88 protein-coding genes, 2 tRNA genes and 4 pseudogenes (1 of these 94 running past the window's edge) are annotated in these 115,343 nt (G+C 71.3%); 45 read left to right on the forward strand and 49 right to left on the reverse strand.

The features are described 5' to 3' along the window. Positions 1-281: 281 nt before the first annotated feature. Positions 282-749, forward strand: coding sequence for a hypothetical protein (locus G3I78_RS22150; RefSeq protein WP_164427279.1), 468 nt, complete (start codon positions 282-284; stop codon positions 747-749). A gap of 165 nt (positions 750-914) precedes the next feature. Here G3I78_RS22150 and G3I78_RS22155 read toward each other — a convergent pair whose 3' ends face one another. From G3I78_RS22155 to G3I78_RS22210, 12 genes are all read right to left on the reverse strand, one after another. Further along, the gene (locus tag G3I78_RS22155; RefSeq protein WP_343243817.1) at positions 915-1,319 is read right to left on the reverse strand and encodes a hypothetical protein; all 405 of its coding nucleotides are present in this window, start codon (positions 1,317-1,319) and stop codon (positions 915-917) included. Positions 1,320-1,788: 469 nt separating this feature from the next. Next, complete coding sequence (locus G3I78_RS22160; RefSeq protein WP_164427281.1) at positions 1,789-3,768, reverse strand: TIGR03960 family B12-binding radical SAM protein; 1,980 nt, start codon at positions 3,766-3,768, stop codon at positions 1,789-1,791. Positions 3,769-3,856: 88 nt separating this feature from the next. Further along, positions 3,857-5,362 (reverse strand): CYTH and CHAD domain-containing protein, encoded by a 1,506-nt coding sequence (locus tag G3I78_RS22165; protein ID WP_164427283.1) that lies wholly within the window; start codon positions 5,360-5,362, stop codon positions 3,857-3,859. 73 nt (positions 5,363-5,435) lie between these two features. Beyond that, positions 5,436-6,635 (reverse strand): rod shape-determining protein RodA, encoded by a 1,200-nt coding sequence (rodA, locus tag G3I78_RS22170; protein WP_164427285.1) that lies wholly within the window; start codon positions 6,633-6,635, stop codon positions 5,436-5,438. Beyond that, positions 6,632-8,887: a penicillin-binding protein 2 gene (mrdA, locus tag G3I78_RS22175; RefSeq protein WP_164427286.1), complete on the reverse strand. Its 2,256-nt coding sequence runs from the start codon at positions 8,885-8,887 to the stop codon at positions 6,632-6,634. Before mrdA ends, rodA begins: the two co-directional genes overlap by 4 nt. Before the next feature lie 137 nt (positions 8,888-9,024). Beyond that, positions 9,025-9,702, reverse strand: coding sequence for a rod shape-determining protein MreD (gene mreD / locus G3I78_RS22180; RefSeq protein WP_164427287.1), 678 nt, complete (start codon positions 9,700-9,702; stop codon positions 9,025-9,027). A 12-nt stretch (positions 9,703-9,714) separates the two neighbouring features. After that, on the reverse strand, positions 9,715-10,662 hold the full coding sequence (mreC, locus tag G3I78_RS22185; protein ID WP_164427288.1) for a rod shape-determining protein MreC: 948 nt from the start codon (positions 10,660-10,662) through the stop codon (positions 9,715-9,717). A gap of 115 nt (positions 10,663-10,777) precedes the next feature. Next, a complete protein-coding gene (locus tag G3I78_RS22190; RefSeq protein WP_004931372.1) occupies positions 10,778-11,797 on the reverse strand; it encodes a rod shape-determining protein in 1,020 nt (339 codons plus the stop codon). A 309-nt stretch (positions 11,798-12,106) separates the two neighbouring features. Then, the gene (gene ndk / locus G3I78_RS22195; protein WP_164427290.1) at positions 12,107-12,520 is read right to left on the reverse strand and encodes a nucleoside-diphosphate kinase; all 414 of its coding nucleotides are present in this window, start codon (positions 12,518-12,520) and stop codon (positions 12,107-12,109) included. Between the two features lie 64 nt (positions 12,521-12,584). Beyond that, a complete protein-coding gene (locus G3I78_RS22200) occupies positions 12,585-12,995 on the reverse strand; it encodes a DUF4233 domain-containing protein (protein ID WP_164427291.1) in 411 nt (136 codons plus the stop codon). A gap of 8 nt (positions 12,996-13,003) precedes the next feature. After that, positions 13,004-14,488, reverse strand: coding sequence for a folylpolyglutamate synthase/dihydrofolate synthase family protein (locus G3I78_RS22205; RefSeq protein ID WP_164427293.1), 1,485 nt, complete (start codon positions 14,486-14,488; stop codon positions 13,004-13,006). A 118-nt stretch (positions 14,489-14,606) separates the two neighbouring features. Continuing rightward, the gene (locus G3I78_RS22210) at positions 14,607-17,231 is read right to left on the reverse strand and encodes a valine--tRNA ligase (protein ID WP_164427302.1); all 2,625 of its coding nucleotides are present in this window, start codon (positions 17,229-17,231) and stop codon (positions 14,607-14,609) included. Positions 17,232-17,367: 136 nt separating this feature from the next. Here G3I78_RS22210 and G3I78_RS51245 point away from each other — a divergent pair, with 136 nt between their 5' ends. After that, positions 17,368-18,393, forward strand: a complete 1,026-nt coding sequence (locus G3I78_RS51245; protein WP_203615353.1) for a hypothetical protein — start codon at positions 17,368-17,370, stop codon at positions 18,391-18,393. Positions 18,394-18,465: 72 nt separating this feature from the next. Here the strand turns inward: G3I78_RS51245 and clpX are convergent, their stop codons facing one another. The 5 genes from clpX to G3I78_RS22245 form a co-directional block, all read right to left on the reverse strand. Beyond that, complete coding sequence (gene clpX, locus G3I78_RS22225) at positions 18,466-19,752, reverse strand: ATP-dependent Clp protease ATP-binding subunit ClpX (protein ID WP_164427306.1); 1,287 nt, start codon at positions 19,750-19,752, stop codon at positions 18,466-18,468. Positions 19,753-19,912: 160 nt separating this feature from the next. Then, positions 19,913-20,593, reverse strand: a complete 681-nt coding sequence (locus G3I78_RS22230; protein ID WP_164427308.1) for an ATP-dependent Clp protease proteolytic subunit — start codon at positions 20,591-20,593, stop codon at positions 19,913-19,915. Between the two features lie 71 nt (positions 20,594-20,664). After that, positions 20,665-21,270 carry an ATP-dependent Clp protease proteolytic subunit gene (locus G3I78_RS22235; protein WP_164427839.1) on the reverse strand — a complete coding sequence of 202 codons (606 nt, stop codon included), beginning with the start codon at positions 21,268-21,270 and terminating at the stop codon, positions 20,665-20,667. 214 nt (positions 21,271-21,484) lie between these two features. After that, a complete protein-coding gene (gene tig / locus G3I78_RS22240) occupies positions 21,485-22,885 on the reverse strand; it encodes a trigger factor (protein ID WP_164427310.1) in 1,401 nt (466 codons plus the stop codon). A gap of 192 nt (positions 22,886-23,077) precedes the next feature. After that, positions 23,078-23,154 (reverse strand) — tRNA-Pro (locus tag G3I78_RS22245). Positions 23,155-23,421: 267 nt separating this feature from the next. Between G3I78_RS22245 and G3I78_RS22250 the strand changes: the two genes are divergently transcribed. After that, positions 23,422-23,492: transfer RNA gene (locus tag G3I78_RS22250), tRNA-Gly, on the forward strand. A 78-nt stretch (positions 23,493-23,570) separates the two neighbouring features. On the opposite strand, the gene G3I78_RS22255 is transcribed toward G3I78_RS22250, so the two are convergent. Then, positions 23,571-23,765: a hypothetical protein gene (locus G3I78_RS22255; RefSeq protein ID WP_164427312.1), complete on the reverse strand. Its 195-nt coding sequence runs from the start codon at positions 23,763-23,765 to the stop codon at positions 23,571-23,573. A 377-nt stretch (positions 23,766-24,142) separates the two neighbouring features. Here G3I78_RS22255 and G3I78_RS22260 point away from each other — a divergent pair, with 377 nt between their 5' ends. Continuing rightward, positions 24,143-25,258, forward strand: a complete 1,116-nt coding sequence (locus G3I78_RS22260) for an acyltransferase family protein (protein WP_164427314.1) — start codon at positions 24,143-24,145, stop codon at positions 25,256-25,258. Here G3I78_RS22260 and G3I78_RS22265 read toward each other — a convergent pair. The 3 genes and pseudogenes from G3I78_RS22265 to G3I78_RS22275 form a co-directional block, all read right to left on the reverse strand. Next, positions 25,255-25,722, reverse strand: a complete 468-nt coding sequence (locus tag G3I78_RS22265; RefSeq protein ID WP_164427316.1) for an HD domain-containing protein — start codon at positions 25,720-25,722, stop codon at positions 25,255-25,257. The genes G3I78_RS22260 and G3I78_RS22265 overlap by 4 nt on opposite strands. 331 nt (positions 25,723-26,053) lie before the next feature. Further along, positions 26,054-26,185: pseudogene (locus tag G3I78_RS53220) on the reverse strand (ABC transporter ATP-binding protein); the annotation flags it as partial. Next, the gene (locus G3I78_RS22275) at positions 26,185-27,366 is read right to left on the reverse strand and encodes a PP2C family protein-serine/threonine phosphatase (protein ID WP_164427318.1); all 1,182 of its coding nucleotides are present in this window, start codon (positions 27,364-27,366) and stop codon (positions 26,185-26,187) included. The pseudogene G3I78_RS53220 and the gene G3I78_RS22275, both read right to left, overlap by 1 nt. A 162-nt stretch (positions 27,367-27,528) precedes the next feature. Here G3I78_RS22275 and G3I78_RS22280 point away from each other — a divergent pair, with 162 nt between their 5' ends. Then, the gene (locus G3I78_RS22280; protein ID WP_203615354.1) at positions 27,529-28,758 is read left to right on the forward strand and encodes a GNAT family N-acetyltransferase; all 1,230 of its coding nucleotides are present in this window, start codon (positions 27,529-27,531) and stop codon (positions 28,756-28,758) included. A gap of 70 nt (positions 28,759-28,828) precedes the next feature. Here G3I78_RS22280 and G3I78_RS22285 read toward each other — a convergent pair whose 3' ends face one another. Continuing rightward, positions 28,829-29,644: a DNA-formamidopyrimidine glycosylase family protein gene (locus G3I78_RS22285; protein WP_164427320.1), complete on the reverse strand. Its 816-nt coding sequence runs from the start codon at positions 29,642-29,644 to the stop codon at positions 28,829-28,831. A 152-nt stretch (positions 29,645-29,796) separates the two neighbouring features. Then, positions 29,797-30,282 (reverse strand): ribose-5-phosphate isomerase, encoded by a 486-nt coding sequence (locus tag G3I78_RS22290; RefSeq protein ID WP_164427322.1) that lies wholly within the window; start codon positions 30,280-30,282, stop codon positions 29,797-29,799. A gap of 205 nt (positions 30,283-30,487) precedes the next feature. On the opposite strand from G3I78_RS22290, the gene G3I78_RS22295 reads away from it, so the two are divergent. After that, entirely contained in the window at positions 30,488-31,900 is a 1,413-nt protein-coding gene (locus G3I78_RS22295; protein WP_203615355.1) for an amino acid permease, read from the forward strand. A gap of 66 nt (positions 31,901-31,966) precedes the next feature. Here the strand turns inward: G3I78_RS22295 and G3I78_RS22300 are convergent, their stop codons facing one another. Continuing rightward, positions 31,967-32,851 (reverse strand): hypothetical protein, encoded by an 885-nt coding sequence (locus G3I78_RS22300; RefSeq protein WP_164427273.1) that lies wholly within the window; start codon positions 32,849-32,851, stop codon positions 31,967-31,969. Between the two features lie 3,102 nt (positions 32,852-35,953). After that, a pseudogene (locus tag G3I78_RS22305) lies at positions 35,954-36,760 on the reverse strand (serine/threonine-protein kinase); the annotation flags it as partial. Between the two features lie 200 nt (positions 36,761-36,960). Here G3I78_RS22305 and G3I78_RS22310 point away from each other — a divergent pair. Both G3I78_RS22310 and G3I78_RS22315 read left to right on the forward strand, forming a co-directional pair. Further along, positions 36,961-37,683: a hypothetical protein gene (locus G3I78_RS22310; RefSeq protein WP_164427324.1), complete on the forward strand. Its 723-nt coding sequence runs from the start codon at positions 36,961-36,963 to the stop codon at positions 37,681-37,683. Between the two features lie 84 nt (positions 37,684-37,767). Continuing rightward, positions 37,768-39,081, forward strand: a complete 1,314-nt coding sequence (locus G3I78_RS22315) for an FAD-binding oxidoreductase (protein WP_164427328.1) — start codon at positions 37,768-37,770, stop codon at positions 39,079-39,081. Here G3I78_RS22315 and G3I78_RS22320 read toward each other — a convergent pair. Beyond that, positions 39,071-39,646 carry a biotin transporter BioY gene (locus G3I78_RS22320; protein ID WP_164427330.1) on the reverse strand — a complete coding sequence of 192 codons (576 nt, stop codon included), beginning with the start codon at positions 39,644-39,646 and terminating at the stop codon, positions 39,071-39,073. The two genes, G3I78_RS22315 and G3I78_RS22320, sit on opposite strands and share 11 nt — an antisense overlap. A 420-nt stretch (positions 39,647-40,066) precedes the next feature. On the opposite strand from G3I78_RS22320, the gene G3I78_RS22325 reads away from it, so the two are divergent. From G3I78_RS22325 to G3I78_RS22360, 8 genes are all read left to right on the forward strand, one after another. Continuing rightward, on the forward strand, positions 40,067-41,254 hold the full coding sequence (locus G3I78_RS22325) for an ROK family protein (RefSeq protein ID WP_164427332.1): 1,188 nt from the start codon (positions 40,067-40,069) through the stop codon (positions 41,252-41,254). A gap of 254 nt (positions 41,255-41,508) precedes the next feature. Beyond that, a complete protein-coding gene (locus G3I78_RS22330; RefSeq protein WP_164427334.1) occupies positions 41,509-42,576 on the forward strand; it encodes an ABC transporter substrate-binding protein in 1,068 nt (355 codons plus the stop codon). Next, positions 42,573-43,421 carry an ABC transporter permease gene (locus tag G3I78_RS22335; RefSeq protein ID WP_164427336.1) on the forward strand — a complete coding sequence of 283 codons (849 nt, stop codon included), beginning with the start codon at positions 42,573-42,575 and terminating at the stop codon, positions 43,419-43,421. The genes G3I78_RS22330 and G3I78_RS22335 overlap by 4 nt, the downstream gene beginning before the upstream one ends. After that, the gene (locus G3I78_RS22340; protein WP_164427338.1) at positions 43,397-44,122 is read left to right on the forward strand and encodes an ABC transporter ATP-binding protein; all 726 of its coding nucleotides are present in this window, start codon (positions 43,397-43,399) and stop codon (positions 44,120-44,122) included. The genes G3I78_RS22335 and G3I78_RS22340 overlap by 25 nt, the downstream gene beginning before the upstream one ends. Continuing rightward, positions 44,119-45,456: an LLM class flavin-dependent oxidoreductase gene (locus G3I78_RS22345; protein ID WP_164427340.1), complete on the forward strand. Its 1,338-nt coding sequence runs from the start codon at positions 44,119-44,121 to the stop codon at positions 45,454-45,456. The genes G3I78_RS22340 and G3I78_RS22345 overlap by 4 nt, the downstream gene beginning before the upstream one ends. 21 nt (positions 45,457-45,477) lie before the next feature. After that, positions 45,478-46,374: a TauD/TfdA family dioxygenase gene (locus G3I78_RS22350; protein WP_164427342.1), complete on the forward strand. Its 897-nt coding sequence runs from the start codon at positions 45,478-45,480 to the stop codon at positions 46,372-46,374. Between the two features lie 111 nt (positions 46,375-46,485). Beyond that, positions 46,486-47,868: an amino acid permease gene (locus G3I78_RS22355; RefSeq protein WP_164427343.1), complete on the forward strand. Its 1,383-nt coding sequence runs from the start codon at positions 46,486-46,488 to the stop codon at positions 47,866-47,868. A gap of 41 nt (positions 47,869-47,909) precedes the next feature. Then, a complete protein-coding gene (locus G3I78_RS22360; protein ID WP_164427345.1) occupies positions 47,910-48,551 on the forward strand; it encodes a superoxide dismutase in 642 nt (213 codons plus the stop codon). Between the two features lie 123 nt (positions 48,552-48,674). Here G3I78_RS22360 and G3I78_RS22365 read toward each other — a convergent pair whose 3' ends face one another. Genes G3I78_RS22365 through G3I78_RS22375 form a run of 3 tightly spaced genes read right to left on the reverse strand, consistent with a single transcriptional unit; the run spans position 48,675 to position 51,565 of the window. Further along, positions 48,675-49,451, reverse strand: a complete 777-nt coding sequence (locus G3I78_RS22365) for an SAM-dependent methyltransferase (RefSeq protein ID WP_164427347.1) — start codon at positions 49,449-49,451, stop codon at positions 48,675-48,677. Between the two features lie 12 nt (positions 49,452-49,463). Beyond that, the gene (locus tag G3I78_RS22370) at positions 49,464-50,087 is read right to left on the reverse strand and encodes a histidine phosphatase family protein (protein WP_164427349.1); all 624 of its coding nucleotides are present in this window, start codon (positions 50,085-50,087) and stop codon (positions 49,464-49,466) included. After that, positions 50,084-51,565, reverse strand: a complete 1,482-nt coding sequence (locus G3I78_RS22375; RefSeq protein WP_164427845.1) for an FGGY-family carbohydrate kinase — start codon at positions 51,563-51,565, stop codon at positions 50,084-50,086. Before G3I78_RS22375 ends, G3I78_RS22370 begins: the two co-directional genes overlap by 4 nt. Positions 51,566-51,662: 97 nt before the next feature. On the opposite strand from G3I78_RS22375, the gene G3I78_RS22380 reads away from it, so the two are divergent. Both G3I78_RS22380 and G3I78_RS22385 read left to right on the forward strand, forming a co-directional pair. Then, positions 51,663-52,706 carry a 2-hydroxyacid dehydrogenase gene (locus G3I78_RS22380; protein WP_164427351.1) on the forward strand — a complete coding sequence of 348 codons (1,044 nt, stop codon included), beginning with the start codon at positions 51,663-51,665 and terminating at the stop codon, positions 52,704-52,706. A gap of 18 nt (positions 52,707-52,724) precedes the next feature. Then, a complete protein-coding gene (locus tag G3I78_RS22385; protein ID WP_164427353.1) occupies positions 52,725-54,149 on the forward strand; it encodes an FGGY-family carbohydrate kinase in 1,425 nt (474 codons plus the stop codon). Positions 54,150-54,412: 263 nt separating this feature from the next. Here the strand turns inward: G3I78_RS22385 and G3I78_RS22395 are convergent, their stop codons facing one another. Next, on the reverse strand, positions 54,413-55,069 hold the full coding sequence (locus G3I78_RS22395; protein ID WP_164427357.1) for a DsbA family protein: 657 nt from the start codon (positions 55,067-55,069) through the stop codon (positions 54,413-54,415). A 136-nt stretch (positions 55,070-55,205) separates the two neighbouring features. Here G3I78_RS22395 and pepN (G3I78_RS22400) point away from each other — a divergent pair, with 136 nt between their 5' ends. Next, positions 55,206-57,779: an aminopeptidase N gene (gene pepN, locus G3I78_RS22400; protein WP_164427359.1), complete on the forward strand. Its 2,574-nt coding sequence runs from the start codon at positions 55,206-55,208 to the stop codon at positions 57,777-57,779. A gap of 188 nt (positions 57,780-57,967) precedes the next feature. After that, complete coding sequence (locus G3I78_RS22405; protein WP_164427361.1) at positions 57,968-59,014, forward strand: hypothetical protein; 1,047 nt, start codon at positions 57,968-57,970, stop codon at positions 59,012-59,014. 83 nt (positions 59,015-59,097) lie between these two features. Here G3I78_RS22405 and G3I78_RS22410 read toward each other — a convergent pair whose 3' ends face one another. From G3I78_RS22410 to G3I78_RS22430, 5 genes are all read right to left on the reverse strand, one after another. Further along, positions 59,098-60,261 carry an LLM class flavin-dependent oxidoreductase gene (locus tag G3I78_RS22410; protein WP_203615356.1) on the reverse strand — a complete coding sequence of 388 codons (1,164 nt, stop codon included), beginning with the start codon at positions 60,259-60,261 and terminating at the stop codon, positions 59,098-59,100. Positions 60,262-60,267: 6 nt separating this feature from the next. Then, positions 60,268-61,452, reverse strand: a complete 1,185-nt coding sequence (locus tag G3I78_RS22415; RefSeq protein ID WP_164427849.1) for a glycosyltransferase — start codon at positions 61,450-61,452, stop codon at positions 60,268-60,270. A gap of 143 nt (positions 61,453-61,595) precedes the next feature. Then, positions 61,596-62,735, reverse strand: coding sequence for a serine hydrolase domain-containing protein (locus G3I78_RS22420; RefSeq protein ID WP_203615358.1), 1,140 nt, complete (start codon positions 62,733-62,735; stop codon positions 61,596-61,598). Positions 62,736-62,835: 100 nt separating this feature from the next. Continuing rightward, on the reverse strand, positions 62,836-64,608 hold the full coding sequence (locus G3I78_RS22425; protein WP_164427363.1) for a TIGR03767 family metallophosphoesterase: 1,773 nt from the start codon (positions 64,606-64,608) through the stop codon (positions 62,836-62,838). Positions 64,609-64,850: 242 nt separating this feature from the next. Beyond that, complete coding sequence (locus G3I78_RS22430) at positions 64,851-65,312, reverse strand: NUDIX hydrolase (protein WP_164427365.1); 462 nt, start codon at positions 65,310-65,312, stop codon at positions 64,851-64,853. Positions 65,313-65,487: 175 nt separating this feature from the next. Between G3I78_RS22430 and G3I78_RS22435 the strand changes: the two genes are divergently transcribed. Next, positions 65,488-68,778, forward strand: coding sequence for a S8 family serine peptidase (locus tag G3I78_RS22435; protein WP_164427367.1), 3,291 nt, complete (start codon positions 65,488-65,490; stop codon positions 68,776-68,778). A 123-nt stretch (positions 68,779-68,901) separates the two neighbouring features. On the opposite strand, the gene G3I78_RS22440 is transcribed toward G3I78_RS22435, so the two are convergent. Both G3I78_RS22440 and G3I78_RS22445 read right to left on the reverse strand, forming a co-directional pair. Then, a complete protein-coding gene (locus G3I78_RS22440; protein WP_203615360.1) occupies positions 68,902-69,603 on the reverse strand; it encodes a hypothetical protein in 702 nt (233 codons plus the stop codon). A 1-nt stretch (position 69,604) separates the two neighbouring features. After that, positions 69,605-70,126, reverse strand: a complete 522-nt coding sequence (locus G3I78_RS22445) for a sigma-70 family RNA polymerase sigma factor (protein ID WP_164427369.1) — start codon at positions 70,124-70,126, stop codon at positions 69,605-69,607. A 208-nt stretch (positions 70,127-70,334) separates the two neighbouring features. Here G3I78_RS22445 and G3I78_RS22450 point away from each other — a divergent pair, with 208 nt between their 5' ends. Then, positions 70,335-71,351 carry an aspartate-semialdehyde dehydrogenase gene (locus G3I78_RS22450; protein WP_164427380.1) on the forward strand — a complete coding sequence of 339 codons (1,017 nt, stop codon included), beginning with the start codon at positions 70,335-70,337 and terminating at the stop codon, positions 71,349-71,351. 87 nt (positions 71,352-71,438) lie between these two features. Here the strand turns inward: G3I78_RS22450 and G3I78_RS22455 are convergent, their stop codons facing one another. Next, complete coding sequence (locus tag G3I78_RS22455) at positions 71,439-71,912, reverse strand: DUF1203 domain-containing protein (RefSeq protein WP_164427382.1); 474 nt, start codon at positions 71,910-71,912, stop codon at positions 71,439-71,441. A gap of 379 nt (positions 71,913-72,291) precedes the next feature. Here G3I78_RS22455 and G3I78_RS22460 point away from each other — a divergent pair, with 379 nt between their 5' ends. After that, positions 72,292-73,596, forward strand: a complete 1,305-nt coding sequence (locus G3I78_RS22460) for an RNA polymerase subunit sigma-70 (protein ID WP_164427385.1) — start codon at positions 72,292-72,294, stop codon at positions 73,594-73,596. 33 nt (positions 73,597-73,629) lie between these two features. Here G3I78_RS22460 and G3I78_RS22465 read toward each other — a convergent pair whose 3' ends face one another. Both G3I78_RS22465 and G3I78_RS22470 read right to left on the reverse strand, forming a co-directional pair. Continuing rightward, positions 73,630-74,799 carry a hypothetical protein gene (locus G3I78_RS22465; RefSeq protein WP_164427857.1) on the reverse strand — a complete coding sequence of 390 codons (1,170 nt, stop codon included), beginning with the start codon at positions 74,797-74,799 and terminating at the stop codon, positions 73,630-73,632. Continuing rightward, a complete protein-coding gene (locus G3I78_RS22470; RefSeq protein WP_203615361.1) occupies positions 74,796-75,980 on the reverse strand; it encodes a ThiF family adenylyltransferase in 1,185 nt (394 codons plus the stop codon). Before G3I78_RS22470 ends, G3I78_RS22465 begins: the two co-directional genes overlap by 4 nt. A gap of 316 nt (positions 75,981-76,296) precedes the next feature. On the opposite strand from G3I78_RS22470, the gene G3I78_RS22475 reads away from it, so the two are divergent. After that, entirely contained in the window at positions 76,297-77,547 is a 1,251-nt protein-coding gene (locus G3I78_RS22475) for a M14 family zinc carboxypeptidase (RefSeq protein WP_164427387.1), read from the forward strand. A 55-nt stretch (positions 77,548-77,602) separates the two neighbouring features. Here the strand turns inward: G3I78_RS22475 and pepN (G3I78_RS22480) are convergent, their stop codons facing one another. Beyond that, positions 77,603-80,176 carry an aminopeptidase N gene (gene pepN, locus G3I78_RS22480; RefSeq protein ID WP_164427389.1) on the reverse strand — a complete coding sequence of 858 codons (2,574 nt, stop codon included), beginning with the start codon at positions 80,174-80,176 and terminating at the stop codon, positions 77,603-77,605. A 189-nt stretch (positions 80,177-80,365) separates the two neighbouring features. Next, positions 80,366-81,331: an EamA family transporter gene (locus G3I78_RS22485; protein ID WP_164427391.1), complete on the reverse strand. Its 966-nt coding sequence runs from the start codon at positions 81,329-81,331 to the stop codon at positions 80,366-80,368. 128 nt (positions 81,332-81,459) lie between these two features. Here G3I78_RS22485 and G3I78_RS22490 point away from each other — a divergent pair, with 128 nt between their 5' ends. Beyond that, on the forward strand, positions 81,460-81,966 hold the full coding sequence (locus G3I78_RS22490) for a MarR family transcriptional regulator (RefSeq protein WP_164427393.1): 507 nt from the start codon (positions 81,460-81,462) through the stop codon (positions 81,964-81,966). Between the two features lie 27 nt (positions 81,967-81,993). Here G3I78_RS22490 and G3I78_RS53225 read toward each other — a convergent pair. The 4 genes and pseudogenes from G3I78_RS53225 to G3I78_RS22505 form a co-directional block, all read right to left on the reverse strand. Further along, positions 81,994-82,095: pseudogene (locus G3I78_RS53225) on the reverse strand (hypothetical protein); the annotation flags it as partial. A gap of 195 nt (positions 82,096-82,290) precedes the next feature. Continuing rightward, positions 82,291-82,566: a hypothetical protein gene (locus G3I78_RS22495; RefSeq protein ID WP_164427395.1), complete on the reverse strand. Its 276-nt coding sequence runs from the start codon at positions 82,564-82,566 to the stop codon at positions 82,291-82,293. A gap of 184 nt (positions 82,567-82,750) precedes the next feature. Further along, entirely contained in the window at positions 82,751-84,805 is a 2,055-nt protein-coding gene (gene malQ, locus G3I78_RS22500; RefSeq protein ID WP_164427397.1) for a 4-alpha-glucanotransferase, read from the reverse strand. Next, positions 84,806-85,018: a hypothetical protein gene (locus G3I78_RS22505; RefSeq protein WP_164427399.1), complete on the reverse strand. Its 213-nt coding sequence runs from the start codon at positions 85,016-85,018 to the stop codon at positions 84,806-84,808. It lies immediately after the preceding gene. 178 nt (positions 85,019-85,196) lie between these two features. Between G3I78_RS22505 and G3I78_RS22510 the strand changes: the two genes are divergently transcribed. Together G3I78_RS22510 and G3I78_RS22515 are read left to right on the forward strand one after the other, a co-directional pair. Next, positions 85,197-85,730, forward strand: a complete 534-nt coding sequence (locus G3I78_RS22510) for a PadR family transcriptional regulator (protein WP_164427401.1) — start codon at positions 85,197-85,199, stop codon at positions 85,728-85,730. A 101-nt stretch (positions 85,731-85,831) separates the two neighbouring features. Further along, positions 85,832-86,233, forward strand: a pseudogene (locus tag G3I78_RS22515) (ABC transporter permease); the annotation flags it as partial. Between the two features lie 203 nt (positions 86,234-86,436). Here G3I78_RS22515 and G3I78_RS22520 read toward each other — a convergent pair. Beyond that, entirely contained in the window at positions 86,437-86,973 is a 537-nt protein-coding gene (locus G3I78_RS22520; RefSeq protein WP_020116449.1) for an HNH endonuclease, read from the reverse strand. Positions 86,974-87,255: 282 nt separating this feature from the next. Between G3I78_RS22520 and G3I78_RS22525 the strand changes: the two genes are divergently transcribed. The 8 genes from G3I78_RS22525 to G3I78_RS22560 all read left to right on the forward strand — a co-directional run bounded on the left by G3I78_RS22525 (position 87,256) and on the right by G3I78_RS22560 (position 96,228). Beyond that, the gene (locus tag G3I78_RS22525; RefSeq protein WP_164427405.1) at positions 87,256-88,362 is read left to right on the forward strand and encodes a mechanosensitive ion channel family protein; all 1,107 of its coding nucleotides are present in this window, start codon (positions 87,256-87,258) and stop codon (positions 88,360-88,362) included. A gap of 177 nt (positions 88,363-88,539) precedes the next feature. Then, positions 88,540-89,376: a hypothetical protein gene (locus G3I78_RS22530; RefSeq protein ID WP_164427407.1), complete on the forward strand. Its 837-nt coding sequence runs from the start codon at positions 88,540-88,542 to the stop codon at positions 89,374-89,376. 186 nt (positions 89,377-89,562) lie between these two features. Continuing rightward, a complete protein-coding gene (locus G3I78_RS22535) occupies positions 89,563-90,756 on the forward strand; it encodes an ROK family transcriptional regulator (RefSeq protein WP_164427409.1) in 1,194 nt (397 codons plus the stop codon). 54 nt (positions 90,757-90,810) lie between these two features. Beyond that, positions 90,811-92,154: an ABC transporter substrate-binding protein gene (locus G3I78_RS22540; RefSeq protein ID WP_164427411.1), complete on the forward strand. Its 1,344-nt coding sequence runs from the start codon at positions 90,811-90,813 to the stop codon at positions 92,152-92,154. Positions 92,155-92,156: 2 nt separating this feature from the next. Then, the gene (locus tag G3I78_RS22545; RefSeq protein ID WP_164427413.1) at positions 92,157-93,098 is read left to right on the forward strand and encodes a sugar ABC transporter permease; all 942 of its coding nucleotides are present in this window, start codon (positions 92,157-92,159) and stop codon (positions 93,096-93,098) included. Positions 93,099-93,100: 2 nt separating this feature from the next. Next, complete coding sequence (locus G3I78_RS22550) at positions 93,101-93,994, forward strand: carbohydrate ABC transporter permease (RefSeq protein WP_164427415.1); 894 nt, start codon at positions 93,101-93,103, stop codon at positions 93,992-93,994. Positions 93,995-94,000: 6 nt separating this feature from the next. Next, entirely contained in the window at positions 94,001-95,266 is a 1,266-nt protein-coding gene (locus G3I78_RS22555; protein WP_164427417.1) for a 6-phospho-beta-glucosidase, read from the forward strand. Next, positions 95,257-96,228, forward strand: a complete 972-nt coding sequence (locus G3I78_RS22560; RefSeq protein WP_164427419.1) for a BadF/BadG/BcrA/BcrD ATPase family protein — start codon at positions 95,257-95,259, stop codon at positions 96,226-96,228. Before G3I78_RS22555 ends, G3I78_RS22560 begins: the two co-directional genes overlap by 10 nt. On the opposite strand, the gene G3I78_RS22565 is transcribed toward G3I78_RS22560, so the two are convergent. Further along, positions 96,216-96,569, reverse strand: a complete 354-nt coding sequence (locus G3I78_RS22565) for a hypothetical protein (RefSeq protein WP_239157964.1) — start codon at positions 96,567-96,569, stop codon at positions 96,216-96,218. The genes G3I78_RS22560 and G3I78_RS22565 overlap by 13 nt on opposite strands. Before the next feature lie 336 nt (positions 96,570-96,905). Between G3I78_RS22565 and G3I78_RS22570 the strand changes: the two genes are divergently transcribed. The 7 genes from G3I78_RS22570 to G3I78_RS22600 all read left to right on the forward strand — a co-directional run bounded on the left by G3I78_RS22570 (position 96,906) and on the right by G3I78_RS22600 (position 108,191). Beyond that, positions 96,906-98,324: a hypothetical protein gene (locus tag G3I78_RS22570; protein WP_164427421.1), complete on the forward strand. Its 1,419-nt coding sequence runs from the start codon at positions 96,906-96,908 to the stop codon at positions 98,322-98,324. Positions 98,325-98,338: 14 nt separating this feature from the next. Continuing rightward, positions 98,339-99,403 (forward strand): glutamate ABC transporter substrate-binding protein, encoded by a 1,065-nt coding sequence (locus G3I78_RS22575; RefSeq protein WP_164427422.1) that lies wholly within the window; start codon positions 98,339-98,341, stop codon positions 99,401-99,403. A gap of 76 nt (positions 99,404-99,479) precedes the next feature. Beyond that, a complete protein-coding gene (locus G3I78_RS22580; protein ID WP_164427424.1) occupies positions 99,480-100,790 on the forward strand; it encodes a hypothetical protein in 1,311 nt (436 codons plus the stop codon). Positions 100,791-100,794: 4 nt separating this feature from the next. Beyond that, a complete protein-coding gene (locus tag G3I78_RS22585) occupies positions 100,795-103,407 on the forward strand; it encodes a serine/threonine-protein kinase (RefSeq protein ID WP_164427426.1) in 2,613 nt (870 codons plus the stop codon). Beyond that, positions 103,408-104,727, forward strand: a complete 1,320-nt coding sequence (locus G3I78_RS22590; RefSeq protein ID WP_164427428.1) for a PP2C family serine/threonine-protein phosphatase — start codon at positions 103,408-103,410, stop codon at positions 104,725-104,727. A 100-nt stretch (positions 104,728-104,827) separates the two neighbouring features. Next, entirely contained in the window at positions 104,828-106,174 is a 1,347-nt protein-coding gene (locus tag G3I78_RS22595; protein ID WP_164427430.1) for a VWA domain-containing protein, read from the forward strand. 49 nt (positions 106,175-106,223) lie between these two features. Further along, entirely contained in the window at positions 106,224-108,191 is a 1,968-nt protein-coding gene (locus tag G3I78_RS22600; protein WP_164427432.1) for an FHA domain-containing protein, read from the forward strand. A gap of 56 nt (positions 108,192-108,247) precedes the next feature. Here the strand turns inward: G3I78_RS22600 and G3I78_RS22605 are convergent, their stop codons facing one another. After that, on the reverse strand, positions 108,248-109,231 hold the full coding sequence (locus G3I78_RS22605) for a methyltransferase domain-containing protein (protein WP_164427434.1): 984 nt from the start codon (positions 109,229-109,231) through the stop codon (positions 108,248-108,250). Between the two features lie 68 nt (positions 109,232-109,299). Here G3I78_RS22605 and G3I78_RS22610 point away from each other — a divergent pair, with 68 nt between their 5' ends. The 3 genes from G3I78_RS22610 to G3I78_RS22620 form a co-directional block, all read left to right on the forward strand. Next, positions 109,300-109,713 carry a globin gene (locus tag G3I78_RS22610; RefSeq protein WP_203615362.1) on the forward strand — a complete coding sequence of 138 codons (414 nt, stop codon included), beginning with the start codon at positions 109,300-109,302 and terminating at the stop codon, positions 109,711-109,713. Between the two features lie 196 nt (positions 109,714-109,909). Next, a complete protein-coding gene (locus tag G3I78_RS22615) occupies positions 109,910-113,104 on the forward strand; it encodes an FtsX-like permease family protein (protein WP_343243818.1) in 3,195 nt (1,064 codons plus the stop codon). A gap of 97 nt (positions 113,105-113,201) precedes the next feature. Beyond that, positions 113,202-115,343, forward strand: the 5' portion of a protein-coding gene (locus G3I78_RS22620) for an FtsX-like permease family protein (protein WP_164427439.1). It continues 747 nt past the right edge of the window; the window shows 2,142 of its 2,889 coding nt (coding positions 1-2,142); the start codon lies at positions 113,202-113,204; its stop codon lies off the right edge, out of view.

Consider the following 115,343-nt stretch of genomic DNA (forward strand, 5'->3'; position numbering starts at 1 on the left):
GATCCCCTTGCGCTGATCCACCCACCAACAGCGGGGAGATATCTGGCCGCGGTTGGGGAAGAACTGCTGGCCGCCAGTGGGGAGAATTACTGGCCGCCTCCGGGGAGAACTGAGTGGCCGTTGACACTTCGGTCCACACCCTCATGCACGCCGATGGCCCGTAGGACCCGCCCGTCTTGGCTGGGATGTGGCTCGACTACTTCTGGCACTGAAGTCGCTCCACTGTCAGACCGGGGTGCGACGATACGCCTCGACGCCCTGCATACAGTCGAGGAGACAAGTTGTCAGCATTGCTCGCACCGGTACTTGGTGGGGTCGGGGTAACGGTTGCCGCCGTCTTCGGCCCGCTGGTAACGACGGCCGCCCAGAACCGCCGGGTTGCTCGCATGAACGCTGACCTCGCGAGCAACATTGAACTCCTCAAGCACCTCAGGGAGACACCTGACGGCTGGACGGAGGAAATTGATCTTCTAGAGACTCTCACCCGGCACCAGCTACTCGCCGCTGCTGCACGTCAATCTCGGGATCTGGTCAAGCAACGCAACTGGGGCAGCCTTGGTGCCGTGATCATCATTCTCTCAGTGACAGCCCCAATCCTCTGGGGACTTGCCGTCGTGGACACGTGGTGGTCGTGGACGATCTTCTCCGTCTTCCTCGGACTAGCCCTCATCCTGTCAGGAATTGGCATTTATCAGACATTCAACCCGCCAGAGGATGATCCAAGCACCCTCGCTGCAAGCGAGGAGTGACGTCGGTACGGGCACAGTGGTCTCCTCAGCCGTAAACACCCACCCCAAGCCCCTCTCGTTAGACGAAGCCACATGGGCCGACGACAGCTGTCACGGATGACGTTCCACCTGACTCAGGCCGGGTACCCGCACCGGGTCGCCCCGGCCTCCACAAGCCTGTTCAGTTCAATAGCTGGCACTCCGGTTAAAGCTGGTGACGTTGAGCTTGATGCCCTTCGCGCTCTTGAGCGTCGTGGGGAACTCGCCCCGAGCCGTCTGGCCGGGTTGCACGTTGGTCTCCCACTGCGAACCGTCATCCACACGAGTGCCGTCGACGTCGACCGCCTCCCAGTCCCAGGAGTAGTTGGACTTCTCGCTGCTGGTGTTCTTGATCGTCCAGACGAGCCAGATGTTGCTGAAGCCGGCTTGCGAGCGGTCGTCGAGCTGGAAGCTGATGAGGTCAGTCCGTTCCTCTGCGGGTTCCCGTTTCTGTCCCTGCCGCGTCTTCGCAGTGGGCGTCGCGCTGGGCGCAGAGGTGGTGCTCTCGTTCTTGTCCCCCGCCGCGATCACCAGCGCGATGATGACGATCACGACTACTGCGGCCAGGGCACCGGCACATCCCCAGAGACAGCCACGCCCCCGTCGCTTCTTCTGGGGTGGCCCAGGAGGCGATGTCCACTGCCCGGGAGGGGAAGAGGCCTGACCCAGACTTCCCCACCGCGGATTACCCCCAGGCGGCTCGCTCGCTGACATGGCGCCTCCTCGGTAGCGGATATCGCCACGCTAGGAAGCCATGAGGCCCGTCGCGAACCGAGAGCAGCCACTCAGGCGACAGCCGCCGAGCACGGGGCTCTCCTGGGGCTCGCAAACCCCTCAGACCCACTCCACCTCGGAATGGACGGCCATCGAGCCTCCAGGGGGCGGCAGAGGCGTTCTCGCCGCCTCCCGCACAATCGCCCGCCGCCCACTCTCCACACCGAGCGCCCTCAGGACAGCAGCCGTCTCCTCCTCGCTGCCGTCCCCGAGGGCACCCACAATGCGCCGCAACGCCTCACTCACCTCAGTGCGAGTGCCCACTCGAAGCCGGCGCCGGACCCGCGTTCTTGACCGCAAGAGGCAGCAACTTCTTCCCCGTAGGCCCGATCTGAATGGCCGTATCCATCTGCGGACAAACCCCGCAGTCAAAGCAAGGCGTCCACCGGCAGTCCTCGACCTCCGTCTCGTCGAGGGCGTCCTGCCAGTCCTCCCAGAGCCAGTCCTTGTCGAGGCCGGAGTCGAGGTGGTCCCAGGGGAGGACTTCCTCGTAGGTCTTCTCGCGGGTGGTGTACCAGTCGACGTCGACGCCGAAGGCGGGGAGGGTCTTGTCGGCGCAGGCCATCCAGCGGTCGTAGGAGAAGTGCTCGCGCCAGCCGTCGAAGCGGCCGCCGTCCTCGTAGACCGCGCGGATCACGGCGCCGATCCGGCGGTCGCCGCGGGACAGGAGGCCTTCCACGATGCCCGGCTTGCCGTCGTGGTAGCGGAAGCCGATCGAGCGGCCGTACTTCTTGTCGCCGCGGATCTTGTCGCGGAGCTTCTGGAGGCGGGCGTCCGTCTCCTCGGCGGAGAGCTGCGGGGCCCACTGGAAGGGGGTGTGGGGCTTGGGGACGAAGCCGCCGATCGAGACCGTGCAGCGGATGTCGTTCTGGCCGGAGACCTTGCGGCCCTCGGCGATCACCCGGGTCGCCATGTCGGCGATCTGGAGGACGTCCTCGTCGGCCTCCGTCGGCAGGCCGCACATGAAGTACAGCTTCACCTGGCGCCAGCCGTTGCCGTACGCCGTGGAAACCGTCCTGATCAGGTCCTCTTCCGAGACCATCTTGTTGATGACCTTGCGCATCCGCTCCGAGCCGCCCTCAGGAGCGAAGGTCAGGCCCGAGCGGCGGCCGTTGCGCGTCAGTTCGTTCGCCAGGTCCACGTTGAAGGCGTCCACGCGGGTCGACGGGAGGGACAGGCCGATCTTGTCCTCCTCGTACCGGTCCGCCAGGCCCTTCGCGATGTCGCCGATCTCCGAGTGGTCCGCCGAGGACAGGGAGAGAAGGCCCACCTCCTCGAAGCCCGTCGCCTTCAGGCCCTTCTCCACCATGTCGCCGATGCCCGTGATGGAGCGCTCGCGGACCGGGCGCGTGATCATGCCGGCCTGGCAGAAGCGGCAGCCGCGGGTGCAGCCGCGGAAGATCTCCACCGACATGCGCTCATGGACCGTCTCGGCCAGCGGGACCAGGGGCTGCTTGGGGTACGGCCACTCGTCCAGGTCCATGACGGTGTGCTTGGACACGCGCCACGGGACGCCCGACTTGTTGGGGACCACACGGGCGATACGGCCGTCCGGGAGGTACTCGACGTCGTAGAACGCCGGGATGTACACCGAACCGGTGCGAGCGAGGCGGAACAGGACCTCCTCGCGGCCGCCCGGCCTGCCCTCCGCCTTCCAGTCCCGGATGATCTTCGTCATGTCGAGCACGGCCTGCTCGCCGTCGCCGATGATCGCCGCGTCGATGAAGTCCGCGATCGGCTCGGGGTTGAAGGCCGCGTGGCCGCCGGCCAGCACGATCGGGTCGTCCAGGCCGCGGTCGCGGGACTCCAGCGGAATGCCCGCCAGGTCCAGCGCGGTGAGCATGTTGGTGTAGCCCAGCTCCGTGGAGAAGGACAGGCCGAACACGTCGAAGGCGCCCACCGGGCGGTGGCTGTCGACCGTGAACTGCGGGACGTCGTGCTCCCGCATCAGCGCCTCCAGGTCCGGCCACACGCTGTACGTGCGCTCGGCGAGGACACCCTCCTGTTCGTTCAGCACCTCGTAGAGGATCATGACGCCCTGGTTGGGCAGGCCCACCTCGTACGCGTCCGGGTACATCAGCGCCCAGCGGACGTCACACGACTCCCACGGCTTGACGGTGGAGTTGAGCTCACCGCCGACGTACTGGATCGGCTTCTGCACATGCGGGAGCAGAGCTTCGAGCTGCGGGAACACAGATTCCGCGGCCGCAGCGACTTCGGCAGGCATCTCGCGCACCTTCGTGGGCTGGACTGAACTGACAGGGGTGACCATCTAGCCTAACGCGATCGCGGCCGGCCCCCGTACGTCCGAGGGGTCAGAGGGCGGACACCTCGTCCTTGATCCCGTCCCAGAACCCGGGCAGCTCGGCCTCCACGGCCGCCGCCCGCCGCTCCTCACGCCCGTAGAGCAGCCCGTACGTGAACGCGCTCTCCCCCGCCGCGTGGGCGACCGCGGACAGCTCGCGCAGGATCTGCCGGGCCATCACGCTGTCCTGGTGCTCCCCGAGCAGGTTCTGGAGCGACTTCATGGCCTTGACCACGGCCTTCGCCGGCTTGCCGAGCACAGGCCCGGCCGCCTCCGCCGCGTACCGCGTCCGCTTGGTCTTCTTGCGGGCCTCGTGGATCGCCACGTCCCGGTCGGTGCCGGGCTCCAGCTCCAGCGCCTGTCCGACCAGGTCGGCGACCTTCCCGAAGTCCTTCGTCACGGCCTTGGCGATCACCTCGTCGGGCTTCTTCCCGGCGGCCTTCAGCAGCGGCGGGTCGGCGATCAGCGCGTCCAGGGTGTCGAGGAGGGTGAGATAGCGGTGGGAGTCCAGGACGCCGATCAGCCGCGCGCTCGCCCCGCCGGGCCGGGCCCCCGCCCAGACGTCCACGCGCTCGCCCACGGGCCCCGAGACCAGTGCCCCGGGCACCTCGTCGAGCGCCGCCGTCAGCCGTTCGTGCAGTACCTCGCGGTCCCGGTCCACGCCCAGCTCACCGGCGAGCCACTTCAGGTCGTCGCCGATCGGGTCGGTGACGGTCCGGTCCAGGACCTTGCCGTACGACTTGAAGGTGCTGCGCATCCGACGCGTGGCGACCCGCATGCTGTGCACCGAGTCCTCGGTGTCCTGGCGGACGGCCGGGTCCAGCTCGACCAGTGCGTCCCGCTGGGCCCGAACGTACGCCAGCACATGGTCACCGGCCGTCTCGGGGTCGTCCAGCGCGGCGGAGGAACGCTTCTTCTTGGATTCCGTCTCCGCCAGGGCCCGCGCCAGCTTCGAGGACGACCGCGACGGCCGTACGCCCACCTTCCGCAGCCGCTTCTCGACCTTGTCGAGGAAGGCCGGGTCGCCGTCGTCGGCGAGTTCCACCTCGATCTCGGTCCACTGGGCGTCGCCGGTGCCGCCGCTGAGCCGCTCGGCGTGCACGGCGTCCACGCTGACCTCGGCGAGCAGCCGGCCCTCCGCGTCGAGGAGGTCGCGCACATCGCGGTCCGAGCGCAGCCGGATCACGGGCAGCAGCTCGGTCCCCCGGACCCGGGAGCGGACCAGCGCGGCCAGTTCGTCGGGCAGGGTGTCGGACATCGGGGCCCGGATCTCGTCGCGTACGCCCGGCGAGACCGGGAACTTCAGATGCCAGCCCTCGTCCGATCCGCCAGTGCGACGGCGCAGGGTGATCGAGGACGCGGCGAGGCGTTGGTCGACGGTGTCGTAGTAGGTGGCGTCGAGCTGGGCCACGCCCTTGTCGACGACGGTCTCGACGCCGTTGACTCCGGTCAGGTCCGGCAGCCCGCTCTCGTCGGACTCGTACTTGCGCTCGATCTCCCGCTTTGTGTCCGCCATGACCTGAATCTAGTGGCCAGGAGCGGTTTACGGCAGAGGGCCACCGCCACCCGGCCCACCCCGCCCCCTCGCCCTACGCGGACATCGGCCGCTGCACCCGGATCGACTGCAACAGCCCGACCGCCACCCACACCGAGAACATCGACGATCCTCCGTACGACACGAACGGCAGCGGCAGACCGGTGACCGGCATGATCCCGAGGGTCATGCCGATGTTCTCGAAGGACTGGAAGGCGAACCACGCGACGATCCCGGCGGCGACGATCGTGCCGTACAGCTCGGTCGTCTCGCGGGCGATCCGGCAGGCCCGCCACAGCACGACCCCGAGCAGGACGATGATCAGGCCCGCGCCGACGAAGCCCAGTTCCTCACCGGCGACGGTGAAGACGAAGTCGGTCTGCTGCTCGGGGACGAACTGGCCGGTGGTCTGCGAGCCGTGGAAGAGGCCCGCGCCGGTCAGGCCGCCCGAACCGATCGCGATCCGGGCCTGGTTGGTGTTGTAGCCGACGCCCGCCGGGTCGAGGCTCGGGTTGGCGAAGGCGGCGAAGCGGGCGATCTGGTACTCGTCCAGGATGTGCAGCTGCCAGACCGCGATCGCGCCGGCCGCGCCCGCGCCGAGCAGGCCGAAGACCCAGCGGTTGGAGGCCCCGGAGGCCAGCAGCACGCCGAGCACGATGATGACCATGACCATGACCGACCCGAGGTCGGGCATGAGCATCACGATCAGCATCGGCACGGCGGCGAGGCCGAGCGCCTGGAGCACGGTGCGGTGGTCGGGGTAGGGCTTGTCGCCCGCGTCGACCCGGGCCGCCAGCAGCATCGCCATGCCCAGGATGATCGTGATCTTCACGAACTCCGAGGGCTGGAGCGAGAAGCCGCCGCCGAGCACGATCCAGGAGTGGGCGCCGTTGACCGTGGAGCCCAGCGGGGTGAGCACCATCAGGATCAGGAAGACCGAGGCGCCGTAGAGCAGGGGCACGGCGGTGCGCAGGGTGCGGTGGCCGACCCACACCACACCGATCATCAGGGCGAACCCGATGCCGGTGTTCATGAGGTGCCGGAGCAGGAAGTAGTACGGGTCGCCCTGGTTGATCTCGGTGCGGTTGCGGGTCGCCGAGAAGACCAGGACCGAGCCGATCATGGACAGGGCGAGGGCCGAGAACAGTATCGGCCAGTCGAGCCGGCGGGCGAGCGAGTCGCGGGCCAGCAGCCGGGTCCAGCCCGCGCGCTCGGGGCCGTACCCGGAGACCTGGAAGCTGTTCGCCCCGGTCATGTGAGCATCCTCCGGTTTCCGCGCTTGCGGCGGCGCCTGCGTGTGTCACGGTTCCCGGCCGTCGGCGTGTTCACGGTCGCCGCCTGCTGGGTCTCGTCCGGCTCGGGCGCGCCCTCCTGGCTCGCCCGCTGGTCCTTCGCCGGGTCCTTGGCGACCTTCGGGGACTTGATGGTCCCGTCCGTCTGGACCTTCGGCAGGCTCTTCTCGGGCGTCGGCAGCAGCGCGTTCTTCTTGTTGATGGTGCCGTCGTCGGAGACGCCGTACAGCGCGTCGTAGATGTTGCGGACGGCGGGGCCCGAGGCGCCGGAGCCGGTACCACCCTGGGAGATCGTCATGACGACGGTGTAGTCCTTGGTGTACGTGGCGAACCAGGACGTCGTCTGCTTGCCGTAGACCTCGGCGGTACCGGTCTTGGCGTGCATCGGGATCTTCGCCTGCGGCCAGCCGACCTGGGCGAAACGCCAGGCGGCGGTGCCCTCGGTGGCGACGCCCGCGAGGGCGGTGTCCATCTTCTTGAGCGTGGCCTGGCTTATCGGCAGCTTGCCGTGCGACTTGGGCTTGATCTCCTGGACGCTCTTGCCGTCGGCGCTCACGACGGCCTTGCCGACCGTCGGGTCGTGCAGCGTGCCGCCGTTGGCGATCGCCGCGTAGATCGTGGCCATCTGGATCGGGGTGACCATGGTGTCGCCCTGGCCGATGGAGTAGTTGATCTCGTCACCGGCGCGCATCTTGTTGCCTTCGAGGCAGTTCTCGTACTCGATCTTCTCGACGTACGAGCCGTCCTTCTTGCCGGACTTGCACCAGGCGTCCTTGTTGGCCGCCCAGTAGTCCTGCTTCCACTGGCGGTCGGGGATGCGCCCGCTGACCTCGTTGGGCAGGTCGATGCCGGTGGTCTTGCCGAGGCCGAACTGGTGGGCCGCCTTGAAGAAGTAGTCCTTGGGCTCACCCTTCTTCGGGTTGATCCCGCCGTCCTTCTGCCACTGCTGGTGGGCGAGGCCGTAGAAGACGGTGTCGCAGGAGACCTCAAGGGCCCGGCCGAGCGAGATGGGGCCGAAGTTCTCCGACTCGAAGTTCTTGAAGACCTGACCGCCGACCGAGTACGAACTCGTGCACGGATAGCGGCCGTCGAAGTCGTAGCCGGCCTCGACGGCGGCGGCCGTGGAGATCACCTTGAAGGTGGAGCCGGGTGCGGACAGGCCTTGGATGGCCCGGTTGAGCAGCGGGTAGTTGGAGGACTTGCCGGTGAGCTTGGCGTAGTCCTTGGCGGAGATGCCGCCGACCCAGGCGTTGGGGTCGTACGTCGGGTTGGACGCCATGGCGACGATGCGGCCGGTCTTGGCCTCCATGACGACGACCGCGCCGGAGTCCGCCTTGTACTTCTCGTTGGTGTTGCGGTCCCACTGCTTGCGGGCTTCCTTCATCGCGTCGTTCAGTTCGTACTCCGCGACGCGCTGGACGCGGGCGTCGATGCTGGTGACGAGATTGGCGCCGGGCTGGGCCTCGTCCGCCTCGGCCTGGCCGATGACGCGGCCGAGGTTGTCCACCTCGTAGCGGGTGACGCCGGCCTTGCCGCGCAGTTCCTTGTCGTACTCGCGCTCCAGGCCCGAGCGGCCGACCTGGTCGGAGCGCAGGTAGGGCGAGTCGGTGTCCTGGGCCTTGGTGATCTCGTCGTCGGTGACGGGCGAGAGGTAGCCGAGGACCTGGGCGGCGTTGGACTTGGCGGGGGCGGCGTAGCGGCGTACGGCCTCGGGCTCGGCGGTGATGCCGGGGAAGTCCTCGGCGCGCTCGCGGATCTGGAGGGCCTGCTTGGCGGTGGCCTCGTCGGTGATGGGGATCGGCTGGTACGGCGAGCCGTTCCAGCAGGGCTGGGGCGTCTTCGCGTCGCACAGCCGGACCTTTTGCGTCACCTCCTCGGGCTTCATCCCGAGGACGCCGGCCAGCTTGGTGAGGACGGCCTTGCCGTCGTCCTTCATCTTCAGCAGATCGGTGCGGGACGCGGAGACCACGAGCCGGGTCTCGTTGTCCGCGAGGGGCACTCCGCGCGCGTCCAGGATCGAGCCGCGCACGGCGGGCTCGACGACCTGCTGGACGTGGTTGCCCGAGGCCTCCTTGGCGTATTCGTCGCCCTCCCGGATCTGGAGGTACCAGAGGCGACCGCCGAGGGTGCCGAGGAGGGACAGGACGAGGATCTGGATCACGACGAGCCGGATCTGGACCCGTGGGGTCCGCCCGGTCTCGGGGATGTTGGTCACTGCGGTTGCCGCCCCCTCTCAGTGCGCCGACGTGTGTGCGCGTACGAATGATGAACGGCCGACCTGTGAAGCCGCGTTCCAGCTCAGCGCACTCGTTCGAGTGAAGTCCCGGGTGCTTCCGGGAACATGACCCGCCGTCACAGCCGCTTGACCCCCTTGACGCGGCCCACCCGGGCCGTGCGCGTCCGTGCCTTGGTCTTCAGGCTGCCGAGTCCGCCCCGCTGGCCGCCGATCTTGAGACCGGTGCCGGAGGAGAGCCAGCCCGAGGAGATGTCCGCCGACTTGGCCGCCGAACTGGTCTCGGCCAGCGGGTCGTTCTCGGCGCGGCGGGCGAGCGCCATGATGCCGGGGACGACGAACGGGGCGAGCAGCAGGTCGTACAGGGCGGCCGTGAACAGCAGGCTGCCGAGGCCGACATGGCGGGCGGCGGTGTCGCCGACGAGGGCGCCGACACCGGCGTACAGCAGGGTGGTGCCGACGGCGGCGGCCACCACGACGACCATCGGGCCGGTGGCCGACTTGAGTCTGCCGTTCTCCGGTTTGGCGAGCCCGGCGAGGTAGCCGATGACGCACAGCACCAGGGCGTAGCGGCCCGCCGCGTGGTCGGCGGCGGCGGCGAGGTCGGCGAGGAGACCGGCGCCGAAGCCGACGAGGGCGCCGCCGACATGGCCGTAGACCAGGGCGAGGCCGAGGACGGTCAGGAGCAGCAGGTCGGGGACGGCGCCCGGGAGGTGGAGGCGGGCGAGGACGCTCACCTGGAGGACCAGGGCGACGACGATCAGGGCCGACGAGAGCAGGATCCGGTTGACGCGCATCAGGTACAGCTCCTACTGCTCTTGCTGGAGGTCGCCGCCGACCGGCGCGTTCGCGGACGGGGTCACGGTGACCGTCACGGTCGGGGTGGGCGTCGGCCTGGGCTTGGCGGGTAGCACCGTGTCGCGCGGGTCCTTCTTCGGGGCCTCCACGACGACGCCGACGATGTCGAGCTTGGTGAAGCTGACGTACGGCGTGATGTAGAGGGTCTTGGTGAGGTCGCCGCCGGAGGGCTCGACGCGGGAGACCACGCCGACCGGGACGCCGGGCACGAAGGGCTTGTCGGCCTGCGAGCCGAAGGTGACCAGGCGGTCGCCCTTCTTCACGTCGGCCTTGCCGTTGAGGAGTTCGACGCGCAGCGGCTGGTCGCCCTGGCCGGAGGCGAAACCGAGCTCGTCGGTGGCCTCCATGCGGGTGCCGACGGTGAAGTCGGGGTCGTTGGCGAGGAGCACCGTGGCGGTGTGGGGGCCGACCGTGGTGACGCGGCCGACCAGTCCGTCGCCGTTGAGGACGGTCATGTCGCGCTTGATGCCGTCGTTGGCACCGACGTCGACGGTGATGGTCCAGGAGAAGCCCTGGGCCGCTCCTATGGCGATGACCTCGGCGCCCTTGATGCCGTACTGGCCCTCGCCGGCGATCTTCATCATCTTGTCGAGCTGTTTGAGGCGGCTGGTGTTGCGGTCGTCGCTGCCGAGTCTCGCCTTGAGGGCGGCGTTCTCCTTCTCCAGCTCCGCGAGCCGGTCGTGTCGCTCGCCGGAGTCGCGGATGGCCGACACGGCGTTGCCGACCGGGTTCACCGCGCTCGACACACCGTCCTCGACCGGGCCGAACACGGCGGCCGCGGCCTGGCGGGCACCGTCGACCGGCGAGTCCTCCCCGCCGCGGATGTCGACCGTGATCAGCGCGAACGCGACGGCGATCAGCAGCACCAGGAGCAGCCGGCTCTCTCGTGTGTCCCTCACGTGCGGCGGCCGTGCCCTTCTCATTGAAGTTGCGTTTGTGGGAGCTTATGCCTCTATATCAACGATCCGCCGTACGAGAGGAGATCATCTCGTACGGCGGAATCGAAGAGTTACGTCATCTGCGCGGCTGGGCGTCCAGCACCTGCTGGAGCGCCTCGAACTCCTCGACGCACTTGCCGGAGCCCAGCGCCACGCTGTCGAGCGGGTCCTCGGCGATGTGGATCGGCATGCCGGTCTCCCGGCGCAGCCGCTCGTCGAGGCCGCGGAGCAGAGCGCCGCCGCCGGTGAGGACGATGCCGCGGTCCATGATGTCGCCGGAGAGCTCCGGCGGGCACTTGTCGAGGGTCGTCTTGACGGCGTCGACGATGGCGTTGACGGGTTCCTCGATCGCCTTGCGGACTTCGGCGGCCGAGATGACGACGGTCTTGGGCAGCCCGGAGACGAGGTCCCGGCCGCGGATTTCGGTGTGTTCGTCAGCGTCGAGGTCGTACGCCGAACCGATCGTGATCTTGATCTGTTCGGCTGTCCGCTCACCCAGCAGAAGGGAGTACTCCTTCTTGATGTGCTGGATGATCGCGTTGTCCAGCTCGTCACCGGCGACCCGGATGGACTGGGCGGTGACGATGCCGCCGAGGGAGATGACCGCGACCTCCGTGGTGCCGCCGCCGATGTCCACCACCATGTTGCCCGTGGCCTCGTGGACCGGCAGGCCGGAGCCGATGGCGGCCGCCATGGGCTCCTCGATGATGTGCACCTGCCGGGCGCCGGCCTGGGACGACGCCTCGATGACGGCACGGCGCTCGACGCCGGTGATGCCCGAGGGGACACACACGACGACGCGCGGCCTGGCGAGATACCGCCGCTTGTGGATCTTCAGGATGAAGTAGCGGAGCATTCGCTCGGTGATCTCGAAGTCGGCGATCACGCCGTCCTTCAGCGGGCGTACGGCAACGATGTTGCCGGGCGTCCGCCCGATCATCTTCTTCGCTTCGGCGCCGACCGCGAGAATTCCACCGGTGTTGGTGTTGATCGCGACGACGGACGGCTCGTTGAGTACGATCCCGCGACCCCTGACGTACACCAGCGTGTTGGCGGTCCCGAGGTCGACAGCCATGTCACGGCCGATGAACGACATTGAGTTCCCCATCAGGATTCGTCTGGCCTTCCCGGGAGCTTTTGAGGGCTTTTCAGGTCGGCGAAGTGGGTGCTGTGACGTGAAGGCTTCCATCGTAGACGCGCCTGCACGAACACTGCGCGAGGGTCTTCGCCATTGTCAGCAGATGTAAAGCCGCCCCGCTTGTGGAGACGGTCCATCGGGGGCACTCGTTCCCCCGATCGGCACGCATATGCCGAGGGACGGCCGAAAATGATCGGCCGTCCCAGGTCAGGCGAGCAGGCGTTCTGACGACCCGTCAGAAAATGCCACGAAACCTACGCACGGAACCTATGCGCGACCCGGGAAGAAGATCTTCACCTCGCGCTCGGCGGACTCCTCGGAGTCGCTCGCGTGGATCAGGTTCTCCCGGACGATGACGCCGTAGTCGCCCCGGATGGAGCCGGGCGCGGCGGCGATCGGGTCGGTCGGTCCCGCGAGCGCGCGGACGCCCTCGATGACCCGCTCGCCCTCGACGATCAGCGCGACGACCGGACCGGACGCCATGAACTCCACCAGCGGCTCGTAGAAGGGCTTGCCCTTGTGCTCGCCGTAGTGCTGCTCCAGCGTCTCCTGGTCCAGGGTGCGCAGCTCCAGCGCGGTGATCCGCCAGCCCGCCTTGCGCTCGATACGGCTGATGATCTCGCCGGTCAGGCCACGACGGACGGCGTCGGGCTTGAGGAGGACGAGGGTGCGCTGGCTCACGAGGGGCTCCTTGCCTGCTGACATGTGCGGTGGGACGAGATTACAGGGCGTGTCGGTACGTTCGTCACACAGCGTCAGGTGTAGCAGGGCCTGCCTGGGCGGCTTGGCCTGCCTGGGCGGCCTGGCCTGCCTGGGCGGCTTGGGCGGCTTGGGCGGCGAATCTCGCCTTCGCCTCGTCGATCTTGCGGCCGTAGTGCACGGAGGCCCACCACAGCGCCGCGAAGACCGCACCCATGAAGAACATGGTCGGCACGACGAAGCCGGAGGCGATCAGGGCGATCTGGAGCGCCCAGCCGAGGGCGATGCCGCCGGGCCGGGTCACGACCCCGCACAGCGCGAGACAGAAGAACATGGCGATGCCGCTGACCGTCCACACCGTGGAGGTCGCCAGGTCGGGGTCCTTCATCGCGACCAGTCCGGCGAAGCCGATGACGAAGAACTCGCCGATCAGGGTCGATGCACAGAGCGTACGCATGGCGCGGCTCAGCCCCTTCCGAGCAGCAGCCGGGCCTCGCCGACCGTGATGACCGACCCGGTGACCAGCACTCCGCCGCCCGCGAACTCGCCGTCCTCCTCGGCCAGCGTGATCGCCTCCTCCAGCGCGTCCGGCAGCCGCGGCTCGACCTGCACCCGCTCCTCGCCGAACACCTCGACGGCGATCGCGGCGAGCTCGTCGGCGTCCATCGCGCGGTGGCTGGAGTTCTGGGTGATCACGACCTCGGCGAAGATCGGCTCGAAGGCCTCAAGCAGCCCCCGCACGTCCTTCTCGCCGCTCGCGCCCACCACACCGATCAGCCGGCTGAAGTCGAAGGCCTCGCCGACCGCCTCCGCGGTGGCACGGGCGCCTGCCGGGTTGTGGGCCGCGTCCAGGACGACGGTCGGGGACCGCCGTACGACTTCGAGGCGGCCCGGGGAGGTCACGGCGGCGAAGGCCTTGCGGACGGTGTCGATGTCCAGGCGGTCCGGGCGCTGGGCGCCGACGCCGAAGAACGCCTCGACGGCGGCGAGCGCCACGGCCGCGTTGTGCGCCTGGTACGGGCCGTGCAGCGGGAGGTACACCTCTTCGTACTCACCGCCGAGCCCGCGCAGGGTCAGCAGCTGGCCGCCGACGGCGACCTGGCGGGCGACGACCCCGAACTCCAGGCCCTCGCGCGCGACGGTGGCGTCCACCTCGACAGCCTTCTTCAGCAGCACCTGCGCCGCGTCCACCGGCTGCTGGGCCAGGATCACGGTCGCGTCCTGCTTGATGATCCCGGCCTTCTCGACCGCGATCTCGCCGGGGGTCCCGCCGAGCCGGTCGGTGTGGTCGAGGTCGATGGGGGTCACGACCGCGACATCGCCGTCGATGACGTTCGTGGCGTCCCAGGAGCCGCCCATGCCGACCTCCACGACGGCCACGTCGACGGGGGCGTCCGCGAAGGCGGCGTACGCCATGCCGGTCAGCACCTCGAAGAACGACAGCCGGTACTCCTGCTGGGCGTCGACCATCTCGATGTACGGCTTGATGTCGTCGTACGTCTCGATGAACCGCTCGGCGGAGATCGGCGCGCCGTCCAGGCTGATGCGCTCGGTGATCGACTGGACGTGGGGGCTGGTGTAGCGGCCGGTGCGCAGTTCGAAGGCGCCGAGGAGGGCCTCGATCATGCGGGCCGTGGAGGTCTTGCCGTTCGTTCCCGTGATGTGGATCGAGGGGTACGACCGCTGCGGATCGCCCAGGACGTCCATCAGCGCGGCGATGCGGCTGACGCTCGGCTCCAGCTTGGTCTCGCCCCACCTGGTCGCGAGGTCGGCCTCGACCGCGCGCAGGGCCTTGTCGACCTCGGGGTCGGCGGGGCGGGCGGGGACGTCTGCCTCCGGCGGGGTGCCCTGGGTGCGGAGGGTTCGGCTGCCGGCCTCGATGACCGCGAGGTCGGGGTCTCGGTCGGTTTCGGCGGCGACGATCTCGTCGAAGGGGTCGGTCTCACTCACGGGCCCAGTCTACGGACGGCGACTGACAGCGTGCCTTCGGAGTGGGGTGGCTGGTGCCGCCTGGCGGGCGCGGGGAGGTTTGTGGCTGGTCGCGCAGTTCCCCGCGCCCCTAAAAGCGCTACTGCTGAGGCAGACCCTCCAGCTGGGTCTGGATCCTCTCGATGTCCTCGTCCGCCTTCGCCAGGCGGCCGCGGATCTTGTCCACCACGTTGTCCGGGGCCTTCGCCAGGAACGCTTCGTTGCCGAGCTTCCCCGTCGCCTGGGCCTTCTCCTTCTCCGCCGCGGCGAGGTCCTTGGCCAGCCTCTTGCGCTCGGCGGCCACGTCGATCGTGCCGGAGAGGTCGAGGGCGACCGTGGCGCCGGCGACCGGGAGGGTGGCCGTGGCCGCGAAGGTGTCGCCCTCCGGCTGGAGGCGGAGGAGCTGGCGGACGGCGGCCTCGTGGGCGGCGAGGGCGGCGACGGCGAGGTCCAGGCGGGCCGGGACCTTCTGGCCGTCCTTGAGGCCCTGGTCCTTGCGGAACCGGCGGACCTCGGTGACGACCCGCTGGACCAGCGCGATCTCGTCCTCGGCGGCCTGGTCGCGGAAGCCGCTGTCCTTGGGCCAGTCACCGATGACCAGGGACTCGCCGCCGGTCAGGGTGGTCCACAGGGCGTCCGTGACGAACGGGATGACCGGGTGCAGGAGGCGCAGCGTCACGTCCAGGACCTCGCCGAGGACCCGGCCGGAGACCCTGGCCTGGTCGCCGCCCGCGAAGAACGTCGTCTTGGACAGCTCGACGTACCAGTCGAAGACCTCGTCCCACGCGAAGTGGTAGAGCGCGTCGGCGAGCTTCGCGAACTGGTAGTCGTCGTAGTACGCGTCGACCTGGGCGACCGTGGTGTTGAGGCGGGAGAGGATCCAGCGGTCGGTCGCCGACATCTCGGAGGCGTCCGGCAGCGGGCCCTCGACCGTGGCGCCGTTCATCAGGGCGAAGCGGGTGGCGTTCCAGATCTTGTTGGTGAAGTTCCGGGAGGCCTTGACCCAGTCCTCGCCGATCGGGACGTCCGCGCCCGGGTTGGCGCCGTTGGCGAGGGTGAAGCGGACGGCGTCCGAGCCGTAGGCGTCCATCCACACCAGCGGGTCGACCGCGTTGGGGTTCGACTTCGACATCTTCTTGCCGAACTCGTCACGGACCAGGCCGGTCAGCGCGATGGTGTGGAACGGGGCCTGGCCGTCCATGGCGTAGAGGCCGAACATCATCATCCGGGCGACCCAGAAGAAGATGATGTCGTGGCCGGTCAGCAGGACGTCGGTCGGGTAGAACTTCCGCAGGTCCTCGGTCTGTTCGGGCCAGCCGAGCGTGGAGAACGGCCACAGGCCGGAGGAGAACCAGGTGTCCAGGACGTCGGCGTCCTGGGTCCAGCCCGCACCCGTGGGCGGCTCCTCGTCGGGGCCGACGCAGACGACCTCGCCCTCGGGGCCGTACCAGATCGGGATGCGGTGGCCCCACCACAACTGCCGTGAGATGCACCAGTCGTGCATGTTGTCGACCCAGTCGAAGTAGCGCTTCGACATGTCCTCGGGGTGGATCTTGACCCGGCCGTCGCGGACCGCGTCACCGGCGGCCTTGGCGAGCGGGCCGACCTTGACCCACCACTGGAGGGACAGCCGCGGCTCGACCGTGGTCTTGCAGCGCGAGCAGTGGCCGACAGAGTGCATGTAGGGGCGCTTCTCGGCGACGATGCGGCCCTGCTCCTTGAGCGCGCCGACGACGGAGGAGCGGGCCTCGAAGCGGTCCAGGCCGAGGAACGGGCCGTGGACGGTGATCACGCCGTGCTCGTCCATGATCGTCAGGGACGGCAGGTCGTGGCGGCGGCCGATCTCGAAGTCGTTCGGGTCGTGCGCCGGGGTCACCTTGACCGCGCCGGTGCCGAACTCGGGGTCGACGTGGGTGTCGGCGACGACCGGGATGGTGCGGTCGGTCAGCGGCAGCTTGATCTGCTTGCCGATGAGGTGCTGGTACCGCTCGTCGTCGGGGTGGACGGCGACGGCGGTGTCACCGAGCATCGTCTCCGCGCGCGTGGTCGCGACGACGAGGCTGTCCTCGCCCTCGCCGTAGCGGATCGAGACCAACTCGCCCGCGTCCTCCTGGTATTCCACCTCGATGTCCGAGATGGCCGTCAGACAGCGCGGGCACCAGTTGATGATCCGCTCGGCGCGGTAGATCAGCTCGTCTTCGTAGAGCCGCTTGAAGATGGTGAGGACGGCCTTGGACAGGCCCTCGTCCATCGTGAAGCGCTCGCGGTCCCAGTCGACGCCGTCGCCGAGCCGGCGCATCTGGCCGAGGATCCGGCCGCCGTACTCCTCCTTCCACTGCCAGACGCGCTCGACGAACTCCTCGCGCCCCAGGTCGTGGCGGGACTTGCCCTCCTCGGCGAGCTGCTGCTCGACCTTGTTCTGGGTGGCGATGCCGGCGTGGTCCATGCCGGGCAGCCACAGCGACTCGTAGCCCTGCATGCGCTTGCGGCGGGTGAGGGCGTCCATGAGCGTGTGCTGGAAGGCGTGGCCCAGGTGGAGCGAGCCGGTGACGTTCGGCGGCGGGATGACGATGGTGTACGGGGGCTTCTCGCTCTTCGCGTCGGCGGCGAAGTAACCGCGCTCCACCCAGCGCTCGTACAGCGTCTCCTCTACCTCGGCCGGCGTGTACTGGGTCGGCAGTTCGGTGCTGGGCGCTGTGGGCTGCTGCTGAGCGTTCTCGGTCACGGGGTCAGTTTAGGGGTGTCGCGGCGGTGTCCCGAAACGCGTTTGTTCTGTAACGGTGGGGCCCCCGATGCCGTGCGGCGACTTGGCCTGGGCCAGGATGTCAGGAACACATAAGCATCTGGAGGGGAACCCAGAGATGAGCTACAACCAGCCGGGCCCGTACGGCGGGCAGCCCCAGCAGCCCGGGCAGCCGCCGCAGCCCGGGCCGTACGGCCAGCCGGGCCCCTACGGCCAGCCGCAGCAGCCCCCGCAAGCCCCGCAGCCCGGCTACGGCTACCCCCAGCAGACGCCGCCCACCCAGCCGCAGCCCGGCTACCCGCAGCAGCCCCCGCAGGGCCAGCCGCAGCCCGGTTACGGCTACCCGCAGCAGGGCGGCGTTCCTCCGCAGCAGCCGCCGTACGGCCAGCCGCAGGCTCCCTACGGCCAGCAGCCGCCGTACGGCCAGGCCCCCTACGGCGTTCCGCAGCCCCCGGCGCCGGGCGGCAACGGCAAGAAGATCGGCATCATCGTCGGCGCGGTGGCGGTCGTGGCCGCGATCGCGGTCGGCGCGTACCTCGTGATCGGCGGGGGCGGGAACGGCGGCGGCGGTTCGGACATCGCGGACGACGGGGCGCACACCCTGACCACGCCGGCCACGGTCCTCACCGACTACAAGAAGTCCGCCAGCGCCGACGGCGGCGGCTTCAGCGAGAACGACGTCAAGGACGCCGAGAAGCACGGCGTGAAGAACGCCCAGGACGTGAGCGCGACCTACCAGTCCGGCGCCGCGACCGACTACCTCGCCATGAAGATGGTCAACTTCATGGGCGTCTACGGCGACATCGACGACCCGGAGAAGGTCGTCGACGCCATGTTCGCGGAGATGAAGAAGAGCGCGGCCAGCGACGGCGAGGGCAAGGTCGTCGGCAGCCCGAAGGCGTACACCCCGGCCGGTCTCGACAGCGCGGTCCTCAAGTGCCAGGAGACGAAGGTCGACAGCGGCACCTCGACCGGCACTTCGGGCTCGATCAGCATGCCGGTGTGCATCTGGGGCGACCACAGCACGCTCGGGATCGTCATCCCCATCGACATGGCGGACGCCATGTCCGGCAAGGCGGCGGACCTTTCGAACGCGGCCGACATGACGGCCAAGCTGCGTACGGAAGTTCGCGTGAAGGCCTGACGCACGCAGTACGACGTCGAAGGGGCCCCGGTCACCGTGACCGGGGCCCCTTCGACGACAACTGCGGTGCGGTTACGCCGTCTTCTGCTCGCCCGGTCCCCGCCCGCGCGCGTCCCGCGGGATCAGGGTCGGGTTGACGTTGGAGTGGACGACGTCCGCGGTGATGACCACGCGGGCCACGTCCTTGCGGGACGGGATCTCGTACATGACGCCCTGGAGGACTTCCTCCATGATGGCGCGCAGGCCACGCGCACCGGTCTGGCGGAGGATGGCCTGGTCGGCGATGGCCTCCAGGGCCTCGCGCTCGAAGTCCAGCTCCACGCCGTCGAGTTCGAAGAGGCGCTGGTACTGCTTCACCAGCGCGTTGCGCGGCTCGACCAGGATCTGGAGGAGCGCCTCGCGGTCGAGGTTGTGGACCGAGGTGATGACGGGGAGGCGGCCGATGAACTCGGGGATCATGCCGAACTTCACCAGGTCCTCGGGCATGACGTCCTCGAACTGGTCCTTGGCCTCCAGCTCGCGCTTGGAGCGGATCGTCGCCCCGAAGCCGATGCCCTTGGCGCCCGCCCGGGACTCGATGAGCTTCTCCAGGCCCGCGAAGGCACCGCCCACGATGAACAGGACGTTCGTCGTGTCGATCTGGATGAACTCCTGGTGCGGGTGCTTGCGTCCGCCCTGCGGCGGCACGGAGGCGGTGGTGCCCTCCAGGATCTTCAGCAGCGCCTGCTGGACGCCCTCGCCGCTCACGTCCCGCGTGATGGAGGGGTTTTCACTCTTCCGCGCGACCTTGTCGATCTCGTCGATGTAGATGATCCCGGTCTCGGCCTTCTTGACGTCGTAGTCGGCCGCCTGGATCAGCTTCAGCAGGATGTTCTCGACGTCCTCGCCGACGTAACCCGCCTCGGTGAGCGCCGTCGCGTCGGCGATCGCGAACGGGACGTTCAGCATGCGGGCGAGGGTCTGGGCGAGGAGGGTCTTGCCGGAGCCCGTGGGGCCCAGCAGGAGGATGTTGGACTTCGCCAACTCGATCGCGTCGTCACGGCTGTTGCCGCCGCCGTTCTCGCCGGCCTGAACGCGCTTGTAGTGGTTGTACACCGCCACGGAGAGGGCCTTCTTGGCCGCGTCCTGGCCCACCACATAGCCCTCGAGGAACTCGAAGATCTCGCGGGGCTTGGGGAGTTCCTCCCAGCGCACCTCGCTCGTCTCGGCGAGCTCCTCCTCGATGATCTCGTTGCAGAGATCGATGCACTCGTCGCAGATGTACACACCAGGCCCTGCGATGAGCTTCTTGACCTGCTTCTGGCTCTTGCCGCAGAACGAGCACTTGAGCAGATCGCCGCCGTCACCGATGCGTGCCACGGTGTGCTTCCCCTTCGCCTGGGAGACGCCTAGGTCCAGCGGCTCCTGGTGCTGCCTTATGTCCGACGGTACCTTGCCGGGCCCCCCGTTCGGGCCCCCCTTGGCAGGGTTCACTTTGACGTGCACTGTGCCAAGGGGCGGCATATCCTACGGGGTCCGCCTAGCGGACGGCGGCGTTGTTCATCTTCCGGGTGGAGATGATCTGGTCGACCAGGCCGTACGACAGCGCGTCCTCGGCCGTGAGGATCTTGTCGCGCTCGATGTCCTCGCGGATCTTCTCGATCGGCGTGGTGGAGTGCTTGGCCAGCATCTCCTCCAGCTGCGAGCGCATCCGGAGGATCTCGTTGGCGGCGATCTCCAGGTCGGAGACCTGACCGCGGCCGGTCTCGCTGTACGGCTGGTGGATCAGCACGCGCGCGTTCGGCAGCGCCATGCGCTTGCCCGGCGTACCGGCGGCCAGCAGGACGGCGGCGGCCGAGGCCGCCTGGCCCATGCAGACCGTCTGGATGTCGGGCTTCACGAACTGCATGGTGTCGTAGATCGCGGTCAGCGCGGTGAAGGAGCCGCCGGGGCTGTTGATGTAGACCGAGATGTCCCGGTCGGGGTCCATCGACTCCAGGCACAGCAGCTGTGCCATGACGTCGTTGGCGGAGGCGTCGTCGATCTGCACGCCGAGGAAGATCACGCGCTCCTCGAAGAGCTTCGCGTACGGGTCGTACTCGCGGATGCCCTGCGAGGTGCGCTCGACGAAGCGGGGGATCACATAGCGGGACTCGGCACGCGGGCCGGTGTACTCGGCCTCGGTGCGGGCGTAGAGGCCGCTGCCGGGGAAGTCGTTCACTGTCTGTCTCCTAGGGGCTGTGGCGGTCGGCTGGGGGCTGTGCGGGGGCTTTCCTGGGCCCCGCATGGGGCTCAGGCCCCGGTGCCGCCGCCGCCCGGCATACCGGCGGCCGTCGGGATCACGTCGTCGATGAGGCCGTACTCCTTGGCCTCCAGCGCGTCGAACCAGCGGTCTCGGTCCGAGTCGCGGGTGATCTGCTCGATGCTCTGGCCCGTGTGCTGGGAGGTGAGCTCGGCCATGCGCTTCTTGGTGTGCAGCAGCCGCTCCGCGTGGATCTTGATGTCGGAGGCGGAGCCGGCCAGGCCGGCGGAGGGCTGGTGGATCAGGATCTCCGCGTTCGGCAGCGCGAAGCGCTTGCCGGGGGTGCCCGCGCTGAGCAGGAACTGGCCCATCGACGCGGCGAGGCCCATGGCGATGGTCACCACGTCGTTCTTGATGAACTGCATGGTGTCGTAGATCGCCATACCGGCCGTGATCGAACCGCCCGGGCTGTTGATGTACAGGTAAATGTCCTTGTCGGGGTCCGCGGCAAGGAGCAGCAGCTGTGCGGTGATCTTGTTCGCGATGTCGTCGTCGACCGGCTGGCCGAGGAAGATGATCCGCTCGCCAAGCAGCCGGTTGTAGACCTGGTCGCCGAGGCCACCACCGATGGAAGGCTCGCCGGCGGCGGAGGGCATCAGATTCGTCACGTATCCACCTGCTCGTCTTACGACGGCGCCGGGCCGTCTTACGTTTCCCTATCAAGGGACCCTAACGCGCTGGTCCCTTCGGGGAATCCCGGATAGAGCGCTGTTCGCCGGGGGCGTAGAGCCCTGGGGCGGGTAGGCCGACGGGCCCCGGGCGCAGTTGCTCCCGGGGCCCGTCGTACGACAGTCAAGACGCCGTGGGCGATCAGGCCCCGGTCTTGTCCTCAGCCTTGTCCTCGGCCTCGGCCGGGGTCTCCTCGGCGGCGGCCTCGACGGTCTCGGCCGTCTCGTCCTCGTCGTCGTCCAGGTCGATGACCTCGCCGTTGGTGTCCTTGACCGTGGCGGCCTCGACCACGACGGCCAGGGCCTTGCCGCGGGCGACCTCGCCGACGAGGAGCGGGACCTGGCCGCCCTCGACGACCGCCTGGGCGAACTGGTCGGGGGACATGCCGGAGGAGGCCGCACGCCGCATGAGGTGCTCGGTGAGCTCCTCCTGGTTGACGTTCAGCTTCTCGCGCTTGACGAGCTCGTCGAGGACGAACTGGGTCTTGATGCCCTTGACCGCGGCGTCCTTGGTCTCGGTGTCGAACTCCTCGGCCGTCTTGCCCTGGATCTCGAGGTACTTGTCGAGGTCGAGGCCCATCTGGCCGAGCTGGTGGTGCTCCAGGTTGTGCTTGCGGGTGTTGATCTCGTCCTCGAGCAGCTTCTCGGGGACGGGCACCTCGACAAGCTCCAGGAGCTTCTCCAGGACGCGCTCCTGGGCCTGGGTGGCCTGGTCGTACTGCTTCATGTTCTCGAGGCGCTTGCGGCTGTCCGCCCTCAGCTCGTCGAGGGTGTCGAACTCGGAGGCGAGCTGCGCGAACTCGTCGTCCAGCTCGGGCAGTTCGCGGGCGGCGACCTGGGTGACCTTGACGGCGACCTCGGCCTCCTTGCCGGCCGCGGAGCCGCCCTTGAGCTCGGAGGTGAAGGTGGTCTCGCCACCGGCCTCCAGGCCCTTCACGGCGTCGTCGATGCCGTCGAGGAGCTCGCCGGAGCCGATGGTGTAGGAGACACCGCTGGCGATGCCGTCCTCCAGGACCTCGCCGTCGACCTTGGCCTCCAGGTCGATGGTGACGACGTCGCCGTCCTCGGCGGCGCGCTCGACCGGGGAGGTCGAGGCGAAGCGCTCGCGGAGCTGCTCGACGGACTTGTCGATGTCCTCTTCGGAGACCTCGACGGCGTCGACCTCGACCTCGATGCCGGAGTAGTCCGGGATCTCGATGGCCGGGCGGACGTCGACCTCGGCGGTGAAGTTCAGCGTCTCGCCGTCCTTCAGCTCCGTGATGTCGACCTCGGGCTGGCCGAGGACGTCGATCTCGGCCTCGTTGACCGCCTCGGTGTAGAACTTCGGAAGCGCGTCGTTGACCGCCTCCTCCAGCACCGCACCGCGGCCGAACCGCTGGTCGATGACGCGGGCCGGGATCTTGCCCTTGCGGAAGCCCTTCACCGTGACCTGCTGGTTGATCTTCTTGTACGCCGCGTCGAGGCTGTCCTTGAGCTCCTCGAAGGGCACCTCGACAGTGAGCCGAACCCGAGTCGGGTTCAGGGTCTCCACGGCGCTCTTCACGGTTCGGTCTCCTTGTGGCTGACTTCTTGGGTTCTGCCGGGGCCAGAACGGCTCCGGCGGATTCGCCGCCCGGAGGACTTCGATGGAGAGACACACGGGCGTGCAGCTTGCATAGTAACGGCAGCGGCGACACGCCCCAAAGGCGATCACTGAAGCGATCACGGACGCGACCGCACAAGGCGATCGCGCAGGTGGTCGGGGTGGCGGGATTTGAACCCACGGCCTTCCGCTCCCAAAGCGGACGCGCTACCAAGCTGCGCCACACCCCGTCTGGTGCGACACGTAGGGTACATGCCCGCAGACAGCGGGGTTACCGCATTTCCCACCCACCGCGAACCGGCCCGCCCGAGCCGCCGGAGCCCGCTCACGAAAACAGGCGTGAACCCGACCCAACGCGCGGGGCGGATGCGCCGCGGGCGCCCCGCGGTACGGAACCTCGGCTCGGAGCCTCGGCACGGAAGGGGTGTGCGGCGGACCACGGGGACCCGGTACGATGACTGGCGTGCCGCTGGTCCTCGACCTGCGGCGCGTGCTGTGCGGGCGTAGCTCAATGGTAGAGCCCTAGTCTTCCAAACTAGCTACGCGGGTTCGATTCCCGTCGCCCGCTCTGAACAGGCCTCCGGCCCGGTCCCCCCGAGGGGATCGGGCCGGAGGCCTTTCGCGTGGTCCGGCGGGTGGCCCGGGCCTAGAACTGGATCGAGTTGATGGTGTCCGCTATCGAGTCCAGGAAGCGTTGGATGTCGTCGGCCATGCCGGTGGACGCGAGGAAGAAGCCGAAGAGCACCGCGACGACGGCGGGTCCGGCCTTGATGGAGCCTCCCCGCATCAACACCACGAGGATGATCCCCAACAGCAGCACCACTGACAGCGAAATGGCCACAACTGATCACACCCTCGGTCGGTCCGCTCTCCCGGCCCGGGGACGCAACCGCGCGCACCCCCGCCAGAACCATCGTGCCACCAACACGGCCCGCATATGCGGCGGGTGACCCAACGTTTGGCCAGGCCCATACCTGCGCCACCACCGGCCCCACACCCGCCCACTGAATTGTTTCAGTGGCCACACACCGCTTGCGCACATCACAGTCGCAGGGAATTCGAATTACCGGCACAGGCGTACGAGACTATTCGATATGCACCATTTAGTGGGGATTAATCTGGACAATACCGGGCAACTCAAGTCGACTCAGAAGTGAATAAGCAATGACTACCTGGGCGGTTTTACGGAAACACACAGCCACGGCTAGGGTGCCTCAGATGTTCCGAGCCGCCGCCGACGCAGTCCCCCGTCCGCGATCGCCCCACGCCCCGCCCGGCAAGCAGCGCGACGCCTTCTTCGACAACGCCAAGTACCTGGCGATCGTCCTGGTGGCCGTCGCCCACTCCTGGGAGCCCCTCAAGGGCGACAGCCGGATCCTGGAGGGCTTGTACACGGTGGTGTACGCGTTCCACATGCCGGCGTTCATCGTCATCTCCGGCTTCTTCTCGCGCAGCTTCGACATGCGCCCCGACCGGCTGAAGCGCCTGATCACCGGTGTCGCCGTGCCGTACGTCCTCTTCGAGACGGCGTACTCCCTGTTCCGGCGCTTCGCCGACCACGACCCCGGCGCCGAGATCAGCCTGCTGGACCCGTGGTTCCTGACCTGGTTCCTGGTCGCCCTGTTCATCTGGCGGCTGACCACCCCGATCTGGAAGCTGGTCCGCCGGCCTCTCCCGCTCGCCCTCGGCATCGCCATGCTGGCCTCCGTCACCCCCGAGATCGGCGACGACCTCGACCTCCAGCGGGTGCTCCAGTTCCTGCCGTACTTCGTGCTGGGCCTGATCCTGAAGCCCGAGCACTTCCGGCTGGTGCGCCGCCGCTCGATGCGGATCGCCGCGGTCCCGGTGTTCGCCGCCGCGCTCGCCGTCGGCTGGTGGGCGGTGCCGCGGATGGAGACCGGCTGGTTCTACCACCGTGACGCGGCCCAGGAGATGGGCGCGCCCTGGTGGACGGGCCCGGTCATGGTGCTGGCCCTGTTCGGCTGCTCCCTGCTCCTGACGGCCTGCTTCTTCGCCTGGGTGCCCGGCCGGCAGCTGTGGTTCACCACGCTCGGCGCGGGCACGCTGTACGGCTATCTGCTGCACGGCTTCCTGATCAAGGGCGGCGACTACTGGGGCTGGTTCGACCACGCCTGGCTGCGCCACCCGGCCGGCGAGATCTTCGTGAGCGTCCTCGCCGCGCTCGCCGTCACCCTGCTGTGCACCGCGCCGGTGCGCCGGGTCTTCCGGTTCGCGATGGAGCCTGACATGGACTGGGCGTTCAAGCGGGACTCCGCCGAGGTGGCCCGGGGGCGCGAGCAGAAGGCGGCTCCCCGCGAGAAGGTCGGCGTCTAGGGAGCCTGGTCGAGACCCCGGCCCAGACCGAGGAGCGCGCGCATCCCCGCGTACTTCTCGGTCAGTCGCCTCCGGGTCGCCTCGTCCAGGACCCCGAGCCGCGCCGGGTCCGCGTTGTGCGCCAGGTCGGCCTCCTTCACCAGCAGCGCGCCCGGGGTGGCGAGGATGCGCCCGGCGTACGCCTCGGGCGGCTCCCCGGCCCGCTTGGTGACGGCGAGCACGATGTCCTTGGTACGACGGCTCAGCGCGGCCTCCTCCAGCCACCGCGCGGAGAGCGCGTCGTCCTCGACGGAGTCGTGCAGCCAGGCCGCCGCGATCTGCTCCTCGTCGCCGCCCCGCGCGCGGACGCCCTCGGCGACGGCCTGAAGGTGCTCGGCGTACGGCCGTCCCGCCTTGTCGGTCTGGCCCTCGTGCGCGGCGCGGGCGAGGGTCTCGATCTCGGCCGGGGTCAAGTGGTCGGTCATCGCCCCAGTGTGTCGCTCCGCAGGGCGGCGCGGGCGGGGAGGGTGGCCGAGGTCAGGCCGAGCACGACGATCGCGCCGGCGAAGGCGCCGTAGACCAGCGGCGGGATGTAACGGCCCCTCCCCCGTCAGCCCCTTCATCACCTGTCGGCCGCGAGAGCTGGCCGGGACGGCGGTCGGGGCGGTGACCGGCCTGGGGGTCCTTCCAGGCCCTCACGGCACTGGGGGAGCATCGGGAGGACGGCGTTCTGCTCGGTCGTGAGGGCGGGAGCAGGTTGAACGCCGGACACGAAGCCGAGGGCGGGTGCGGCGTAGCGCGGTGTGCGATGGCGGGCGGGAGGGTCAGGTCGATACCGCGGAGGGCGTGGACGGCGGAGTTCCCCCGGCCGTAGCGCCGGGTGACCCCGTGCAGTTCTACGGCCCAGTCGGCTGGCGGATCGGACCGGGGGTAAACCCCACCCACCACTACCGCGGCACGGCCTGGGCCGTAGGGCCCTCGCGGGAGATCAGCAGTAGGGCGCGGTCATCGTTGACGTCCTTGGCGACCGCCTCGATCAGATGCCAGGCCGCCCCGTGGAAACCGCCGGCGACATACCGGTCGGCCTCACCGGTGAGGCGGTCGATGCCCTCCACTATGTCCCGGTCGGAGGTCTCCACGAGGCCGTCGGTGAACAGCATCAGGACGTCACCGGGCCGCAGCGAACCCTTGACCGGGTCGAACTGGGCGCCGTCGTACACCCCGAGGAGGGGACCCTCGGCCGCCTTCTCCTCCCAGCGCCCGCTGCCCGCGCTGAGCTGGAGGCCCGGCGGATGGCCCGCCGAGTACAGCTCGTAGTCGCCGGAGTCCAGGTCGAGGACCAGGTGGATCGAGGTCGCGAAGCCCTCGTCCCAGTCCTGGCGGAGGAGGTAGCCGTTCGCGGCGGTCAGGAAGGCGTGCGGGGGCAGGGAGCCCAGCAGCCCGCCGAACGCCCCCGACAGCAGCAGCGCACGCGACGCCGCGTCCATGCCCTTGCCGGAGACGTCGGTGAGGACGACCTCCAGGGTGCGGCCGCCGTTGGTCCGGGCCGCGACCACGAAGTCGCCCGAGAAGGACTGCCCGCCGGCCGGCCGCAGCGCCATCTCCCGGTGCCACCCCTGCGGCAGCTGGGGCAGCTTGCTCTGCACCCGGATGCGTTCGCGCAGGTCGAACAGCATGGTGCCGCCGCGCCGCCAGGGCACCCCGACCCGGCTGCGGAACTGGGCGATGAGCAGCCCGAAGAAGCCACAGGCGGCCACGACCAGGACCACGCCAGGGGTGACCCGGGACGGTCCCTCGGTGTACGGCCCGAGCTGCACCGACTCCACGATCAGCGCGGTCGCCGCCGCCGCGTACAGACCGAGCAGGCTCGCGGGCCGCAGCAGGAGCCCGCCCGCGACGATCGGCAGGACCAGCGCAGCCGGTGAGCACCACACGGAGTTCATCAGGGTGGTGGCCGCGATCAGCGGGACGGTGAGCAGCAGACCGGCCAGCGCGACCCAGTCCGAGCCGTCGCCCCGGAAGTAGTCCACGGCACTTCTGCGCAGGCCGGTGCGGACCCGGTGCCACTGCATCTTCAACCGGGCCGTGAACGTCTCGGCTTCCGCGCGCCGCTCTCGTCCTGCTGCCATTAGTTCGGGACCCTATCCATCGGACCAGCTGCTTGGCACGGGAGGTCCCACTTGTCCCCCGTCCGAGGTTCAACTTCACAGTGAACTTCACAGACAGCCGCTGTGCCGCCGCCAAGACGAAATTCCCTCGCTCGTCCCGCAATGCCCTGGTAGGCATGGTTCATGGGGACTGACTTGCGGGTGCTTCGGCAGGACGACTGGGACGAGTGGTACGACAACCTGATCCGCGCCTTCGGCGGGGTTCCGGAGTCGGCCGAGGAGCGTGAACTGTGGCGTGAACTCACCGAACGGGACCGTTCGATCGGGGCCTGGGACGGCGATCTGTGCGTGGGCACGGCGGGCGCGTTCGGCTTCCGGCTGACCGTGCCGGGCGGTGCCTCGGTGCCGGCGGCGGGCGTGACCATGGTGAGCGTGGCGGCCACGCACCGGCGGCGCGGGGTGCTGACGGCCATGATGCGGCGGCAGTTGGACGACGTCCGCTCCTGGGGCGAGCCGCTGGCCGTGCTGACCGCCTCGGAGCCGGTGATCTACGGCCGGTTCGGGTACGGCGTCGGCAGCTACCACCTCAACGCCGAGATCGACACGACCCGGGTCCGGCTGACCGTGCCGCCCGGCACCGACGACGTACGGCTGCGCTACGCGGCCCCCGCCGACGTGCTCGACGCGTGCGAGGCGGTCTACGCCGAACTGGTGCCGCGGCGGCCCGGGATGGTCGCCCGGATCCCCGGCTGGGAGCGGCTGTGGCTGCTCGACCCGGAGAGCGACCGGGACGGCGCGTCGCCGTTGCAGTGCGTGGTCGCGGAGCGGGACGGACAGGTCGTGGGGTTCGTGCGGTTCCGGGTCAAGGCGGACTGGGAGGCGGCCGGGCCCAAGGGCACGGTGGTCGTCTCCGACCTGGAGGCGCTGGACCCGGCCGGGCACGCGGCGCTCTGGCGGTTCCTCTTCGACCTCGACCTCACCTCCCGCATCTACGTCCGGCGGCGGGCTGTCGACGAGGCCTGGCAGTACCTGGTCTCCGACATCCGGCGCTGCGGACTGCTGGTGCGGGACTCGCTGCACGTACGGCTGGTGGACGTAGGGGCCGCGCTGGAGGCGCGCACCTACCAGGCGCCGGTGGACGTGGTGTTGGAGGTCGAGGACGCCTTCTGCCCCTGGAACTCGGGGCGTTGGCGGCTCAGCGGCGACGCCAAGGGTGCCACCTGTTCCCGTACGACGGACTCGGCCGATCTCGCCCTGTCCGTACGGGAGTTGGGGGCGGCCTATCTCGGCGGGGTGAGCCTGGCCTCGCTCGCGGGGGCGGGGCTGGTACGGGAGTCGCGGCAGGGCGCGCTGGCGGAGGCGTCGGTGGCGTTCGGTTCGCCGGTGCCGCCCTGGCTGCCGCACGGCTTCTAGACGCCGGGCCCGGCCTTCAGGTTCCAGACGCCGGGCCCTGTCCTCACGTTCCAGACGCCGGGCCCTGCCTTCAGGTTTTCTGGCAGGTGGGGCACCAGAAGAGGTTGCGGGCGGCGAGATCGGCGGTGCGGATCTCGCCGCCACAGAGGTGACAGGGCAGGTTGGCCCTGCGGTACACGTAGACCTCGCCGCCGTGGTCGTCCACGCGGGGTGGGCGGCCCATCGCCTCCGGGGTGTGTTCGGGGCGGACGGTGTCGATGCGGTTGTTCCTGACGCCCTCGCGCATGAGGTCGACGAGGTCGGTCCAGATCGCGTCCCACTCGGCGGGGGTGATGTCCTTGCCCGCGCGGTAGGGGTCGATGCGATGCCGGAAGAGGACCTCGGCGCGGTAGACGTTGCCCACGCCCGCGATGATCTTCTGGTCCATCAGGAGCGCGGCGATCGTCGTACGGCTGCGGGAGATCCTCCGGTACGCCGCCTGCGGGTCGGCGTCGGTGTCCGCGCGCAGGGGGTCGGGGCCGAGGCGGTCGTGTATCGACTGCTTCTCGGTGGGGGTGATCAGGGCGCAGGTCGTGGGGCCGCGGAGGTCGACGTAGGCCGTGCTGTTCGCGAGGCGGAGGCGGACCGTGTCGGTGGGCGGGGGCGCGGGGGTGGCGCCGAAGTTCACCTTGCCGAACAGGCCGAGGTGGATGTGGACCCAGTCGGTGTCACGGAACCCGAGGAAGAGGTGCTTGCCGTGGGCCTCGGTGCGGGTGAGTTCCGCGCCGGTGAGGAGTTCGGCGGCGTCGGAGAACTTGCCCTGGGGGCTGGTGACGCGGGGTTTCGTGCCCTGGAACTCGGCGCTGTAGTCCTGGGCCAGGCGGTGGATGGTGTGGCCCTCGGGCACGGTGGCTCCTTGTTCGTCTGCGGGGCGGAGTGGGGTGGGGTGGGGTGCGGGGCGGGTTTTCTCGCCCCCGCCGCCCCTACCCGTCCCGTCCTCCTGGGGCTCCGCCCCCGTGCCCCCGCTCCTCGAACGCCGGAGGGGCCAAATGCGGCAGGCTACTGCTGGGGGTGGTGCGCCGGGATGTCCGGCAGGTCGCCCGTCGTCTCGTAGGCCGACAGCATGTCGATGCGGCGCTGGTGGCGCTCGTCGCCGGAGAACGGGGTCGCGAGGAAGGTCTCGACGAACTTCGTCGCCTCCTCCGTGGAGTGCATGCGCGCACCCACCGCGACGACGTTGGCGTTGTTGTGCTGGCGGCCCAGCGACGCGGTCTCCTCGCTCCAGGCGAGGGCCGCGCGGACACCCTTGACCTTGTTCGCCGCGATCTGCTCGCCGTTGCCGGAGCCGCCGATCACGATGCCGAGGGCGTCAGGGTCGGCGGCGGTGCGCTCGGCGGCGCGGAGGCAGAACGGCGGGTAGTCGTCCTGGGCGTCGTAGATGTGGGGGCCGCAGTCGACCACGTCGTGACCGGCCGCCTTCAGCCAGTCGACGAGGTGGTTCTTGAGTTCGAAGCCCGCATGGTCGGAGCCGAGATACACGCGCATGGGATGAGTGTGACACGGCTGTTTCCGGGCAGCAGCCTCGGGTGTCGGCCAGGAAAAATGTGAACCAGACAATAGAAGCTCAAGGAAACCTCAAGTAACGATCTGGATTCAGAGGTTCACGATTTCCTTTACCTCCGATTCACTGGACCGGCCCGTACACCGCTCGTACGGGAACCCCCACACCCGGCGCAAAGGAATTCCCCGTATGACTGGTCTCCAGGCCGGACTCAAGAACCGTCACCTCTCGATGATCGCCATCGGCGGTGTCATCGGCGCGGGCCTCTTCGTGGGCTCCAGCTCCGGTATCGCCACCGCCGGACCCGGCATCCTGCTGTCGTACGCCCTCGTCGGCACGATGGTCGTGCTCGTGATGCGGATGCTCGGCGAGATGTCCGCCGCGAACCCGAGCTCGGGTTCGTTCTCCGCGCACGCCGACCGGGCGCTCGGGCGCTGGGCCGGCTTCTCCATCGGCTGGCTGTACTGGTTCTTCTGGGTCGTCGTGCTCGCCGTCGAGGCGACCGCCGGCGCCAAGATCCTCGAAGGGTGGATACCCGCCGTACCGCAGTGGGGGTGGGCGCTGATCGTGATGATCGTGCTGACCGCCACCAACCTGGTCTCGGTCGGCTCCTACGGCGAGTTCGAGTTCTGGTTCGCCGGGATCAAGGTCGTCGCCATCGGTGCCTTCATCGTCATCGGCGCGCTGGCGGTCTTCGGTGTGCTGCCGGGTGTCGACTCCGACAAGGCGGGCCTCGGCAACCTCACCGACCACGGCGGCTTCCTGCCGCACGGGGCCGGGGCGATCCTCACCGGCGTACTGCTCGTCGTCTTCTCCTTCATGGGCAGCGAGATCGTCACCCTCGCCGCCGGGGAGACCGCGAACCCGCGCAAGGCCGTCACCAAGGCCACCAACAGCGTGATCTGGCGGATCGCCGTCTTCTACCTCGGGTCGATCTTCGTCGTCGTGACCCTGCTGCCGTGGGACGACAAGTCCATCGCCGACAAGGGTTCCTACGTCGCCGCGCTGGACTCCCTCGGGATCGCGCACGCCGGTCAGATCATGAACTTCATCGTGCTGACCTCGGTGCTGTCCTGTCTCAACTCCGGTCTGTACACGGCCTCCCGGATGGCCTTCTCGCTCGGCGAGCGGGGCGACGCGCCGAAGGCGTTCGCGAAGGTCAACGGGCGGGGCGTGCCGATGGCCGCGATCCTCGCGTCGGTCGTCTTCGGCTTCGTCGCCGTCTTCTTCAACTACCTCTCCCCCGACAAGATCTTCCTGTTCCTCGTCAACTCCTCCGGTGCGGTGGCGTTGTTCGTGTGGCTGGTCATCTGTCTGTCGCAGCTGCGGATGCGGAAGATCATCCAGGCCGAGGCGCCGGAGAAGCTGGTCGTGAAGATGTGGCTGTACCCGTATCTGACCTGGGCGACGGCCGCGTTGATCGTGTTCGTGCTCGGGTACATGCTGACCGACACCGAGCACGACGGCCGGGAGACCGTGCTGCTGTCGCTGCTCGTCGCGGCGCTGGTGCTGGTCATCGCCGTGGTGAAGGACAGGGTCGGGGGCGGGCGTACGACGACGCCGGTCGCCGACGAGCCGACGGACAAGGTGTCCGTGAGCTGACCGGGTGTGCGGTGGGGCCCCGTGGCGCGTACGCGTGCCGCGGGGCCCTTCGCGTGTGCCGGTGTGTCACAGGGCCGTGAAGCTGTCCCTGACCTTCTCGTACGTCTCCACGGCCGTCCCCTCGGTGTCCGCCTGGTACCAGGTGCTGATCTCGTACGACATCTCGCCCTTGCGGAAGCCGAGGAGGCGGGCGTGCCAGGGTTCGCCCTGGGCGGTGACCGTGTACTCCCAGACGACGGCGGGCCGGCCGTGGAAGGTCGTCTCCTCCAGGCGGATCCGCTGGTACCCCTGCCCCTTGCTGGTGTTCTTCGCCTCCTCCTGCTCCCAGTTCTCCAGCAGGGTGGTGTTCTTGGTGGCCATGCTCGCCCTGCCCCAGATCTCCTGGGTGCCGTCGGGGGACGTGTAGCGCACGTAGGAGCCGCTGTAGACGGTCCGCTTCCAGCCTGCGGGCGGGATCCAGGAGAAGAGCCCGGATTCGGTGCGGGTGCCGGGGGGCCGTGAGGTGCCTTCGACTGTGGGGGACGGGGTGGTGGGGGTGGGTGTGGAGGAGACAGGCGTGGAGGGGGTCGGGGAGGTTACTGTGTCGTCGTGGCCGGGGGAGCCGGGGTTGAGGAGGAGGACGGCTGCGGTGATGGCGCCTGCGGTGGCTGTGGCTATGGCTGCGAGGAGGGCGGTGCGGCGGTTGCGGTGGCGGTTGCGGTTGCGTTGAGGGGTTGAGGGGGTGGTGGGGGTGCGGTGGGGGTGGGGGCCCAGGAGGGAGCTGGGGGTGGGGTCGGGGTCCGTGTTGGGGCCGGGGGGTTGTTCGGGGGTGGCTTCCGTGCGGATCAACGAGACGCCGGGGCGGGGGCGTTGGGGGTAGAGGGACTGCGGGGGCGCCGAGGCGGTGCGGGTGGGGACGTCTCGTGTCGGTGCGTCCGGTGCGGGGGTGTGTTCCGTGGGGGCGCCGGCCATGAACGAGTCCCGGGTGGGGGCGCTCGCGGTGGGAGTACTCGCGGTGGGGGCGGACGCCCGGAGAACGGCCCCCGCCGAATTCGCGGAGGGCGTCTCGGAACGGACCTCGGAGTGCTCCCCGGAGGCGGCTTCGGTGGAGGCGCTGGCGGGTTGGGAGGGTGGGGTGTGGGAGAGGTCGGGTGGGCCGAACGGCTGGGCTGGTGCGGGTGGTTCGGGGCTGTTGGAGGCGCGGGGTTTTGTGGGCGGCTTTCGGTGTGCCGGTGGTGCGGAGGCGATGTTTGAGGAATTTGAGGGATTTGAGGGACTGGAGTCGGTGGAGGAGAGATCGCCGGGGATGGCGTCGGTGGGAGGGGCGTGCGGGGTGGTGTCCGTGGGGCCGGTGTCTGAGGGATCGTGCGGGTGAGTGCCTGGCGGTTGATCGGCGACCGGGGTGCTTCGCGGGGGCTCGGCATCGCGGGTGATGTCTTGAGAGGCGGCGTCCGTGAGGCCGGCTGTCGAAGTGGCGTGCGGGGGCTGGGAAACGGAGGTTTCCTGCCGGGCAGACGCGGGGGCGTCTTGTAGTTGTTCGGAATCCGGCTTGCCTTGCAGGGGCTTGGTGGCTGGGGCGTCGTGGACGGCAGGGGCTGAGGGGTCGCGCCTATGAGTAGCCGGCGGTTGATCGGCGACCGGAGTGTCGGGCGGGGCGGTGTGCGGGGGGCCGGTGACGGGGGTGTCTTGCTCGGCGGGTACGGCGACGGCTGGCGGTCGCTCGGTGGTGCCGGGGGCGTCTTGTCGGGAGGTCGCGTCCGTGGGCTCGGCAACAGGGGTGCGGTGCCGGGCTGATGGGGGAGCAGCGGGCCGTTGCTCAGCACCGGAGGCGTCTTGCAGGGCCCCGCCCGGGGAACCCGACGCACCGCGCGCGGGCTCCGCAACAGGGGTGTCGTACCGGGCTGATGGGGCAGCAGCGGGCCGTTGCTCAGCACCGGAGGCGCCTTGCACGGCCCCGCCCGGGGAACCCGACGCACCGCGCGCGGGCTCGGCAACAGGAGTGTCGTGCCGGGCTGATGGGGCAGCAGCGGGCCGTTGCTCAGCACCGGAGGCGCCTTGCACGGCCCCGCCCGGGGAACCCGACGCACCGCGCGCGGGCTCGGCAACAGGAGTGTCGTGCCGGGCTGATGGGGCAGCAGCGGGCCGTTGCTCAGCACCGGAGGCGTCTTGCACGGCCGCGCCCGGGGAACCTGGAGTATCACGCCGGGGGTCAGCAACAGGGGTGTCGTACTCGGCAGATGCGGCGGCAGCAGGCAGCCGCTCGGCGTCGGGGGCACCTGGCACGGGCCCAGCGCCTCGGGCATCGCGCACAGCCGCGTCCCGGGAACCCGACGCGTCACCCACGGGCCCAACAGCAGAAACGTCGGACCCGGCCAACGCGGAGACACCGTGCACCCCCTCAGCGCCGGGGGCAATCGGCGCAGATCCAGCGCCTCGGGCATCGCGCACAGCCGCGTCCGTGGGATCTGAAGCAGCACGCCGGGGTTCTGCAACAGGGGGTTCGTACCCGGCAGATGCGGCAGCAGCAGGCGGCCGTTCAGCGCCTGGGGCGTCGTGCCCGGACGATGCGGAGACACCGTGCACCTGATCAGTGCCGGGGGTAGTCGGCTCAGGAGCAGTGCCCGGGGCATCGTGCACAGCCGCGTCCGCGGAACCCGAAGCACCACTCGCGGGCTCGGCAACAGACGCGTCGTGCCCAGCAGATGAGGAGGCACCCGGGATGTCCGACGAGGGCCCGGCGCCCGGCGTGCCCGGCACAGGCTCGGTGTCCGAACTGTCCCGCACGGGCCCCGAGTCCGGTGTGGTCGGAGCATCCTGCCCGGCGGTTGAGGCGGCTCGCGTGGGATCGGTGGCGGTCGGGGCGTCGTGCACGTACTCGCGCTGTGACTCCCGCTCGGGCCCCGTCGACTCGTCCGGTGCCTGCTCGGTGGCCGGTACTCGGGGATCTCGCGCCGCCCGTACGATCCGTGGCTCCAGGTAGGCCGGGGTCGGCAACTCCCTCGGCGCCCAGGGGAAAGCAGGCGTCTCCTCCCCCACAGCCGCGGAACGCCCAGCCGCACCCGAGCCGCCCTGCTCCCCCGCCGCCAGCCCTCCGGCCCCGCCCGCCGAGGCCCCCGACCCACCCGACGCAGCCTCCGCCGCATCTACCGAAGCGCCCGGCGACTGCTCCACTCCCGGCCCGTCCACCACAGGCTCATCCGGCGAACCACTCAGCCCACCGGACAAATCCTCCGCCGCACCAGACCTCCCAACCGGAACTACCGGGGCACCCGGCAGCCGCTCCACTCCCGGCCCGCCTGCCGCAGACCTGTCCGGCGACCCACTCAGCCCGTCCGACACAACCTCCGCCGCACCAGACCCCCCAACCGGGGCACCCGGTAGCAGCTCCGCCCCCGACCTGTCTATCGCAGGCCCGTCCGGCGACGCGCTCCGCTCACCCGGCCGAGCCTCCTCCGCACCAGGCTCACCGCTCGTACCTGCCGAACCACCCGGCCGTTCCTGAACTCCCCAACCGCCCGGTGCAATTGGCCTGCCCGGCCACCCCTCCGCTCCCGACCCCTCCGCCACAGGCCTCCCCGGAGAAGCCCCCAACTCCCCGGCCACATCTGCCGAGGCCCCCGAAAGTCCCTCTGCCCCCGGCTCACCCGACGCTCCGGGCTGATCTGCCATGTCCGCTTCCGACGCCCACGCAGGCCGTGGCCGCCCCGGCGAGCCCGGCATCTCCGAAACAGCCGGTCCCCCCACAGACCCCGGTGACTCCGTCAGCCCAGGCACCCTGGTCTGTTCCGGTTGCTCCGCCGGCCTCGGCGTATCCGTCCACCCCTCTTGCTCAGCCCACTCCTCTTGCTCAGCCCGCCCCGGCGTACCCCCCTGCCCCGACAACACCGCATCCCCCGACGCCCCCGCACCCCCACTCCCCCCAGAACCCCCAGAACCCTCAGCCCCCAATCCACCAACTACCGACTCGCTCTCCCCCCTGCCCCCACTCCCAGCAGCCCCACCCCAACCCCCACCGAACCCCCCCGCCCCCTCGCCCCCTCCCACCGGCAACGTAGGCAACGTAGGCCTCAGCACAGGGAACGCGATCGGATGAAGCGTCGTCTCCAGGTCCTCCAGCGCCGGCCGCACCGACGGTTCCTTCTCCAGGAGCGCGGCGAGTATGTCCGTCAACGGGCCCGCCGAGGCGGGGAGTTGTGGCTCCTCGTAGAGGACCGCGTGGAGGGTCGCGAGGGTGGTGTCGCGGGAGAAGGGGGAGCGGCCGGCCAGGGCCGCGCAGAGGGTCGCGCCGAGGGACCAGATGTCGGACGGGGGGCCCTGGGGGCGGCCGGAGATCCGTTCGGGGGCCATGTAGTCGGGGGAGCCGACGAGCATGCCGACCATGGTGAGCGCCTTGGCGTCCTGCATCGCCGCGATGCCGAAGTCGGTGAGGACGATCCGGCGGCCGGTGCGGGCGCCGGACTCCACCAGGACGTTGCCCGGTTTGATGTCCCGGTGCAGGACCCCCCGCGCGTGCACCTGGCGCAGCGCCTCCACCAGGCCGAGACCCAGCTGTGCCGTCTCGCGCGGGTTCAGGGGGCCGTCCTCCGCCATGATCCGCTCCAGGGAGCGGCCGGCGACCAACTCCATGACGATCCACAGGCGTTCACCCTCGTCCACGACGTCGTATATCCGTACGACGTTGGGGTGGTCGATCCGCGCCGTGGCCCTGGCCTCGCGCAAGGTGCGTTCACGGCGGGTACGGGTGTCCTCGGCGTCGAGGCCGTCGATCCGCATCTCCTTGACCGCGACCTGCCGGTCGAGCATTTCGTCGGCGGCTCGCCACACCCGCCCCATTCCCCCCTGGCCGATACTCTCGACCAGGCGATAACGTCCCGTCACCAGGAGCCCCGGAACTCCGCCGCCCCTCGGGTTTCCCGCGTTCCCCGTATTTCCCGCGTTCCCCGGCAATCCGCTGCACCCCCTCAACGATGCCCCGACTGGAACACAATGGTCACACTTCGCGCCGTACCAGCATAGTGCGGAGAAATCTTGTGGTACCTCTTCAAGTACTGCGAATTCAGGCGCAGCCAAGGGGGACGAACATGAGTTCTCGTCGTATGACGACCATCGCTGGATCGCTGGTCACGGCATCTTTCTCGACGGTGATGATCCTTTCCTTCACCGCGAGCGCGGACGACCAGGGGCCCGCAAGCAGCAAGGGGGGAAAGGCCGTCGACGCGGCACCGGCAGGCGTGAAGCTGACGACCACGCTGCCCGAGAAGATCTCCGTCGACAACAGCTCGCAGGAGACCGACCTCACCGCCGGCGTGAAGAATGACGGGAGCAAGGACAGCGGAAAGATCAGGCTCTTGGTCGTCGGGTTCGACGGCCTTACGGTCAAAAACGTTCAAGGCTGCTCTCCGATTGCGGAAAAGGATCTGCCGGAGGGCTCGAACAGCGGTTTTGCCTGCCCCATCGACAATCTCGCGGCCGGTCAGTCCAAGTCGTACGCCGTGGACGCGACATTCGATCTCAACAAGACCGGAAAGATCTGTCTGCCGGTGCAGACCAGCGACGGAAAGAAGACGTTCTGGCAGCAGGGCCCGGTTCCGTTCGGTACGACGAACCCGTCGCCGAACGCCCCGGCCACCCCGCTGCTGCTGGGCACCGACAACAAGCCCGTGGCACCGGGCGGCGACGCGCTGCCCAAGACCGGTGTCCTGCGTGACCTGCTGCCGCTCGGCGCCGCCGGCGGGACGCTGATCGCGGCGGGCGTCACCGGGGTGTGGTGGACGCGGCGACGGCCGCGGCAGGCAGAGGCCTGAGCCACGGAGGGCCCACGGTGAGCTGAGAGAACCGGAGGCTTAACCTGACGGAAGCTGTCAGGTTAAGCCTCCAGCATGGGGGCCATGAAGCACCTCCACGACCTCACCGACCTGCTCGTCCTACGTCCCGGTGACACCGGCTACGACGACGAACTCGCCGGTTTCCAGACCGGGTTCACCCAGCGCCCCGCCCTCGTGGTCGGCGCCCGCTCCGCCGAGGACGTGGTCGCGGCCGTACGTCACGCGGGCGACCGCGGGCTCGCGGTCGGCGTCCAGGCCACCGGGCACGGGCGGTCCGGCCGGACGGACGGCGGCCTCCTCATCAGCACCCGGCGCATGGACCGGGTGAGCATCGACCCGGTCGCCCGTACCGCCCGCGTCCAGGCGGGTGTCCGCTGGGTCCGGGTGGTGGAGGCCGCGGCACCGCACGGTCTCGCGCCCCTGAACGGCTCTGCGCCGGGTGTCGGTGCCGTGTCGTACACGCTCGGCGGTGGACTCGGCATCCTGGCAAGGGAGTTCGGGTACGCGGCCGACCATGTCCGCGGCCTCGACGTCGTCACCGCGGACGGCCGGCTCCGGCACGTGACCGAAGGGGACGAGCTGTACTGGGGTCTCCTCGGCGGCGGCCGTCACCTCGGTGTGGTCACCGAGCTGGAGATCGGGCTCGTCCCGGTGCGGACGCTCTACGGCGGTTCGCTCGCCCTCGACGGCCGCGAGGCCGACCCGGCGGCCGTACTGCGGACGTACGAGGAGTGGACCAGGACCGTCCCGGACACACTGACCTCGTCCCTGGCCGCCGTACCGTATCCGGACCTGCCGGCGCTGCCGCCGCACCTGCGCGGGCGGTACGTCGTCTCCGTACGGATCGCGTACACCGGCGCCGACGGCGAGCAACTGGTCGCGCCGCTCAGGGAGATGGGCCCGGTGCTCGCGGACTCGCTGCGGGTGATGCCGTACGCCGAGAGTCACACCGTCCACAGTGACCCCGACGTCCCGCACGCCTACTACGGGGACAGCGCGGTGCTGAGCGGGCTGGACGTCGACAGGGGCGGTGAGCTGCTCGCGCGGACCGGTCCGGGGGCCGGCGCCATGGTCGTCGTACAGGTGAATCATCTGGGCGGGGCGCTGGCGCGGCCGGCGCCGAACTCGGTGCCGTACCGCGAAGGGCGTTTCCTGGTACGGCTGTTGGCGATGGGCGGGCGGGAGGCGGCCCGGGAGCTGCTGGACCCGGCGTTCGCGCTGCTCGCGCCGCGCACCCTCGGCCGCAGCGTCAACTTCGCCTTCGGGGCCGGGGATCGGACCGAGGGGCTGTACGACGGGGAGACGCGGAAGAGGCTCGCCGAGCTGGAGTCGCGGTACGACCCGGCGAGCCTCTTCCGGAGGGGTGTCAGCGCTTGACGAGCTTCCAGGCGGTGGGCAGCACGCCCATCGCCAGGGCCGCCTTGAGGGCGTCGCCGATCAGGAACGGGGTGAGGCCGGCCGCGACCGCCGCGGAGAGGGACATGTCGGCGGCGTAGGCGAGGTAGGGGACGCCGACGGCGTAGATGATCGCCTCGCCGATCAGCATCGTGCCGGCCGTCCGCCACACGTTGCGGTCGGCGCCCCGGCGGGCCAGGGCGCCGACGGCGGCGGAGGCCAGGATCATGCCGAGGATGTAGCCGAAGGAGACGGAGAACCCGGCGGTGCCCTGGGCGAACCACGGGAGTCCCGCGAGGCCGGCCAGGGCGTACAGGGCGAGGGAGGCGACACCGCGGCGGGCGCCCAGGGTAGTGCCGACGAGCAGCGCGGCGAAGGTCTGGCCGGTCACCGGGACCGGGGAGCCCGGCACGGGGACGGCGATCTGGGCGGCGAGGCCGGTGAGGGCGGCGCCGCCGGCCACGAGCACGACGTCCCGGACGCGGGAGGCGGGGATCAGGTCGGCGAGGACCTGGCCGGTGCGGATGGGGGCGACGGCGGTGCTCATGGGGACTCCGCGGGTGTGAACGACAGGGGACACGGCGACGCTATCCCGGCGCCCTCGGGCCGATCACCGTCCACGCTCGACAAAGCCTCGAACGGCGGCTTGGTGGGCTCCGGACAAAGAGTGCGGGTTACACCGGGTTCGGCGTGACCCCTGTCACTGAGGTGAGGTGGTCCGGGATACAGGGGGCGTCAGGTGTCCCGCTGTGGGGAATCACCAATGAACCCTAGTGGTCTGGTCGGATTCACCGTTTCTGACCTACCCTTCGGGACATGGTCGCCCAGTCCCGGTACTTCTCCTCGCGTCGCCATGTCGATCTGCGCCGCGTGGGCACGGCCGTGTGTCGCCGTCCGGTGTGAGGCGGGCTCCGGCACGCCTCGCCTTCCGAGACGTGTCGGCCCCCGTTCCCGAGGACGGTCCTCCATGCCCCGTACCGCGACATCACCCAGCACCGCGGCATCCTCCCTCGCCCCCACTCCCGCCTCCCGGCGCCGGACCAGCGCCAGCGTCGTCCTGCGGTCCGTCCTGGAGCACGGACCGGTGGCGCGCAGCACCATCGCCCGGCTGACCGGACTGTCCCCGGCGTCGGTGACCGACTACTGCTCCCGGTTCACCGAACTCGGTCTGATCCGTGAGTCCGCCCTGCCCCAGCGGGCCCAGGGTGTGGGCCGACCCCATGTGCCCGTCGACCTGGACGACTCACGATTCGTCGTGGGCGGGGTCCATGTGGCCGTCCCCTATACGACGGTCGCGCTGCTCGATCTGCGCGGGCGGGTGGTGGACCGGCGGGAGCTGCGGCACGACGGCGCCGACGCGGCCGCGATCCTGACGCGGGCCGCCGACGGGCTCGCCGCCCTGCTGGCCCGCTCCCCGCGGCTGCGTGCCCTGGGGGTCGGATTCGCGGCCGGCGGCTGGGTGGACCGGGACTCCGGGACCGTCGTCGAGCACCCCCTGCTGGGCTGGTACGAGGTGCCGGTGCGGGAGTTGCTCGGCGCCCGTACCGGCCTGCCGGTCCATGTGGACGGGCACGCACGGGCGTTGGTCAACGCGGAGCGGCTGTTCGGGCGGGCCCGCGGCAGCCGGAGCGTGCTGCATCTGTTCGTCGGCAACGTGGTGGACTCGGCGTTCGCCACCCACGACGAGGTGCACCACGGGCCGCGTTCCCAGGCGGGCTCGATCGCCCATCTGCCGGTGCCGGGCGGCACCGAGCCCTGCGCGTGCGGGCGCACCGGCTGCCTCCAGGTCGAGCTGAGCGAACGGACGTTGTGCCGACGGGCCCGGCAGGCGGGGGTCATCGAGGGCGCGAACCCGATGCATGTGGTCGCGGCGGCGGCCGGGGGCGACCCGGAGGCGGTACGGCTGCTCGTGGAGCGGGCCGGTGCCGTCGGGCGGGCGGCCCGGCTGCTGCTGGACGTGCTGAACCCGGAGACGGTCGTGGTGACCGAGGTCGGCGTCATGCACCGCGAGGACTGCCTGGCCGCGCTGCGCGAGGGCGTCGGGGACGAACGCGCGGCAGCCGTACTGCCGTCGGGCTTCCCGGACTCCGTCCTGGCGGTCGCGGGCGGCTCGGTGGCGCTCGACGTGCTCTACCGGGACCCACTGGCCGCGTGACCTCAGGCCGCCGAAGGCATGACCGCGGGCCGCGTGACCTCAGGCCGCCGACCGCGTGACCTCACGCTATTTAATTCAGAAACTCCGAATGTTGACAGGGCCCACGCATGACCGCGACCATCCTTTCCATGAGCCCTCGCCTGCACTGTCGCGCCCTTTGTTGCTGACACGTTGCCCCGTGTGACGCGCTCATTTCTCCTGCGTGAATTCATTTCCGCGTGACTTTCTCCTGCACCGATTCAGGGAGTCCTCCCATGCCCTCTTCCCGCACGTCCGGCATCGACCGGCGGCTTTTCCTCACCTCGGTTCTCGGCGCCGCGGCCGGTGTCGCCGGCCTCAGCGGCTGCGCGGGCAGCAGCGCCGCCGCCGACACCGAGGACGCCCTGACCGCCCCGCTCGCGGCCAAGGTCCCGGCCGGTACCAGCCTGAAGATCTCCTCGTATTCCGGCACCCAGCAACTCCAGTTGAAACTCGGAAAGCTGGGCGAGCTACCGTTCAAGGTGACCAGCTGGGCCAATATCAGCGCCGGCCCCGATGTCATCAACGCCTTCCGCTCCGGCTCTCTCGACGTCGCCAACAACGCGGGAATCCCGCCGATCCAGGCGCACTTCCAGGGATTCGACGCGAGAATCGTCGCGATCAACATCACCCGGAAACCGAACTATCTCTTCGCCACCAAGCCGGGCAGCGACATCCGTACGGTCGGGGACTTCAAGGGGAAGAAGCTCGCCTTCTCGCAGGGCCAGGCCCAGGGGGTCGTGCTGCTGCGGGCGCTGAAGAAGGCCGGGCTCGCCTACGACGACGTGGACCTCGTCCCGCTCACCAGCAACCAGTTCTTCACGGCCCTTCAGTCCGGCCAGGTGGACGTGGCCCCGCTCGCCAACAGCCAGGCGCCCGCCTACCTCCAGCAGTACGAGGCCAAGGGCGCCCGCGCCATCACCACCGACGTGGTCGACCTGCTCAACCTGCTCTGGGCGCCGGCCTCCGTGCTGGGCGACCCCGCGAAGGCCGCCGCGGTCGCCGCGTACATCCCGTACTGGGCCAAGGGCCAGGTGTGGACGTACGAGAACCCCGACGCCTGGAACGAGGAGTTCTACGTCAAGACGCAGAACCTCAGCCTCGCCCAGGCGAAGGCGGTCACCGCGCTCGCCAACAAGCCGCTGTTCCCGCCGAGTTGGGACGAGGCGATCAAGTGGGAGCAGGAGACCGCGAATCTGCTCGCGGAGGGCGGCTTCGTGAAGAAGTTCGACGTCGGCGACCTCTTCGACCACCGCTTCGAGGGCATCGCGGCGAAGTCCGTGGCCGCGGAGTACCGGCGGTGAGCGCCGTGACCACGGCGGGAGCCGCCGTCGCGGTGGCCCCGGCCGAGGACGCGCCCCAGGTCCGCAGGCGCCGTCGGCTCTCCCCCGGCAAACGCCTGCCGGCGGCCCGGCTCGTCGGCCCGGTGCTCTTCCTCGCGCTGTGGGCCGCCGCCTCCGCCGCGGGTCAGCTCGACCCGGCCGCGATCCCGCCGCCGTGGACAGTGGTGCGGACCGGCGTCCATCTGTGGACCGACGGGACGCTGCCCACCGATGTGCTGACCTCGCTCCAGCGGGCCGCCTCGGGGTTCGCGATCGGCCTGGTCGCGGGTGTTCTGCTGGCCCTGGCGTCCGGGCTCAGCCGGGTCGGCGAAGCGCTGATCGACGGGACGGTGAACCTCAACCGGGCGATCCCGACCCTCGGTCTGATCCCGCTGTTCATCCTCTGGCTGGGCATCGGCGAGGCCTTCAAGGTCGCCATCATCGCGATCGTCGTCTACATCCCGATCTATCTGAACACCCATGCCGCGCTGGCCGGCATCGACCACCGCTTCGTCGAACTCGCCGAGGTGCAGGGGCTGTCGAGGTTCGCCTTCGTACGGCAGATCGTCATCCCCGGCGCGCTGCCCGGATTCTTCGTGGGACTCCGGCTCGGCGTCACCGGCTCCTGGCTGGGCCTGGTCGTCCTGGAGCAGATCAACGCCACCAGCGGACTCGGCTACATGATGTTCCAGGCCCAGAACTACGGCCAGAGCGATGTGATCCTCGTCGGTCTCGTCGTCTACGGCGTCTTCGGCCTGGTCTCCGACAGCGCGGTCCGTCTCGTCGAACGGAGGGTGCTGTCATGGCGCCGCACACTGAGCAGCTGACCCGGCCGGCCGTCCGACTGCGGGGCCTGACCCGGTCGTTCGACGGGCGTACGGTCCTCGACGGCATCGACCTCGACATCCCGGCCGGGCAGTTCGTGGCCCTGCTCGGGCACAGCGGCTCCGGCAAGAGCACCTTGCTGCGGGCGGTGGCGGGGTTGGACCACGAGGTCGTCGGGAGTGGTCGACTCAGCGCGCCGGAACGGGTGTCCGTGGTGTTCCAGGACTCGCGGCTGCTGCCCTGGCGGCGGGTGCTGGACAACGTGCTCCTCGGGACCGACGGGGAGGAGAGGGGGCGTCAGGCTCTCGCCGAGGTCGGGCTGAAAGGCCGTGAGCGGGCCTGGCCGAGCGAGCTGTCCGGCGGGGAGGCCCAGCGCGCCGCGCTCGCCCGCTCGCTGGTCCGCGAACCCGAACTCCTGCTGGCCGACGAGCCGTTCGGGGCCCTCGACGCCCTGACCCGCATCAGGATGCACGCGCTGCTGCGGGAGCTGTGGAAGCGCCACCAGCCGTCGGTGCTGCTCGTCACCCACGACGTGGACGAGGCGATCGTGCTCGCCGACCGCGTGCTCGTGCTCGAACAGGGCCGCATCGGCCTCGACCTGACCATCGACCGCCCGCACCCGCGCTCCTACCGGGACCCCCTGCTGGGCGAGTACCGCGAACGACTGCTGGCCGCACTCGGCGTCACGGAGGACCACGCATGACCGCAGGACAGCTCCACCTCAACGCCTTCCTCATGAACACCGGCCACCACGAAGCCTCCTGGCGGCTCCCCGAGAGCGACCCGTTCGCCCATGTCTCGCTCGACCACTACGTCCACCTCGCCCGGATCGCCGAGCGCGGCACCTTCGACTCGCTCTTCCTCGCCGACGGGCCGCAGTTGTGGAGCAACCTCGGTCAGCGGCCGGCCGGGGCGCTGGAGCCGCTCACGCTGCTGACCGCGCTGGCGACGGCCACCACGCACATCGGGCTGATCGCGACCGCGTCGACGTCCTACAACTCGCCCTACAACCTGGCCCGCAAGTTCGCCTCGCTGGACATCATCAGCGGGGGCCGGGCGGGCTGGAACATCGTCACCACCGCCGGTGCGGAGGCGGCCCGGAACTTCGGTCTGGAGCACGAGCCCGCGCACGCCGAACGGTACGCCAGGGCCGGGGAGTTCCTGGACGTGGCGCTCAAGCTCTGGGACAGCTGGGAGGACGACGCGATCGTCGGCGACAAGGCGGCCGGCGTCTGGGGCGACGACACGAAGATCCACCCGCCCCGGCACCGGGGGCCGTACTTCAGCGTCGAGGGCGCCCTCAACGTGCCCCGCACGCCCCAGGGTTACCCCCTGCTCGTGCAGGCGGGCTCCAGTGAGGACGGCAAGGAGTTCGCGTCCCGGTACGCCGAGGCGGTGTTCACCGCGCAGCAGACCATCGAGGACGCGCGGGCCTTCTACGCCGACCTCAAGTCCCGTACGGCGGCGGCCGGCCGGGACCCGGAGCACATCAAGGTGCTCCCCGGGATCGTCCCCGTCATCGGCGCCACCGAGGCCGAGGCGCTCGACAGGGAGCGGGAGCTGGAGGACCACATCGTGCACCGGCACGGCGTGGCCAACCTGGAGCGGCTGCTGCAACTCCCCCCGAACACACTGGAGTTGGACAGACAGCTGCCCGCCGACCTGCCGCCCGAGTCCGCCGTCGAGGGCGCCAAGAGCCGGTACACGCTCGTCGTGGAGCTGGCCCGGCGCGAGCGGCTCACCGTGCGGCAGCTGATCGGGCGGCTCGGCGGCGGGCGCGGCCATCTCACCTTCGCCGGGACGCCCGAGCAGGTCGCCGACGCCATCGAGACCTGGTTCACCCAGGGCGCCGCCGACGGCTTCAACATCATGCCCCCGGTGCTGCCGTCCGGCCTCGACGCCTTCGTCGACCACGTCGTCCCGATCCTGCGCGCCCGCGGTCTGCTCCGCACCGAGTACGGGCCCCGGCAGACCCTGCGGGAGCGATACGGCCTCCCCCGCCCCGCCAACCAGCACGTCCAGCCCGTCCCCGCGTAACACCTGGAAAGGACCCCACCCATGTCCGGTATCGAGATCCGCAAGGTCACCGCACGCATCGGCGCCCAGGTCTCCGGCGTCGACCTCGCCCGGCCGCTCGACCAGGAGACGGCCACCGCGCTGCGGGACGCCCTCAACGTCCACAAGGCGCTGGTCTTCAGCGAGGTGAACCTCGACGACGAGGGCCAGCAGGCCTTCGCCCGGCACTTCGGTGACCTCACCACCGCCCACCCGACCGTGTCCGCCGTGGACGGCGCCCCGAACGTCCTGCCCGTCGACAGCGAGGGCGGCCGGGCCGCCAACCACTGGCACACCGACGTCACCTTCGTCCTCAACCCGCCCCAGGCCAGCACCCTGCGCAGCCTGACGATCCCGCCGTACGGCGGCGAGACCCTGATCGCCAACTCGGCGGCCGCGTACCGGGATCTGCCGGAGCCGCTGCGGCGCCTCGCCGACGGGCTGTGGGCCGAGCACACCAACGACTACGACTACGCCGTACCGGAGGAGGCGGTGGACGAGGAACAGGCCGCCCGGCGCGCCCAGTTCACCTCGATCAAGTTCCGCACGGCCCACCCGGTGGTCCGGGTGCACCCGCTGACCGGTGAACGCGGGCTGTTCATCGGCGGGTTCGCGCAGCGGATCGTCGGGCTGTCGGCGGGCGAGTCCCGCAAACTGCTCGACATCCTCCAGTCGTACGTGACCCGGCCGGAGAACCTGCTGCGGCACCGCTGGTCGGAGAACCAGCTCGTCCTCTTCGACAACCGCATCACCCAGCACTACGCCGTCGACAACTACGACGGTCTGCCGCGCCGGCTGCACCGGGTGACCGTCGCCGGGGACGTCCCGGTGGGCATCGAGGGCAAGGAGAGCTACTCGATCGAGGGCGACGCCTCGCACTACACGGCCGTAGCGGCGTAGTCACCGCGGGTGCGCGACGCGTCCGCATAGTGGGCGGTCTCCTCTGTGACCTGGGGAGACCGCCCAGACTGTGGGCGTTTTTGCCCTCTCACGCCCTGGACGAACACGCCCATGCCCCACACCCCCGCCAAGGCTCCCCAGGAGTCCGGCGCCGCCCTGTCCCACGGCCTCAAGCAGCGCCATCTGTCGATGATCGCCCTCGGCGGGGTGATCGGCGCCGGCCTGTTCGTCGGCTCCGGCGCGGGGATCGCCGCCGCCGGCCCCTCGATCGTCCTCGCCTACGCGCTCTCCGGTCTCCTCGTGATGCTGGTGATGCGGATGCTCGGCGAGATGTCGGCGGCGTACCCGTCGTCGGGCTCCTTCTCCTCGCACGCCGAGCGGGCGATCGGCCCCTGGGCCGGGTTCACCGCGGGCTGGTCCTTCTGGGTGCTGCTCTGCACGGCCGTGGGCCTGGAGGGCATCGGCGCCGCGAAGATCGTGACCGGCTGGCTCCCGGGGACCCCCGAGTGGGCCTGGGTGGCCCTGTTCATGCTGGTCTTCTGCGGCACCAACCTGGCCGCGGTGAAGAACTTCGGCGAGTTCGAGTTCTGGTTCGCGGCCCTGAAGGTCGGCGCGATCGCACTGTTCCTGGTCCTGGGCGTGCTGGCCGTCGCCGGTGTCCTGCCCGGCACGGACTCGCCGGGCACCGCGCACCTCACCGACCTCTTCCCGGGCGGCGGCGAGGGCCTGGTCGTCGGCCTGCTCGCCTCGGTCTTCGCGTACGGCGGCCTGGAGACGGTCACCATCGCGGCGGCGGAGTCCGAGGACCCGGTGCGCGGGGTGGCGAGCGCGGTCCGCACGGCGATGTGGCGCATCGCGCTGTTCTACGTCGGCTCGATGGCGGTCATCGTCACCCTGGTCCCCTGGGACTCCGCGGAGATCGCCGAGAAGGGTCCGTACGTCGCCGCCCTGGACGCGCTCGGCATCCCGGGCGCGGGTCAGCTGATGAACGTGATCGTCCTGATCGCCCTGCTCTCCGCGATGAACGCCAACGTCTACGGTGCCTCGCGCATCACGTACTCGCTGGTGGAGCGGGGTCTCGGCCCGAAGGCGCTGGGCCGGGTCTCCTCCGGTGTCCCGCGCGTCGCCGTCCTCGCCTCCAGCGTCTTCGGCTTCCTCTGCGTGGTCCTCAGCTACTGGCGCCCCGACGACGTCTTCTCCTGGCTCCTCAACATGATCGGCGCGGTCATCCTCGTCGTCTGGATCATCGTCGCCGTCTCCCAGCTCCGGCTGCGCCGCGCCCTGGAACGCGAGGCCCCGGACCGCCTGACCGTCCGCATGTGGGCCTTCCCCCACCTGACCTGGGTCGCACTCGCGGGCATGGCCACGATCTTCGTCCTGATGGCCCGGGAGCCGGACACCCGGGTGCAGCTGTACGCGACGGGGGCGATGACGCTGGTGCTCGCGAGTGTGGGGTACGCACGACAGAAGCGGCTTCTTGTTGCTAGCGTGTAGTTGCAAGCCTTTTGCAATAAGAGGTCGGAGGGGACCTGCCCATGCCCGTCTACACGTTGCCCGAGCTGCCGTACGACTACTCCGCGCTCGCGCCCGTGATCAGCCCCGAGATCATCGAGCTGCACCACGACAAGCACCACGCGGCCTATGTGAAGGGCGCCAACGACACGCTGGAGCAGCTGGCGGAGGCGCGGGACAAGGAGTCGTGGGGCTCGATCAACGGGCTGGAGAAGAACCTGGGCTTCCACCTGTCCGGGCACATCCTGCACTCGATCTACTGGCACAACATGACCGGCGACGGCGGCGGGGAACCGCTCGCCCAGGACGGCGTGGGTGAGCTCGCGGACGCGATCACCGAGTCCTTCGGGTCGTTCGCCGGGTTCAAGGCGCAGCTCACCAAGGCCGCCGCGACCACCCAGGGCTCCGGCTGGGGCGTACTCGCCTACGAGCCGCTGAGCGGGCTGCTGATCGTCGAGCAGGTCTACGACCACCAGGGCAACGTCGGCCAGGGCTCGACCCCGATCCTGGTCTTCGACGCCTGGGAGCACGCCTTCTACCTCCAGTACAAGAACCAGAAGGTCGACTTCATCGACGCCATGTGGGCCGTCGTCAACTGGCAGGACGTGGCCCGTCGGTACGAGGCCGCCAAGTCCCGTGCGGACGTGCTGCTGCTGGCTCCCTGAGCGGTCCGCGCCACCCCGGCGTCCTGCCTCGTGATCGTCTTCTCACCCTTCACGCGGCAGGCGGAATGACGGAAGCCCCCGCGAGGACGTGACTCGCGGGGGCTTCCGGTGTGCCGTGCGGGCTCAGGCCTTGCGGCCGACACCGCCGTGCTGGCCGATCGGGGCCGGTGACGTGCCGGCGTCCGGGCGCCACAACGGGACGGAGACCACGCCCGGTTCCACCATCTCCAGGCCCTCGAAGAACGCCTCGATCCTGTCGACCGGACGCAGGAAGTACGGCACCGCGCCGGTTTCGTTGTAGGCGTCCTGGGCGTGCTCGTAGTCCGGGTCGGTGCCCCGGGAGCCGTCGTTGACACACAGGTAGCTGCCGGACGGGAGCCCCGCCACCAGGGCGCGGACCAGGTCACGGGCCAGGTCGTAGTCGGAGACATGGCCCAGGATGCCGCTCAGGATCAGCGCCGTGGGCCGGGTCAGGTCGAGGGTGCGGGAGGCCGCCTCCAGGATCTTGTCCGGCTCGTAGAGCGTCAGGTCCTCGTACGCCGTCTCGCCCTCCGGGGTCGAGGTGAGCAGGGCGCGGGCGTGGGCGAGGACCAACGGGTCGTTGTCGACGTAGACGATCCTCGATTCGGGGGCGATGCGCTGGGCGACCTCGTGGGTGTTGTCGACCGTGGGCAGCCCGGTGCCGACGTCCAGGAACTGGCGGACGCCCGCCTCCTCGACCAGGTACCGGATGCTGCGGCCGAGAAACGCCCGGCTGCTGCGGGCGATCGTGACGATGCCGGGGAAGACGGCGGTGTACGCGTCACCCGCTTCCTCGTCGACGGGGTAGTTGTCCTTGCCCCCGAGCCAGTAGTTCCAGATCCGGGCCGAATGCGGCACCGAGGTGTCGATCTCCGTCATGGTCCTATCGTGCTACGACCGGTCCGGCTCGCACGGCACATTGAGGGAGAGAAGTGCGGCTGATCCGTCCTCGGCGAGGCGGAGTTCGCTGATCGCGGCGTTCCGCAACCGCGGGAACACTCTCCGGTACTCCTTCGCCGGGATCTGAAGCAGGGAGCACAGCACCAGACGCAGCAGGGTGTTGTGCGCGACGACCAGGACCCGCTCGCCGGGGTGCGCGGCGGCGATCCGGCGCAGCGCCCTGGTGCCGCGGGCGGCGGCCGCCGTCGGGTCCTCCGCGCCGGGGAAGGGGTACGTCACCGGGTCCGCCAGGAACGCCTCGGCCGCGTCGGGGACTTCGGCCGCGAACTCCGCGAGGGTACGGCCCTCCACCACGCCGAAGTCGCACTCCCTGAGGTCGGGTTCGCGGTGCGGGGTGACGCCGAGGGCGTGCGCGGCCGGGTCGGCGTTGGCGACCGCGCGGGAGAGGGGGGACGTCCAAATCGCGTCGGGGCGGTGGGCGGCGGCCCATCTGCCGAGTGCCTGTGCCTGTTCTCGGCCCTCGTCGGTGAGGCCGATGTCGCTGATGCCCGCGTAGCGGTTCTCGGCGTGCCAGATGGTCTGGCCGTGGCGGGCCAGGAGGAGGGTGGTGCTCATGGCTTGGTCCCGTCGTCGAGTGCGGCGCCGTCGTGGCTGGTCGCGCAGTTCCCCGCGCCCCTGAGTGGGTTCAGGCGGCGGTACGCCTGCGTCGCGACCTGGGCTGGTAGCCAGCCTCGCTCGGTGAGTTCGTCGATGAGGCGGGCGTACGGGTCGGCGAAGAGGGTGGTGCGCTCCGGGTTCGGATGGAGCGTCGTGCGGATGCGGACCATGCGCTCGGCGAGGTCCGGCAAGGGGTCCCCGGTGACGCCGTGGGCCGCCAACGCGGCCATTCCCAGGGCCGGTTCGGGCTGTTCCGGGATTCGGGCGGGGCGGCCGAGGATGTCGGCGCGCAGTTGGTTCCAGTACGGGCTGCGGGCCGCGCCGCCGGTGAAGGTGAGGGGGCCGTCCAAGGGGGCGCCCAGGTAGTGCAGGTAGTCCAGGCACAGGCGTTCCGCGAATCCGACGCCTTGGATGAGCGCTGCCCAGTGGTCGGCCTCGTCGACGGGCGTGCCGAGGAGGAGAGCCGTGGCGTCCGGGGCGCGGAAGGGGAACCGTTCCCCTCGCGAGACCAGCGGGTAGGCGAGCGCGCCGGACGGCTCGAAGGCGGCCGCCCGCTCGTCCATGGCCGCGGGGTCGGCGCCCGCGGGCAGCGCCCCGGCACCCACGCTCGACGCCCCGCCGGGCAGCCAAGTCCCGCCCGGCGCACGGTGGTTGTAGACCACGCCGGTGGGGTCGCGGACCGGCTCGGGGGCGGCCCCCTTGAGCACGAGGGTGGTCCCCAGCACCGAGTTCCAGGAGCCGTGCCGCAGGGCGCCGGCCGCGATCTGGGCCGCGCAGCCGTCGGTCATGCCGGCGATCACGGGGGTCCCGGCGGGGATGCCGGTCGCCTCGGCGGCGGCCGGGCAGACCTCGCCGAGCCGGGTGCCGGGGAGGACCACCTCGGGGAGGTCCAGGGCGATGTCCGGCCAGGCGTCCCGCTGGAGGTCGTAGCCCGTCTTGAGGGCGTGGCTGGAGTCGGTGGGCACCGGCCGGCCGACCAGCCGGGCGGTGACGACGTCGGGCTGGTGGGTGACCCGGCCCCCGCCGTGGACGCCGACGAGCCACAGCGCCTTGGGCAGCGCCCACGTGTCCTGGACCGCGAGCCCCGCCTCCCGCAGCTCCGCCGCCGCACCGGCCGCGCGTCCGTCGTCGTACATGAGCGCGGGGCTCGTCGGCCGTCCCGCCGGGTCCGTCAGCAGGACCGTGCCGGAGGTCCCGCACACCGCGAGGCCGCCGACCCGTACGCCCGTCAGGGTGAAGAGCGCGGACCGGGACGCCGTACGGACCGCCTCCCACCACTCCCCCGGTTCCTGCTCGTGCCGCACCCCGTCACGCCGGCCGGCGAGCGGCGCGGAACCCCGGCCCCGCACGGTTCCGTCGGCCGTGACCGCCAGTACGCGCACACTCTGGGTGCCGAGGTCGATCCCCAGCCACACCGTCTCGTTCTCGTCAGTCATCTCTGTCATCGGGGCCTCCCACCCGCACGGGGTCTATGCGTACCCCGGACCCGCGGCTCAACATCGTGTCAGTGAAGCGACGACTCGGAGGTCGACGATGACCCAGAGGACCGAACCGGTACGTGTCGTGGCGGCCGGTGATCACTTCGTGCTGCCGGGGCTGATCGCCGGGGCCGTCGGGGCCGAGCTGGGCGGGATCGCCGTGGAGACACGGGAGTTGACGCTCGGCTGGCCCCTCGAACCCTTCGGGCCCGTGGCGGAGGTGACGGAGGCGAGCGACGCCGAGGACGAGCTGATCGAGGCGTTGGAGGGCGCCGAGGTGCTCGTCACCCAGATGGGCCCCGTCACCGAGCGGGTGCTGGACGCGGCCGACCGGCTGAAGCTCGTCGTGGTCTGCCGGGGCGGGCCGGTGAACGTGAACCTCGACGCGGCCAAGGCCCACGACGTCCGGGTGTGCTTCGCGCCCGGCCGCAACGCCGCCGCCACCGCCGAGTTCACCGTCGGCATGCTGCTGGCCGCCGTGCGCCGCATCCCGCAGGCCCACGATCTCCTTGCCGCACAGGGCAGTTGGGAGAGCGGCGCCGCCTACTACACGTACGAGCACAGCGGCCTCGAACTGGAGGACCTGCCCGTCGGACTCGTCGGCTACGGCGCCGTCGGCAGCCGGGTCGCCCGGGTGCTGTGCGCGTTCGGGGCGCAGGTCATGGTGTACGACCCCTATGTGCGCGGCGAGATCCACGGACTGCGCGTGAACTCCCTGGACCAGCTCCTGTCCCGCTCCCGGGTGATCACCCTGCACGCCCGCCTGACCGCCGAGACCCGCGGCCTGATCGGCGCCCGCGAGCTGGCCCTGCTGCCGGAGGGCTCGGTCGTGGTGAACGTGGCCCGCGGCCCGCTGGTCGACGAGTCCGCCCTGTGCGACGCCCTGGAGGCCGGCCGGCTGTCTGCCGCCGCCCTCGACACCTACGAGCACGAGCCGCTGCCCCCGGACTCCCGGCTGCGCGCCCTCGCCGACCGGGTCGTCCTCACCCCGCACCTCGGCGGGGCGAGCCGCGCGGTCGCCGAGAAGGCGGCGCGGATCGCGGCGGAGGAGGTGGGCCGCTGGGCACGGGGAGAGCGACTGGCGCACTGCCTGACCTGACCTAGAAGGGACCTCTTGATGTACGTCGGTATCGATGTGGGCACGTCCGTCGTCAAGGCCGCCGCCTTCGACGCCGAGGGCCGTCAACTGGCCGTCGAGTCCCGCCCGGTGGAGCTCTCCCTGCACGGCGGGTTCGTCGAGCAGGACATGGCGGAGGTCTACGGCTCCGTCGTGGACGTCCTCGGCAAGCTGACCGCGCGGGTGGACGGGCCGGTGGAGCTGGCCGGGCTGACCGGGCAGGGCGACGGGGTGTGGCTGGTCGACGCGGCGGGCCGGCCGGTGCGGACCGCGCTCTCCTGGATGGACGGGCGGGCCCACGAACTGCTCGACCAGTGGCTGGCGGACGGCACGTTCGAGACGGTGTTCCGGCGGACCGGCGGCGCGATGTTCCCCGGGTCGCCGGGGCCGTTGCTGGCGTGGCTGGACCGGTACGACCCGAAGTCCCTGGACGCCGCCACGGCCGCCGTGTACTGCAAGGACATGGTCTTCCAGCGGCTGACGGGCGCTGCGCGGGCGACGACCGACGTGTCGGACGCGTCCATGCCCTTCATGGACCCGCGGACCCGGACGTACGACAACCGGGTGGTGGAGCTGCTCGGGCTCACCCGTCGCCGGCGGCTGCTGCCACAGGTCGGCGACCCGATCGCCACGGGCGAGGCCCGGGAAGGGCTGCCGGCCGGGACCCGGATCTCGAACGGGCCGTACGACCTGCCGGCCTGTGCGCTGGGGGCGGGGGTCACCGAGCCGGGGGACGGGCTGCTCATCGTCGGGACGTGTCTGGCCGCGCTGGTCGCCACGACCGAGCTGGATCTGAGCGGTGAGCCCGCCGGGCTGTACATCTCGACCGATCGGCCGGGGCACCGGCTGCGGGCGATGCCGGCGATGGTCGGGACGGCCGCGCTGGACTGGGTGCTGTCGACGACCGGGGTCAGCCATGCCGAGGTGGACGGGCTGCTCTCCGAGACTCCGCCCGGGGCGCACGGGGTGCGGGTGCTGCCGTACTTCGCTCCCTCCGGGGAGCGGGCGCCCTTTGTCGAGCCTCATCTGCGGGCCGAGCTGACGGGGGTCTCGCTGGAGACGACCAAGGCGGATCTGATCCGGGCGACCTGTGAGGGGATCGGGTACGCGGCCCGGCACTGTCTGGAGGCGGCGGGGCTGACGGGCGCGCTCGCGGTGTGCGGCGGGGGGACCCGGAGTTCCGCGTGGATGCAGTTGCTCGCCGATGTGCTGGGGCGGCCGCTGCGGGTGGTGGAGGGGGAAGTGGGGGCTCGGGGGGCCGTGTTGGCTGCGGCCGAGCGATATGGGGTCGCGTTGGATACCACCCTCTGGACAGAGCCGACCGCGATCGTTGAGCCGGATCCGGGGCGTTCCGCGTATTACTCCAAGGGGTACGAGGAGCATTTGGGGCGGTTGGATGTGGCTCGGGGACGGGCCGGTCGTTAGCCGCGGCGCCGTCGTGGCCGGTCGCGCAGTTCCCCGCGCCCCTGGGTGGGGGTGGCACGGTGTTCATGCGGTGCTCGAACTGTGGTGGGACGCTCCAGGAGTTTCGGGCGCTCACCGGCGAGGAGCAGGCGTTCGTCCGGGAGCACAAGCCCAGGCATACCCGCCTGGGCTCGTACTTCCGGTGTGCGCGTGAAGGGTGTCTGCGGTATCAGCGGCTCGGGGATCAGAACGACGGAGGTTCCTTTCCCGAGCCGGAGAAGTGACTACAGGTTGCTGAAGTCCGGGCCCTTGGTGCGGGTGCGCTTGATCTCGTAGAAGCCCGGGACCGAGGCGACCGCCACGGTGCCGTCCCAGAGGCGGGCCGCCTCCTCGCCCTTGGGGGCCGGGGTGACGACCGGGCCGAAGAAGGCGATCTGCTCGCCGTCGGGACCGGGGACCGCGATGACCGGGGTGCCGACGTCCTGGCCGACCTTGTCGATGCCCTCCTTGTGGGAGGCGCGCAGCTGGGCGTCGAACTCGAAGTCCTTCTGGTCGAAGTACTCGATCAGGTCGGCGGGCAGGCCGACGTCCGCCAGGGCGCCCTCGACGGCCTCGCGGGTCGGGCCCTGGCCGTCGTTGTGGATGCGGGTGCCGAGGGCGGTGTACAGCGGGCCGAGGACGTCGGAGCCGTGCTTCTGCCAGGCCGCGGTGACCACCCGGATCGGCTGCCAGGCCTTGGTCTCCAGGAGCTCGCGGTACTCCTCGGGCAGCTCGTCGATCTTCGGCTCGTTCAGCACGGCCAGGCTCATGATGTGCCAGCGCACCTCGATGTCCCGGACCTTCTCCACCTCCAGGACCCAGCGGGAGGTCATCCAGGCCCAGGGGCACAGCGGGTCGAACCAGAAGTCGACGGGGGTCTTGGCGGCGGCGCTCTCGGACATGGGTCTCCTCAGGAAGCGTGCGATTGCCAGGAGAACATCGCCCGCACCCGCCCCATTCCCGGCTGACCGATGTCAGGGGCACATGGCAGGATCGGACCTGTCCACATGCTGAAACCCATCCGAGGGAGCATCGCCCGTGCCCGGTGAGACTCTGTCCCGTGACGAGGCCCGGGAGCGGGCCGCCCTGCTGTCCGTCGACGGGTACGACGTGTCCCTCGACCTGCGCTCGGCGGTCGGCGACCAGGCCGGGGACGGCCCGCGCACCTTCCGGTCCGTGACCACGATCCGCTTCCGGTGCAGCGAACCGGGGGCGTCGACCTTCGCGGACCTGATCGCCCCGAGCGTCACGGCGGTGTCGCTGAACGGCCGGGACCTCGACCCGGGCGCGGTCTTCGACGGCTCCCGGATCGCCCTGGAGGACCTGGCCGGCGACAACGAACTGGTCGTCGACGCCCAGTGCGCCTACTCCCGCACCGGCGAGGGCATGCACCGCTTCGTCGACCCGGAGGACGGCGAGGTCTACCTCTACACGCAGTACGAGCCGGCCGACTCCCGCCGCGTGTTCGCCAATTTCGAGCAGCCGGACCTCAAGGCGCCCTTCCGTTTCGAGGTGCGGGCGCCGGAGGGCTGGACGGTGTGGAGCAACGGCGTCGGCTCGTACACGGACGGCGTGTGGCGGTTCGCGGAGACGAAGGCGATCTCGACGTACATCACGTGTGTCACGGCGGGGCCGTACCACTACGTGACCGACTCGTACGAGCGCACCTTCGAGGACGGCACCCGGCTGGAGATCCCCCTCGGCGCCCTGTGCCGCAAGGGGCTCGCCCCCTACTTCGACTCCGACGACGTCTTCCTGGTCACCAAGCAGGGCCTGGACTTCTTCCACGACCACTTCGACTACCCGTACCCCTTCGGGAAGTACGACCAGGCGTTCGTGCCGGAGTACAACCTCGGCGCGATGGAGAACCCGGGTCTGGTGACCTTCCGCGAGGAGTTCATCTTCCGGGGCAAGGTGACGCAGGCGTCCTACGAGGGCCGGGCCAACGTCATCCTGCACGAGATGGCGCACATGTGGTTCGGCGACCTGGTCACCATGGTGTGGTGGGACGACCTGTGGCTGAAGGAGTCCTTCGCGGACTTCATGGGCACGTTCGCCAACGTCGGCGCGACCCGCTTCAAGGACGCCTGGATCACCTTCGCCAACCGCCGCAAGGCCTGGGCGTACCGCGCCGACCAGCTGCCCTCCACACACCCGATCACCGCCGACATCCGCGACCTCCAGGACGCCAAGCTCAACTTCGACGGCATCACGTACGCGAAGGGCGCCTCCGTGCTGAAGCAGCTCGTGGCGTACGTCGGCCAGGACGCGTTCCTGGAGGGCGCCCGGCGCTACTTCAAGCGGCACGCGTACGGCAACACCCGGCTCGGCGATCTGCTGTCGGTCCTGGAGGAGACCAGCGGGCGGGACATGGGCGCCTGGTCGCGGTCCTGGCTCCAGACGGCCGGGGTCAACTCCCTCACCCCGCAGGTGCTGTTGAGCGCCGAGGGGCGGGTCGACGAGCTGGCGGTCGTGCAGGAGGCGGCCGAGTCGCACCCGGAGCTGCGGCCGCACCGGATCGCGGTCGGCCTGTACCGCCGTACGCCCGAAGGCGCCCTGGAGCGGTACGCCCGCGCCGAGGTCGACGTGGACGGGCCGCGGACCCTCGTGGCGGAGCTGGCGGGTGCCGAGGCGCCGGCGCTGGTGCTGGTCAACGACGACGACCTGACGTACTGCAAGATCCGCTTCGACGCGGGCTCCCTGGAGACCCTGAAGTCGGGCCTCGGCGACCTCTCGGACCCGCTCGCCCGGGCGCTGTGCTGGTCGGCGCTGTGGAACATGACGCGGGACGCGCTGCTGCCGGCGCGGGACTTCGTGGACCTGGTGCTGAGGTTCGCGGGGCGCGAGTCGGACATCGGGGTGCTCCAGATGCTCCAGGCGTGGGCGAACTCCTCGCTGGTCAACTACGTGGCACCGCAGTGGCGTCCGACCGGCGGGCGGCTGCTGGCCGAGGGCGCGCTGCGGGAGCTGCGGGCCGCCGAGGCGGGCAGTGAGCACCAGCTGGCGTGGGCGCGGTTCTTCGCGTCGGTGTCCTCGGGGCCCGGGGAGCTGGCGCTGCTGCGGGGGCTGTGGGAGGGCACCGAGAAGATCGACGGTCTGGAGGTCGACCAGGAGCTGCGCTGGGCGTTCCTGGAGCCGCTGGCGGCGCACGGCGCGGTGGACGAGGCCGTGCTCGCCGCCGAGCTGGCCCGGGACGACACGGCGTCCGGCAAGCGGCACCAGGTCCGGTGTCTGGCCGCGCGGCCCTCGGAGGCGGTGAAGGCGCAGGCGTGGGCGCAGGTCGTGGAGTCGGACGCGCTGTCCAACGCGCTGGCCGAGGCCACGATCGCGGGGTTCAACCGGCCGTCCCAGCGGGAGCTGCTGGCGCCGTACACCGAGCGGTACTTCGCGGCGCTCGGGCGGGTGTGGCAGGACCGGTCGATCCAGATCGCGATGAACATCGTGTCGGGGCTGTTCCCCGCGCTCCAGGACTCGCGGGCCACGCTGGACGCGGCCGACGCGTGGCTCGCGGCGCACGAGGACGCGGCGCCCGCGCTGCGGCGGCTGGTGCTGGAGGGACGGGACGATCTGGCGCGGGCGCTGCGCGCCCAGGGAGCTTTGGCCAACGACTGAGCCCACGGTCACCGTTACGGAATCCGTTCTTTCACACCCGTAACCCCTGGGACGACCCGTTCGGACCAGGGGTTTTCGGTGGCCTATCGGCACCCGAACACCCGTCCTTTAGTGCCACCTTGTCCGCATTTGTCGACGGGCGTGTAACAGCGGTTAGAAGGCCGGCCGGCCGCGGGAATCTCGGCTGCATGAACCACAACACCCCGGTCCCCCCGCTCTCCCCCCGCCCCCTGCGTCACCTCGCCGAGGTGCACCGCCGTGTCGTGACGGCCGACCGGCTGCGCGCGCAGGGCGTCTCGGCCGCCGACGCGAACGAGCAGTGCCGGCCCGGCGGCCCCTGGCAGCAGATCCTCCCGGGCGTCTTCCTGCTCCACCCGGGCCCGCCGACCAGCGAGGAGCGGCTGCACGCGGTGCTGATGTACGCGGCACGGGAGCGCGGCACCGGGGTGCCCGCCCAGCCGGGCGCGGAGGAGCCGCACCGGCCGGTCTACACGGAGGCGATGATCACGGGGCTGGCCGCGCTGACCCTGCACGGCTTCAGCGCGACCCCGCCGCTGCTCTCCCTGGACCGCATCGACGTCCTGGTGCCGAGGCTGCGCCGGCTGCGCTCGACGGGCGGTGCGCGGATCGTCCGCACGTCGTCGCTCCCGGCCGCCGAGCAGGTCACCGGAGTCCCGGTCGCCCCGGTCCCGCGCGCCCTCGCCGACGCGGTCGCCGAGCTGACGGACGCGGGCGCGGTGCGCCGGCTGCTGACGGAGGCGGTGCGCGGCGGCCACTGCGAACCGGCCGCCGTGGTCCGGGAGCTGAACAACGCCAAGCTGCTGAGCCGCCCGCACGTGGTGGACGCGGTGGACTCCCTGCTCGCCGAGGGCCGGGCCATCGCGGAGGACCGCCTGTACCGCATGGTCCAGGAGCACGGCCTCCCCGACCCGGTGTGGAACGTCGACCTCAGGCTCCCGGGCGGGCCCCACCTGGGCGGCCTGGACGCCTACTGGCCCGAGCAGGCGGTCGCGGTGGAGCTGGACACCCGGGCGCCCCGCCAGGAAGAGGACGCGCTCTGGTCCGAGTACGCCCGCAAGCGCGAGCACCTGGAGCGGCTCGGCATCACGGTCGTCCACATCACCCCGCGCAAGCTCCGGGACTCGATGGAGCAGCAGGCCGCGGTGGTCCGTACGGCGCTCATGGCCTCCGGCGACCGAGATCCCGCCGCCTATGTCGTGGTGCTGCCCCGGTAGTGACGGACCGGGGCGGGGCCAGGGGGGAAGAGAAGGGGCCGCCGGGCCGGAGGGGGGTCCGGCGGCTCCTTCTCGTCCGGGTGTTAGACGTCGAACTCCGGGATCAGCCCGCCCACCAGGCGGATGCTGTTCAGCACGCTTTCGTGCGGAAGCGCTCCCACCTGCTGGAAGCACATCAGGCGGTCGACACCGAGGTCGGCGTAGGCGCGGAGCTTCTTGCGGCAGGTTTCGGGGCTGCCGACGATCAGGGAGTCCTGTGCGGAGAGGGCCTCGTAGACCTCGTCGTCGGGGACGGTCTCGCCCTGGAGGATGCGGCCGATGACCAGGGTGGCCGGGCTGGGACCGGCTCCCGAGGCCGCTTCCGCGCGGAGGAACTCGCCGGCCAGGCCGCCGCCCGACGGGTCGTCGCGGAGGGCCTGTTCGCGGGCCATCGTCTCCATGAAGGCGTCCGCCGCCTCGAAGAAGGTCAGGGCCCGGGCCGTGTACCAGGCGGCCGCCGCCGCGGCGCCGCCCCGCATCGCCTCCTCGTCGGTCTCCGCGCAGTGCACGAAGGTGAAGAAGGCGACCTGGTCGTTCACGAACGAGCCGACCGGGGACGCGCACTCCGCCGCCGCGGCCCGGTACAGCTTCACCAGGCGCTCCACCCGCTCCAGCGGCTCCCACAGGGTCATGCCGAGGACGCCCACGCCTCGGCGGCCGGCCTCCTCGAAGGACGCCGGGCTGGAGGCCGCCTGCCAGAGCGGGGGGTGCGGGTGCTGGTACGGAGAGGGGATCACCCGCACTCCGCCGCTCGCCGTGGTGTCGCCCGTCCACATCTTCGGTACGGCCTCGAAGGCGTCCTGGGTGCGGTCCCGCACCACGTCCGGGTCGACGCCGAACAGCCGCCACTCGGGCGGGACCGAGCGGGTCAGGCCTATCTCGGCCCGGCCGCCGCTCAACTGGTCCAGCATCGCCGCGCGTTCGGCGATCCGGATGGAGTGGTTGATCTCGCGCGGGGCGAGAACGGCCGCGTGGCCGAGGCGGATCCGGGACGTGCGCTGGGAGAGGGCGGCCAGGAACAGCTCCGGCGCCGAGGAGAGGCTGAACTCCTCGGCCCCGTGGTGCTCGACCTGCCACCAGCAGCCGTAGCCCGACGCGTCGGCGAGCTCCGCCTGCTCCAGCGCCTGGGCGATACGGACGTGTTCGTGGTCGTCGGCCCAGGGACGGGGGTCCTGGATCTCGTTGAAGATGTCGATCTTCACCGGCATGTGCTCCTAGTACAGGTCCGGCAGTGCCGGACGGGTCGTGCTCGCGGCGGCCCGGTCCAGCAGGGCCGCGTACGACGCGATCATTCGTGTACGGCTGAAACGTTCACGGCTCGCCGTAAGTGCCGGGGCGAGGTCGGCACGCGCGGCCACGGCCTCGGACCAGGCCGTGGCGACGGCCTCCGGGTCGGGCGCGGTGACCAGTCCGTGGCCTGCCACGATCGCCGCGCTGTCGCCCACGTCGGTGGCCACCGGGACCGCGCCGCACATCATGCCCTCGATCAGGCACAGCGGGGCCGCCTCGCCCCACGCGGAGGTGAGGGCGACGACGTCGGAGGCGGCGTAGACCGTCTCCATGTCACGGCGGACGCCCAGGAGGCGCAGTCCCCGGTCCGCCAGGGCCGGTGCGCCGTGGAACGCCGTCGCGATGTCCGCGGTGAGGCCGGGGTTCGCCGCCGTCATGCCCGCCCCGCACATCAGTACCTGGCCGTCGGGGACCCGGGCGAGCCAGGCGCGGGCGGCGGCGAGCAGCAGGGGGACGTTCTTCATGCCGTCGTAGCGGGCGGCGAAGACGACCACGGGGGCCGCGGGGTCGATGCCCAGCTCCGAGCGGAGCGCGAGGCGGCGGGCCGCGTCGGGGCGGAAGCGGAAGAGGTCGACGCCGTTGGGGACGACGTGCAGCAGGTCGGCCGGGACGCCGGCCGCCTGGTACGCGGCTCGCGTCGACTCGGCGCAGCAGACGCAGGCCACGACCGTGCCGTCGGCGATGGCGGCCTTCAGTTCGTCCAGGGCGCCGCCCTGGTTCTCCGGGTCGGAGCGGTGCAGACAGACCACGACCGGGCGGCGCGGCAGCCCCGCCTGGTTGAGCAGCGCGAGCGGCTGCTCCTTCAGGGCGAGGATGACGTCCGCACCGGCCGTCGCCCGGGCTGTTTCGGCCAGCTCAGGGCCGCTGAAGTCGGCCGAAACGCCGGTGGCGCCGAAGGTGCGGCCGAGGGAGGTGACGCCCACCCCGGCCGCGGTCAGCGCCCGGTAGCAGGCGTCGTCCGTCATCCGCTGCCGGGTCGCCTCCCGGTGGACCTCGCCGTACAGGCTCAGCACCTGGTGGTGCTGTCCGCCCTCCCGCAGGCCCAGAACGATGTCGCTGTGCACGATCCGGGCCCCACCGGAGAAGAAACCCTCGTAGACCGACAGCACTCGCAGTTCGTGTCCCGTACGCACACGACCACCCGCCTTGCACAAAAATCGAGCCATCCCCGTGAAGTGCGGGTTAGCCGATATGAGGCGGTACGGACATTACGTCGGCATGAACTGCGCACTTCGTGTCCGGGTCGGCGCGACTACCCGCCGCAGAACTCCGCCTCGACCACCGCGTCGGTGTCCCCGGACCAGTCGCCGTTGAAGTTGAAGGCGACGGAGTGCTTGCCGTCGGCGGTGGTCACGGCCACGGAGTTGGAGCCGTGGATGCCCCCGTCGTGGCCCCAGACGTGGACCCCGCAGCTGAGCTCGCGGTCGATGAGCCCGAGGCCGTAGCCGGCGTTCGGGATGCCCTCGACGGTCACCGTGGTCTTCATCTCCTTGAGCTGCTTCGGCGGGAGCAGCTTCCCCTTCAGCAGGGCGGAGTAGAAGCGGTCGAGGTCGGCCGAGTCGGAGATCATCTCGCCCGCCGAGGAAGCCAGCGAGGGGTTCAGTTTCGTGACGTCGTACGTCGGTCCCGTGGCCGTCTCCGCGAGCTTGGAGTAGGCCCGGCTGCTGGGCTGCGGGACGGTGACACGGGTGCCCGGGACCGAGGTGGCGGTCAGGTGCAGGGGCCCGATGATCCGGCGGCGGATCTGCTCGGCGTACGACTGCCCGGTGGCCTTCTGGATCACCATGCCGGCCAACACGTAGTTGGTGTTGGAGTAGTTCCAGGAGGTGCCCGGCGCGAAGTCCGGCTTGTGGGCCATGGCGATCGCGACGAGCTGCTCGGGGCTCTTTGTGTCGTAACGGTGCTCGAAGAAGCCGTCCTTGAGGAAGTAGGTGCGCGCGAACGTCTCGTCGGACGTGTAGTTGAAGATGCCGCTCGTGTGGTTGAGGAGCTGACGGAGCGTGATCCTGCCGCCGTCGTGGCCGTTGCCGTGCACCACGCCCGGCAGCCACTTCTCGACCTTGTCGTCGAGCGACAGCCGTCCCTCCGCCTCCAGTTGGAGCAGCACGGTGGAGACGAAGGTCTTGGTGATGGAGCCGACGCGGTAGCGGTCGTCCGCCGAACGCGGGGCGCCCGTGCGGAGGTTGCCCGTCCCGACGGTGGTCGACCAGGTGCTCCGGCCGTCCTTCGCCGTCAGCGTCACCCCGGGCACCCCGTCCCGCACGGCGGCCCGGACGGCCTGCCGGGTCGCCCCGTGGCCGTCGCCCGCGGGTGCCGCCGCCAGCGCCGGGGCGGCGAGCGCCGCCGTGAGCGCCACGGTCGTCGCCGCCACCACAGTCATACGTACGGTCATGTCTTCCCCCTGTCGTGGTCACGCTCGGCGAGCGTGATCGGCGGGAGAGACTCACCCCGGTCGGTGAAGGTTGAAGCGGACAAAAGGGGTTGAGCGGCTTTCAGCCCTTCTTGAGCACCAGCTCCGTGTTCTTGTCCCCCGCGCCACCGCCGAGCTTGGTGCTCGACCCCGGGGCGTTGTAGGCGAGTTCGCGGTAGAGGGCGGCGAGGCCGGTCTGGGAGAGGTCGCCGAAGTCGGTGCGGTGCGGGGCCGCGGACTCGACCAGGGTGGTGAAGACCGACAGCGTGCCGTCCTTGTTGTCCACCAGCTCGATGACCCGCGCCAGGTGCGGGAAGTCGATGTGCGAGGCGGTGGAGATCTCCCAGAACGAGCGGCCGTCGGGCGCCGAGTGCGGGGTGATCTCGTTGCGGTGGATGTGTCCGTTGACCCAGGCCAGGACGTTGCGGTGGCTGCCGAGGAGGGCGATGACCTCGTCGCCGCTGTGCCGGCGCTCGCCGGGGGCGGCCGGGTCGGGGCGGGTGTTGTCCATCGAGGTGCTGGTGTGGTGGCTGAAGATCACCGCGTACGAGTCCTTGTTCTCGCGCAGTGTCCGGTCCAGCCACTTCAGCTGGGCGGAGCCGATGGACCCCTGGTAGTGGCCGCCCGGGTCGGTGGTGTCGAGGCTGATGCCGATGACGTCGTCGGCGACGCGGAAGCTGTAGTACTGGGTGCCCGCTTCGAGGTTGGCCGTGGAGTAGCCGTGCCCGACCGGGCCCACGCCCCGGTGGGCGGGGTCGAGGTGGGCCTTGAGGTAGTCGCGGGCGGTGTAGGGGGCGCGCCGCTCGTCGGGGGTGACCGAGCGCATGTCCCGGGTGTGCGACTTGAGCAGGTCGCGGAAGGCGTGGCCCAGCGGGTCGGAGGCCTTCTGGACCATCTTCTGGAGCTTCCTGGACTCGGACGCGGACAGCGACATCAGCTTCTTGCCGCCGACGGCGTACTCGGCGAGCCAGGAGTCGCCGTGGCCGTAGCAGCCCAGCGGCAGGGTGTCGTGGTTGCCGACCGTGGAGTACCAGGGGATGTTGAGGCCGGGGCTGTTCACCTGCCGTACGGCGGCGGCGAGATAGCCCGGCAGGTGCGGGAAGCCGTACTGCTTGTCGGTGTCGCGGGCGGCCGAGTCGGCCTGCCAGTACAGCTTGAGACCGCTGTTCTGGACGCCCTCGTAGTGGCGCGGGTCACCGGAGTTGGGGGTGACCCGGCCGCCGCTCATGACGGTGAGGAACCAGTCCAGCTCGGTCTTGGAGTTGTTGTCCGTGTTGTCGCCGGTCGTCATGGCGAACTGGAGCGGGGCGCCGGTGACGGGGGCGCCGCGCAGCGCGTTGATCCGCTCGACGAGCGAGATCGCGCCGGGCACGGTCAGCGCCTCCTGCGGCCGCCAGGAGTGCACGTCGGCCGAGCGCACGTACTCCAGGCGCATCGGGTGCTGGACGTCCATCAGGTGCAGGTCGGTGAGCTGCACGAACGCGGCGAGCGAGGTGCGGCGGCCGGCCCGGCCGGTCTTCGGGGCGGCGAGCTCGGAGCGGACCTTGCGGCTCCAGCCGGCCCCGTCGGCGAGCCGCCGGTAGCCGGAGCCCGCGCGCGGGGCGGCGACGGAGGCCACGGTGGTGCCGCGGGTGTAAGGGGCGAGCGGGGCCTCGACCGGGGCCTTGCGTGACTGGGCCACGGGGGCCTCGGCGGCGGCCGGGGCAGCGGGGGCGGCGGCGGTCGCGGCCTCGCTGTCGGTGGGCCGCAGGGAGTAGCCGACACCCACGGAGACGGCGGCCGCTCCGGTGGCGGCGAGGACGGTACGACGGTGGACCCCCAGCGCGTTGCTGGCGACAGAGCGTATGCGCGACATGGCGCGATCTCCCCGAGTGCGAACTGCGTCGGCAGTGGTCGCGGACGCTCGCAGTCAGTCGCAGCCGCGAACAACCCGCTCGCTCTGGATGCTTGGCACCGGGGGTGACCTGCGCGTGAACGAGACGGCAACGCGCAACGCCGATTCCCGTACGTGGATCTTGGGCCACCCTGCGTGTCCATGACTGCTCGTCGAACGGCCGGGGACCGGTCACGCGCTGTTCATCTTCCGGGGTACGACAGCTATTCCCCGCCCTCCGTCCCGGGACGTCCGGTCACCGGCCGCTCGCGCCACAGCCGCAGTCCCTGGTCGACCAGGCGGACCCGGTTCAGCCCGGACACGGCGTCCAGGTCGTGCCACTGCGCCATGTCGGTGGAGCCGTTCACCTCGAAGCGCAGTTCGCCGCCGACAACCCGGGCCTCGTACACGATCCCCACCCCGTGCCGGCCGGCCTCGCGGCCGAAGCGGCGGCGGAACGTGAACAGCCGGGAGCACACGCCGAGCAGTCCGGTGACCTCGACGCGGTAGCCGGTCTCCTCCTCCACCTCCCGCAGCACGGTGTCGTACGGGTCCTCCCCGTACTCGGTGCCGCCGCCGGGCAGCGTCCACTCCGGCCGCCCCTGGTCGTCGGTCCAGCGGGCGAGCAGGACCTGCCCGTCCCGCACGCAGATCGCGTAGGCCGACAACCTCAGTCGCTTTCGCACCCGTTCGTCCCTTCTCTCCCCCACGGGCATCGCGGGTTTTCCCCACACGCCCATATCGATTCGGTCAACTCTCTCTAAACATCCTTCTCATAGGTAAAGCTGAGCGATCGTCCGGGAGCACATCCGGATCACCCTCAGCTTCTTTTCCCACAAGGGACGACAACAAGGGATGCCGATGACCCTCACCCCCCAGCGCGATCCCATATCGGGCGCGAGACGTGTCGCGCGCATAGCCGTGGCCGCAGGTCTGGTCGCCGCGCTCTCCGCGGCGGGGCCGATACCCATGGCCTTCTCCGCCGACGCGGGTGACACCCCCGCCGCCGACCCGGTCGTCAAGTCCGCCGACGACAAGCTCGGTTCGGACGACGCCGACGCCCTCGCCGCGGCCAAGGCCGACGGCGCCAAGAGCATCACCCTGATGGTGGCGACCGCCCCCGGCAAGACCGAGCAGGTCGCCGAGGAGCTGGACGCGGTCAAGGGCGGCTCCGTGGGCCGCACCTACGACAAGCTCGGCTACGTCCGCGCCACCGTCCCCACCGGGAAGGCCGACTCGGCCATCGCCGCCGCCGCGAAGCTGTCCTCCGTGCACGGCATCGACGTCAAGCAGGACATCCCGCTGGACGACCCGACGCCGAGCGCCGACACCGCGAAGGGTGCCGCGAAGAAGGGCACCGCGACCTACCCGGCGCCCGGCAAGAAGACTCCCGCCGAGAACCCGTACAACCCGTCCTTCGAAACGGGCGCCGTCGACTTCGTGAAGAAGAACCCGAAGGCGGACGGCCGGGGCATCACCATCGGCATCCTGGACTCCGGCGTCGACCTCGGTCACCCGGCCCTGCAGAAGACCACCACCGGTGAGCGGAAGATCGTCGACTGGGTGACGGCGACCGACCCCGTCTCCGACGGCGACGCCACCTGGCGGCGGATGAACACCCCGGTCTCCGGCCCGAGCTTCACCTTCGACGGCCGTACCTGGACGGCGCCCGCCGGGTCGTACCAGGTCAACCTGTTCCGTGAGGCCGCGACCGCGGGCGGCGACGCCAAGGGCGACGCGAACCGCGACGGCGACACCACCGACACCTGGGGCGTGCTGTACGACGCCGCCGCCGGGACCGTCCGGGTCGACCTGAACAACAACCAGGACTTCAGCGACGACACGCCGATGAAGCCCTACAAGGACGGCTACCAGATCGGCTACTTCGGTACCGACAACCCGTCGACCGACGTCGTCGAGCGCCAGCCGTTCGTCGTCGAGATCCGCAAGGACGTCGTCTACGACGCCGCGGGCAGCAAGGCCGACTACGTCAACATCGGCGTCATCGAGTCCGAGCACGGCACGCACGTGGCCGGCATCACCGCCGCCAACGGCCTGTTCGGCGGGAAGATGAACGGCGCGGCCCCGGGCGCGAAGCTCGTCTCCTCGCGCGCCTGCACCTGGACCGGCGGCTGCACCAACGTGGCGCTGACCGAGGGCATGATCGACCTCGTCGTCAACCGCGGGGTCGACATCGTCAACATGTCGATCGGCGGCCTGCCCGCGCTCAACGACGGCAACAACGCGCGCGCCGAGCTGTACACGCGCCTCATCGACACCTACGGCGTCCAGCTGGTCATCGCGGCCGGCAACGAAGGCCCCGGCGCCAACACCATCGGCGACCCGGGCCTGGCCGACAAGGTCATCTCGGTGGGCGCCGCCATCTCCAAGCAGACCTGGGCCTCCAACTACGGCTCGGTCGTGGAGAAGAAGTACGCGATGATGCCGTTCTCCTCGCGCGGTCCGCGTGAGGACGGCGGCTTCACGCCGACGCTGTCGGCCCCGGGTGCCGCGGTCAACACCACGCAGACCTGGCTGCCGGGCTCCCCGGTCGCCGAGGCGGGCTACTCGCTGCCGGCCGGCTACTCCATGCTCCAGGGCACCTCGATGGCCTCCCCGCAGGCCGCGGGCGCGTCCGCGCTGCTGCTGAGCGCGGCCAAGCAGAAGCACATCGCGCTGACGCCGGCCACCCTGCGCACCGCCCTGACCTCGACCGCCGACCACATCAAGGGTGTGCAGGCGTACGAGGAGGGCGCGGGCCTCATCGACATCGTGGACGCCTGGAAGGCCGTCAGGGACGGTGCCACCGCCCACGAGTACACCGTCAAGGCCCCGGTCGACACCGCGCTCGACCAGCTGCTGAAGACCCCGGGCTTCGGCACCGGTCTCTACGACCGCGAGGGCGGTCTGAAGGCCGGCCAGAAGAAGACGTACGACGTCACGATCACCCGTACGTCCGGCGCGGACAAGGCGATCCGCCACGAGCTGCGCTTCGCGAACAACGCCGGGAACACCTTCCGGATCGTCGGCTCCGACGAGGTTAAGCTGCCGCTGAACAAGCCGGTGACCGTCAAGGTCCAGGCCGCGCCGAAGTCCGCGGGCCTCAAGAGCGCGATCCTCGAGGTCGACGACCCGAGGACCGAGGGTCTCGACAAGCAGATCATGACCACGGTCGTCGTCTCGACGCCGGTGAAGTACACCTACAGCACGAAGAACACCGTGCAGCGCAACAGCACGCAGTCGTACTTCGTGACCGTGCCCGAGGGCGCCACGGCGTTCGAGGTCGCGATCGGCGGGCTCAAGGACAAGAGCCAGACGCGGTTCATCTCGATCCACCCGTACGGCGTCGCGGTCGAGGACACCGGCACCCCGTACTGCTACAGCAACTACCCGAACACCAACGGCTGCAAGCCCGACGCGCGTTCGTACCCGAACCCGCAGGCCGGTGTCTGGGAGATCGAGGTCGAGTCGCGCCGCACCTCGCCGCTGCTCGACAACCCGTACAAGCTGGACCTGGCCGTCTACGGTGCCGCCTTCGACCCGGAGACCGTGACCGTCCCCGAGGCCAAGGCCGGTGAGCCGGTCGCCGCCTCCTGGAAGGTGACGAACAAGCTCGCCGCGATCGACGGCAAGCTGGCCGGCGGCCCGCTCGGCTCGTCCAAGTCGGCCCGCCCGACGATCGCCGAGGGCGCCGTGCAGACCAGCACGGTCGAGGTGCCCGCGGGCGCCAACTCCCTCGACGTGGCCATCGGCAACGTCTCGGACCCGTCCGCCGACCTCGACCTGACGGTCTACGACTCCCAGGGCACCGTGGTCGGCCAGTCCGCCGACGGCGACTCCGAGGAGTCCGTCTCGGTCGCGAAGCCTGCCGCGGGCACCTACACCGTCGAGGTCGTGGGCTACTCGGTCCCGGCCGGCTCCACGGCGTACGACTACCAGGACGTGTTCTTCTCCAGCGCCCTGGGCACGGTCACCGTCCCGGACGCGCCGGTCAAGCTCGGCACGGGCGCCTCGACGACCGTCTCGGGCAGCGTCACCGCGCTGGCGGCCGCTCCGGAGGGCCGTGAGTTCTTCGGCCGGGTCAGCCTCGTCAACGCGCGCGGCACGGTCGCGGGCGTCGGCAGCGTGAAGATCGAGAAGGTCACGCCGTAGCACTGCTCCGTACGCTGTAGCACTTCTCCGCACGTCGTAACACTTCTCCGCACGCCGTAGCACTTCTCCGTACGGCGATCAAAGGGGCGGGCGTCCACCCGGGCGCCCGCCCTTCGCCGTGCCTCAGCAGGACAGCGTGCGGGACTCGGGCAGCGCGGCGGTGACCCAGGCCCGCTCCCGGGCGACCTCCTTCTCCCCGACGGCCCAGTGGTCGGGGTTCGGGGCGCCCCCGGACACGCCGAACAGGACGCGGGTGCCCTGGGCGAGGGGGGCGGGGAGGTCGTACTCGCCGATCACGTAGGTGAGGTGGTCGAGGTCACGGGTCTGCTTGAAGTAACGGCTCACGTGCACGGTGACCTGGAGTTCCCCGGTGGCCGGGAGCTTCTTCACGACGGTCACCTCGCCCTCGGCGACCGTGGTGGCGCAGGCCAGGTACACCGGGGTGCCGAAGCGGACGCCGGCGTCCGCCTTGGAGGCGCCCGAGTCGGCCGAGCTCAGGCGGTCCGAACCACTGTGCCCGACGAGCCAGCCGAGTCCGGTGACGACCGCGGCGACGGTGGCCACCGCGAGGGTGCCGAAGGCCAGGGCGCGGGTGCGGCGGCGGGCCCGGGAGGGTCGTAGCGGAACGGGGTCGGGGACCGGTGGCGCCGCGGTGAGCGTCTCGCCGAGGATCCCCAGCTGCTGCCTCAGCAGTGCGAGGTCGGCCTCGGCCGCCCGGTACTCGGCCATGAAGGCGCCGTCCGCGCGGGCCTGCTCGCCGGGTTCCTCGCCGGTGATCGCGGCCATGAGCGCGTCGGAGTCGTACGTCTCGTTCTCGGCGCTCATGTCACACCACCTCGTCCTCGTGCAGACGGGCGCGCAGGGCCCGGACCGCCGTGTGCAGCCGGCTCTTGACCGTGCCCTCCGGGACGCCCAGCTCCCGGGCGATCGAGCGCACCGGCAGATCGGCGAAGAACCGCAGCAGGAGGACCTGGCGCTGCTGGTCGGGCAGCTCGTCCAGGCCCTGGGCCACGGCGAGGGAGAGCACGCTGGTGTCCTCCCCGGAGGGGTGCTCGTGCTGCCTGAGCGAGGCGAGCCGCTCCCCCAGCCGGTCCTGGCGCTTCCTGGCCCGGTGCCAGTCCATGGCGAGGTTGGAGGCGACGACCGCGGCCCACGCGGACACGTCCCGCGGCGCCTCGTACCCCTTCGCCGCCCGCTCCAGCAACCGCAGGCGGACCTGCTGCACCCCGTCCGGCAGGTCCGCCTGCGGCACCCCGCCCAGCGCGAGCACGGCCCGCACCCGGCGTTCCTGTGCCGGGTCCAGAGGATCGGCGTCCTCCTGGACCCGGCGCGCCCTTCTGCGCAGCACAAGCCACCCCCCTCACCGCGTTTCCTCTACGACGCCGCTGCGGGCGGAAACGTTCGGCGGTTCCCCGGGAAAATCGCGCAGAGGTGTACGTCACACCCCCCAGCAGTCCATTCCTCGGGCATGGAGCGCAAAGAATTGGACAGGCGGACCCGGGTCGGCCGCATGATGGAAACGCCGCAGACGCACAGGAACACGTGAGGGAGTCACCGTGAGGGTCGGAATCGTCGGAGCCACCGGTCAGGTCGGCACGGTCATGCGCGGGATCCTCAAGGAGCGCGACTTCCCGGTGACGGAGCTGCGCCTGTTCGCCTCCGCGCGCTCGGCGGGCTCGGTCCTGGACGGCGTGACGGTGGAGGACGCGGCGACCGCCGACTACACCGGCCTGGACATCGTGCTGTTCTCCGCGGGCGGCGCGACCTCGAAGGCGCTGGCCGAGAAGGTCGCCTCGCAGGGCGCGGTCGTGATCGACAACTCCTCCGCCTGGCGCAAGGACCCCGAGGTCCCGCTGGTCGTCTCCGAGGTGAACCCGCACGCCATCGCGGACCGCCCCAAGGGCATCATCGCCAACCCGAACTGCACCACGATGGCCGCGATGCCGGTCCTGAAGGTGCTGGACACCGAAGCGGGCCTCCTGACGCTGATCGCCACCACCTACCAGGCGGTGTCCGGCTCCGGCCTCGCGGGCGTGGCGGAGCTGCACGGCCAGGTGCAGAAGGTCGCCGCCGACGCGGACAAGCTCACGCACGACGGTTCCGCGGTCGACTTCCCCGAGCCGCAGGTCTACAAGCGCCCCATCGCCTTCAACGTCCTGCCCTTCGCCGGCAACCTCGTCGAGGACGGCCTGAACGAGACCGACGAGGAGCAGAAGCTCCGCAACGAGTCCCGCAAGATCCTGGAGCTCCCCGAGCTGAAGGTCTCCGGCACCTGCGTCCGCGTCCCGGTCTTCTCCGGCCACTCCCTCCAGGTCAACGCCCGTTTCGCCCGCCCGATCACCCCGGAGCGCGCGACGGAGCTCCTCGCCGGCGCCCCCGGCGTCACCCTCTCGGACATCCCGACCCCCCTGGAGGCCGCCGGCCAGGACGCCTCCTTCGTCGGCCGCATCCGCGCCGACGAGACCGTCGACAACGGCCTCGCCCTCTTCATCTCCAACGACAACCTCCGCAAGGGCGCCGCGCTGAACGCGGTGCAGATCGCGGAGCTGGTGGCGGCGGAGCTCAAGGGCTAGGACGTGGCCGACCGCGTGGGAGCGGTGGGCGTCTTCGCGCGAAGGGTCCCGGGGACGCCGACGCGGTGAACCGGGGCCCCGCGAGCCCTACGGCCTGCGCACCTCGTAGAGGAAACAGCCGTACTCGACGGCCCGGACGTGGACGAGCACCACGGACGGGTCGTCGAAGGCGTTCCGGAGTGCTTCGTCGCCGACGGTCGCGGCCAGGTGTCCGCCCAGGATGTGCCCGTCGGCGGAGTAGCGGCGGACGGTCCGGTGGGCGTTGGCGAAGGGATAGCCGTCGCCCTCCTCCGGCCCCGCGCACTCCTCGGCGTGGATGAAGACGGGGCCCTGTTCGTCGTACGCCCCGGGCTCGGCACCGGTCTCGGCCGCCCAGCGGCGCAGGGGCGCGTAGGAGACGAGCGCGATCCGCTCCCCCGGCGCACTCCGGCGCAGACAACACCTCAGCGGCGCCCCGCCCTCGCCGTCGGTGACCGGGGCCAGGGGGCGTCCGGCGTCGTCGGCGGTGCGGAGTTCCTTGAGGACCGGGGGTGCGATGGGCCGTGCGGTGTAGGTCGTCATGGGACCAGGCTGGCGCGGTCTCGGGCTGAGTACTGGCGGGATTCGGACGTGGCTTCGGGGTTCTTGCCGTCCACCACGAACGCGAGGCCGAGCTACCAGGACTCGGCCTGCAAGAACAACGTGACCACCTCCACGCAGAACCAGACGATGAACACCAGACACGCAAGCCACAGCCCCCACAGGATCCAGCGGACCTCTCTTCGTATGCGCATGAGCGGATCATTCCCCCTCGCGGTCCTGGACCTGTCACCGGGCGTGGATCCTGGCGTCCAGGTGGAGCGCGCCGCTGTACGAAGGGGCCCCGGCAGATCGCTGTCGCGACCCTCCCGGCCCCTGTAACGTCACAGCGTCCTCGCGTTACGCAACTCCGGAGGCGCTCGTGGGTACCGATCTCTGTCCGGTGTGCGGGACGCGGCTCGCGGGGCGGGATGGGCGGACCGGTCGTAGTTCCGTGTACTGCTCCGCCGCCTGTCGGCAGAAGGCGTACCGGGAGCGGCATCGGCCGCAGGGCCGCACCGTGCAGGGGCTCATCGACGACATCGGGCGCCAGGCCGGGCTACTGGCGACGAGGCCTGTCGGCGCGCTCTACGACACCGTGAGCGAACTGTCCGTCTCCGTGGCCCGGTTGAGGCGGGTCGCGCGGGCGGTCCGGGACACCGGCGGGGATTCCGTCACGCCGGACAACGTGACGGAACCGGCCGGCGGCGAGCCCGACTTCGGCGCCCTCACCGAGCGGTACCGCCGAGAGATCCAGGTGCACTGCTACCGCATGACGGGCTCCTACGACGAGGCCGAGGACCTGGTCCAGGAGACGTTCCTGCGGGCCTGGCGGGCGTGGGGCGGGTTTCAGGGGCGGGCGAGCGCGCGGATCTGGCTGTACCGGATCGCCACCAACGCCTGTCTGGACCTGCTGCGGCGGACCGCGCGCCGGCCCCGGCGGTACGAGCCGGTGCCGGGGATGCGGCACGGGGACGGTGAACCGCCCGTCCGCGTCACCTGGTTGCAGCCCTACCCCGACGACGAGATGCCCCTAGCCGACGAGCATGAGCGGCCGGAGTCCGCCGCCGTGTCCCGCGAGACGCTGGAGCTGGTGCTCCTCGCCGCGATCCAGCACCTGCCCCCGCGCCAGCGGGCCGCCCTTGTCCTGCGGGACGCACTCGGACTGACCGCCGCCGAGACCGCCGAGGCCATGGACACCAGCGTGGCCTCGGTCAACAGCGCCCTCCAGCGGGCCCGGCCCGCCCTGCGCGAACAGCTGCCCCGGCAGCGCGCCGACTGGCGGACCACCGTGCCCACGGAGGGCCAACGGGCCGTACTGGACCGGTACATGGCCGCCGTCGGACACCTCGACCTCGACGCGACGGCCGCGCTGCTCGCCGAGGACGTCACGCTCACCATGCCGCCGAACCCGTTCTGGTTCACCGGCCGGGAGGCCTTCCTCGACTTCGTGCGGGCCGGCCTCGACCCCGCCGCCCCGACGTTCCTCGGCCACCGGCGCAGCGTGCCCACCCGCGCCAACGGCCAGCTGGCGGCCGCGAATTACGTCCGCCGACCGGGTACGAGCGTCTACCGGGCCCAGGTCCTGGACGTCCTGCGCTTCGACGACCACGACGACCGGATCGCCGAGATCACCTCCTTCGAACCGCACCTCTTCCCGGCGTTCGGGCTGCCCCTGCGGCTCTGACGACGGGCGGCCTCACCGGCACTTTCGTCAACGCTACGGGCGGGACGGCCCGCGCCCCCGCCACCAGGTCCGCAGCCACAGCGCGTGCAGACCGCCGAGCGTGACGACCACGGCGAGTCCGTCGAGCCGGTCCGAAGTCGCCCGCCCGGGGCCCAACTTGGCCACCGCCCGCGCGAGGAGCGTGATGTCCGCGGGCAGGGTGATGGCGGCGAAGAACGTGAGACACAGCGCGGTGCCCACGACGAGCACCACGCTGTACACGCGCACGGCCCGCCGTTCGTGCGCGGGCAGTTCGAGGCTGGGGTCCTCGGCGCCCGTACGACGGTCGGGGCGCCGCAGCAGTCGCCGGGCCCGGTAGCGCGTGTACGCCACCCCGTCCCCGAAGAGGTCGCGGCAGCGCGTGAGGTCCTGGAGGACGAAGTACAGGTCGGTGCGCATGAAGACCATGAGCTGGAAAGGGAGCGGGAGCAGCGCGAGCAGGGCCACGGCGGCGAGGACACGGCGGGGTGTGCCGGTGGTAGCGCCCGCGGCCAGCCCGGCCAGGGACGCGACCGTCACGTTGGTCGCGATACCGGCGAGATAGGCGGTCAACCGGTGGCGGCGCGGGGCGAGTTCGATACCGCTGATGTCCGTCTGCATCACCAGGAACTGCAACCGGGTGCCCAACCGCATCCGGCCCGCCACGCCCGTCGCGCGGGCGGTCAGCAGATGGGCGCACTCGTGGAGCAGCAGCAGGCCCCAACCGACGCCGGCGCCCAGGGCGATGACCGCGCTGCCGTGCGAACTCCACAGCAGCGTGCGGTAGTCGAGCGGGACGGGCGGCCGGGTGAGCAGGGTGAACGCGACCAGGAGGACGACCGCCACGGGGACCACGGAACTGAGCAGCCAACGCACATGACGGGGCCGTATCCGTGCCAACGTCGGTGCGGGCGGCGGCTCCTGGTCGACCGGACGCCCGTCGACCTCCGCGACGAACCCGAGTCCCAGCAGGGCCTCCACGAAGTCCGGTACGTCGATGTCGTCACCGGTGCCGACGCGCAGCCGTTCGCCGACCTCGGCCGGGGTGAGGCCCTGGCCGAGGAGGTCGAGGGCCTGCTTGCCGACCTCGGGCAGGGCGACGAAGCGGCCGGTCGCCATCCGGCCCACGATCCACTCGTCGCCGTCGGGGCGGGAGTCCAGGGCGTGCAGCCGTACCCGGTTCACCCGCGGTCCCCGCACGCCGGGCAGTCCAGGAGGCGCGGGGCGCGGTGGTGCACCTGGTCGCCGGGCAGCATCAGGTTCACCCCGAACCGGAAACCCGGCTCCAGCGCGGGCACCCCGGTCAGCAGGGCGAGCGCGGTGTGGGCCAGCAGTGCCCCGGACAGCCCGGCGGTCACGGCGCTCGCCGGGTTCCACGGCATCCGGGGCGAGGCCACCTCCGGGTCCTGCCCCGGCCCGAGCCGCAGATCCCGCCGGGCGATCTCCCCGGCCCGCAGACACTCCCAGCAGGCCCCCTGCCCGGGCACATACACCCCGGCGGTCACCAACGGCCCCCGGTAACCGGCGTCCACCCACGGCAACCCGGCGTCCAGACACACCCGGTTGGTCCACCGACGGAGGTCGTCGGGACGGTCGGCGCCCTGGGCGAGGAGGTCGTAGGCGGGCGCGGTTGCCGGGGTGCCCACCGGCCCAGAGTCACGCCCCGCCCCCAACCCCCGCACCAACTCCCCCAGATCCCCGACCCCCCGAACCTCCCTCCGTTCCCCCGTCACCGTCACATCCGAGTTCAGGCCGCGCAGAGTCCCCACCGCGCTCTCCACCTTCGGCCGCCCGATGTCCCGTTCGCGATACAGAGGCTGGCGGTTGAGGTTGGAGAGTTCGACCACGTCCGGGTCGACGCAGTGGACGTGGCCGATGCCCGAGGCGACCAGGGACTGGGCCGCGTGGCCGCCCGTGCCGCCGACGCCGATGAGGAGGACGCGGGCCTCGCGCAGGCGGAGTTGGGCGTCCCAGGGGCTGGTGCGGGGGGTGAGGTCCATCCAGCGGAGCAGCGGGACGCCGCGGCTGTAGCGGTCCTCCTCACGCGGCGGCACCGGCACCGCCGCGAGCGCGTCGTCCACGAATCCGGCGGCCAGCAGGTCCGCCATCGCCTGGTCGGCGTCCTCGGCGGGCAGGCCGGGGTGGCCGCGCAGGACCTCGGCGACCACCTCGGCCGGTCCCCGCGACCCGTCCATCGACTCGACCAGCGTCCACACCCAGCCCTGCGGGTCGGCGATCTCCGCGCCGATGCCGTGGACGACGCTGCCGATCCGGACGTTGCCGTCGACCGTGCGGTACGCGCGGTGCTCCGGCTTGATCCGGGGCCGCCGCAACGCCCCGACCGTCACTGCGGCCGCCTCCGTCATCAGGGCCCCCTACCCGTCCCACGTACACCTCCTTGACACTCTGACCCCCTCGGCACAGCCTTGACAAGAGCGGTCACCGATCGCTTCGGAAAGGTCAAATCCCGTACGAAGATGAGGAGTTGGTGTGCCCACCAAGATCGTGATCCGCCCGTTGGACAAGAAGGAGACCACCGGCGAGAGCGGCGGCAACGGCGGCAGCTGAGAGGACCTCACATGCCCATCAAGATCGTGATTCGCCCGCTGGACAAGAAGGAGACCACTGGGGACAGTAACTCCCAGGGTGCCTGAGCGGTCGATCAGCGTTCGGAGGGCCGGCGTGCGGACTTCGCTCTATCCGACAGTCGACGAGTTGGAGCGAAGGGCCCGCACGCTGGCCCGCGCGGCCCCCGGCAGGCTGCGGCTGAGGCAGGCCGGGGAGAGCAGGGCGGGCCGCCCGCTGTGGCTGCTGTCCGCGGGACACGGTGAGCGCCAGATCCTCACCGTCGCCGGGGCCCACGCCAACGAACCGGTGGGCGGCGCATCGGCCCTGCGGCTCGCCGCCCTCTTTGCCCGCAGGCCGGGACTGCTCGAACAGCTCGGCTGCACCTGGCACTTCCTGCTCTGCCTCGACCCGGACGGGGCCCGGCTCGCGCACGGCTGGCAACCGGAGGAACCGGCACCGTCGCTGACGGAGTGTCACCGTTTCTTCTACCGGCCCGCGTTCGCCCGCCAGCCGGAGTCCCTGCCCGCGCCGCCCGGCGCACCGCTGCCCGAGTCGGCCGCGCTCCTGCGGCTCCTGGACGAACTGCGGCCCGTCGCCCAGTTCACCCTGCACGGCATCGAGTTCGGCGGTGCCTTCATGATGATGACGCGGGAGGTGCCGGGCGCGGCCCGCGCCTTCCGGGAGACGGCGGCCCAACTGCGCGTCCCCGTCGACCTCCACCCCGTCGACGGCCCCGACTGGCGGCTCGACCCGCCCGGGGTCCTGCTGCTGCCCGACGGCCACGGCGCGGGCGAACGCGACCCGAGCGGATACGTCGCCGACAGCACCTGGTTCCACCCGCGCCGCCACGGCACCGCGACCGTGCTGATCGAGACCCCCGCCTGGGCCGTGCCCGCGATGAGCGACGCGCGGCCCGTCACCGACCCGTACGCCGAGATCGCCCGGATCGGCGAGGTGCTGCTGGGGCGGATCAGGGAGGTCACGGACGTACTCGGGGAACGGCCCGGCATCGTCGTACCGGAGGAACTGGCGCCGCTGCACGACGCGGCGCGGGAGCTGGTCGAGGTGGCGCCGTCGATCGTCGAGACCTGGGCCGGTGAGGAACCCGGCCGGTTCCGGGGGCACTTCGCGGCCCTCGGCATCTCGGCCCGCCGGATTCCGCTGCGGGTGGCGGCGATGACGGGCCGCGCCCTGGCCCGCGGCGCCCCCGAGACCGCCGAGATCCTCGGCAACCTGGTGCGCGAATGGAGCCAGGAGCTGGAGAAGACGTACGACCTGCGCTGGGTGCCGGTGTCCGCGCAGACCGGACTTCAGGTGCGCACGATGCTGAACACGGCGGCGCTGATGTGCGCGGAGGGCGGGTGACCGGGGCCACCCGCCCTCCGCTGCCGCCGGCCGCGCGGGGCGCGGCCGGGGTCGGCTACTGCGCCTGCGCGTCCGCCGCCTGGGCCTTCAGCGCGCGCTCCACGCCCGAGCGGGACTCGGAGACGAGGCGGCGCAGGGCCGCGTTCGGCTCGGCCGTGGTCAGCCAGGCGTCCGTGCGGTCCAGGGTGTCCTGGGAGACCTGGAGCGACGGGTAGAGGCCGACCGCGATCTGCTGGGCGATCTCGTGCGAGCGGGACTCCCAGATGTCCTTGACGACCTCGAAGTACCGTTCCGTGTACGGCGCGAGCAGCTCCCGCTGGTCGGTCTGGACGAAGCCGCCGATGACGGCCTCCTGGACGGCGTTCGGCAGCTTGTCGGACTCGACGACCTGCGCCCAGGCCTCCGCCTTGGCCTCCTCGGTCGGCCGGGACGCCCGGGCGGTCGCCGCGTGGCGCTCACCGGCGGCCGTCCTGTCCCGCTCGTACTCGCCGGCGATCTCCGACTCGTCGTAGCGGCCCACCGCGGCCAGCCGCTGTACGAACGCCCAGCGCAGCTCGGTGTCGACGGCCAGGCCCTCGACGGTCTGGGACCCGTCCAGCAGGCCCTCCAGGAGGTCCAGCTGCTCCGGCGTACGGGCCGTCGCCGCGAACGCCCGCGCCCACGCCAGCTGGTGGTCGCTGCCCGCCGCCGAGGACCGCAGATGGGCCAGCGTGGCGTCGGTCCAGCGGGTCAGCAGGGCCTCGCGGGCGGTGGGGGCGGCGTACAGCTCGATCGCCAGCTTCACCTGCCGGTGCAGCGACTGCACGACACCGATGTCGGACTCCTTGCCGATGCCGGACAGCACCAGGGACAGGTAGTCGCGGGTGGCCAGTTCGGCGTCACGCGTCATGTCCCAGGCCGACGCCCAGCACAGGGCGCGCGGCAGCGAGGACTCGAAGTCGCCGAGGTGCTCGGTGACGAAGGCCAGCGACTGCTCGTCGAGGCGGACCTTGGCGTACGACAGGTCGTCGTCGTTCAGGAGCACCACCGCGGGACGGCGCTTGCCGACCAGCTGCGGTACGGCCGTCAGCTCGCCGTCGACGTCCAGCTCCACGCGCTCGTCGCGCACCAACTTGCCGCTGTCGTCGTCGAGTTCGTACAGGCCGACCGCGATCCGGTGCGGGCGCAGCGTCGGCTCGCCCTTGGCGCCGGCGGGCAGGGCCGGGGCCTCCTGGCGGATCGCGAAGGAGGTGATGACACCCTCGGCGTCCGTCTCGATCTCCGGGCGCAGGATGTTGATGCCGGCGGTCTGGAGCCATTTCTCCGACCAGTTCTTCAGGTCGCGCCCGGAGGTCTCCTCCAGCGCGCCCAGCAGGTCGGACAGGCGGGTGTTGCCGAACGCGTGGCGCTTGAAGTACGCCTGCACGCCGCCGAAGAACTCGTCCATGCCGACGTAGGCGACGAGCTGCTTGAGGACGCTGGCGCCCTTGGCGTACGTGATGCCGTCGAAGTTGACGAGGACGTCGTCGAGGTCGTTGATCTCGGCCATGATCGGGTGGGTGGACGGCAGTTGGTCCTGCCGGTAGGCCCACGTCTTCATGGAGTTGGCGAAGGTCGTCCAGGAGTGCGGCCAGCGGGAGCCGGGGTGGTACGCCTGGCAGGCGATGGAGGTGTAGGTGGCGAACGACTCGTTCAGCCACAGGTCGTTCCACCACTCCATGGTCACGAGGTCGCCGAACCACATGTGGGCCAGCTCGTGCAGGATGGTCTCGGCGCGGACCTCGTACGCGGCGTCCGTCACCTTGGACCGGAAGACGTACTGGTCGCGGATGGTCACCGCGCCGGCGTTCTCCATCGCGCCCGCGTTGAACTCCGGGACGAACAGCTGGTCGTACTTCTTGAACGGGTACGCGTAGTCGAACTTCTCCTGGAACCACTCGAAGCCCTGCCGGGTCACCTCGAAGATGGCGTCCGAGTCGAGGTGTTCGGCGAGCGAGGGACGGCAGTAGATGCCCAGCGGCACGGACTGGCCGTCCTTCTCGTACACGCTGTGCACGGAGTGGTACGGGCCGACGATCAGCGCGGTGATGTACGACGAGATCCGCGGGGTCGGCTCGAAGGTCCAGACATCGTCCTTCGGTTCCGGCGTCGGGGAGTTCGAGATGACCGTCCAGCCGGTCGGCGCCTTCACGGTGAACTGGAAGGTGGCCTTCAGATCGGGCTGCTCGAAGGAGGCGAACACCCGGCGGGCGTCCGGCACCTCGAACTGGGTGTACAGGTACGCCTGCTCGTCCACCGGGTCGACGAAGCGGTGCAGGCCCTCACCGGTGTTGGTGTAGGCGGCGTCGGCGACGACCCGCAGGATGTTGCGGCCCTCCAGCAGACCGCGCAGCGCGATCCGGGAGTCCGCGAAGACCTCCGCGGGGTCCAGGGCGTCCCCGTTCAGCGTGACCTCGTGGACCGTGGGGGCCACCAGGTCGATGAAGGACTCGGCGCCTTTCCCGGCGACGTCGAAGCGCACCGTGGTCACGGACCGGTAGGTACCGCCCTCCTGCGCGCCGGAGAGGTCGAGATCGATCTCGTAGGACTCGACGCTCAGCAGCTTCGCGCGCTGCTGGGCCTCTTCGCGAGTCAGGTTTGTGCCAGGCACGCGGTCATCTCCTCGTTATGTGTAGGTTCGGCGGTTCGGTCATCCTTCCACGAACTCTCTCCGACGGTTCGAGGGATTACCCTGCGGGTTCGCGGGGGCGGTGCCCTGGCGACGCGTGCCGCGAGGCGGACGCCGTCACCGGGAACGCGTGCCGCGAGGCTCATGCCGTCACCGGGTTCGCACGTGGCGTCACAGTGACCGCTGCGGCACCGGTGCCGTCGGGCCCTCGGCCTCTTCACGCCGTACGACCGCGGCGGCGGGCCGGACCCCCCGTAGCCGCCCGGCCACCGCCCCCTTGCCGACCCGGCCCCCCGACAACTGCCCCACCACGGTCGCCCCGAAAGCCACCGCCATCCCCACCACCTGCACCGGCGTCAGCGCCTGGCCCAGCGCCGCCCAGCCCACGATCGCGGCGGTGAGCGGGGAGAGCGGGCCGAGGAAGGTGACCTGGGTGGCGGTGAGGCGGCCGATGCCGCGGAACCAGAGCCAGTACGCGACGGCCGTGTTGGCGAGCGCGAGGTAGAGGTAGCCGCCGATCGCGGGGCCGTCGAGGGCGGGTGGGGCGCCCTCGACGAGCAGGGCGAGGGGCGCTATGAGCAGGCTGCCGGCGGTGAGCTGCCAGGCGGTGAGGGCGAGCGGGCCGACTCCCTCGGGGCGGCCCCAGCGCTTGGTCAGCACGGTGCCCGCGGACATCGAGGCGGTGCCGGCGAGCGCGGCGAGCACGCCGAGAAGGTCGAGGGCGCCGGCCGCCTTGAGCACGACCAGGCTGACGCCGAAGGCGGCCGTGAGCCCGGTGAGCACGCTCCGGGTCGTGGGCCGCTGCCCCAGCAGCCCGGCCGACAGCGCCACGACGATCAGCGGTCCGACCGACCCGACCACCGCGGCCATGCCGCCCGGCAGCCGGTACGCCGACAGGAACAGCAGCGGGAAGAAGGCGCCGATGTTCAGCGCGCCCAGCACCGCGGCCTTCCCCCACCACACGCCCCGCGGCAGCACCCGGGCGAGCGCGAGCAGCACAAGCCCGGCGGGCAGGGCCCGCATCACGCCGGTGAACAGGGGCCGGTCCGCCGGGAGGAACTCGGTGGTGACGGCGTAGGTGGTGCCCCAGGAGACCGGGGCGAGGGCGGTGAGCAGAACGGTGGTGAGACGGCTCATGACCGAGCCCCTTCCGAGGGTGGGGTGGCTCCTCCAGCAGTGCCTTGCATGAAAGTAGCTTACCCCTAAGCTACTTTCCGTCAAGCCACTTGCTTGCGGGTGATCCTGGGAGCGCCGATACTCGGCACATGAGTGCAGAGCGCAAGGACGCCGTCGACGCGATCATCGACCAGTGGGCGGCCGCGCGGCCCGACCTCGACACCAAGGCCATGGAGGTCTTCGGGCGGATCTTCCGCCTCTCCCGCACCATGGGCGACCGCATGGAGAAGGCGTACGCCCCCTACGGCATCTCACGCGGCGAGTTCGACGTCCTGGCCACGCTGCGCCGGTCCGGCGAGACCCACACCCTCTCCCCCCGGCAGCTCTCGGCCACCCTGATGCTCACCACCGGCGGCATGACCGGCCGCCTCGACAAGCTCGAACGCGCCGGTCTCCTGCGCCGCTCCCCCGACCCCCACGACCGCCGCGGCCTCCAGGTCACGCTCACGGAGAAGGGCCTGACCGTCATCGACGAGGCGGTCGGCGCGGGCCTCGCCGTCCAGACCCGGTCCCTCGCCACCCTCGACGACGAACAGGCCGACCGCCTGGCCGACCTGCTGCGGGAGCTGCTGGCGGGGACGCCGGGGTCCGACTAGGGCCCTGCGTGCGCGGTCACCACGGGCGAGCGGGTCCGGCTCGCCCGCCTCGCCCGCCGCCCACGCCACGTACCCGTCGGGCCGCACCAGGACGGTCGTACGACGGTCTCCCGCCCGGCGCTCGGCGGCCGGCGGTGCTCCTGGAGGCCGTGGCGTGGCCGACGCCGACGCTCCAGCGGTGACTCACGGCGCCGAGCCCCTGACCCGGACAGGCCCCGCCGAGCCCCTGACCCACCCGGGCCCGGACATGCCGAAGGCGCCGGCCTTGCCCGCGTACGGCTGGCGCTCGTACGCGGGCGGGACCGGCGCCCCGGTGAAGTGCGGTCAGGCCTTGGAGGCGGCCTTGGGCTTGCTCTTGGGGGCGAGCACACGGTGCTCCGCCTTGGACTTGTCCAGGACCATCACCAGTCCGGCGATGACGCCGAACAGCACGAGCGGGGCCACGACGAAGAGACCCAGCGTGTCGATGACGCTCAGACCCGTGCCGGGGTCGTCGCCGTCGTCGCGGGTCAGCGCCGAGGCCGGAACCGACATGAGCAGCATCATCAGCGTCGTACCGGCAGCCAGGGCGCCGGCGCGCAGGGCGTTCTTCTTGTCCACGGGCCCAAAGTATCCAACGCCGGTTCGGCCCGCGCGCCCGGGGTGCCGTATGAGGCGCGAGGGGGCACATGCCGACTGGCGGCGACCACAGCCCACCAGGGGCGCGGGGCCGCGTCGATGTGCGGCTCCGCCGCGTGGGCGCGACCAGCCCCGCCCGCCCGCACCCGAAGTCGGACCGGCACCCCTACGGCGCCCGCAGCACCTCCACCAACGCATGCAGCCGAGGTGAGGACGCCAGATCCTCCAACGTCACCACCCGCCCCTCCCCGTCCGCGATCGGCAACCGCCAGTTCGGATACTGGTCCCACGTCCCCGGCAGGTTCTGCGGCCTCCGGTCCCCCACCGCGTCCGGCAGCCAGACCCCCACCATCCGGGCCGGGGTGTGCAGCAGGAACCGGTGCACGGCCTGGATCTGCGCCTCCTCCGAGGCGAGGTCCGCGCCACCCGCCGTACCGTGCAGCAGCCCCAGGCGGGCCAGCAGCTCCAGCCACTCCCCGGCGTCCGCCGCCGCCTCCGCCCGTTCCTCCTCCAGCGGCCGGGTCAACAGGCCCAGGCTGTCGCGGAGTTCGACGTGCTCCCCGGTGAGACGGGAGGCGGTCGGCGGCAGATCGTGGGTGGTCGCGGTCGCCAGACAGTCCGCACGCCACCGCTCCGGCGGCAACGGACGCCCGTCCCCCTCCCAGTCCCGCTCGAACCAGAGCACCGACGTGCCGAGCACCCCGCGCTCGCGCAGCACCTCGCGCACACCGGGCTCCACCGTCCCGAGATCCTCGCCGATGACGATCGCCCCGGCCCGCGAGGCCTCAAGCACCAGCACGGCGAGCATGGCCTCGGCGTCGTAGCGGACGTACGTCCCTTCCGTGGGCGGATGCCCCTGCGGGACCCACCACAGCCGGAACAGCCCCATGACGTGGTCGATGCGCAGCGCGCCGGCGTACCGGAACAGGGCGCGCAGCAGCTGCCGGTAGGGCGCGTACCCGGACTCCGCGAGCCGGTCGGGGCGCCACGGCGGCAACCCCCAGTCCTGGCCGCGGGCGTTGAAGGCGTCCGGGGGCGCTCCTACGGACATCCCGGCCGCGAAGTACGCCTGTTGGGCCCATGCGTCCGCGCCCTCGGGATGCACGCCGACCGCGAGGTCGTGGACGACGCCCACCGCCATGCCCGCTTCCCGCGCGACCCTTTGTGCGGCGCCGAGTTGGCTCTCGGTGAGCCAGGCGAGGCGGGAGTAGAAGTCGACGCGGTCCATCGACTCGCCGCGCGCACGGGCCGTTTCGGGCGAGCGCGGGTCACGCAGTGCGGCGGGCCAGCCGCGCCAGTCCGAGCCGTGCGTCTCGGCGAGCGCGTACCAGGTGGCGTGGTCCTCCAACGCCTCGCCGCCCTCGGCGAGATAGTCGGCGTAGGCGGCCCGGCGGCCCGGCCCGAGCTCCACCTCGCGGACGATCTCCAGCGCCTCCCGCTTCAGCTCCCAGACGGCGTCCCGGTCGATCAACGCGCCCTTCTCCAGCACCGCTTCACGCAGCCGCTCGGCCCGCTCGCGCAGGGTCCGCAGCCGGTCGGGGTCGGTGACATGGGCGTACTCGGGGATGTCCTCGATCCGCAGGTGCACCGGGTCGGGGAAGCGACGCGAGGAGGGCCGGTAGGGGGACGGGTCGGTGGGGGCGCCGGGCACGGCCGCGTGCAGCGGGTTGACCTGGACGAAGCCGGCGCCGAGGGCGCGTCCCGCCCAGGAGGCCAGTTCGGCGAGGTCACCGAGGTCGCCCATGCCCCAGGAGCGGTGCGAGAGCAGGGAGTAGAGCTGGACGAGGAGGCCGTACGACCGCCCCGGCGGGGGGGGCAGCCGGGGCGGGGCCACGATCAAGTGGGCGTCGGCGGTGCGGCCGTCGGGGGCGGTGGCGGTCAACCGATGGACGCCGGGCGGGAGTTGGTCGGCGGCGGCGCGGGTCTCGCCCTGTTCGGTCTCGATCCGCAGCCGGGTGCCCTCCGGCAGGGCCGCGGCGAAGGCGGGCGGGGCGCCGCTCCAGCACACCACCGTCGGCGGCAGCAGGCGTTCGCCCAGCTCGCGCTCGCGGGCCGCGAGGGCCGCGGCCGGGTCGCCCGCGTCGACGCCCAGCGCGGCCAGGGCCAGCGTGACGGCGGTGGCGGAGGCGGCGACCGTACGGTCCGGAGCGGGCTGGTAGGAGGTGGCGACGCCGTACGACTCGGCGAGCCGGGAGAGCTCCGGTCCGGGGGGCTCCGCCATCTAGGGCTCCAGGTGGGCGTGCGACTCACTGGTGAGGGGGGCGGCGTCGGCGAGCGGGGGTTCGCTGGTGAGGGGTTCGGCGTCGGGCAGGGGTGGTTCGCTGGTGAGCGGGGTCTCGGTGCAGGCGCCTTCCGCGCTGAAGACACAGAAGTGGTCAGCGGGCGCCTCGGGTTTGGACAGGGCCGAGAGCAGAAGATGTGCCGATGCGGCCACGGGGGCCTCCTTGTCGAGTTGGTCGAGTTGGTCGATCTGGTCTCGCTGGTCGAGTACGACGACGGGGGTTATCGCAGCCCTACCCAGTGAACGCGAGAGCAGACGTGCGGGCGAGAGAAGTCTCTTTCTCCAAGATCACTATTCACTCAGTACATGTACTTGATGCATAGTGGAGTCCATGAGCACCCGCCACATCCTGCTGGGGCTGCTCGCGGGAGGGCCGAGCCATGGCTACGACCTCAAGCGACGCCACGACGACCGTTTCCCGCAGGCCCGTCCGCTGGCCTACGGGCAGGTCTACACGACCCTGCAACGCCTGGTCAGGGACGGTCTCGCGGAGACCTGCGGCACCGACTCGGACGGCGGCCCGGAGCGCACGACGTACCGGTCGACGGAGGCGGGGACGCGGGAACTGGCCGCGTGGGCCGGGGAGATCGCCCCGCCGGCGCCCTTCGTGACGAACGAGATCTTCGCCAAGGTCGTCGTCTCGATCCTGGCCGGCGGTGACCCGGACGCGTATCTGCGGGCCCAGCGTGCCGCTCACATGGCGCGGATGCGGGAGCTCACGGCGGTCAAGACCGCGCCGGGGGCCGACCTCGCGACGGTGCTCTCGGCGGACTTCGCCCTCAACCACCTCGACGCCGACCTCCGCTGGATGACGACCACGGCGGCCCGGCTCACCACTCTGACCACGGAGGTCCACCCGGCATGACCGACAAGGGGGAACACACGGTGCCGCTTCTGGAGGGACGCGGCCTCGTGAAGGCGTACGGCAGGACGGAGGCCCTGCGGGGTGCCACGGTCGCCCTCATGGCGTACTACACGACCGGCGTCGACCTGACGGCGGTCGCGGTCCTCGTCGCCCTCGCGCTGGTCCTGACGGCGCTGGCCGTCGGCACCGTGGAGTCCCTGGCCACCCGGCGCCGGGGGCTGGCCGCGCAGGTCGCCGCCGGGGTGCCGTACCGGGTGCTGGCCAGGGCGCTGCTCCTGGAGACCGCGCTGCCGCTGGCCCCCGCGGGCGCGGTGGCGGGCGCCGGCGGCACCGCGATCGGGCTCTGGTACGCCTCGCTGGCCGCTCCGGACGCGGCGACGGGACCGCCGTACACCGCGCTCCTGGTGCCCGTGGCGGTCTACACGGCCTGCCTCCTGGCCGCAGCCGCCTCACTACCCCTGCTGCGCCGCTCGGCCCGCCCGGCGGAACTCAGGTACACGTAGAGGACACGACCACCCGCCCCACGCCCGCGACGACCCCCACGGCCTGCCCCCTGACCACAGCCGACCCACTGCCCCTCCTGCGCCGCTCGGCCCGCCCGGCGGAACTCAGATACACGTGAGGGCGTGGCGGTCCGGTCCCGGGGGCGCGGGCCTCCGGGGCCGGACGTGAGCCGAGTGCGGCAACACAAAGGCCCGGATCGTCGTCAGGCTGAGATGCCGTCGATCCGGGCCATGGCGTCCTCCGCGCCGTACGGCTGCAAGTAGGGCAGCCAGCGCGGGTCCCTATGCCCGGTGCCGATGATGCGCCAGGCCAGTCCGGTGGGTGGTGCGGGTTTGTGGCGCAGCCGCCAGCCGATCTCGAACAGATGTCGGTCGGCCTTCACGTGGTTGCAGCGGCGGCAGGACGCCACCACGTTGTCCCAGACGTGCTTGCCCCCGCGGCTGCGCGGAATGACATGGTCGACGCTGGTTGCGACGCCACCGCAGTACATGCACCGGCCCCCGTCGCGCGCGAAGAGCGCCCTGCGGGTGAGAGGCACGGGACCCCGGTAGGGAACCCTGACGAACCTTTTGAGCCGGACCACGCTGGGTGCGGGGACTGTGACGGTCGCGCTGTGCATGAAGGCGCCGGATTCTTCCAGGGAGACCGCTTTGTTCTCCAGGACGAGGACGAGCGCGCGGCGGAGCGGTACGACGCCGAGGGGCTCGTACGACGCGTTGAGTACCAGGACATGCGGCACGGATGCCTCCTTGGGCGTCGGCGGCGCGTGGCTCGCGCCGGGACGATCTGAGGTCAGTCTCCCCTCTTGGCCGGGAGAAACGCCACCATGTCCCGGTAACGGGCTGGGAGTGTTTTCGACCACACCTTTCTTCATCCCCAGGTGAGAGCTGTCTCTCCCTCGAACATTGCAACGATCCACACACGATGCACCGTTAGTGTGGTGAGCCTGCCTCACCGGTGACCTTTTCGTGACCTTGACCGCCGTGCCGGGAGGTGGAAGCAGCACCTGGAGGTACCTGCCGTGTCCTTGTCCGCCGTCCTACTGGCCGCCGGTTCGTCACCGACGCCGACTCCCTCGGAGTCGCCGTCCGCCGTGACGGTCCCGTCCCTCCAGGACGCCCAGGAGAGCGCGACGAACGCCGCGAGCTGGGTCGAGCAGAACTGGTCGACCTGGCTGGCGATCAGCCTGCGCGTCCTGCTCATCCTGGTGATCGCCGGGGTGCTGAGAATGGTCGTGCGGCGGGCCATCACCAAGCTGATAGACCGGATGAACCGCACCGCCCAGGCGGTCGACGGCACCGCGATCGGCGGTCTGCTCGTCAACAACGAGCGGCGCCGGCAGCGCTCGCAGGCGATCGGCTCGGTGCTGCGCTCGGTGGCGAGCTTCATCATCATGGGCACGGCCGCCCTGATGGTCCTCGGCGCCTTCGAGATCAACCTCGCCCCGCTGCTGGCCTCCGCCGGTGTCGCGGGCGTGGCGATCGGCTTCGGCGCCCGCAACCTGGTGACGGACTTCCTCTCCGGTGTCTTCATGATCCTGGAGGACCAGTACGGCGTCGGCGACACCATCGACGCGGGCGTGGCCTCCGGCGAGGTCATCGAGGTCGGCCTGCGCGTGACCAAGCTGCGCGGCGACAACGGCGAGATCTGGTACGTCCGCAACGGCGAGGTCAAGCGCATCGGCAACCTCTCCCAGGGCTGGGCGACGGCCGGCGTGGACGTGACCGTGCGGGCCTCCGAGGACCTCGACAAGGTGCGCCGGGTGCTGAACGAGGTCGCCGAGAAGATGAGCAAGGAAGAGCCCTGGAACGAACTGCTGTGGAGCCCGATCGAGGTCCTCGGCCTGGACAGCGTCCTGCTGGACTCCATGGTCGTGCGGGTCTCCGCGAAGACCATGCCCGGCAAGTCCCTCACCGTGGAGCGCGAACTGCGCTGGCGCGTCAAGCACGCCTTCGACGCGGCGGACATCCGCATCGTCGGCGGCGCGATCGTCCTCACGGCGGAGGAGGCCGCCGACCCGACCGCGGCGGTCGCGGCCCCGTCGGTCTTCTCCAACGCCGACTCCGCGCAGTCGGCGGCGGCCTCCCCGATCGCCTCGACTCCGGCGCAGCGTCCGGCGGCGAAGTAGGGCGGGCGGGAAGTGTCCGACGGCGCGGCAGCGCGGGCGGGAAGCGTCCGCGAACTCGCCTCCTTCACATGACCCCCGCATTCCGGCCATAAGAGTGATCGTTTAAGGTCACCTCCACGGCAGGCCCTTGTTCTGGAGCGCAACGCCCGGGGGCCCGCCGTGAAGGTGGGGAAACACATGAGGAAGCTCGCCATAGGCACCGCCGTGTCCGGCGCCCTGGCCCTGACCGGTCTGGTCGCGCCCGCCGCGTCGGCGGCCACCCCGGACCTGGTCTTCGCGAACGTCGTGGTGAACAAGGGCAAGGCCGTCGTCGTCGGCACCGCCGCCACGGTGAAGGTGCCGGTCACGTACACGCTGACACGGCCGTCCGACCTGAAGATCGACTACGTCAACAACTTCGCGGCGGTCTCCCTGTACCGCGGCTCGCTCAAGGCGCCCGGCAACGAGATCGAGGCCGAGGACGCGCCCACCTGCACCACCACCGCCACGACGGACACCACGGTGACCGAGGCGTGCACGGAGACGCTGCTGGTCGACCCGGAGATCTACCTGTACGGGGCCGCGGACGCCACCACCTGGAAGGCGGCCGGCTTCTACGGGAAGATCGACCAGGACAACGACGACTCCGACGGCCACGTCAGCCGCGGCTACGCCTACGACGCCTGGGGTCCGCTCGGCAGCGGTGTGCAGATCAAGCGCGCCGCCAAGGCCACCGCCGACGCCTCGCCCGAACCGGTGAAGAAGGGCAGGACCATCACGGTCACCGGCAAGCTGACCCGGGCGGACTGGGAGACGGGCAAGTACACCGGCTACGCCTCCCAGAAGGCCACCCTCCAGTTCCGGGCCAAGAGCGCCACCACGTACACCACCGTCAAGACGGTGACCTCGGGCTCCGGCGGCTCCCTGAAGGCGACCACGACCGCGTCCAAGGACGGCTACTACCGCTACGTCTTCGCGGGTACGGCCACGACCGGCGCCGCGACGGCCGCCGGGGACTACATCGACGTCCGGTAGCCCCACCCGCCCCCTCATCACCGCCCCCGCAGGTAACGACTCCGTTTCCTGCGGGGGCGGTTTGTTCATCCCCTCTTGACTCCCTGGTGGTCCATACCTATGTTCCCTACATCCGATAGGAAACCTTCCTAACAGTCTTCTTTCTCTAGAGTCGTCTTTTCCCTGTAGTCACGGAGAGGGGCACCCATGGCAGGCACACCACGCACACTGCGCGCCATGAACGACCGTGCCGCGCTCGACCTCCTGCTGGAGCACGGCCCCCTCTCCCGGACCCGGATCGGCAAGCTCACCGGGCTCTCCAAGCCGACCGCGTCCCAGCTCCTGGCCCGCCTGGAGGCGTCCGGGCTCGTCCTGGCCACCGGTACCAGCGAGGGCAGGCCGGGCCCCAACGCCCAGCTGTACGAGGTCGACCCGACCGCCGCGTACGCCGCCGGGCTCGACGTCACCCCCGAGCGCATCCTCGCCGCGGTCGCCGACATCACCGGCCGCACGGTGGGCTCGTACGAACTCCCGACCCCGGGACGGCGGCCCACCCAGCCCGTCGTCCGGCAAGTCACCGACGCCCTCGACGGCGCGGTGAAGGCGGCGGGGCTCGCCCGCGGCGACCTCCACCGGCTCGTCATCGGCACCCCCGGCGCGTTCGACCCCAACACGGGCCGGCTGCGCTACGCCTCCCACCTCCCGGGCTGGCACACCCCGGCCCTCCTCGACGAACTCGCCGCCTCCCTGCCGATGCCGGTCGAGTACGAGAACGACGTCAACCTCGTCGCCGTCGCCGAACAGCGGCTCGGAGCGGCCCGCGGCCACGAGGACTTCGTACTGCTGTGGAACGAGGGCGGTCTCGGCGCCGCCCTGGTCCTCGGCGGCCGACTGCACCGCGGCTGGACCGGCGGCGCGGGAGAGGTGGGCTTCCTGCCGGTTCCCGGAGCGCCGCTGGTACGGCAGGTGACCAAGGCCAACAGCGGTGGCTATCAGGAGCTCGCGGGCTCCCAGGCCATCCCCCGCCTCGCCCGCGAGCTCGGCATGGCGGACATCCCCCCGGGGCCGTACGCCGAGGCCGCCGCCGCCCTGGTCGAGCGTGCCGTCGGCGAGGACACCTCCCTCAACCGGCTGCTCCTGGAGACCTACGCCACCCGACTGGCCACCGGTCTCGCCTCCCTCGTCTCCGTCCTCGATCCCGAACTCGTCGTCCTCAGCGGTGCCTCGCTCACCGCCGGCGGCGACGTCCTGCTCGCCCTCGTCCAGGCCGAACTGGAGGAACTGGCCGCCTCCCGGCCCCGCCTGGTCGTCGGTGACGTCCGTGAACACCCCGTGCTGCGGGGCGCGTTGGAGAGCGCCCTGGCGGCCACCCGCGACGAGGTCTTCGACACCTCTCGCTGACCCCGTACTCCCCCACAGTCCTCATCTCACCGCCCGCCCCTGGGAGACCCCGTCATGCGCACAGCCATACCCTCGTCCGCCCGAAAAGCGGCCTTTGCCCTGACCGTGTCCGCCGTGCTCGTCACCACCGCCTGTACCGGCCAGGCCTCCTCCGGCGCCGACGACGACGCGTCGAAGGACACGACCATCAACTTCTGGCACGCCTGGAGCGCGGACTCCGAGGTGGCGGGAGTCAAGGCCCTGGTCGCCGGCTTCGAGAAGGCGCACCCCAACATCCACGTCAACGTCGTCGGCAACATGACGGACGACAAGATCAACCAGGCGCTGCGCACGGGCGGCGACAAGGCCCCGGACGTCATCTCGTCGTTCACCACGAACAACGTGGGCAAGTTCTGCTCCTCGGGCGCGCTGGTCGACCTCAACCCCTTCTTCAAGAAGTCGGGGATCGACCCGGACACCACCTTCCCGGCCGCGATGAACGAGTACACCCAGTTCGACGGCGACCGCTGTGCCGCGCCGCTCCTCGGCGACGCGTACGGGCTCTACTACAACAAGACGGCGTTCGAGAAGGCCGGGATCAAGAGCCCGCCCAAGACGTGGACCGAGTTCGAGGCCGACGCCAAGAAGCTGACGATCGCCCAGGGCGACTCGTACAAGCAGCTCGGGTTCATGCCGAACTACCACGGCTGGGAGACCACCACCGAGCACTACATGGGCCAGTTCTCGCCCACCTACTTCGACAAGGCCGGCAAGTCCACGGTCGCCACCGACCCGGCCGTCGCCGCCGCGTTCACCCTCCAGAAGAAGCTCGTCGACGACCTCGGCGGCTACCAGAAGCTGGAGAAGTACCGCGCGGGCCTCGGCGACGAGTGGGGCCCCAAGCACCCCTTCCAGACCGGCCAGGTCGCCATGCAGCTCGACGGTGAGTGGCGGCTCGGCATGGCCGTGGACGCCAAGCCCGGCTTCGACATCGGCGTGGCCCCGCTGCCCGTCGCCGACGACCAGGCGGACCAGTACGGCAAGGGCTACATCACCGGCACCATCGCCGGCATCGCCGCCAACAGCACCAAGCAGAACGCGGCCTGGGAGTTCCTGAAGTACATCACCACGGACACGGACGCGGTGGTCGGCTTCTCCAACGCCATCCACAACGTGCCCTCGACGCTCGCGGCCCTGAAGTCCCCGAAGCTGAAGTACGACCCGCGCTTCAAGACCTTCCTCGACATCGCCGCGAACCCGAACTCGACGACGGCCCCGTCCTCGATCAACGGCGGTGTGTACCTGACGACGATCCAGCAGCTCGGCTACGACTACGAGAGCGGCAAGGTCACCGACCTCAAGAAGGGCCTCGCCGCCGCGGCCAAGCAGATCGACACGGACATCGCGCAGGCGAAGTGACGATGAGCACCATCACTCTGGCGTCGAAGCGCCGCAAGTCGGCGCTTCGGAACCTCGCCTTCATGTCGCCCTGGTTGATCGGCTTCACGGTCTTCTTCGCGTACCCGCTGATCTCGACGGTCTACTTCTCGTTCATGCACTACGACGGCTTCAAGCCGCCGACCTGGAGCGGGACGAAGAACTGGACCTACGTCTTCGAGCACTACCCCTTCTTCTGGCCCGCCCTGCGCAACACCCTGTGGCTGGTCGTCGTGATGGTGTCCCTCCGGGTCGTCTTCGGACTCGGGATCGGACTGCTCATCACGAAGATCAAGACGGGTACGGGTGTCTTCCGGACGCTCTTCTACCTGCCGTACCTGGCCCCGCCGGTCGCCGCGACCATGGCGTTCGCGTTCCTGCTCAACCCCGGTACGGGACCGGTCAACTCGATCCTGGAGAAGGTCGGCATCCCGGCGCCGGGCTGGTTCAACGACCCCACCTGGTCCAAGCCGGCCCTCACCCTGCTCGCCCTGTGGGGCATCGGCGACCTGATGGTCATCTTCATGGCCGCGCTGCTCGACGTGCCCCAGGAGCAGTACGAGGCCGCCGAGTTGGACGGGGCGTCCGCGTGGCAGCGGTTCCGGTTCGTCACCCTTCCCAACATCTCGCCGATCGTGATGTTCGCCGTGGTCACCGGCGTGATCCAGACGATGCAGTACTACACACAGCCACTCATCGCGGGGAAGGTCGCCTCGGGCGTGATCCAGGGCGCGGGCACCCAGTTCGAGCCCGGCTACCCGGACAAGTCCACGCTGACCCTCCCCCAGCTCGTCTACAACCTCGGCTTCCAGCGCTTCGACTACGGCTCCGCGTGTGTCGTCGCCCTCGTCCTCTTCGCCCTGTCGATGGTGTTCACCGCGTTCCTGATGCGGCGCCGGGGCGGTCTCATCCAGGCAGGTGACTGACCATGACCCAAGTACTGGACCGGCCGGTGGAGTTGAAGACCCCGGCCTCCCCCGCCGAGCGCACCGCGCGGCGGAAGGCGTTGCTGGAGTGGGTCGCGATCCACTCCCTCGGCATCGCCGCCGCCCTGTTCTTCACGCTGCCCTTCGTGTTCGTGTTCCTGACCTCGCTGATGAGCGACAGCCAGGCCCTCAGCCGCGATCTCATCCCGCACACCTGGGAGTGGGGCAACTACCGGCGGGTCTTCGACACCCCGGGCTTTCTGACCTGGTGGCGCAACACGCTGGTCTACGCGGGACTGGGAACAGTCCTTACGGTCGTGTCGTCGATCCCGGTGGCGTACGCGCTCGCCAAGTTCCGCTTCCGGGGCCGCAATCTCTCCCTGATGCTGGTCATCTCGATGATGATGCTGCCGCCGCAGGTCGTCATCATCCCGATGTACCTGTTCTGGGCGAAGCAGTTGGACCTGTCGGGCACGCTGTGGCCGCTGATCATCCCGATGGCGTTCGGGGACGCCTTCTCGATCTTCCTGCTCCGGCAGTTCCTGATGACGATCCCCAACGAGTACGTGGACGCGGCGAAGGTCGACGGCTGCGGCGACTTCCGCACCCTCATCAGGGTCGTCATCCCCATGGCCAAGCCCGGCATCGCGGCCGTCGCCCTCTTCCAGTTCTTCTACGCCTGGAACGACTACTTCGGCCCGCAGATCTACGCCTCGGAGAACCAGAACGCCTGGACGCTCAGCTACGGCCTGGAGTCCTTCAAGGGCATGCACCACACCGACTGGAACCTCACCATGGCCGCGACCGTGCTGGTCATGGCCCCCGTGATCCTCGTGTTCTTCTTCGCGCAGAAGGCGTTCGTCGAGGGCGTCACGCTGACCGGAGTGAAGGGTTAACCGTTCATGAAACTCACCGTGGTCGGCGGAGGCTCGACCTACACCCCCGAACTCATCGACGGCTTCGCCCGGCTCAGGGACGCGCTGCCCATCGAGGAGCTGGTGCTCGTCGACCCGGCCGCCGAACGCCTGGAGCTGGTCGGCGGACTCGCCCGGCGCATCTTCGCCAAGCAGGGCCACGACGGCCGTGTCGTCACCACGTCCGACCTGGACGCGGGCGTGGACGGCGCCGACGCCGTGCTGCTCCAGCTGCGCGTCGGCGGTCAGGCCGCCCGGCAGCAGGACGAGACCTGGCCCCTGGAGTGCGGCTGCGTCGGCCAGGAGACGACCGGCGCGGGCGGCCTCGCCAAGGCGCTGCGCACGGTCCCGGTGGTCCTCGACATCGCCGAACGGGTCCGCAGGACCAACCCGGACGCCTGGATCATCGACTTCACCAACCCGGTCGGCATCGTCACCCGCGCTCTCCTCCAGGCCGGCCACAAGGCGGTCGGGCTGTGCAACGTGGCGATCGGCTTCCAGCGGAAGTTCGCCAAGCTGCTCGGCGTCACGCCTGCCGAGATCCACCTCGACCACGTGGGCCTCAACCACCTCACCTGGGAGACCGGCGTACGGCTCGGCGGCCCCGAGGGCGAGGACGTGCTGCCCAAGCTGCTCGGCGAGCACGGCGAGGCGATCGCCGGCGACCTGCGGCTGCCGCGCTCGCTCGTCGACCGGCTCGGCGTGGTCCCGTCGTACTACCTGCGCTACTTCTACGCCCACGACGAGGTCGTACGGGAGCTGGGCAGCAAGCCGTCCCGGGCCGCCGAAGTGGCCGAGATGGAACGGCAGTTGCTGGCGATGTACGCCGACCCGGCCCTGGACGAGAAGCCGGAGCTGCTCGCCAAGCGGGGCGGCGCCTACTACTCGGAGGCGGCGGTCGACCTGGCCGCCGGGCTGCTCGGGGGCGGGGGAAGCCCGTACCAGGTGGTCAACACCCTGAACCGGGGCACGCTGCCCTTCCTGCCCGACGACGCGGTGATCGAGGTACCGGCGGCGGTGGGTCCCAAGGGGCCGACCCCGCTGGCGGTGCCCGCCGTCGACCCGCTGTTCGCGGGACTGATGGCGAACGTCACGGCGTACGAGGACCTGGCACTGACGGCCGCCCTGCGCGGGGGCCGGGAGCGGGTCTTCAAGGCGCTGCTCGCCCATCCGCTCGTCGGCCAGTACGAGTACGCCGAGGGCCTCACCGACCGACTGATCGCACACAACCGGGAGCATCTCGCGTGGGCCTGACCGCATGCGTCCTCGCCGTCGACGCGGGCAACAGCAAGACCGACGTCGCGGTCGTGGCGGCGGACGGAAACGTCCTCGCCACGGCCCGCGGCGGCGGGTTCCGGCCGCCCGTGGTGGGTGTCGAGAAGGCGGTGGACACCGTCGCCGACGCGGTCGGGCGGGCCTTCGCCGCGGCCGGGGTGGACTCCGTCGAGCATGTCTCGGCCTGTCTCGCCAACGCCGACTTCCCGGTGGAGGAGGAGCAGTTGGCGGCCGCGCTGCACGCACGCGCGTGGGGCTCGGGCGTCGAGGTCCGCAACGACACCTTCGCCATCCTGCGCGCGGGCATCACCGAGCCGCGCGGGGTCGCCGTGGTGTGCGGCGCGGGCATCAACTGCGTCGGCATGCGCCCCGACGGCCGTACCGCCCGCTTCCCCGCGCTGGGGCGGATCTCCGGGGACTGGGGCGGCGGCTGGGGTCTCGCCGAGGAGGCGCTGTGGCACGCGGCCCGCGCGGAGGACGGGCGGGGCGTCGGCACCGACCTCGCGCGCGTGCTGCCCGCTCACTTCGGGCTGCCGTCCATGTACGCCCTCATCGAGGCCCTGCACCTGGAGGACATCGCCCCCGCCCGCCGCCATGAGCTGACCCCGGTGCTGTTCGCCACGGCCGCCGCCGGCGACCCGGTGGCCCGCTCGGTCGTCGACCGCCTCGCCGACGAGGTGGTGTCGATGGCGACGGTGGCCCTGACCCGCCTGGACCTCCTCGACGAGGAGACCCCGGTACTGCTCGGCGGCAGCGTCCTGGCCGCCCGCCACCCCCAACTGGACGACGGCGTACGGGAACTGCTCGCCGCCCGTGCCCCGAAGGCCGTACCCCAGGTGGTGAGCGCCAGCCCGGTGCTGGGCGCGGCCCTGCTCGGCCTGGACCGGGTCGGGGCGTCCCCCGAGGTGCAGGCACGCGTGCGCGCCTACTACGAGGCCTGAGCGAGCACCACGTCGACCAGCTCGGCCACCGCCGTGTCCGCCCCGACGTCGACGCGGGCCAGGCCGAGCCGGTCGACGTCCGCCACCATCAGCTCCTGGTACCGCACGCTCCGGTCCAGGAACTTGTCCATCAGGAACCGCTCCTCCCACGTCGCCTCGCCGTAACACCCGCCCGCCTGGATCCGAGCGCGCAGGACATCCTCGCCGGCGGTGAGCCAGACGGCGGCCGTGTGGGGCAGACCGAGGGCGGCGACCCGCTCCGGCCAGAGCGCGGAGCCCTCCGGGGGTAGGACGGGTTCGCCGAAGTGAGCCCTGTTCAACTGCACTGTGTGGACGGTCACGTCCAGCCACGTCCCGCACTCCGGCGTACGCCAGGGTCACTCAGCCCGTCCGGCGTTTGAGGACGAGGCCCCTTCAGGGCCGAAGCGGGGGTCCGGGACTGCCGCCCCCGGAAGGAACCGAACCGATTCCCACAGCGTATTCATGGGCAAGGGGTGGTGCGGGGAGGGCACGGCCGGGTGGGGATGCGCTGCGATCCGATCAAGATCCAGTGAAGCCCGGTGCGGATGTCGGTCCCGGCAGCGATACTTGCGGCGACGGATGACCATGGGGGAGGTCAAACAGTGACACACCCGCCGAAGAGCAGCGCGGCACCACCGGATCCCGGGGTGCCCACGATGCCGTCCGTGCCACGGCAGCCGGCCGGCCCGTCACCCGTCCCGCGGCCGCCCGCGCCCGCCCCGGTGGCCGAGGGGCCCGGCCGCCGCCGTACGGCCTTCGCCGAGGGCTTCGACCAGCTGCGCGCGGCCGCCACCACCGAACCGGGCCGGCTGCGCATCATCGGCGCGGCCCTCGCCCTGCTCGTCGTCCTGTTCGGCGCGGTGACCGCCTGGCAGACCAATGACCGGGCGGCCGCCGCGGACGACGTGCTGCACAAGAGCCAGCCGCTCAGCAGCGCCGCCGCCGACATCTACCGCTACCTGGCGGACGCCAACACCGCGGCCTCCAGCGGCTTCCTCGCCGGCGGCCAGGAGACGGCCGTCTCCCGGGACCGGTACGAGAAGGACATCGACCTGGCCGCGGCCGGTCTGGTCAAGGCCGCCTCGAACTCCGACCCGGACTCCCCCGCCGCGAAGACCGTGGCCGAGCTCAACACCCTGCTGCCGGAGTACAAGGGCCTGGTGGAGCGGGCCCGGACCTACAACCGCCAGGGCTTCCCGGTCGGCGGCGCGTATCTGCGCTACGCCAACGAGAAGATGCAGGAGGAGATGCTCCCGAAGGCGCAGAACCTCTACACCAGCGAGAACCAGCGGCTGCGCGCCGACTACGACGCCGCCACCCCCTACCCGTGGGCCGCGATCGGCCTCGGCGTGCTGGCGCTCGCCGGGCTCGCCTGGGCCCAGCACCGCAACTACCGGCGCACCAACCGGGTCCTCAACCACGGCCTGGTCGCGGCCACCGCGACGGCGACGGTGGTGCTGCTGTGGCTGGTCGTCGGCCACACCGTCGCGCGCGCGGGCCTCGACGACTCCTACGACCACGGCGTCCGCTCGCTCAACGTGCTGCACGACGCCCGCATCGCCTCCCTGAAGGCCCGCGGCAACGAGAACCTCACCCTGGTGGCCCGCGGCGCGGAGACCGTCACGGTCAAGGACGAGAAGACGGGCGAGGACGTCACCTACGACGCCTACGACCACGACTTCGACAAGGACATGGACACCCTCGGCAAGGGCCTGGCCGAGGCGTCGAGACTCGCCGACGACAGCACCGGCAAGAAGCCGGTCACCGCGGCCGAGGGCAACATGAAGGTGTGGAAGGAGCGCCACACCGCGGCCCGCGCCCAGGACGACAACGGCAACTACGAAGAGGCCCTGAACCGCGTCATCGGCGGCAAGGGCGCGACCGGCGAGTGCTTCGACAGCGTCGACACCAACCTCGCCAACGCGCTGAAGCACGAGGAGGCCGAGTTCAGGCAGGCGGCCGGCGACGGCCTGGGCGCGATGACCGGACTGTCCGTGGGCGCCGCCGTACTGGCCGTCCTGGGCGCGGCCGGCGCGGTCCTGGGCATCGGGCGCAGGCTGTCGGAGTACCGGTGAGAGGGGGAGCGGCGATGTCACTGCGAGCACGCCTGCGGGCCGGTCTGAGGGGCTGGGGCGGGGTGGGCGCGATGGCGGCCGTCTGCGCCCTGGCGCTCGCCTTCGCCCTGCTGCTGCCGCTGGCCAGGTCGCACGGCGACGACAGCGCCGGTGTCGGCGGGCCCGGACTGACCCGTGCCGAGCAGGCGGCGGACGACGACCCCTGCGCGAACCCGGCGATCAAGACGGCCCCGGAGAAGCAGACGCTGTCCCCGTCGGACGCGGACGGCACCACCATCGAGAAGATCAAGGCCCGCGAGGGCGAGAAGCGCAAGCTGATCGTCGGCGTCGACCAGAACAGCTACCGCTGGGGCTACCGCAACCCCAACGGCGGGGCCGACGCCGACCTGGAGGGCTTCGACATCGACCTGGTGCACCGGATCGCCCAGGACATCCTCGGCGACCCGAACGCCGTGCAGTTCAAGGCGATCCCCACCAACCAGCGCATCCCGGCGATCCAGCAGGGCCGGGTCGACATGGTCGTGCGCACCATGACCATCAACTGCTCCCGGCTGGCCGACGTGGCGTTCTCCGCGCCGTACTTCAAGACCGGCCAGCAGGTCCTCGCCCCCAAGTCCTCCGGCATCAAGGGCTACGACGGCACCCTGGCGAAGAAGCGGATCTGCGTGGCGGCGGGCTCGACCGCGCTGGCCAAGCTGGAGGAGGACCGCAGGACGGGCGAGCTGGTCCCGTCCGCCAGGATCGCCAAACCCGTGCCCAACCAGCTGGACTGTCTGGTCAGGCTCCAGCTCGGCGAGGTCGACGCCGTGGTCACCGACGGCGCCCTCGCCGCCAGCCAGGCCGCCCAGGACCCCACGGTCGAGCTGAAGGGCAACCCCTTCACCACCGAGTACTACGGCGTGGCGATGAAGAAGGACGCCGACGACCTGGTACGCCGGGTCAACCAGATTCTGGTGGACTACCGCAAGGACACCACCGACGGCTGGCAGGCGTCGTACGACAAGTGGCTGTCGGCCACACTGAACAAGGACTCGGCGAAGTCGGAGCCGCCGCCACCGGAGTACCTGCGCAAGAGCTGACGGACCGTGGACGGCCGCCGTCAACAACCGCTCGACAGCACACTGTTAACAAACCTTCGGCAGTGAGAGGTGATCGATGGGCGTCACGGGACCCCCCGGGCCGGTGATGGACCGGGACGAGGTGGACCGTGCGCTGGCGCGGCTCGGCGCGGAGCACGAGGCGATCGAGACCTCGCTCCTCGCCCTCCAGGACCACGCGGGCCGCAGGCTCCTGGAGGGCGCCTCGCTCACCGGTGTCACCCAGGAGCGCTGGGAGACCGCCGACGCCTCGATCACCCTGCTGTGGGCCTACTTCGACGCCTACACGGACGCGCTGCGCTCCGCCCGCGAGATCCGCTCCCGCCGCCGCTGGTCCAGCCGCGAGGACCTGGTGGAGCTGACCGAACTGCTGCGCGGCGACGCGGTCACGGTCGCGGGCTCGACGACCGCCGAGGCCAACGCGCCCACCCTGCACGGCGGTTCGGGCAAGCTCAGCGAGCGGTTCTCGCTGGTGACGCTCGTCGAGCGGATGAACGAGCTGTACGCGACGAGCCTGGACATGGTCGTCGCCGCCGACGCGGTGTGGTCGGCGCTGCCAGCGCGGATAGATTTACTGGCCGCCGAACTCCAGCGCACCCGGCAGCTCGCGCACTCCGTCGGCGTACGGCCCGGCGAGCACCCCTCCGGCGACGACCTGGAGCGCATCACCCGCACCCTGACCGCGCTGCGCGAGCAGGTGATCTCGGATCCGCTCGCCTTCTGGCGCCGCGCGCAGGGCAGTTCGGCGCCCGGCGGCGGAAAGCCCGACACCACGTCGTACGACCGTGAGGCGCGTGCCCTGGAGGACGTGCGCCGGGAGATCGACGCGGTGCTCACCGTCCGGCAGGACTCCGAGGCCCGGCTGGTCCGGCTGCGTGACGTGCTCTCCCGCGCGGACCGCACCCTCGCCGAGGCGCGCACCGCGCGCGGGGAGGTCCTCGCGAAGATCGCCGCCACCGAGGTGCCGGTGGTCAGCGGCCCGCCGACCGTCCTCCAGGAGCAGTTGGCGACGGCCGCCGAGTACCGCAGACACGCCCAGTGGCACCGTCTGTCCCCGCTCCTGGAGTCCCTGGAGCAGAAGGCGGAGGACGAACTGCTGCGTGCCCGCGAGTCGTTGACCGCGGTCACCCAGCCACTGGCGGTCCGCGCCGAACTGCGCGGCCGCCTCGACGCGTACAAGGCGAAGGTGGCCCGACACGGCCTGGCCGAGGACCCGTTCCTGATCGAGCGGTACGACGCGGCCCGGCGGATGCTGTGGAGCGCGCCCTGCGACCTGCGCGTCGCCGAACAGGCCGTGCTGCGCTACCAGCACGCGGCCGCCGAACTGCTGGGCGCCCCGCGGGTGCCGCAGGACCGTAGGGGGGAGTGACGTCATGAGCGAGGCACAGCAGTCCTGTCAGCGGCCCGACTGCGACGGCACGTACGAGGACATGGGCGGCGGGGAGCTGTACTGCGACACCTGCGGCCTCGCGCCGGTCGTCTCGGCCTCGGCCTCCGCCGCCGGGGGCGGCCGGGCCGGCTCCGCGCGCACCGGCGCGGCCGGCGGCGACTCGCAGGGCAGCGCGAGTTCACGCTCCACCGGCCGCGGTTCCTCGCGTACGTCCTCGCAGTCCGCGAAGTCCCGGCGCTCGGTCTCGGGACGGCTCTCGCGCTCCCTGTCCGGCCGGTCCACGAGCCGGTCGGTGTCGGTGCGCAGCTCCGGTTCCGCCGCCGGTTCGACCGGGCGCGGCCGGCTCGGCGCGGGGCTCGTCGAGGTGCCCGGGGTGCCGCGGCCCGACCCGCGCGAGATGGTGCTGGAGAACCCGGAGGTGCCCGAGCGCAAGCGGTTCTGCTCGCGCTCCGACTGCGGTGCCCCCGTGGGACGCGCGCGGGGGGACCACAAGGGGCGCACCGAGGGGTTCTGCACGAAGTGCGGCCACCCGTACTCGTTCGTACCGAAGCTGAAGTCCGGGGACATCGTGCACGGCCAGTACGAGGTCGCGGGCTGTCTCGCGCACGGCGGCCTGGGCTGGGTCTACCTCGCCGTGGACCGCGCGGTGTCCGACCGCTGGGTGGTCCTCAAGGGCCTGCTGGACACCGGCGACCAGGACGCGATGGCCGCCGCGATCTCCGAGCGGCGCTTCCTCGCGGAGATCGAGCACTCCAACATCGTGCGGATCTACAACTTCGTCGAGCACCTCGACCAGCGCACCGGCTCCCTCGACGGCTACATCGTCATGGAGTACGTCGGCGGCAAGTCGCTCAAGGAGATCGCCAACGGCCGCCGCTCGACCGCCGGCAAGCGGGACCCGCTGCCGGTGGAGCAGGCGTGCGCCTACGGCATCGAGGCCCTGGAGGCGCTCGGCCACCTGCACAGCCGCAACCTCCTGTACTGCGACTTCAAGGTCGACAACGCCATCCAGACCGAGGACCAGCTCAAGCTCATCGACATGGGCGCGGTGCGCAGGATGGACGACGAGGAGTCGGCCATCTACGGCACGGTGGGCTACCAGGCGCCCGAGGTCGCGGAGGTGGGCCCGTCGGTCGCCTCCGACCTGTACACGGTCGCCCGCACCCTGGCCGTGCTGACCTTCGACTTCCAGGGCTACACCAACGTCTTCGTCGACTCGCTGCCCGACCCCGACCACATCGAGGTCTTCCGGCAGTACGAGTCCTTCTACCGGCTGCTGGTCCGGGCGACCGACCCCGACCCGGCCCGCCGTTTCGCCTCCGCGCAGGAGATGTCGGAGCAGCTGACGGGCGTCCTGCGCGAGGTCGTGTCCCTCCAGACCGGCCGCGCCCGCCCGGCGCTCTCGACGCTGTTCGGCCCTGAAGTGCGGGTCACGGACACGGAGTTGTTCCCACGGCTGGACGGCGAGGTGTCACGGCTGGGGAGCCGGGTGCCCCCGCCGGGACGCCGGCCGCGCCGGGGCGGGACCGGCTCGCCGGCCCCGATCGGTTCCGTCGCCGCGAGCCCTGCCGCGGGTAGTGGCGCCCTCACCGCCCCGGTCCCTCCCGCCGCCCTCCCGGGCGGCCCCGGCGCGGCCCGGGGCTCCGACACCCTCGTCAAGTCGGCGGACACGTCCTCCGCCGCACTCGCCCTGCCCGTCCCCCACGTCGACCCCACCGACCCCAACGCCGGTTTCCTCGCCGGGCTCATGACCACCGCGCCCGCCGAACTGCTCGGCGCCCTCGCCGCCGCGCCGGCCGCGTCCGCGGAGACCCGGCTCCGGCAGGTGCGGGCCTGGCTGGAGAACGGCGACGCGCACACCGCCGACGAGTCGCTGCGGCACCTGGAGGAGGAGCGGCCCGACGACTGGCGGGTGGTCTGGTACCGGGGCGTCGCCGCCCTGGTGACCGGCGACCACGAGGCCGCCGCACTGGCCTTCGACGCGATCTACGACGCCTTCCCTGGCGAGCCCGCGCCCAAGCTCGCCCTCGGCGTGTGCGCGGAGGTGCTGGGCCAGCTCGACAACGCCGCCGAGTACTACCGGCTGGTCTGGTCGACCGACCCGAGCTATGTGAGCGCCGCGTTCGGCCTGGCCCGCGTGCAACTCGCGACCGGGGACCGCCGTAGCGCCGTGAAGACGCTGGAGTCGGTGCCGGAGTCCTCGATCCACTACACCGCCGCCCGGGTCGCCGCCGTCCGGGCGCGGCTGCGTCAACGCACCGCGACCGCGGCCGACGTACCCTTCCTGGACGACCTGACCGCCGCCGCCGGGCAGGTCGAGGCACTGGACGCGTACGGTCTTGACCCGGCGCGCCGCGAGCAGTTGTCGGCGGAGGTGCTGGGCTCGGCCCTGGACTGGATACTCTCCGGTGGCCAGGATTCCGTCACCCCCGCCGCCGGGGGACGGGCACTGCTCGGCAGCGGACTGGACGAGCGAGGACTGCGCTTCGGCCTGGAGCGTTCGTACCGCACGCTGGCCCGGCTCGCGCAGGGCGGCGAGGAGAGGATCGACCTGGTGGAACGAGCAAACCGTTACCGCCCCCGGACGTGGGTGTAGTTGATGTCGCAGATGCCCCAGCGGACTGCACTGTCGCGGTGCCCGAGCTGCGAGGAACCCCTCGAGTCGGGCGACCGTTTCTGCGGTGCGTGCGGATACGACCTGTCCGCCGTGCCGGCGCGGCCGGACGACAGCCCGACGATCGCCCTGAACGGCGCGCCGCCCGGCGGCCCCTGGCCGGAGGTCCCGCACGCCCCGGCCGAGGCCCACCGTCAGGTGGCCCCGCACGGCGCCGAGCCGGGCGGGCACGGACCGGCCCCGGCGGGACCGGTCGTCGGATCGCCGGTCTCCCCCGCCTCCGGGGTGCGCTTCGACCGGCCGCCGGAGCCCGACGAGTACGTGCTCCAGGCGCCCGACCCCCGGGTGGTCGCCGAACTGCCGCTCCCGGCCGAGGGCATCGCACCGCCGTCGGTCTGCGTGGCCTGCCGGGCGGGCCGGGTCGACGACGACGGCTACTGCGAGAACTGCGGCCACGCCCAGCCCCGCGAGCGCGACCACATGGAGCAGGAGACCGGCCCGATCGCCGCGGTCAGCGACCGCGGGCTGCGCCACCACCGCAACGAGGACGCCTTCACCCTCGGCAACACCCTGCTGCCCGACGGCTCGCCCGCGACCTTCGCGGTCGTCTGCGACGGCGTCTCCTCCGCGACCCGCCCCGACGACGCCTCGCTGGCCGCGTCCCGGGCCGCGGCCGACACCCTGCTGACGGCACTGCCCCAGGGCACCCACCCCCAGCAGGCCATGCACGAGGCGATCGTCGCCGCCTCCCGCGCGGTCAACTCCCTGGCCAACGAACCCGCTACGGCCCGTGAGCACCAGCCGCACCAGAACGCCCCGGCGTGCACGATCGTCGGCTCGGTGGTCACCCCGAGCCTGCTGATCGTCGGCTGGGTCGGCGACAGCCGCGTCTACTGGGTGCCCACGGACCGCAGTTCACCCCCGGCCCGGCTCACCGAGGACGACTCCTGGGCCGCGCAGATGGTCGCCGCGGGCCTGATGAACGAGGCCGAGGCGTACGCCGACGAGCGCGCCCACGCGATCACCGGCTGGCTCGGCGCGGACGCCTACGAACTCGACCCGCACACCGCTTCCTTCAAGCCGGACCGGCCTGGTGTGGTGGTGGTGTGCACGGACGGCCTGTGGAACTACGCGGAGGCGGCCGACGAGATGGCGGAGGCCCTGCCGGCCGACGCCGCCGTGCGCCCCCTGCACAGCGCCCGGGTCCTGGTCGGCCACGCCCTGGACGGCGGGGGCCACGACAACGTAACAGTGGCCGTCGTGCCGTTCCCGACCCCTCCGCAGGGGGCAGGATCGGCCTGAGGCCGGATGAGCGGGGATGCCTCGGCGGACCGGAGGGGACCGGTCCGCGATCAGTCGTCGCCTCACAACTGTGAGGTTTTCTAGGGGGATTTGAGTAGGCATGGCCAATTTCTCGAAGTCGAACGTGCCGCAGTTCTCGGTGGACGTCTATCAGAACGAGTACCTGCCGGAGGGCGGCCGCGAGGTCAACGCGATCGTCACGGTGACCGCGACCGGCGGCGGCACGATCGGAGCCGCGGTCGCCGCACCCCATCTCTACACCGCAGGCCAGGGGCCCTCCGCGGCCGTCGCGATCATGGTCGACTGCTCGGGCTCCATGGACTACCCGCCAACCAAGATGCGCAACGCCCGCGACGCCACGGCCGCCGCGATCGACACCCTGCGCGACGGCGTGCACTTCGCGGTGATCGACGGCACCCATGTGGCCAGGGAGGTGTACCCGGGCAGCGGCCGGCTCGCGGTGGCCGACGCCACCACCCGCGACCAGGCCAAGCAGGCCCTGCGCAGGCTCAAGGCCGGCGGCGGTACGGCCATCGGCACCTGGCTGCGCCTCGCCGACCGGCTGCTGTCCTCGGCGGACGTCGCCATCCGCCACGGCATCCTGCTCACCGACGGCCGCAACGAACACGAGTCGGCGCAGGACCTCAAGGCCTCCCTCGACGCCTGTGCCGGACGTTTCACCTGTGACGCGAGGGGCGTGGGCACCGACTGGGAAGTGAAAGAAGTCACAGGAATCGCCTCCGCCCTCCTCGGCACCGCCGACATCGTGGCCGACCCGGCCGCCCTCGCCGCGGACTTCACGCAGATGATGGAGGCGGCCATGGGCAAGGAGGTCGCGGACGTCGCCCTGCGGGTGTGGACCCCGGTCGGCACCACGATCAAGTTCGTCAAGCAGGTCGCGCCCACCGTCGAGGAGTTGACCGACCGCCGCACCGAGGCCGGTCCGCGCGCCGGGGACTACCCCACCGGCTCCTGGGGAGACGAGTCCCGTGACTACCACGTCTGCGTCGAGGTCCCGGCCGCCCACCTGGGCCAGGAGATGCTCGCCGCCCGGGTCTCCCTGGTCGTGCCCCAACCCGACGGCAGCACACCGAACTTGGGCGCGCAGGGCCTGGTGAGGGCCGTATGGACCGACGACATGGTCGCCTCGACGTCCATCAACCCTCAGGTCGCGCACTACACCGGCCAGGCCGAACTGGCACAAGCCATCCAACAAGGGCTCGATCTGCGCAAAGCGGGCGATTTCGATGGAGCAACGGCCAAACTAGGCCGAGCCGTTCAGCTCGCGAACGACTCGGGGAACGCGGATACTGCGAAACTGCTTTCGAAGGTGGTCGACGTGGTCGACGCCACGACAGGTACTGTGCGACTGAAGGCGAAGGTCGAGGAGGCCGACGAGATGACTCTCGAGACCCGGTCGACAAAGACTGTTCGTGTAAAGAAGTAGACCGCTACCGACGTAGCAGTTCCCTGATCCGAGAGGGGGAAGCGCCGACATGCCGACCTGCCCGAACGGACACCAGTCGGGTTCCGACGACTGGTGCGAGGTCTGCGGTCACCGCATGGCCGGTGCCGTGCCTCCGCCCCCTCCGCCGCCGCCCGGTCCGGGCGGGGGCGGCTACGGCTTCCCGCCGCCGGGTGGGCCCGGTGGCCCCGGCGGTCAGCCTGGTGGACGTTCGCATCTGTCCGCCGTGCCGGACCACGAGCCGGAGCTCTGCCCGCAGTGCCGCACGCCCCGTGAGGGCGGTGCGCCCTTCTGCGAGGAGTGCCGGTGGAACTTCCTCACGAACACGGCGACCTCGTACACCCCGACCGCCCCGCGCCCGCCGGCCTCCGCGGGCGGTCCGCCCTCGCACTTCCAGCAGCAGTCGGCCCCCGGCCCGACCTTCGGCGGCGCCGACTCGTACGAGTACCAGGGCTCACGCCCGTCCCAGGTGAACCGGCCCGCGGAACCGATCCCGTTCGGCTCGGAGCCGTCCCGTCCTTCGGGTCCGGGCGGGGCCGGCGGGCCCGGTGCCGGGCCGGGTGGACCTGGCGGTCCCGGTGGCCCCGGCGGCTTCCCGGGTGATCCGTCGCGGCCCGGCGGAGCCGGTGGTCCTGGCGGTCCTGGCGGTCCCGGCGGCGGTCCCGGCGGTCCTGGTGCACCCGGCTCCTCCGGCCCTTCCGGTTTCCCCGGCGACCCGTCCCGTCCCGGCGGCCCCGGTCCCTCCGGATTCCCGGGCGGCTCTGGCGGCCCCGGTGGTCCCAGTCCCTCCGGTTTCCCGGGCGACCCCTCGCGTCCCGGCGGCCCCGGTGGCCCCGGCGGTCCCGGCGGCCCCGGCGCTGGTGGCCCGCAGGGCTTCCCGGGCGACCCCGGACGCCCGGGCGCTCCTGGTGGTCCCGGTCCCTCCGGTTTCCCCGGTGACCCCTCGCGCCCCGGTGGTCCAGGCCCTTCCGGTTTCCCCGGCGACCCGTCCCGCCCCGGCGGCCCCGGAGCCTCCGGTCCCGGCGGACCGGGTGGCCCTGGTGGTCCCGGCGGACCAGGTGGCCCCGGCGGCTACGGCTACCCGCAGCCCGGCACTCCCCAGGCCCCCGGCGGTCCCGGTGGCTACGGCTACCCCCAGCCCGGCAACGCCCAGGCCCCCTCCAGCCCCGGCGCCCCGCAGAGCTTCGGCGGCCCCGGCAGCACCCAGCCCGGTCCGGGCGGACCCGGCGGCCCGGGCGGACCCGGCAACCCGCAGGGCTTCGGTGCCGACCCCTCCCGTCCCGTCCCGCCGCCTCCCGGCCCGACCCCGCCCGTGGGCCCCGGTGCCACGAGCGGCGCGCCGCAGGGCTTCCAGGCGCAGGGCGCCCCGGCCCCGCCCGCCTACCCGCAGGAGACCGGCCGGCCGCAGCAGGGCGGTCCGTCCTTCGGCGGCGGCGGTGACGACTGGGTCATCTCCCCGCCGTCGTCCACCGCACCCGGCAGCCCCGGTGGCGGTCCCGGCGGACCGGGCGGCCCCGGCGGCTACGGCTACCCCCAGCCCGGCAACACCCAGGCCCCGCCCGCTCCTCCCGGCCAGTCCTTCCACCAGGGACCGATGACCTGGACGGCGACGATCGGCCCGGACCGCGAGTACTTCATGGCGATGATGCAGCGCTCCGGCCCCGAGGCCGCCGGGCTGAACCTGCCCGCGTACTCCCCCGAGCAGCAGCGTCAGCTCACCGGCAACCAGGTCACCATCGGCCGCCGCAGGCACTCCACCGGCGACACCCCCGACGTGGACCTCTCGGTGCCGCCGGAGGACCCGGGCGTCTCGCACCAGCACGCGGTGCTGGTCCAGCAGCCGGACGGCTCCTGGGCGGTCGTCGACCAGAACTCGACGAACGGCACGACGGTGAACGGCGCCGAGGAGCCGATCACCCCGTTCGTACCGGTACCGCTCCAGGACGGCGACCGGGTGCACGTGGGCGCCTGGACGACGATCACGATCCGCCGGGGCTAGAAGCCAGGGGCTACGGGACGGACGGTCCGGGGCCGACGAGCCACGGTCCCGTCACCTCACCGGAGGGGCCACGCGTAAGGTCCCTCCGGTTCGTCCAGCCACGCCCACTCCCGCTCCCCCGCGACCGTGACGCCGTACCGCTCCCGGCTCGGCTCGCCCTCCCGCTCCCACAGCGCGTACGCCTCCGGCGGTTCGAGGCTGCCCCGGCTCAGGGCCAGCAGGAAGCGGAACAGTTCACTCTCCCGGGCCCGGCGCGGCACCCCGCCCAGCTCGACGGACCCGCTCTCGCAGCGCCCCGCGCCCCTCAGCGGCACGAAGTAGGCGGGCGTGTGCAGGAACCGTCCCTCCGCGTACCCGGCGTCCCGCACGGTCAGGGCGATCAGGCCGGTGGCGAGCGGGGTCAGGACGCGGGCGCCGGGACGGCACTGGGCGAGCCAGGCCGGCGGGATCGACGGCAGGGCGCAGGTCGCGATGATCCGGTCGAAGGGGGCCCGTTCGGGCACCCCGCGGGCGCCGTCGCCGGTGACGACGACCGGGTGGTACCCGGCGGCGGACAGGTGGCCGCGCGCCGCCTCGGTGATCTCCGGTTCCAGGTCGACGGTGGTGACGAGACCGCCGTCGCCGAGCCGGTGGGCGAGCAGCGCCGCGTTGTAGCCGGTGCCCGCGCCGATCTCCAGCACCCGGTCGCCGTCCCGCACCCGCAGCTCGGTCAGCATCATCGCCATCAGCGAGGGCTGGCTGCTGGAGGAGACCAGCTCGCCGTCGCGCAGCCGGGTGGCCAGCGGGGCGTCGGCGTAGGCGCCGCGCACCCACAGCTCCCGCACGCGCGGGTCGCCGCTCTCGCCCCAGCGCCGCTCGTAGCCGCCCCGGACGCCGACGTAGTAGTACGGCACGAACAGATGCCGCGGCACCGCCTCGAAGGCGGCCCGCCACACCGGGTCGGCGGCCCAGGCCCCGCTCGCGTCGATCTCCCGGACCAGCGCGGCCCGCGCCGAGACGGCGAGTTCGGCGAGGTCCCTGTCGAGAGCGTGGGCGCCCATACGTCCACTGTGCACCCTGTCGCGGGCAGGTCCTAAGCCTTGAGTCCTGGGCCCACCCGTCTGAGACCATGGGACATGTGAAAGAGATCCGGCGCGGCACGCTTCAGACGCAGACCTTCTACGAGCAGGTCGGCGGGGAGGAGACCTTCCGCCGCCTCGTCCACCGTTTCTACGAGGGAGTCGCCGAGGACCCACTGCTGCGTCCCATGTACCCGGAGGAGGACCTCGGCCCGGCCGAGGAGCGCCTCGTGCTGTTCCTGATGCAGTACTGGGGCGGCCCGACGACGTACAGCGACAACCGCGGCCACCCGCGTCTGCGGATGCGGCACGCCCCCTTCGTCGTGGACCGCGCGGCGCACGACGCCTGGCTGCGGCACATGCGGGACGCCGTGGACGAGCTGGGGCTGTCCGAGGAGCACGAGACGCAGCTGTGGAACTACCTGACGTACGCGGCCGCTTCGATGGTGAACACCGCCGACTGATCGTTGATCACGCCGACTGATCGCTGATCACTGAGTCCCGGATTCCGGTCGTACGGCGCCGGATTCCGGTCACAATCCGGTCAAGCCCGCGCTACAAGCGCTTACCCGGCACCGACCCTCTCTGACATCCTCGCCCGGAGGTCTGGACAACACGGCGGGGGGCCGGGTGACGGGGTTCGGGGGAATCGCACGTTTCGTGTTCCTGCGCGCGCGGGCGCACCGGCTGCTGCTCGCGGCCGCGCTGCTCACGGTCCTGCTGACCACCGCGGTGCTGGCCACGCTCACCGCCTACTCCGGCGCGATCGGGGACGCGGCCCTGCGCCACGCCCTCCAGGACCCCCGCAACGCCGCCGACACCGCGCTGGTCGTCAAGGCCGACGTACCCGAGGAGCGCCGGAGGGCCGCCGACACCGCCGTACGCAAGGTGGCGCGGCAGACCTTCGACGGGCTGCCGGTGACCGTGCGGACGCTGCTCCGGTCCGGCCCGTACGCGCTGCCGCGGTCGCTCCAGCCGGAGTCGGAGCGCTCCGGGGACCCGGATCTGACGCACTTCGCGGCGCTGGACCGGAGCCGGGTGCGGCTGGTCGAGGGGCGGCCGCCGCGGCCCGCGGACGGGCTGGTCGAGGTGGCGCTCCCGCAGTCCGCGGCCCGCGCCCTCGGTCTCGGCCCCGGCGACCGCCTCACCCTCGCCGACCGGCTGCGCGGCCCCGCCGTGCACATCACGGTGACCGGCCTCTACCGGCCCGTCCGCGCCGACGACCCGTACTGGCTCCTCGACGACCTGCACGGGCGGGGCGTCAACAAGCTCGATTTCACGACGTACGGCCCTCTGCTCGCCGATCCCGGCGTGCTGGCCGACGGCACGGTGAGCGTCGCGGCGTCGGGCTGGCTGGCGTCGGCCGACTTCGCGGCGGTGACGACCGCGCGCAGCGACGCGCTGCGGGAGGCGGCCCTGGCCGGGAACGCGGCGCTGCGCAAGGAGCCCTCCCTGGGCGGCGCGACGACGGCGTCGACCTCGCTGCCCGAGGTCCTCGACCACACCGACCGCTCCCTGCTCGTCTCCCGCTCCACCCTGCTGATCGTCGCCCTCCAGCTGGTGCTGCTCGCGGGCTGTGCCCTGCTGCTGGTGGCGGGGCTGCTGAGCAGTGAACGCACCGGTGAGAGCAGGCTGTTGCTGGCCCGCGGCGCCTCCCGGGCCCGGATCGCGGGCCTCGCCGCCCTGGAGGGCGTGCTGCTCGCGGTGCCCGCGCTGCTCTGCGCCCCGCTGCTCGCCGGTCCGCTGACCCGACTCCTCGCCGGGCGGGGGCCGTTGGCCCGGATCGGGCTGCGCCTGGAGGTGCCGTGGAGCGGGCGGCCCGGGGTGTGGCTGGTGGCCGCCGCGGTGGCGCTCGGGTGTGCGCTGGCGGTGACGCTGCCCGCGCTGACCTCCTCGTTCGCGCGCGGCCGGGCCCGTGCGCTGCCCGGAGCGGTGCGCGCGGGGGCGGATGTCGGGCTGCTGGCCGTGGCCGGGGTCGCCTACTGGCAGCTCGGCCGGCAGACCTCCGGTGCCATGACCGACGACTCCTCCGGCACCCTGGGCGTGGATCCGCTGCTGGTGGCGGCGCCCGCGCTCGCGCTGCTGGCCGGGACCGTGCTGACGCTGCGGCTGCTGCCGCCGCTGGCCCGGCTCGCCGAGCGCCGGGCGGCCGGCGGGCGCGGGCTGACCGCGGCGCTGGCGGGCTGGCAGATCGCCCGCCGCCCGATGCGCGGGGCGGGCCCGGTACTGCTGCTGGTCCTCGCGACGGCGCTGGGCATGCTGGCGATCGGACAGGGCGCCTCCTGGGACCGTTCGCAGTCCGACCAGGCGGACTTCCGGGCCGGGACGGCGGTGCGGGTGCTGGCCTCCGGCGAGTCCGGTCCCGGCCGGACCGAGGAGTACGCGGCCGTCCCCGGGGTACGGCGGGCCGCCACCGCCGTCCGCTCCGAACTCCCCTTGTCCGGCAGCCGGGTGGCGACCGTGCTGGCCCTGGACACCTCGCGCGCCGCGCCGCTGATCCGCTCCGACCTGCACTCCGGACCGCTCCTCCAGGGCCTGGGCCCCGAGGGCGCGACGGCGGGCGTGCCGGTGCCCGCGGACACCGCCCGGCTGCGGCTGACGACGGTGCTGCGCGGCCCGGTGCCGAGCACGACGGCCGAGGTCGCCGTCACCCTGGAGGACCGCTACGGCACTCCGTACCGCGTCCCGGCCGGCCAACTCCCCGCCGACGGACGGTCCCACGCCCTCGACGTCGAGGTGTCAGGCGGCCCGCTGACCCTCACCGCACTGGAGCTGGTCGTCCCGGTACCGGGCGGCGAGGCGGAGCAACACCACTTCACCGTAGCCGAGTTGACCGCCACGAGCACCGAAGGGGCGGTACGGCGGCTGCCGTTGCCCACGTCCTGGAAGGCCGGCTCGCAGAGCGACGGGCTGAACCTCGCGCCGGGCGACAAGAACAGACCCGCCAAGCCGCGCCTGAGTTCGGGCGCGGGGCGGGTGACGGTGGACTACGGCACCGGGTTCATCCCGTTCGACGACACCTGGAGCGTGGCCGCCCTGACGGTACGGATGCAGGTGCCGCAGCCCAGGACTCCCACGGTGGCGGCCGTCGCGACCGAGCGGTTCCTCACCTCGGCGGGCTCCTCCCTCGGGGAGACCGTGGACGTGCCGCTGGGCGGCGAGACCGTACCGGTGCGGATCGTGCGCTCGGTGAAGGAGCTGCCCACCGCCTCGGACGACGGCGGGGCCCTGCTGGTCGATCTGCGGTCCGTGAACCGGGTGTTGCAGGCGCGGTACGGGCGGGGCGTGGAGCCGACCGAGTGGTGGCTGTCCGTCCGGCCGGACGCCTCGGACCGGGTCGCGCGGGCGCTGCGGGCCAGGGCGGACGTGGACCCCGCGCAGGTGATCGTGCGGGACGAACTCGCCGGGCAGCTGCGCGACGACCCGTTCGGCGCCGGTCCCGAGGCCGCGTTCGCGGCGGCGGCCGGGGTGGCGGCGGCACTGGCCGCGGTCGGGTTCGCGGTGAGCGCGGCGGGGTCGCTGCGGGAGCGCGGCGCCGAGTTCGCCGTACTGCGCGCCCTCGGGGCCCCGCGCCGCCGGCTGGCCCGCGCGGTCGCCGTGGAGCAGAGCTTCCTGGTGGTGCTGGCGCTGCTGGTCGGCGCGCTGCTGGGCGCGGTCCTGACCCGTGCGGTGGTCCCGCTGATCGTGCTGACGGACGAGGCGGCCCGACCGGTCCCGCCGGTGCTGGTCCAACTCCCGCTCGCCCGGGCGGCCGTACTGCTGGCGGCGGTGGCCCTCGCCCCGCTCCTGGTCACGGCGGCGCTCGCGCTGCGACGGGCGGATCCGGCGCGGGCGCTGCGTGAAGGGGGTGAGTGAGGTGCGGGGTCTCTTCTCGCGTGGTGTGCGGGGGCTGTTCTCGCGTGGTGTGCGGGGGCTGTTCTCGCGTGGAGCGAGCCGGTCACCCTCCGGTGGAATGAGTGGGCTCCCCTCCGACGGAGTGAGTGGGCTCCCCTCCCGCGGAGCGAGCCGGTTCTTCTCGCGCGGGGCCGTGCGGGTGACCGCGCCCTGGGTCCGTACCCGGCTGCGGACCGCGCCCGGGACCGCGTGCGCGCTCGCGCTGCTGGTCGCGCTGACGGCGTGCCTCGCCGCCGCGTTCCCGCGGGCCGTCGACCGGTACGAGGACGCCGGGCTGCGCCGGGCCGCCGAGCAGGCCCGCCCCGACCGGACCGGCATCCTGGTGTACGCCCCGCCGCCGTCCCCGATGGAGCCGGCCCGGATGCGCGAGGACGGCCTCCGCCCCGACGCACTGGCCCGGCGGTACGCCGAGATCCGCGCCGAACTCCCGGACCCGCTCGTCCTGGACCGCGCCCAGTCGGCGTACGGCGTCCGCACCACCGTGAACATCGCGGTCCCCGACCCGTGGCTGCCGAGGCCGACCGGGAAGCCCGCGGAGGTGAACCTGATCGCCCAGAGCGGTCTCGCCGCCCACTCCTCCGTCGCCCGGGGCCGGTTGCCGCGCGCGGCCGGCCATGTCACCTCCGGCACCACGGAGGTGGAGGCCGCGGTCTCCGCCGAGACCGCCAAGTCCCTGCACATCAAGGTGGGTTCGGTCATCCACGCCCCCGCCGCGGGACGTACCCTCGCGGTCCGCGTCACGGGCATCGTCACCCCGCGCGACCCCGAGGGCGCCTACTGGTCCACCAAGTCCCTGCTGCGCACCCCGGCCCTGATCCGCGAGCCCGCGCCGTCCGTCGACATGTACTGGCTCGGCGCCCTCCTCCTCGCCCCCGAGGCCGCCCCGGTTCTGCTGGCCACCCCCGGAAACCCGGAACGCTACTGGCAGTTGGCCCCGTCCGAGCAGGCGCTGCGGGCCCGCGACACCCCGGCCCTGCGCTCCGCGCTCGCCTCCCTGGAGGCCGGCCCCGCGCTGCGGAAGGTGCGCCTGAAGATCGACGGCGAACCGACCGAGATGATGGTGTACGAGGGGCAGACCGACATCACCACCGACCTCGACGAGGTCCTCATCGCCTACGACCGGCTGCGCGAGGGGGTCGCCCCGCTCGTCGCGGTCGCCGCGTTCGGCACCGGCGCGGTGGCCGTCGTGGTCCTCCTGATGGCGGGCGGCCTCACCGCGGACCGCCGCCGCACCGAACTCGCCCTGCTGCGCGCCCGCGGCGCCTCCCTGCGCGGCCTCACCACCCGCCTGTTCACGGAGACGGCGGTCGTGGCCGTCCCCGCGGGCGCCCTGGGCCTGGCCGCCGCGCTGCTCACGGTCCCCGAGGGCCGCGCCGCCTACGCGGTCGCGGCCGCCGTGGCGGTCACCGCGGTCACCTGCGCGGCCCTCCCCCTCCGCGCCGCGGCCGCCCACCGGCGGGTCCGCGTCCACACCGGCCGCGAGGACGTCTCGTCCGTACGGCCGTCCCGGCGCCGTACGGTCGCCGAGCTGACGTTGCTGGTACTGGCGGCGGGGGCGGTGGAGACGCTACGGCGTCGCGGCACCTCCGGCTCCTCCGGTCAACTCGTCTCGCTGGCACCGGTGTTGGTGGGGGTGATCGCCGCGCTGGTCCTGGTCCGGCTCTACCCCCTCCCGCTGCGCGGCCTGGCCCGCCCCGCCGCCCGGCTGCGCGGTGCGGTGGCCCATCTGTCGCTGGCCAGGGCGGGCCGCACCTCGGCATCGGCGGTCCTGCCCCTGCTCGCCCTGCTGACCGCCCTGACGACGGCGGCCTTCGGCGGCTCGGTCCTCGCCGGTGTGCGCGAGGCCCGCGACCACGCGGCGCTCCTCGCGGTCGGCGCCGACGCCCGCGTGGAGACGGTGGCACCGCTCCCGTCGGACCTGCCGGACCGGCTGCGCCGTACGCCGGGGGTGAGCGCACTGTCGGAGGTGAGCGTGGCCTACGAGGCGAAGCCGGAGAGCGGGCCGCAGACGGTGCCGCTGGTCGGGGTGGACCCGGCGGACTACTCGGCGCTGGCGAGGGGGACGGGGCTGGGCGCGTTCCCGGAGGCCCGGCTCCGGGCATCCGGAAGCTCCGGTGACTCCGGTGACTCCGGTGACTCCGGTAACCCCAGTGACCCCGGTGACTCCGGTAGCTCCAGCGGCTCCGGGAAGCCCGTCCCG

Origin of the sequence: Streptomyces sp. SID13726, assembly GCF_010548375.1 — a bacterium.
Lineage (GTDB): Bacteria > Actinomycetota > Actinomycetes > Streptomycetales > Streptomycetaceae > Streptomyces.

What these genes read in the sequence shown, in the direction of transcription:
- G3I78_RS22545 (WP_164427413.1), top strand. Translation starts at nt 92,157, where the DNA reads ATGAGCACCATCACTCTGGCGTCGAAGCGCCGCAAGTCGGCGCTTCGG.
- G3I78_RS22610 (WP_203615362.1), top strand. Translation starts at nt 109,300, where the DNA reads ATGGGACATGTGAAAGAGATCCGGCGCGGCACGCTTCAGACGCAGACC.
- G3I78_RS22385 (WP_164427353.1), top strand. Translation starts at nt 52,725, where the DNA reads ATGTACGTCGGTATCGATGTGGGCACGTCCGTCGTCAAGGCCGCCGCC.
- mreD (WP_164427287.1), bottom strand. Translation starts at nt 9,702, where the DNA reads ATGCGCGTCAACCGGATCCTGCTCTCGTCGGCCCTGATCGTCGTCGCC.
- G3I78_RS22395 (WP_164427357.1), bottom strand. Translation starts at nt 55,069, where the DNA reads ATGTCCGAGAGCGCCGCCGCCAAGACCCCCGTCGACTTCTGGTTCGAC.
- malQ (WP_164427397.1), bottom strand. Translation starts at nt 84,805, where the DNA reads ATGGCGGAGCCCCCCGGACCGGAGCTCTCCCGGCTCGCCGAGTCGTAC.
- G3I78_RS22585 (WP_164427426.1), top strand. Translation starts at nt 100,795, where the DNA reads ATGAGCGAGGCACAGCAGTCCTGTCAGCGGCCCGACTGCGACGGCACG.
- G3I78_RS22365 (WP_164427347.1), bottom strand. Translation starts at nt 49,451, where the DNA reads ATGACGGAGATCGACACCTCGGTGCCGCATTCGGCCCGGATCTGGAAC.
- G3I78_RS22300 (WP_164427273.1), bottom strand. Translation starts at nt 32,851, where the DNA reads ATGGCCGGCGCCCCCACGGAACACACCCCCGCACCGGACGCACCGACA.
- G3I78_RS22540 (WP_164427411.1), top strand. Translation starts at nt 90,811, where the DNA reads ATGCGCACAGCCATACCCTCGTCCGCCCGAAAAGCGGCCTTTGCCCTG.
- G3I78_RS22470 (WP_203615361.1), bottom strand. Translation starts at nt 75,980, where the DNA reads ATGACGGAGGCGGCCGCAGTGACGGTCGGGGCGTTGCGGCGGCCCCGG.
- G3I78_RS22490 (WP_164427393.1), top strand. Translation starts at nt 81,460, where the DNA reads ATGAGTGCAGAGCGCAAGGACGCCGTCGACGCGATCATCGACCAGTGG.
- G3I78_RS22160 (WP_164427281.1), bottom strand. Translation starts at nt 3,768, where the DNA reads ATGCCTGCCGAAGTCGCTGCGGCCGCGGAATCTGTGTTCCCGCAGCTC.
- G3I78_RS22575 (WP_164427422.1), top strand. Translation starts at nt 98,339, where the DNA reads ATGTCACTGCGAGCACGCCTGCGGGCCGGTCTGAGGGGCTGGGGCGGG.
- G3I78_RS22380 (WP_164427351.1), top strand. Translation starts at nt 51,663, where the DNA reads ATGACCCAGAGGACCGAACCGGTACGTGTCGTGGCGGCCGGTGATCAC.
- G3I78_RS22260 (WP_164427314.1), top strand. Translation starts at nt 24,143, where the DNA reads ATGTTCCGAGCCGCCGCCGACGCAGTCCCCCGTCCGCGATCGCCCCAC.
- G3I78_RS22280 (WP_203615354.1), top strand. Translation starts at nt 27,529, where the DNA reads ATGGGGACTGACTTGCGGGTGCTTCGGCAGGACGACTGGGACGAGTGG.
- G3I78_RS22350 (WP_164427342.1), top strand. Translation starts at nt 45,478, where the DNA reads ATGTCCGGTATCGAGATCCGCAAGGTCACCGCACGCATCGGCGCCCAG.
- G3I78_RS22410 (WP_203615356.1), bottom strand. Translation starts at nt 60,261, where the DNA reads ATGCCGGTGAAGATCGACATCTTCAACGAGATCCAGGACCCCCGTCCC.
- G3I78_RS22455 (WP_164427382.1), bottom strand. Translation starts at nt 71,912, where the DNA reads ATGACGACCTACACCGCACGGCCCATCGCACCCCCGGTCCTCAAGGAA.
- G3I78_RS22555 (WP_164427417.1), top strand. Translation starts at nt 94,001, where the DNA reads ATGAAACTCACCGTGGTCGGCGGAGGCTCGACCTACACCCCCGAACTC.
- G3I78_RS22370 (WP_164427349.1), bottom strand. Translation starts at nt 50,087, where the DNA reads ATGAGCACCACCCTCCTCCTGGCCCGCCACGGCCAGACCATCTGGCAC.
- G3I78_RS22360 (WP_164427345.1), top strand. Translation starts at nt 47,910, where the DNA reads ATGCCCGTCTACACGTTGCCCGAGCTGCCGTACGACTACTCCGCGCTC.
- G3I78_RS22330 (WP_164427334.1), top strand. Translation starts at nt 41,509, where the DNA reads ATGCCCTCTTCCCGCACGTCCGGCATCGACCGGCGGCTTTTCCTCACC.
- G3I78_RS22600 (WP_164427432.1), top strand. Translation starts at nt 106,224, where the DNA reads ATGCCGACCTGCCCGAACGGACACCAGTCGGGTTCCGACGACTGGTGC.
- G3I78_RS22190 (WP_004931372.1), bottom strand. Translation starts at nt 11,797, where the DNA reads ATGTCGTTCATCGGCCGTGACATGGCTGTCGACCTCGGGACCGCCAAC.
- G3I78_RS22295 (WP_203615355.1), top strand. Translation starts at nt 30,488, where the DNA reads ATGACTGGTCTCCAGGCCGGACTCAAGAACCGTCACCTCTCGATGATC.
- G3I78_RS22265 (WP_164427316.1), bottom strand. Translation starts at nt 25,722, where the DNA reads ATGACCGACCACTTGACCCCGGCCGAGATCGAGACCCTCGCCCGCGCC.
- G3I78_RS22355 (WP_164427343.1), top strand. Translation starts at nt 46,486, where the DNA reads ATGCCCCACACCCCCGCCAAGGCTCCCCAGGAGTCCGGCGCCGCCCTG.
- G3I78_RS22530 (WP_164427407.1), top strand. Translation starts at nt 88,540, where the DNA reads ATGAGGAAGCTCGCCATAGGCACCGCCGTGTCCGGCGCCCTGGCCCTG.
- G3I78_RS22535 (WP_164427409.1), top strand. Translation starts at nt 89,563, where the DNA reads ATGGCAGGCACACCACGCACACTGCGCGCCATGAACGACCGTGCCGCG.
- G3I78_RS22235 (WP_164427839.1), bottom strand. Translation starts at nt 21,270, where the DNA reads ATGCCCTCCGCCGCCGGCGAGCCTTCCATCGGTGGTGGCCTCGGCGAC.
- G3I78_RS22605 (WP_164427434.1), bottom strand. Translation starts at nt 109,231, where the DNA reads ATGGGCGCCCACGCTCTCGACAGGGACCTCGCCGAACTCGCCGTCTCG.
- G3I78_RS22340 (WP_164427338.1), top strand. Translation starts at nt 43,397, where the DNA reads ATGGCGCCGCACACTGAGCAGCTGACCCGGCCGGCCGTCCGACTGCGG.
- G3I78_RS22275 (WP_164427318.1), bottom strand. Translation starts at nt 27,366, where the DNA reads ATGGCAGCAGGACGAGAGCGGCGCGCGGAAGCCGAGACGTTCACGGCC.
- G3I78_RS22595 (WP_164427430.1), top strand. Translation starts at nt 104,828, where the DNA reads ATGGCCAATTTCTCGAAGTCGAACGTGCCGCAGTTCTCGGTGGACGTC.
- G3I78_RS22435 (WP_164427367.1), top strand. Translation starts at nt 65,488, where the DNA reads ATGACCCTCACCCCCCAGCGCGATCCCATATCGGGCGCGAGACGTGTC.
- G3I78_RS22550 (WP_164427415.1), top strand. Translation starts at nt 93,101, where the DNA reads ATGACCCAAGTACTGGACCGGCCGGTGGAGTTGAAGACCCCGGCCTCC.
- G3I78_RS22165 (WP_164427283.1), bottom strand. Translation starts at nt 5,362, where the DNA reads ATGGCGGACACAAAGCGGGAGATCGAGCGCAAGTACGAGTCCGACGAG.
- G3I78_RS22200 (WP_164427291.1), bottom strand. Translation starts at nt 12,995, where the DNA reads ATGCGTACGCTCTGTGCATCGACCCTGATCGGCGAGTTCTTCGTCATC.
- rodA (WP_164427285.1), bottom strand. Translation starts at nt 6,635, where the DNA reads ATGACCGGGGCGAACAGCTTCCAGGTCTCCGGGTACGGCCCCGAGCGC.
- G3I78_RS22320 (WP_164427330.1), bottom strand. Translation starts at nt 39,646, where the DNA reads ATGAGCACCGCCGTCGCCCCCATCCGCACCGGCCAGGTCCTCGCCGAC.
- G3I78_RS22425 (WP_164427363.1), bottom strand. Translation starts at nt 64,608, where the DNA reads ATGTCGCGCATACGCTCTGTCGCCAGCAACGCGCTGGGGGTCCACCGT.
- G3I78_RS22510 (WP_164427401.1), top strand. Translation starts at nt 85,197, where the DNA reads ATGAGCACCCGCCACATCCTGCTGGGGCTGCTCGCGGGAGGGCCGAGC.
- G3I78_RS22420 (WP_203615358.1), bottom strand. Translation starts at nt 62,735, where the DNA reads ATGACCGTACGTATGACTGTGGTGGCGGCGACGACCGTGGCGCTCACG.
- G3I78_RS22310 (WP_164427324.1), top strand. Translation starts at nt 36,961, where the DNA reads ATGAGTTCTCGTCGTATGACGACCATCGCTGGATCGCTGGTCACGGCA.
- G3I78_RS22325 (WP_164427332.1), top strand. Translation starts at nt 40,067, where the DNA reads ATGCCCCGTACCGCGACATCACCCAGCACCGCGGCATCCTCCCTCGCC.
- G3I78_RS51245 (WP_203615353.1), top strand. Translation starts at nt 17,368, where the DNA reads ATGAGCTACAACCAGCCGGGCCCGTACGGCGGGCAGCCCCAGCAGCCC.
- G3I78_RS22375 (WP_164427845.1), bottom strand. Translation starts at nt 51,565, where the DNA reads ATGACTGACGAGAACGAGACGGTGTGGCTGGGGATCGACCTCGGCACC.
- G3I78_RS22405 (WP_164427361.1), top strand. Translation starts at nt 57,968, where the DNA reads ATGAACCACAACACCCCGGTCCCCCCGCTCTCCCCCCGCCCCCTGCGT.
- G3I78_RS22315 (WP_164427328.1), top strand. Translation starts at nt 37,768, where the DNA reads ATGAAGCACCTCCACGACCTCACCGACCTGCTCGTCCTACGTCCCGGT.
- G3I78_RS22485 (WP_164427391.1), bottom strand. Translation starts at nt 81,331, where the DNA reads ATGAGCCGTCTCACCACCGTTCTGCTCACCGCCCTCGCCCCGGTCTCC.
- G3I78_RS22570 (WP_164427421.1), top strand. Translation starts at nt 96,906, where the DNA reads ATGCCGTCCGTGCCACGGCAGCCGGCCGGCCCGTCACCCGTCCCGCGG.
- G3I78_RS22345 (WP_164427340.1), top strand. Translation starts at nt 44,119, where the DNA reads ATGACCGCAGGACAGCTCCACCTCAACGCCTTCCTCATGAACACCGGC.
- G3I78_RS22290 (WP_164427322.1), bottom strand. Translation starts at nt 30,282, where the DNA reads ATGCGCGTGTATCTCGGCTCCGACCATGCGGGCTTCGAACTCAAGAAC.
- G3I78_RS22580 (WP_164427424.1), top strand. Translation starts at nt 99,480, where the DNA reads ATGGGCGTCACGGGACCCCCCGGGCCGGTGATGGACCGGGACGAGGTG.
- G3I78_RS22440 (WP_203615360.1), bottom strand. Translation starts at nt 69,603, where the DNA reads ATGAGCGCCGAGAACGAGACGTACGACTCCGACGCGCTCATGGCCGCG.